Source organism: Psychrosphaera sp. HA2-10 (genome assembly GCF_055693745.1).
Genome location: NZ_CM146341.1, coordinates 1,438,638 through 1,553,980 on the forward strand (window position 1 = coordinate 1,438,638; position 115,343 = coordinate 1,553,980).

Annotated in this window: 98 protein-coding genes and 3 tRNA genes (2 of these 101 cut by a window edge); 36 read left to right on the forward strand and 65 right to left on the reverse strand. The window is 38.9% G+C overall.

Translation table 11 applies throughout. The annotated features are described in order from the left end of the window. The 3 genes in view from uup to rlmKL are tightly spaced (each overlapping or abutting the next) and all read right to left on the reverse strand, a layout consistent with a single transcriptional unit that may run on beyond the window. Positions 1 to 918, reverse strand: the beginning of a protein-coding gene (gene uup, locus ACZ1GV_RS06545; RefSeq protein ID WP_472675769.1) for an ATP-binding cassette ATPase Uup. The gene continues 993 nt to the left of window position 1, outside the view; 918 of the gene's 1,911 nt are visible here — the first part of the coding sequence; it begins with the start codon at positions 916 to 918; its stop codon lies beyond the left edge, outside the window. Further along, entirely contained in the window at positions 905 to 1,144 is a 240-nt protein-coding gene (locus ACZ1GV_RS06550) for a glutaredoxin family protein (protein WP_472675770.1), read from the reverse strand. The genes uup and ACZ1GV_RS06550 overlap by 14 nt, the downstream gene beginning before the upstream one ends. Continuing rightward, complete coding sequence (gene rlmKL, locus ACZ1GV_RS06555) at positions 1,137 to 3,266, reverse strand: bifunctional 23S rRNA (guanine(2069)-N(7))-methyltransferase RlmK/23S rRNA (guanine(2445)-N(2))-methyltransferase RlmL (protein WP_472675771.1); 2,130 nt, start codon at positions 3,264 to 3,266, stop codon at positions 1,137 to 1,139. Before rlmKL ends, ACZ1GV_RS06550 begins: the two co-directional genes overlap by 8 nt. Before the next feature lie 190 nt (positions 3,267 to 3,456). Between rlmKL and ACZ1GV_RS06560 the strand changes: the two genes are divergently transcribed. The 3 genes from ACZ1GV_RS06560 (at position 3,457) to ACZ1GV_RS06570 (ending at position 3,811) form a co-directional block, all read left to right on the forward strand. Then, positions 3,457 to 3,533 (forward strand) — tRNA-Met (locus ACZ1GV_RS06560). 62 nt (positions 3,534 to 3,595) lie between these two features. Continuing rightward, positions 3,596 to 3,672 (forward strand) — tRNA-Met (locus ACZ1GV_RS06565). Between the two features lie 62 nt (positions 3,673 to 3,734). After that, positions 3,735 to 3,811 (forward strand) — tRNA-Met (locus tag ACZ1GV_RS06570). Between the two features lie 36 nt (positions 3,812 to 3,847). Here ACZ1GV_RS06570 and ACZ1GV_RS06575 read toward each other — a convergent pair. After that, positions 3,848 to 4,174, reverse strand: a complete 327-nt coding sequence (locus ACZ1GV_RS06575; RefSeq protein WP_472675772.1) for an Hpt domain-containing protein — start codon at positions 4,172 to 4,174, stop codon at positions 3,848 to 3,850. Between the two features lie 6 nt (positions 4,175 to 4,180). Further along, on the reverse strand, positions 4,181 to 5,134 hold the full coding sequence (locus ACZ1GV_RS06580) for a response regulator (protein ID WP_472675773.1): 954 nt from the start codon (positions 5,132 to 5,134) through the stop codon (positions 4,181 to 4,183). A gap of 144 nt (positions 5,135 to 5,278) precedes the next feature. Between ACZ1GV_RS06580 and ACZ1GV_RS06585 the strand changes: the two genes are divergently transcribed. Next, positions 5,279 to 7,996: a PAS domain-containing protein gene (locus ACZ1GV_RS06585; protein ID WP_472675774.1), complete on the forward strand. Its 2,718-nt coding sequence runs from the start codon at positions 5,279 to 5,281 to the stop codon at positions 7,994 to 7,996. Positions 7,997 to 8,126: 130 nt separating this feature from the next. After that, on the forward strand, positions 8,127 to 10,496 hold the full coding sequence (locus ACZ1GV_RS06590; protein ID WP_472675775.1) for a carbohydrate binding family 9 domain-containing protein: 2,370 nt from the start codon (positions 8,127 to 8,129) through the stop codon (positions 10,494 to 10,496). Between the two features lie 77 nt (positions 10,497 to 10,573). Here ACZ1GV_RS06590 and ACZ1GV_RS06595 read toward each other — a convergent pair whose 3' ends face one another. From ACZ1GV_RS06595 to ACZ1GV_RS06605, 3 genes are all read right to left on the reverse strand, one after another. Continuing rightward, complete coding sequence (locus ACZ1GV_RS06595; protein WP_472675776.1) at positions 10,574 to 11,155, reverse strand: glutathione S-transferase family protein; 582 nt, start codon at positions 11,153 to 11,155, stop codon at positions 10,574 to 10,576. Next, positions 11,152 to 11,838, reverse strand: coding sequence for a methyltransferase domain-containing protein (locus tag ACZ1GV_RS06600; protein WP_472675777.1), 687 nt, complete (start codon positions 11,836 to 11,838; stop codon positions 11,152 to 11,154). The genes ACZ1GV_RS06595 and ACZ1GV_RS06600 overlap by 4 nt, the downstream gene beginning before the upstream one ends. Before the next feature lie 97 nt (positions 11,839 to 11,935). Further along, positions 11,936 to 12,697 (reverse strand): Nif3-like dinuclear metal center hexameric protein, encoded by a 762-nt coding sequence (locus ACZ1GV_RS06605; RefSeq protein WP_472675778.1) that lies wholly within the window; start codon positions 12,695 to 12,697, stop codon positions 11,936 to 11,938. Positions 12,698 to 12,883: 186 nt separating this feature from the next. On the opposite strand from ACZ1GV_RS06605, the gene ACZ1GV_RS06610 reads away from it, so the two are divergent. Further along, positions 12,884 to 13,261, forward strand: coding sequence for a hypothetical protein (locus ACZ1GV_RS06610; protein ID WP_472675779.1), 378 nt, complete (start codon positions 12,884 to 12,886; stop codon positions 13,259 to 13,261). A gap of 70 nt (positions 13,262 to 13,331) precedes the next feature. On the opposite strand, the gene ACZ1GV_RS06615 is transcribed toward ACZ1GV_RS06610, so the two are convergent. The 5 genes from ACZ1GV_RS06615 to ACZ1GV_RS06635 form a co-directional block, all read right to left on the reverse strand. Beyond that, entirely contained in the window at positions 13,332 to 13,643 is a 312-nt protein-coding gene (locus ACZ1GV_RS06615; protein WP_210559419.1) for an integration host factor subunit alpha, read from the reverse strand. A 4-nt stretch (positions 13,644 to 13,647) separates the two neighbouring features. After that, the gene (gene pheT / locus ACZ1GV_RS06620) at positions 13,648 to 16,059 is read right to left on the reverse strand and encodes a phenylalanine--tRNA ligase subunit beta (RefSeq protein WP_472675781.1); all 2,412 of its coding nucleotides are present in this window, start codon (positions 16,057 to 16,059) and stop codon (positions 13,648 to 13,650) included. 11 nt (positions 16,060 to 16,070) lie between these two features. Further along, entirely contained in the window at positions 16,071 to 17,051 is a 981-nt protein-coding gene (gene pheS / locus ACZ1GV_RS06625) for a phenylalanine--tRNA ligase subunit alpha (protein WP_210559417.1), read from the reverse strand. A 204-nt stretch (positions 17,052 to 17,255) separates the two neighbouring features. Further along, the gene (hda, locus tag ACZ1GV_RS06630) at positions 17,256 to 17,948 is read right to left on the reverse strand and encodes a DnaA regulatory inactivator Hda (RefSeq protein WP_210559416.1); all 693 of its coding nucleotides are present in this window, start codon (positions 17,946 to 17,948) and stop codon (positions 17,256 to 17,258) included. Further along, positions 17,948 to 19,132 (reverse strand): DUF2066 domain-containing protein, encoded by a 1,185-nt coding sequence (locus ACZ1GV_RS06635; RefSeq protein WP_472675782.1) that lies wholly within the window; start codon positions 19,130 to 19,132, stop codon positions 17,948 to 17,950. The genes hda and ACZ1GV_RS06635 overlap by 1 nt, the downstream gene beginning before the upstream one ends. A gap of 164 nt (positions 19,133 to 19,296) precedes the next feature. Between ACZ1GV_RS06635 and ACZ1GV_RS06640 the strand changes: the two genes are divergently transcribed. Genes ACZ1GV_RS06640 through ACZ1GV_RS06650 form a run of 3 tightly spaced genes read left to right on the forward strand, consistent with a single transcriptional unit; the run spans position 19,297 to position 21,885 of the window. Next, positions 19,297 to 19,668 (forward strand): histidine triad nucleotide-binding protein, encoded by a 372-nt coding sequence (locus ACZ1GV_RS06640; RefSeq protein WP_472675783.1) that lies wholly within the window; start codon positions 19,297 to 19,299, stop codon positions 19,666 to 19,668. Between the two features lie 3 nt (positions 19,669 to 19,671). Then, complete coding sequence (locus ACZ1GV_RS06645; RefSeq protein ID WP_472675784.1) at positions 19,672 to 20,280, forward strand: tRNA-uridine aminocarboxypropyltransferase; 609 nt, start codon at positions 19,672 to 19,674, stop codon at positions 20,278 to 20,280. A 9-nt stretch (positions 20,281 to 20,289) separates the two neighbouring features. Then, the gene (locus ACZ1GV_RS06650) at positions 20,290 to 21,885 is read left to right on the forward strand and encodes a GMC family oxidoreductase (protein ID WP_472675785.1); all 1,596 of its coding nucleotides are present in this window, start codon (positions 20,290 to 20,292) and stop codon (positions 21,883 to 21,885) included. A 29-nt stretch (positions 21,886 to 21,914) separates the two neighbouring features. On the opposite strand, the gene ACZ1GV_RS06655 is transcribed toward ACZ1GV_RS06650, so the two are convergent. The 8 genes from ACZ1GV_RS06655 to ACZ1GV_RS06690 are packed head-to-tail and all read right to left on the reverse strand — an operon-like array spanning position 21,915 to position 30,908. Continuing rightward, positions 21,915 to 22,835 (reverse strand): 2-hydroxyacid dehydrogenase, encoded by a 921-nt coding sequence (locus ACZ1GV_RS06655; RefSeq protein WP_472675786.1) that lies wholly within the window; start codon positions 22,833 to 22,835, stop codon positions 21,915 to 21,917. Further along, a complete protein-coding gene (gene tcdA, locus ACZ1GV_RS06660) occupies positions 22,832 to 23,650 on the reverse strand; it encodes a tRNA cyclic N6-threonylcarbamoyladenosine(37) synthase TcdA (RefSeq protein ID WP_472675787.1) in 819 nt (272 codons plus the stop codon). Before tcdA ends, ACZ1GV_RS06655 begins: the two co-directional genes overlap by 4 nt. Further along, positions 23,650 to 24,351 (reverse strand): TIGR01621 family pseudouridine synthase, encoded by a 702-nt coding sequence (locus tag ACZ1GV_RS06665; protein WP_472675788.1) that lies wholly within the window; start codon positions 24,349 to 24,351, stop codon positions 23,650 to 23,652. Before ACZ1GV_RS06665 ends, tcdA begins: the two co-directional genes overlap by 1 nt. Positions 24,352 to 24,394: 43 nt before the next feature. After that, positions 24,395 to 25,192 (reverse strand): 3-deoxy-manno-octulosonate cytidylyltransferase, encoded by a 798-nt coding sequence (gene kdsB / locus ACZ1GV_RS06670; RefSeq protein WP_472675789.1) that lies wholly within the window; start codon positions 25,190 to 25,192, stop codon positions 24,395 to 24,397. A 15-nt stretch (positions 25,193 to 25,207) separates the two neighbouring features. Next, positions 25,208 to 25,402: a Trm112 family protein gene (locus ACZ1GV_RS06675; protein ID WP_472675790.1), complete on the reverse strand. Its 195-nt coding sequence runs from the start codon at positions 25,400 to 25,402 to the stop codon at positions 25,208 to 25,210. A 21-nt stretch (positions 25,403 to 25,423) separates the two neighbouring features. Beyond that, positions 25,424 to 26,458 (reverse strand): tetraacyldisaccharide 4'-kinase, encoded by a 1,035-nt coding sequence (lpxK, locus tag ACZ1GV_RS06680; RefSeq protein ID WP_472675791.1) that lies wholly within the window; start codon positions 26,456 to 26,458, stop codon positions 25,424 to 25,426. After that, a complete protein-coding gene (msbA, locus tag ACZ1GV_RS06685) occupies positions 26,459 to 28,195 on the reverse strand; it encodes a lipid A export permease/ATP-binding protein MsbA (RefSeq protein WP_472675792.1) in 1,737 nt (578 codons plus the stop codon). Between the two features lie 46 nt (positions 28,196 to 28,241). Continuing rightward, on the reverse strand, positions 28,242 to 30,908 hold the full coding sequence (locus ACZ1GV_RS06690; protein ID WP_472675793.1) for a DNA internalization-related competence protein ComEC/Rec2: 2,667 nt from the start codon (positions 30,906 to 30,908) through the stop codon (positions 28,242 to 28,244). 109 nt (positions 30,909 to 31,017) lie between these two features. Here ACZ1GV_RS06690 and ACZ1GV_RS06695 point away from each other — a divergent pair, with 109 nt between their 5' ends. Together ACZ1GV_RS06695 and pyrC are read left to right on the forward strand one after the other, a co-directional pair. Next, the gene (locus ACZ1GV_RS06695) at positions 31,018 to 31,551 is read left to right on the forward strand and encodes a DUF2062 domain-containing protein (RefSeq protein WP_472675794.1); all 534 of its coding nucleotides are present in this window, start codon (positions 31,018 to 31,020) and stop codon (positions 31,549 to 31,551) included. Between the two features lie 59 nt (positions 31,552 to 31,610). Then, positions 31,611 to 32,645 carry a dihydroorotase gene (gene pyrC, locus ACZ1GV_RS06700; protein WP_472675795.1) on the forward strand — a complete coding sequence of 345 codons (1,035 nt, stop codon included), beginning with the start codon at positions 31,611 to 31,613 and terminating at the stop codon, positions 32,643 to 32,645. Positions 32,646 to 32,687: 42 nt separating this feature from the next. On the opposite strand, the gene ACZ1GV_RS06705 is transcribed toward pyrC, so the two are convergent. The 3 genes from ACZ1GV_RS06705 to ACZ1GV_RS06715 are packed head-to-tail and all read right to left on the reverse strand — an operon-like array spanning position 32,688 to position 35,891. Next, a complete protein-coding gene (locus ACZ1GV_RS06705) occupies positions 32,688 to 33,962 on the reverse strand; it encodes a lipoprotein-releasing ABC transporter permease subunit (RefSeq protein ID WP_472675796.1) in 1,275 nt (424 codons plus the stop codon). After that, positions 33,962 to 34,627: a lipoprotein-releasing ABC transporter ATP-binding protein LolD gene (gene lolD, locus ACZ1GV_RS06710; RefSeq protein ID WP_472675797.1), complete on the reverse strand. Its 666-nt coding sequence runs from the start codon at positions 34,625 to 34,627 to the stop codon at positions 33,962 to 33,964. The genes ACZ1GV_RS06705 and lolD overlap by 1 nt, the downstream gene beginning before the upstream one ends. A 16-nt stretch (positions 34,628 to 34,643) precedes the next feature. Further along, positions 34,644 to 35,891, reverse strand: a complete 1,248-nt coding sequence (locus tag ACZ1GV_RS06715) for a lipoprotein-releasing ABC transporter permease subunit (protein ID WP_472675798.1) — start codon at positions 35,889 to 35,891, stop codon at positions 34,644 to 34,646. 113 nt (positions 35,892 to 36,004) lie between these two features. Between ACZ1GV_RS06715 and ACZ1GV_RS06720 the strand changes: the two genes are divergently transcribed. From ACZ1GV_RS06720 to ACZ1GV_RS06755, 8 genes are all read left to right on the forward strand, one after another. After that, positions 36,005 to 36,601: a PilZ domain-containing protein gene (locus tag ACZ1GV_RS06720; protein ID WP_472675799.1), complete on the forward strand. Its 597-nt coding sequence runs from the start codon at positions 36,005 to 36,007 to the stop codon at positions 36,599 to 36,601. After that, positions 36,601 to 37,635 carry an agmatine deiminase family protein gene (locus tag ACZ1GV_RS06725; RefSeq protein ID WP_472675800.1) on the forward strand — a complete coding sequence of 345 codons (1,035 nt, stop codon included), beginning with the start codon at positions 36,601 to 36,603 and terminating at the stop codon, positions 37,633 to 37,635. Before ACZ1GV_RS06720 ends, ACZ1GV_RS06725 begins: the two co-directional genes overlap by 1 nt. A 39-nt stretch (positions 37,636 to 37,674) precedes the next feature. Next, positions 37,675 to 38,565 carry a carbon-nitrogen hydrolase gene (locus ACZ1GV_RS06730; RefSeq protein WP_472675801.1) on the forward strand — a complete coding sequence of 297 codons (891 nt, stop codon included), beginning with the start codon at positions 37,675 to 37,677 and terminating at the stop codon, positions 38,563 to 38,565. A gap of 54 nt (positions 38,566 to 38,619) precedes the next feature. Continuing rightward, a complete protein-coding gene (gene mfd / locus ACZ1GV_RS06735; RefSeq protein ID WP_472675802.1) occupies positions 38,620 to 42,156 on the forward strand; it encodes a transcription-repair coupling factor in 3,537 nt (1,178 codons plus the stop codon). 78 nt (positions 42,157 to 42,234) lie between these two features. Further along, complete coding sequence (locus ACZ1GV_RS06740; protein ID WP_472675803.1) at positions 42,235 to 43,716, forward strand: CsiV family protein; 1,482 nt, start codon at positions 42,235 to 42,237, stop codon at positions 43,714 to 43,716. A 12-nt stretch (positions 43,717 to 43,728) separates the two neighbouring features. Further along, positions 43,729 to 44,541: a purine-nucleoside phosphorylase gene (locus ACZ1GV_RS06745; RefSeq protein WP_472675804.1), complete on the forward strand. Its 813-nt coding sequence runs from the start codon at positions 43,729 to 43,731 to the stop codon at positions 44,539 to 44,541. Further along, on the forward strand, positions 44,541 to 45,314 hold the full coding sequence (gene deoC / locus ACZ1GV_RS06750; protein ID WP_472675805.1) for a deoxyribose-phosphate aldolase: 774 nt from the start codon (positions 44,541 to 44,543) through the stop codon (positions 45,312 to 45,314). The genes ACZ1GV_RS06745 and deoC overlap by 1 nt, the downstream gene beginning before the upstream one ends. Positions 45,315 to 45,331: 17 nt before the next feature. Then, positions 45,332 to 45,778: a hypothetical protein gene (locus tag ACZ1GV_RS06755; protein ID WP_472675806.1), complete on the forward strand. Its 447-nt coding sequence runs from the start codon at positions 45,332 to 45,334 to the stop codon at positions 45,776 to 45,778. Between the two features lie 4 nt (positions 45,779 to 45,782). Here the strand turns inward: ACZ1GV_RS06755 and chrA are convergent, their stop codons facing one another. After that, the gene (gene chrA / locus ACZ1GV_RS06760) at positions 45,783 to 47,000 is read right to left on the reverse strand and encodes a chromate efflux transporter (protein WP_472675807.1); all 1,218 of its coding nucleotides are present in this window, start codon (positions 46,998 to 47,000) and stop codon (positions 45,783 to 45,785) included. Positions 47,001 to 47,140: 140 nt separating this feature from the next. Here chrA and ACZ1GV_RS06765 point away from each other — a divergent pair, with 140 nt between their 5' ends. Continuing rightward, positions 47,141 to 48,685 carry a DUF3369 domain-containing protein gene (locus ACZ1GV_RS06765; RefSeq protein WP_472675808.1) on the forward strand — a complete coding sequence of 515 codons (1,545 nt, stop codon included), beginning with the start codon at positions 47,141 to 47,143 and terminating at the stop codon, positions 48,683 to 48,685. A 6-nt stretch (positions 48,686 to 48,691) separates the two neighbouring features. Here the strand turns inward: ACZ1GV_RS06765 and ACZ1GV_RS06770 are convergent, their stop codons facing one another. The 27 genes from ACZ1GV_RS06770 to ACZ1GV_RS06900 all read right to left on the reverse strand — a co-directional run bounded on the left by ACZ1GV_RS06770 (position 48,692) and on the right by ACZ1GV_RS06900 (position 83,696). Beyond that, positions 48,692 to 48,931 (reverse strand): VF530 family protein, encoded by a 240-nt coding sequence (locus ACZ1GV_RS06770; RefSeq protein WP_472675809.1) that lies wholly within the window; start codon positions 48,929 to 48,931, stop codon positions 48,692 to 48,694. Between the two features lie 85 nt (positions 48,932 to 49,016). After that, positions 49,017 to 51,233: a TonB-dependent receptor gene (locus tag ACZ1GV_RS06775; RefSeq protein ID WP_472675810.1), complete on the reverse strand. Its 2,217-nt coding sequence runs from the start codon at positions 51,231 to 51,233 to the stop codon at positions 49,017 to 49,019. Positions 51,234 to 51,565: 332 nt separating this feature from the next. After that, on the reverse strand, positions 51,566 to 53,137 hold the full coding sequence (locus tag ACZ1GV_RS06780) for an amidase (protein WP_472675811.1): 1,572 nt from the start codon (positions 53,135 to 53,137) through the stop codon (positions 51,566 to 51,568). A gap of 83 nt (positions 53,138 to 53,220) precedes the next feature. After that, complete coding sequence (locus ACZ1GV_RS06785; protein ID WP_472675812.1) at positions 53,221 to 53,829, reverse strand: HD domain-containing protein; 609 nt, start codon at positions 53,827 to 53,829, stop codon at positions 53,221 to 53,223. Further along, positions 53,826 to 54,401, reverse strand: a complete 576-nt coding sequence (locus tag ACZ1GV_RS06790) for a thymidine kinase (RefSeq protein ID WP_472675813.1) — start codon at positions 54,399 to 54,401, stop codon at positions 53,826 to 53,828. The genes ACZ1GV_RS06785 and ACZ1GV_RS06790 overlap by 4 nt, the downstream gene beginning before the upstream one ends. Before the next feature lie 113 nt (positions 54,402 to 54,514). After that, complete coding sequence (locus tag ACZ1GV_RS06795; protein WP_472675814.1) at positions 54,515 to 55,582, reverse strand: esterase-like activity of phytase family protein; 1,068 nt, start codon at positions 55,580 to 55,582, stop codon at positions 54,515 to 54,517. Positions 55,583 to 55,715: 133 nt separating this feature from the next. After that, positions 55,716 to 56,186: a Dps family protein gene (locus tag ACZ1GV_RS06800; protein ID WP_210559386.1), complete on the reverse strand. Its 471-nt coding sequence runs from the start codon at positions 56,184 to 56,186 to the stop codon at positions 55,716 to 55,718. Between the two features lie 108 nt (positions 56,187 to 56,294). Beyond that, a complete protein-coding gene (locus ACZ1GV_RS06805) occupies positions 56,295 to 57,503 on the reverse strand; it encodes a phosphopentomutase (protein WP_472675815.1) in 1,209 nt (402 codons plus the stop codon). Further along, the gene (locus tag ACZ1GV_RS06810; RefSeq protein ID WP_472675816.1) at positions 57,500 to 58,039 is read right to left on the reverse strand and encodes a cell division protein ZapC domain-containing protein; all 540 of its coding nucleotides are present in this window, start codon (positions 58,037 to 58,039) and stop codon (positions 57,500 to 57,502) included. The genes ACZ1GV_RS06805 and ACZ1GV_RS06810 overlap by 4 nt, the downstream gene beginning before the upstream one ends. A gap of 71 nt (positions 58,040 to 58,110) precedes the next feature. Continuing rightward, positions 58,111 to 59,118, reverse strand: coding sequence for a quinone-dependent dihydroorotate dehydrogenase (gene pyrD / locus ACZ1GV_RS06815; protein ID WP_472675817.1), 1,008 nt, complete (start codon positions 59,116 to 59,118; stop codon positions 58,111 to 58,113). Positions 59,119 to 59,200: 82 nt separating this feature from the next. Beyond that, entirely contained in the window at positions 59,201 to 64,030 is a 4,830-nt protein-coding gene (locus ACZ1GV_RS06820; protein ID WP_472675818.1) for an NAD-glutamate dehydrogenase, read from the reverse strand. Positions 64,031 to 64,264: 234 nt separating this feature from the next. Then, entirely contained in the window at positions 64,265 to 66,571 is a 2,307-nt protein-coding gene (locus ACZ1GV_RS06825) for an efflux RND transporter permease subunit (protein WP_472675819.1), read from the reverse strand. A 15-nt stretch (positions 66,572 to 66,586) separates the two neighbouring features. Further along, a complete protein-coding gene (locus ACZ1GV_RS06830; RefSeq protein WP_472675820.1) occupies positions 66,587 to 67,618 on the reverse strand; it encodes a WD40/YVTN/BNR-like repeat-containing protein in 1,032 nt (343 codons plus the stop codon). A gap of 100 nt (positions 67,619 to 67,718) precedes the next feature. Then, positions 67,719 to 69,080, reverse strand: a complete 1,362-nt coding sequence (locus ACZ1GV_RS06835) for a DUF1329 domain-containing protein (RefSeq protein ID WP_472675821.1) — start codon at positions 69,078 to 69,080, stop codon at positions 67,719 to 67,721. Positions 69,081 to 69,093: 13 nt separating this feature from the next. Beyond that, a complete protein-coding gene (locus ACZ1GV_RS06840) occupies positions 69,094 to 71,172 on the reverse strand; it encodes a DUF1302 domain-containing protein (RefSeq protein WP_472675822.1) in 2,079 nt (692 codons plus the stop codon). Positions 71,173 to 71,339: 167 nt separating this feature from the next. Beyond that, the gene (locus ACZ1GV_RS06845; protein WP_472675823.1) at positions 71,340 to 71,564 is read right to left on the reverse strand and encodes a DUF2835 family protein; all 225 of its coding nucleotides are present in this window, start codon (positions 71,562 to 71,564) and stop codon (positions 71,340 to 71,342) included. A 12-nt stretch (positions 71,565 to 71,576) separates the two neighbouring features. After that, positions 71,577 to 74,147: an aminopeptidase N gene (pepN, locus tag ACZ1GV_RS06850; RefSeq protein WP_472675824.1), complete on the reverse strand. Its 2,571-nt coding sequence runs from the start codon at positions 74,145 to 74,147 to the stop codon at positions 71,577 to 71,579. Between the two features lie 66 nt (positions 74,148 to 74,213). Then, positions 74,214 to 75,647, reverse strand: coding sequence for a Na+/H+ antiporter NhaC (gene nhaC / locus ACZ1GV_RS06855; protein ID WP_472675825.1), 1,434 nt, complete (start codon positions 75,645 to 75,647; stop codon positions 74,214 to 74,216). A gap of 29 nt (positions 75,648 to 75,676) precedes the next feature. Next, complete coding sequence (locus ACZ1GV_RS06860) at positions 75,677 to 77,062, reverse strand: sodium-dependent transporter (RefSeq protein ID WP_472675826.1); 1,386 nt, start codon at positions 77,060 to 77,062, stop codon at positions 75,677 to 75,679. Positions 77,063 to 77,154: 92 nt separating this feature from the next. Further along, the gene (gene prc / locus ACZ1GV_RS06865) at positions 77,155 to 79,194 is read right to left on the reverse strand and encodes a carboxy terminal-processing peptidase (RefSeq protein ID WP_472675827.1); all 2,040 of its coding nucleotides are present in this window, start codon (positions 79,192 to 79,194) and stop codon (positions 77,155 to 77,157) included. 8 nt (positions 79,195 to 79,202) lie between these two features. Then, complete coding sequence (gene proQ / locus ACZ1GV_RS06870) at positions 79,203 to 79,826, reverse strand: RNA chaperone ProQ (protein WP_472675828.1); 624 nt, start codon at positions 79,824 to 79,826, stop codon at positions 79,203 to 79,205. Further along, the gene (locus tag ACZ1GV_RS06875; protein WP_210559371.1) at positions 79,826 to 80,110 is read right to left on the reverse strand and encodes a VIT1/CCC1 transporter family protein; all 285 of its coding nucleotides are present in this window, start codon (positions 80,108 to 80,110) and stop codon (positions 79,826 to 79,828) included. Before ACZ1GV_RS06875 ends, proQ begins: the two co-directional genes overlap by 1 nt. 6 nt (positions 80,111 to 80,116) lie before the next feature. Next, positions 80,117 to 80,593 carry a GAF domain-containing protein gene (locus ACZ1GV_RS06880; protein WP_472675830.1) on the reverse strand — a complete coding sequence of 159 codons (477 nt, stop codon included), beginning with the start codon at positions 80,591 to 80,593 and terminating at the stop codon, positions 80,117 to 80,119. A 131-nt stretch (positions 80,594 to 80,724) separates the two neighbouring features. Further along, on the reverse strand, positions 80,725 to 81,549 hold the full coding sequence (locus ACZ1GV_RS06885) for a LytR/AlgR family response regulator transcription factor (protein ID WP_472675831.1): 825 nt from the start codon (positions 81,547 to 81,549) through the stop codon (positions 80,725 to 80,727). A gap of 9 nt (positions 81,550 to 81,558) precedes the next feature. Beyond that, positions 81,559 to 82,629: a sensor histidine kinase gene (locus ACZ1GV_RS06890; RefSeq protein ID WP_472675832.1), complete on the reverse strand. Its 1,071-nt coding sequence runs from the start codon at positions 82,627 to 82,629 to the stop codon at positions 81,559 to 81,561. Between the two features lie 111 nt (positions 82,630 to 82,740). After that, the gene (locus ACZ1GV_RS06895; protein ID WP_472675833.1) at positions 82,741 to 83,205 is read right to left on the reverse strand and encodes an Mpo1 family 2-hydroxy fatty acid dioxygenase; all 465 of its coding nucleotides are present in this window, start codon (positions 83,203 to 83,205) and stop codon (positions 82,741 to 82,743) included. An 80-nt stretch (positions 83,206 to 83,285) separates the two neighbouring features. After that, positions 83,286 to 83,696 (reverse strand): acyl-CoA thioesterase, encoded by a 411-nt coding sequence (locus tag ACZ1GV_RS06900; RefSeq protein ID WP_210559366.1) that lies wholly within the window; start codon positions 83,694 to 83,696, stop codon positions 83,286 to 83,288. Between the two features lie 123 nt (positions 83,697 to 83,819). On the opposite strand from ACZ1GV_RS06900, the gene ACZ1GV_RS06905 reads away from it, so the two are divergent. Then, a complete protein-coding gene (locus ACZ1GV_RS06905) occupies positions 83,820 to 85,634 on the forward strand; it encodes a M61 family metallopeptidase (RefSeq protein WP_472675834.1) in 1,815 nt (604 codons plus the stop codon). Positions 85,635 to 85,698: 64 nt separating this feature from the next. Here the strand turns inward: ACZ1GV_RS06905 and ACZ1GV_RS06910 are convergent, their stop codons facing one another. Both ACZ1GV_RS06910 and ACZ1GV_RS06915 read right to left on the reverse strand, forming a co-directional pair. Next, positions 85,699 to 86,508, reverse strand: coding sequence for a M23 family metallopeptidase (locus ACZ1GV_RS06910; protein ID WP_472675835.1), 810 nt, complete (start codon positions 86,506 to 86,508; stop codon positions 85,699 to 85,701). Positions 86,509 to 86,542: 34 nt separating this feature from the next. Further along, positions 86,543 to 87,409, reverse strand: a complete 867-nt coding sequence (locus ACZ1GV_RS06915) for a 6-pyruvoyl trahydropterin synthase family protein (RefSeq protein ID WP_472675836.1) — start codon at positions 87,407 to 87,409, stop codon at positions 86,543 to 86,545. A gap of 136 nt (positions 87,410 to 87,545) precedes the next feature. Between ACZ1GV_RS06915 and ACZ1GV_RS06920 the strand changes: the two genes are divergently transcribed. Continuing rightward, positions 87,546 to 87,866: a putative signal transducing protein gene (locus ACZ1GV_RS06920; RefSeq protein ID WP_472675837.1), complete on the forward strand. Its 321-nt coding sequence runs from the start codon at positions 87,546 to 87,548 to the stop codon at positions 87,864 to 87,866. Between the two features lie 37 nt (positions 87,867 to 87,903). Here the strand turns inward: ACZ1GV_RS06920 and ACZ1GV_RS06925 are convergent, their stop codons facing one another. Further along, positions 87,904 to 88,344 (reverse strand): VOC family protein, encoded by a 441-nt coding sequence (locus ACZ1GV_RS06925; protein WP_472675838.1) that lies wholly within the window; start codon positions 88,342 to 88,344, stop codon positions 87,904 to 87,906. Positions 88,345 to 88,507: 163 nt separating this feature from the next. Here ACZ1GV_RS06925 and ACZ1GV_RS06930 point away from each other — a divergent pair, with 163 nt between their 5' ends. Together ACZ1GV_RS06930 and ACZ1GV_RS06935 are read left to right on the forward strand one after the other, a co-directional pair. After that, entirely contained in the window at positions 88,508 to 89,488 is a 981-nt protein-coding gene (locus ACZ1GV_RS06930; RefSeq protein ID WP_472675839.1) for a tRNA-dihydrouridine synthase, read from the forward strand. Positions 89,489 to 89,538: 50 nt separating this feature from the next. Beyond that, the gene (locus ACZ1GV_RS06935; protein WP_472675840.1) at positions 89,539 to 91,377 is read left to right on the forward strand and encodes a M2 family metallopeptidase; all 1,839 of its coding nucleotides are present in this window, start codon (positions 89,539 to 89,541) and stop codon (positions 91,375 to 91,377) included. A gap of 128 nt (positions 91,378 to 91,505) precedes the next feature. On the opposite strand, the gene ACZ1GV_RS06940 is transcribed toward ACZ1GV_RS06935, so the two are convergent. Together ACZ1GV_RS06940 and ACZ1GV_RS06945 are read right to left on the reverse strand one after the other, a co-directional pair. After that, on the reverse strand, positions 91,506 to 92,345 hold the full coding sequence (locus ACZ1GV_RS06940; RefSeq protein ID WP_472675875.1) for an isopenicillin N synthase family dioxygenase: 840 nt from the start codon (positions 92,343 to 92,345) through the stop codon (positions 91,506 to 91,508). Positions 92,346 to 92,434: 89 nt separating this feature from the next. Continuing rightward, complete coding sequence (locus ACZ1GV_RS06945; protein WP_472675841.1) at positions 92,435 to 93,343, reverse strand: DMT family transporter; 909 nt, start codon at positions 93,341 to 93,343, stop codon at positions 92,435 to 92,437. A 166-nt stretch (positions 93,344 to 93,509) separates the two neighbouring features. On the opposite strand from ACZ1GV_RS06945, the gene ACZ1GV_RS06950 reads away from it, so the two are divergent. Continuing rightward, positions 93,510 to 95,915, forward strand: coding sequence for a DUF748 domain-containing protein (locus ACZ1GV_RS06950; RefSeq protein ID WP_472675842.1), 2,406 nt, complete (start codon positions 93,510 to 93,512; stop codon positions 95,913 to 95,915). Between the two features lie 39 nt (positions 95,916 to 95,954). After that, positions 95,955 to 96,479 (forward strand): NUDIX hydrolase, encoded by a 525-nt coding sequence (locus ACZ1GV_RS06955; protein ID WP_472675843.1) that lies wholly within the window; start codon positions 95,955 to 95,957, stop codon positions 96,477 to 96,479. A gap of 13 nt (positions 96,480 to 96,492) precedes the next feature. On the opposite strand, the gene ACZ1GV_RS06960 is transcribed toward ACZ1GV_RS06955, so the two are convergent. The 5 genes from ACZ1GV_RS06960 to dapA all read right to left on the reverse strand — a co-directional run bounded on the left by ACZ1GV_RS06960 (position 96,493) and on the right by dapA (position 104,108). Beyond that, the gene (locus ACZ1GV_RS06960) at positions 96,493 to 97,713 is read right to left on the reverse strand and encodes a phosphoenolpyruvate carboxylase (RefSeq protein WP_472675844.1); all 1,221 of its coding nucleotides are present in this window, start codon (positions 97,711 to 97,713) and stop codon (positions 96,493 to 96,495) included. A gap of 12 nt (positions 97,714 to 97,725) precedes the next feature. Further along, positions 97,726 to 98,361, reverse strand: coding sequence for a hypothetical protein (locus ACZ1GV_RS06965; protein ID WP_472675845.1), 636 nt, complete (start codon positions 98,359 to 98,361; stop codon positions 97,726 to 97,728). Beyond that, positions 98,358 to 102,041, reverse strand: a complete 3,684-nt coding sequence (locus ACZ1GV_RS06970) for an ATP-binding protein (RefSeq protein WP_472675846.1) — start codon at positions 102,039 to 102,041, stop codon at positions 98,358 to 98,360. The genes ACZ1GV_RS06965 and ACZ1GV_RS06970 overlap by 4 nt, the downstream gene beginning before the upstream one ends. Positions 102,042 to 102,133: 92 nt before the next feature. Further along, on the reverse strand, positions 102,134 to 103,204 hold the full coding sequence (bamC, locus tag ACZ1GV_RS06975; RefSeq protein WP_472673556.1) for an outer membrane protein assembly factor BamC: 1,071 nt from the start codon (positions 103,202 to 103,204) through the stop codon (positions 102,134 to 102,136). A gap of 19 nt (positions 103,205 to 103,223) precedes the next feature. After that, positions 103,224 to 104,108: a 4-hydroxy-tetrahydrodipicolinate synthase gene (dapA, locus tag ACZ1GV_RS06980; RefSeq protein ID WP_472673557.1), complete on the reverse strand. Its 885-nt coding sequence runs from the start codon at positions 104,106 to 104,108 to the stop codon at positions 103,224 to 103,226. 140 nt (positions 104,109 to 104,248) lie between these two features. Here dapA and ACZ1GV_RS06985 point away from each other — a divergent pair, with 140 nt between their 5' ends. Both ACZ1GV_RS06985 and bcp read left to right on the forward strand, forming a co-directional pair. Then, positions 104,249 to 104,803, forward strand: coding sequence for a glycine cleavage system transcriptional repressor (locus tag ACZ1GV_RS06985; RefSeq protein ID WP_472673558.1), 555 nt, complete (start codon positions 104,249 to 104,251; stop codon positions 104,801 to 104,803). A 14-nt stretch (positions 104,804 to 104,817) separates the two neighbouring features. Beyond that, positions 104,818 to 105,288 carry a thioredoxin-dependent thiol peroxidase gene (gene bcp / locus ACZ1GV_RS06990; RefSeq protein WP_472673559.1) on the forward strand — a complete coding sequence of 157 codons (471 nt, stop codon included), beginning with the start codon at positions 104,818 to 104,820 and terminating at the stop codon, positions 105,286 to 105,288. Positions 105,289 to 105,389: 101 nt separating this feature from the next. Here the strand turns inward: bcp and ACZ1GV_RS06995 are convergent, their stop codons facing one another. After that, positions 105,390 to 106,457 carry an AI-2E family transporter gene (locus tag ACZ1GV_RS06995; RefSeq protein ID WP_472673560.1) on the reverse strand — a complete coding sequence of 356 codons (1,068 nt, stop codon included), beginning with the start codon at positions 106,455 to 106,457 and terminating at the stop codon, positions 105,390 to 105,392. Between the two features lie 22 nt (positions 106,458 to 106,479). Continuing rightward, complete coding sequence (locus ACZ1GV_RS07000; protein ID WP_210559347.1) at positions 106,480 to 106,692, reverse strand: sulfurtransferase TusA family protein; 213 nt, start codon at positions 106,690 to 106,692, stop codon at positions 106,480 to 106,482. Between the two features lie 89 nt (positions 106,693 to 106,781). On the opposite strand from ACZ1GV_RS07000, the gene ACZ1GV_RS07005 reads away from it, so the two are divergent. From ACZ1GV_RS07005 to ACZ1GV_RS07035, 7 genes are read left to right on the forward strand one after another with little or no spacing between them, the layout of a single operon-like run. Then, on the forward strand, positions 106,782 to 107,444 hold the full coding sequence (locus ACZ1GV_RS07005; RefSeq protein WP_210559346.1) for a hypothetical protein: 663 nt from the start codon (positions 106,782 to 106,784) through the stop codon (positions 107,442 to 107,444). Positions 107,445 to 107,455: 11 nt separating this feature from the next. Further along, positions 107,456 to 108,940: a beta-barrel assembly-enhancing protease gene (gene bepA, locus ACZ1GV_RS07010; RefSeq protein ID WP_472673561.1), complete on the forward strand. Its 1,485-nt coding sequence runs from the start codon at positions 107,456 to 107,458 to the stop codon at positions 108,938 to 108,940. Continuing rightward, positions 108,941 to 109,288 (forward strand): arsenate reductase (glutaredoxin), encoded by a 348-nt coding sequence (arsC, locus tag ACZ1GV_RS07015; RefSeq protein ID WP_472673562.1) that lies wholly within the window; start codon positions 108,941 to 108,943, stop codon positions 109,286 to 109,288. After that, a complete protein-coding gene (locus tag ACZ1GV_RS07020; RefSeq protein WP_472673563.1) occupies positions 109,288 to 109,857 on the forward strand; it encodes an NAD(P)H-dependent oxidoreductase in 570 nt (189 codons plus the stop codon). The genes arsC and ACZ1GV_RS07020 overlap by 1 nt, the downstream gene beginning before the upstream one ends. A gap of 6 nt (positions 109,858 to 109,863) precedes the next feature. Beyond that, the gene (locus ACZ1GV_RS07025) at positions 109,864 to 110,346 is read left to right on the forward strand and encodes a DUF2069 domain-containing protein (protein ID WP_472673564.1); all 483 of its coding nucleotides are present in this window, start codon (positions 109,864 to 109,866) and stop codon (positions 110,344 to 110,346) included. A gap of 55 nt (positions 110,347 to 110,401) precedes the next feature. Then, a complete protein-coding gene (locus tag ACZ1GV_RS07030; protein WP_472673565.1) occupies positions 110,402 to 111,811 on the forward strand; it encodes a DASH family cryptochrome in 1,410 nt (469 codons plus the stop codon). Between the two features lie 8 nt (positions 111,812 to 111,819). Continuing rightward, positions 111,820 to 113,382 (forward strand): cryptochrome/photolyase family protein, encoded by a 1,563-nt coding sequence (locus tag ACZ1GV_RS07035; protein WP_472673566.1) that lies wholly within the window; start codon positions 111,820 to 111,822, stop codon positions 113,380 to 113,382. Between the two features lie 41 nt (positions 113,383 to 113,423). Here the strand turns inward: ACZ1GV_RS07035 and ACZ1GV_RS07040 are convergent, their stop codons facing one another. After that, a complete protein-coding gene (locus ACZ1GV_RS07040; RefSeq protein ID WP_472673567.1) occupies positions 113,424 to 113,825 on the reverse strand; it encodes a hypothetical protein in 402 nt (133 codons plus the stop codon). Positions 113,826 to 114,179: 354 nt separating this feature from the next. On the opposite strand from ACZ1GV_RS07040, the gene ACZ1GV_RS07045 reads away from it, so the two are divergent. Continuing rightward, positions 114,180 to 115,343 carry the 5' portion of a TonB-dependent receptor domain-containing protein gene (locus ACZ1GV_RS07045; RefSeq protein ID WP_472673568.1) on the forward strand. 1,698 nt of this gene lie beyond the right edge of the window, so 1,164 of the gene's 2,862 nt are visible here — the first part of the coding sequence; its start codon is at positions 114,180 to 114,182; the stop codon falls past the right edge of the window.

Here is a 115,343-nt window from a genome sequence, read left to right on the forward strand (position 1 = left end):
CGACATATTTGCAGTTGTTGGGGCTTCGATACGCCCTTTTCTTTGCACCCTCAAATCTTTAAGTGCTCGTACTCGGCCTTCATTTCTAGTTCTACGTGCTTTTATACCTTGGCGAATCCAAACTTCTTCTTGGGCAAGTTTTTTGTCAAACAAAGCATTTTGCTGCTCTTCAACTTCCAATAATCGTTGCTTTTCTTCCAAATAATAATCGTATGTTCCGACGATGCTAGTCGCATTACCTCGGTCTAAGTCAATGATCCTAGTGGCCATAGCTCGTATAAATGCCCTGTCATGAGAAATAAATACGATTGCCCCTTTAAATTCCTTTAGAAAGCTTTCCAACCAAGCAATGGCATCTATGTCCAAATGGTTTGTAGGCTCATCTAAAAGTAAAATATTTGGTTGCTTAACTAACGCTCTAGCAAGTGCCAGTTTTCGTAACCAGCCACCTGACAATTTATTAATATCTTGTTCTGGTGACAAACCTAACGTCGTTAAAGTTTGAGATATCCTTAGGTCTAACGTCCAACCTTCGTGCAAATCAATTTCTTGTTGAATTTTTTCCATTCTCGACATTAATGATTCATCTTCCGCAACTTTCATTGCGACATCATTAAACTCATTCATCAAGTCTTTAACGTGTTGTAACCCTGCACTAACAAATTCTAAAACTGTACCGTGTTGGCCTCTTGGCGGATCCTGCTCTAGTCTAGCTACCGTTGCATCATTAACAAATTGAATCCGTCCATCGTCTAGCGATTGATCACCACTGATAACTTTTAGTAATGACGACTTACCTGCACCATTGCGACCGACGATACAAACACGTTCACCTGCATTAATTTGAAAATCGACATGATTTAATATCGGATGACTACCAAAAGCTAATTGGGCGTTACTCAGTCTAACTAATTCCATAATACTCTTTATATTGGGTTATCTGTGATGCATCAAACGGCCAGAACAAAGCTTGTTCTGCTCCTTGAGCAATTAAAACGGGAATCTTATCACCATACTGTGCGACTAGTTGGTCATCGTCTATTATATCCACTAGTTCAAATTCTATATGACGATCATTTAATATATGTGCGGCGGTATCACATAAATGGCAACCCGCCGTTGATAAAAGATATAAACTAGCCATTATCTTTAAGTGTTAACTTCCAGCAGTGATGTATGTTCTGGTTTCGCTTAAAATCTTCTGGCAAGGTTTTCTCTTTGATGTCCTGTATATCAAAACCTAGTGCCTCAATAGCTTCTTGTTCCAATTTAAACTTTCTTAAATTGTTTGAGAATAATACTGCGCCACCAGGTGTCAATCGTTCTTTTACTAGCTCTAAAATCTCAACGTGATCACGCTGCACATCCCAAGTTCGATCCATTTTTTTTGAATTTGAAAAGGAAGGAGGATCAAGGAACACAAGATCAAATTTATCTCGCGATTTTGCTAACCAATCTAGGCAGTCCGCTCTATGAAAATAGTGGCCTTTTTCAGAGATTTTGTTTAACGCAAAATTATCCTTTGCCCAATCTAAATATGTATTGGACATGTCAACACTAGTAACTCGTTTAGCTCCGTTAAGTGCAGCATGCACAGATACGCTGCCTGTATAACAGAACAAATTCAACACACTTTTGCCACTACACCAGCTTGCAAACTCTTGACGAGTAGAGCGATGATCAAGAAACAGGCCCGTATCTAAGTAGTCGTGAATATTGACATAAAATTGAGCATTAAACTCATTTACTGCGAAGCGATGAAACTTACTATCTTCTTTTTCATACTGCTTTTTACCTTTTTGTGCTTTTCGCACTTTAATGGAAAAGTTTTCAGCATTTAAGTCGAACTTCTGTTGAAGGATACTCAATATATCGAGTAAACGAATTTCCGCTACGCTTTCTTTAACGGTTTTAGGTGCCTGATACTCATACACTACTACTCGACCGTCATAGTAATCAACGGCGACGTTATATTCAGGAATGTCAGCATCGTAGACTCTGTAACTAGTGATGCCCTCTTTATTCGCCCACTTTTTAAGTCTTTTTAAGTTTTTGTCTACGCGTTTTGAGAACGCTTGGCCATCTTTTGACAAGTAATACTCGCCGCTTAATGCACTTTCTGACAGCTCACATTGTTGCGGCGTTAACTCATAGTTTGCGAGTACAGTTTCAATTTGACCATTTTTTAATTTAAATTCTCGGCTTTTTTGCAGTCGCAGTAATTTAAGAAGTAATGTCTGTCCTGTTAATAGTGAAACATGCCAATTTTCGTAATTCTTTTTGAGGTTAAGACCCAAACGCTTAAATAACGATAACAACTCTATTGCATCGCCAATCCGTTCGCCATAAGGGGGATTCGATACAACCCAGCCTGGTTTGATCTTTTTACTTACTGTTGCATTCGCTGCATCTTGCTGATTTATGCTTATAACTTCTTCTAAGCCAGCTTGTTGTATATTTGATTCAGCTTTACCAATTACATAGTTTGATATTTCGAAGCCGATAAATTGAGTCGATGCAGATACCTCTGCATCAATCGCTTCTTGGCGTATCGCATTATATTTAGTTACAGAGAATTCAGGGTGTTTTACAAATGGGAACGTTCGCTTGTTTAAGCCTGGCGCTCTTTTGATGTGCATCATAGCGGCTTCAATTAACAGCGTTGCAGACCCAGCAAAAAGGTCAACAAACGGACTATTCTGATCCCATCCACTTCGTTTTATGATTGCTGCAGCGAGATGCTCTTTTAACGGTGCGGCGCCTTGTTCAACTCGATAACCGCGCTGGTGTAATGAAGAACCAGAAAAATCGACAAACACATTACAACGTCCCTTAAATAATCGAGCGTGTATTTTAAGATCCGGATCAGACTTATCCACGTCAGGGCGTTTGCCTGTTTCTTCTCTAATATTATCGACAATTGCGTCTTTAACGATTAACGCACCAAATTGGCTATTTCTTATACTTTTATCGGTTCCAACGAACTCCACTGAGAAACTGTTCGTTTTTATAAAGTAAGGGTGCCAATCAAAGCCAATAACACCGTCATATATTTTTTCTTTGGTGTTGCCACTGATATCGATAACGTGTTTCATTACACGTGTCGCTAATCGTGACCAAAAACAGATTTTAATTGCTGTTTCAAAAGTGGCGGAAAACTGAACAGACTGAAGTCTTGGGCTCACATCAGTGGCACCTAACTCTATTAATTCGTCGGCTAAAAGCGGTTCTATTCCCGCAGATGTTAAGGCTATAAAATTTGGCATAATCACTAAACTTAGAAAATTTGCAGACATTATAGCAAATTTATTCAAAAGACCTATTTATTACAGTTTTTTTAATTCAGGTATTGCAATTAAATTTTAAGTCGTTAGTATACGCACCTCGCTGAAGCACAGGGTGCAGATGCAACGTCTTGGTAAACGAAAGACGCTAAATAAAACGTTAGTCTACTGGCGCGGGATGGAGCAGCCTGGTAGCTCGTCGGGCTCATAACCCGAAGGTCGTCGGTTCAAATCCGGCTCCCGCAACCAATTTAGTTTGGAAGCCATTCGTCCTGAACAGACGAATTTAATATAAACGTTCAGTCTACTGGCGCGGGATGGAGCAGCCTGGTAGCTCGTCGGGCTCATAACCCGAAGGTCGTCGGTTCAAATCCGGCTCCCGCAACCAATTTAGTTTGGAAGCCATTCGTCCTGAACAGACGAATTTAATATAAACGTTCAGTCTACTGACGCGGGATGGAGCAGTCTGGTAGCTCGTCGGGCTCATAACCCGAAGGTCGTCGGTTCAAATCCGGCTCCCGCAACCATTAATTTTTTAATGGTCATAAGTATTATAAAATCTTTTAATACTTCAAACTCGCAACGTATGTCTCTATTTCTATCTTAACTTCAGGCCAATGTGCCAAAATATGCTCTTTCTTTACTTTTCCATTCCCTTCGGACTTTTCAAACTCTTCGCATATTGTCGCCATAAAACGAGCACCTACCATTTTAGACATGGTTTTGACGCTATGTGCATGTCTAACAGAGGTTTCTGTATCTGCAGATCTAAGCTCATTAATATAAACCTGAGCTTCACTGCAGTAGGACTCAAGTGCATCGATTAGCATAACTTCAGGTAAGCCTTCAAAGTTCATTATTAAGTCGTCAACACAAAATGTTTTTTTCATAGACGGTTACTTCTTTTTTTGGATAATTGGTTTAGTTAATATACCCATCCATGCGGTCCTCAAACTCTTACTAAAAAATGTCTTATTTTCCGGTGATATCCTTGGCGTGGAATACTTTTGGAAAGGCAGTTCTTCTATCAATTTTATTCTTTCCGCAAATGACTTCCATATCGGCAGTTTTGGATTGGCTGCTTTTATCGGCCTAATTGCAAAGTTCAAGTCGTCCATACACATTGATATTTTTTGTATATCTTCTTTTGCGGTCGGATAAACATCTTTTTCTGTTCTATAAAAATGAAAATGGTTAAGCTGAAAACAAAGATCTTTTAGGCGCCTGTCAATCTGATGAAAACCCGTAGTGGCATCGCTTGGCCATTTGATAAATTGATTTACGCTATCTTCCTTTGTTGTTTCCGCTCTAACGCGTTTTGCTGCAATGTTTTCTTGAGTTGCATTCACAACTGAAGTCGATGGCTTATTCACTTTAGGTGGTGCGTCAGCGAGGAGTTTTTTATCTATTTCACAATAGTACTCTGGCGCATTAATTTTCTTTTGCGAATTTAAGTGATTCTCAACTCTTTTTCTTAATTCGATAGCAATTATTGGTTTAGCAACGATGTCACTTACCTGAAAAAGCAAACACTCTTTTACAGCTTGTTTATATGTATTTCCAGAAAAAATCAGAATAGGAATATCATGCTCTCCTTTACACTCCCCTTTTCTAATTTTTTTCACTATGTCTAAACCAGAACCATCAGGAAGATTTAAGTCTATTATGGCAAGGTCAATGGCATAGCGTTGTAATATCGTATCAGCGGTGGTTACACGAGAAGCGGTGTGGCATTCAACATTAGGAATCACTCTTAGAGTTTCATTTAAAAATTGGCACATTAAATTAACGTCATCAACTAACAATATATGTTTAGTTTTACTGTGACTCTTGACCTTATCTACCACCATGTTGGACGGCGCTCCTTTGTTATAACGATAATTTTACTAAGTTTTAATTGCTCATTACGCTATTTATAGTCCATAAAATAAATAATTACCTATACTGACTGTAGAAGTTTCCTATTTATAAATAGCATTTGAACTAGAGAATTAATGTCAATATCAACTTTTATTAATAATTCGATTCCATTTGTGGCTGGTTTTTCCTTTGCCCTACTTCTTTTTTATATCCGAAAAATAAGAATGGCTAAAGATTCTGCGTTAAGTAATAGCAATACTTTTTCTGACGAAGCGTTAGTAAAAATAGATAGTACTAAAGCGACTTGTGAGGTTAATAAACACGCTCAGCAATATTTAGGTGTGACCAACCACATATCTGTTGATGAGTTTGTTTCTTTATTCAAAAAGGAGTATTCGGAAGATCTATACACTTTTTTGAATATTCATAACTCAAATATCGAGCAAAAAGAGAATGTTGATAATAAAAACAAAACGATGATGCTAGTTTTGAATAACATAGCTTCTAAACACACTTTGTTATACTTCAAAGGCTCAGTTAACGACTCATGTTACTTCTCAATCCTACCGACTAATTTTACCAATCAAAGCATGGCGACAAGTCATAAACACAATTCCAAGTTTTTGATGTTAGCCAACTCACTGCCTACTTATTTAGTTATTATCGATAGCAATGGACAGGTTCAATTCACCAATTCAAGTTTCAACAATTTTATTGGTAGTCGTTTAGAGCGTTTCAAACATAATTGGTTAGAGTTCGTAATAAAGGAAGAGCGAAGTTACATTGCAAAACAATGGCAAAGTGCCCTAACGACAAAGCAACCTAAAGTACTAAATTACAGATACATAGATGAAAGCGGCATTACGCAACACATTGAAACTCATTTAAATCCTATTAAAGATGAACAGTCGGGTGAATTGGTTTGGTATGCCTCATCAATAAACAACTCAAAAATGGTATCGCTTAAGGATGAAATAGAACAACTTGCGGCCAAGCGCGAAGGTATCTTACAAAATATGGAAGATGGTTTTATCAGTGTTACCAGGGAGCTAATAATCGATTATGTTAATTTTAGAGCTGAGATCATGTTTCAGCTTCCACAACAGCCCGTAGGTGTTGCACTTGAAAAAGCATCTTCACTATTTACCAATAAAGAAGTTACGGGCTACATAAACAAAACCTTGGATTTAATGCAAAGTTCAAGTTTTGAGTTTTCTTATAAACACTCTGAGTACTATATTCGCATCTATCCAACGGCGACTGGTTTAAGTTTTTATATTCAGGATATTACCGCTGAAAAAGCATCTCGTAATGAACTTAAGTTATTAAGAACAGCGATAGATAAAGCTAATGATGTGGTATTAATTACGACGTCGGAATTAGCCTCGCCGGGCCCTACCGTAGTATACGCAAATGAGGCGTTTGAGCGAGTTACTGGGTATAAACGCTCTGAGATAATCGGTAACAACCCTCGAATTTTACAAGGTGAAAAGACTGAAAGACTGCACCTAGACGAATTGAAAAACGCGCTGAGCAAATCAGAACCTATTCGAGTGCTTCTAACTAACTACACAAAGAACGGCCAAGAATATTTTAATGAAGTTGATATATCTCCTATCATTAACAAAAAAGGTGAAACTACCCATTTTGTTGCGATAGAACGTGATATTAGTAAACAGAAGCAACAAGAAGACCTAGCGTTTCGAGCACATAAAATGGACTCAATCGGCTTAGTCACTGGCGGTGTTGCTCATGACTTTAATAATTTACTAACTATCATACTTGGGAACTGTGAAATCTTATCGCAACAACTTAGTAATGCCGAAAACAAAGCTCATCATGAACACTTACAAGCGATTACTGACGCAACTAATCAAGGTGTGTCTCTTACTAGAAGCTTACTTGCGTTTTCTAAACGGCAACCGTTTAATAAAAACATAGTTGAGTTAGACAATGTTCTTAAGTCAGTCATCCCTTTGATAAAGACAGCTTTAGGTGCGCAGTTTGAATTTGAGCTAAATGACCACTGTCTTAGTCGAAAATTAGCCGGTGATCTCGCGCAGCTCGAGAGCATGTTTCTTAACATGGCGATTAATGCTAGAGATGCCATGAGTGGTAGTGGTAACTTTACAATCAATATAGAAGACAGGTCTGTGTTGGAAAATGATCGCCTAAGCCAGTTCCTCGAACAAGGAGACTATGTACTTATTCAGTTTAGTGATACTGGTTCAGGCATACCAACAGAGGTTATTGATAAAATTTTTGATCCGTTTTTTAGTACCAAGGCTTTGACTAAGGGCACGGGTTTAGGTTTAAGTATGATTTATACCTATGTTGACCAATGTGGTGGTCATATCTTTGTCGACTCAAAATTAGGTGAAGGTACTACTTTTAATGTCTATCTTCCTTCAGGTTCAACAGCTACTCAAGTAACAGATAAAACAAAAGTTGCCGTTAATCAAAAAGACGTTACAACAAATTATGCAGGAAAAACTGTACTAATAACCGAAGACACTCTTATGGTAGCAAAAGTAGCTACCTATATTTTTAATGAGCTTGGGTTTACCGTATTACTTGCCAATGATGGAGTGGAAGCGCTCGAAATTTATGAGAAAAACCCAGAAATAAGTCTGTTGTTCACCGATATTATTCTACCTAATGGTGTTGATGGAAAGGAATTAGCCTCCAAAATTAGAAGTAAAGCTCCCACAATGCCTGTAATTTATACCTCAGGTTTTACTGACGGAAAACTATCAAGAGAAGATTACCTCCAATTTAATACTCAGTTTTTACAGAAGCCCTATACCAAAAACGACTTATTATTAACCATTAACAATATTTCCTTTGATTGAGCTATTTATCCGAGCACAATCGTAACTCATCGCAATTTACGATTTTCATTTGGTAATTCAGTTAGAATTATTTGCTATATGCTATAAGGCTCTTGCCCTTAAATAACGAATATAATAAATAGAGGCAATAATGAACAAAGGATTTACCCAAAGGTTAGCTGTATTCCTTTTATGTGCACCTTCCGTAGTACTTGCTAATGCGTCAAAAAATATCGCTACGCCGCATATTAACGACGTCTACACACCGACAGAGATACCGCGCATAACATCGAAAATTGTAGTTGACGGTAAAATTGACGAGTCATCTTGGGGTAAAGCAAGAAGATTTTTGGTCAACAACGTTACCTTTCCCCATGAAAACGTTCTGGCGCCAGTGCAAACAGAAGCTTTTATGATGGAAGATGGCGACACTCTTTATGTCGCGTTTAAAGCATATGATCCAGAGCCGACTAAAATACGGGCATTTTTGAGGGACAGAGATAAAAACTGGAACGATGACTTAGTTGGTTTAAAAATTGACAGTTTCAACGATGACACTTTAGCCTATCAATTCTTTATTAATCCATTGGGGACACAGACTGACTCAATCGAAAATGCCCTCACGGGCAGAGAAAGTTCAGCCTGGAATGGAATCTGGGATTCTGCTGGTCAAATTACAGATTTTGGTTATACCGTAGAAATTGCCATACCTTTGCGCATTTTAAACTTTAACGACAGGTTAGACATTCAACAATGGGGTTATGAGTTGGTACGCTTTTATCCAAGGGATGAACGCTTACGAATATCTAACGCAAAAATGGATCAAGGCAACGAGTGTTGGGTGTGCCAAATGCCTACCATCGAGGGTTTTAAAGGTGCGAAACAAGGTAAAAATTTAACTCTTGTACCGACACTTGTTAGTGGCACAACAGAAACTCGTGACATTAGTACTAATGGTAATACAGTGGTTCTTGGTGAATGGGAAAGTGAGTCAAATACCGATGTTGGTTTAGATTTGAAATGGGGTATTACACCGGATGTAACTTTAAATGCTACTTTAAATCCCGACTTTTCTCAGGTTGAAGCTGATTCAGGTCAATTGAATGTTAACAATACTTTTGCTCTATTTACTCCAGAACGCCGCTCTTTCTTTTTAGCGAATGAAGACTACTTTAGTACGCCTATTAACCTCGTATATACACGAAATATTCAAGACCCAGATTACGGCGGTAAAATTACAGGTAAGGTAGATGACCACTCATTTGGGGCCTTTGTTGCTGATGATAAAACAGCTCTATTTCTGTTACCTGGAAACCTAGGTTCAAATGTTTTTGAGGTTGAAGAAAAAACGACAAACGGAGCATTTCGTTACAACTATACCGTTAACGATGATTTGAATGTCGGTGCAACGACAACACTAAGAAAAAATGATTCGTATCACAATTACCTAACTAGCGTTGATACGCGCTATCAGCCAAATCAAAACAATCGACTAAATGTACAATTATTATCCTCTGATACATATCTCAGTCAAAACTATGTCGACGAAATTAAAAATTCTGGCGATTATAGTTCAGAGCAGTCTTTAAGAGCTGAACAAATTAATGGTAGCGATATTGCTTATAGAGTTCACTATAATCACATGAACCGTGATTGGTTTTTTAATGCGACTCATATGAATATTGGCGAAAACTTTCGAGCGGACCTTGCATTTTTTAATAATACTGATCACCAAAAGACTGTACTAGGCGGCGGTAGAATATGGCGTGGTAACGATGATAACTGGTGGACTCGCATGCAATTAGCTGGCGACGTCGACTGGACTTACAACCAAAATGGCGAAAAGATTGAACAAGAAGCTGAGCTGTATTTAAACGTCAACGGTCCTAAACAGTCTTTTTTCCGTCATGGTTTTTCGACAAGAACTAAGGTTGGTAACAGAATTGATGAGTCTTCTCTTCAAATTGAAGGCAACACAGAAGAGTTTGATGAATATGAGTTTACTTCATGGCTAGAGTTTAAACCTAACTCACATATATGGGTCGGCAACTTTTTTAAGCTTGGCAAAGGCATTGATTATAGCAACTCTAGACTGAGCGATGTGATGGTATGGGAGCCAAAAGTTACTTGGCATCTAAATAAACACATGGAGACACGTTTGGCCTTTACATTCTCTAATATGCACTACAATAGCAAAGAAATTTACACAGCTAATCTTATAGACTTCAGGCTGAGCTACCAATTTTCAATCCGCAGCTTTTTGCGATTATCGATTGTCGGTTATGATATTAATCGTCAGCTAGAAAACTATGACCCTTTGGTTCAAGAAGAACTTAGGGATGATTTCAACTCTCAGTTTAAGAGTGTATCAACACAATTACTTTTTTCTTATAAAGTAAACCCACAAACACTCTTCTTTGTTGGCTATTCTGATGGTGGTTATCAAGACGACGACTTAACTCGTTTAACTAAAGACACACGCAGTGTGTTCTTAAAAATGAGTTATGCGTGGATGATGTAAGTTACGTTTAACGATCATATCCCGCTCTACTTTATATCTCTAAATTGTGACTTAAAGTAGCTCGGGGTTATGTTTTCTTATTCGCTAGGTGCCGTTTCACTAACCCCAACGTGATGTTGATTTTCTTCGACAAACGTCAATATCGATTCGTGACTAGAAAAGTCAAAAAGATTACGAAACCCTGCCCATTCAATTAAAACGAGTAAGCTAATTGTAATGTAGTTCCAGTCTTGCAATTTTCCGTCTCTAATCTTTTTATTAAAATAGTGGAAGGTAGAGGCACACCGTTCGCGTTGGATATTAAAATAAAGTTTATCATCACTAGTATCAACGCCTGACCGTGTCAGTATCATCATATTCACCAGTGAGTCATTACAACTATTAATTAACGCCAAATCATTTTTCTGAGACCAATCAAGTGCCGGAATATCTAAAAGTTCAGATATGTACTCGTAGGCTAAATTTGAATCTAACAAAATAGGAAGGTTTGGGTTCGAAACATCTTCGAACATCGGTATTTTTAATGTTGGATTAATTTCCTTTAGCGCTTCACGCGACTCACCAAATATATTTATCGCTTCAAATTCGTATTGAGTTTGTGCTAATAAAATCCTTAGGCGTCGGACGTATGGAGAAGTAATTGAACCATATAGTTTCATAGATTTACCTTATAATCCTTATTTTCTAAAATTAGGTGCATATATCTACCAATGTCTGTGTACGGCGGTTGGCGACTATACGTTAGTTCCATTTCAATAATATTTGCTGTATCGCTCTGCCATTTTTCCAAATCTCTAATATAGTCATGAAAAACGCGAACACCAGACTTTATTGTAATGCACAAGCCCTCCTCTTCAATCCAATTTAAAACTTGGTCTGGATGTAAGGATGACTGAGGGTTAAGTTTCACGACCTTCTTAGCCTTCATACCCGCTTTAATATAATCAAAGTTAGCATAGATTAAATTGCTGAGCGTTTGGCCTACATGGTTGTAAAACATAAAGGAGATGGCACCGCTTTTTGTGCACATATCTTTTAGCACTGAAAACGCACTACGTGGGTCACTTAACCACTCAAAAACAGCGTGACAAAGCACTAGGTCAAAATGGCCATTTAGCTGTTCTCGTAAGTTTTTTAAATCAAGCTCATAAAACTCAATATTAGTCAGTTGTTTATCTTTTGCGGCTAACCTTCCAACATTAAGCATTTCCGTTGATATATCAGTAACCGTTACCTCATGGCCAAGCTCTGCCAGTTGCAACGCAATTTGACCTTGTCCGCCACCAACATCTAAGATTTTTAATGGACCTTTTAAATCTAAATACTCTTTCAGATCACGCATAAGGACAGCTTCACGCACCAATCCTTTGCTCGTTCCATAAATGTTTTTTTTAAACGTTGTGTTTCTATTGTTAAAATTCTGATCTGAACTATTCATATTAGACCGGATTGTGGATATCTATAAATTGCACCTCTAGCGAAAACTTTTCACTTAAATACTCGCCAACATTAGCGACACCGTACCGTTCGGTAGCGTGATGACCCGCTGCAAAAAAGTCTATTCCCTGTTCTCTTGAGCTATGAATAGTTTGTTCAGAAGCTTCACCCGTTAAAAACGCATCAAACCCATGTTCAGCTGCAATGTCGATATAATTCTGGCCACCGCCCGTACACCACGCGATAGTTGATATATCTGTATTTCGTGCAGTATTCACAAGAGGTTCTCTAAGTAAGGACAACTTAATAAGTTTAGCAAACTTATCGGCGGCCATTGGATTAGCCAACTTACCTTGCATTAATATGCCGTTCGGTTTTACTCCGGCTACGGGGCTAATATCAATAATATCGAGCTTGTTCGCTAGTTGCGCGTTATTACCAAGTGTGGGATGAATATCTATCGGCAAATGATATGCTATCAAACTAATATCATGTTTAAGTAGCTTTGCGATTCGGTTTTTTTTCATTCCTTTTATTACTTGTGATTCGCCTTTCCAGAAGTAACCGTGGTGGACTAATATTGCGTCAGCCTTATGTTCTATAGCAGCATCTATTAACGCTTCCGAAGCCGTTACACCTGTAATTAATTTAGTTACTTGATCTCTACCCTCAACTTGTAGGCCATTCGGACAATAATCATTGATGTTTTTAACATCTAATAGTTCGTCTAAATGATTAATCAATTCAGAAAGTGTTACGGACATAAAATTATTCCTCTAAAACATGAAGTTATTATTCTACTAATATTTTTATAAAAAGCGCAGTAAAGGATAAATATAGTGGTATTTTTTATCTATAACCGGCTAATTTCGCTAGAAAGTTGAATTTTCAGTTGAAAGTTTGTATAAATAAAGCTCATCTTTTTTTTAAAAAATATTTAGGTAATTACAATGAGTAAACTAGACAAAGATCAAGTCTTGTCTGACTTCACTGCGGCTTATTTAGCAAAAAATGGAAAAGAGCCTTCAGTAGAAGCAAAAGGTGGTTGGTATAGCGTCGATGGTGGTAAAAACGTACGTTTAGCAGCTATCGAAGAGATGACAAAAGAGTTGTCTGGAACAGCGCCTGCGTCTAAAGAAGCTGCGCCAGCTAAAGAGAAGAAAACTACTGCTAAAAAAGCGGTTAAAGCTGACAAAAAAGCACCTGTAGTTAAATCTTCTGGCTATACAGTTGTTAAGAAAGGCGATGGTTATAACCCTGCTAATTTCTGGTTAGATTATTTATCGACTTTAGGCACTGACAGCCGCACTCCACAGGGTTTTTATTAATTTATATTCTTCAAAACCTATACAAACAAAAACCAGCTTATAGCTGGTTTTTTTATTTGTAATAATTTCACTACTTAGCTTGCTTAACTAGTTCGGCAGTGCCAACTTCAACTCTTGCTTTAAGCTTTTGCCCAGGCCTAAATGTTACAACTCTACGGGCGGAGATAGGAATATCTTCACCCGTTTTAGGATTTCTACCTGGTCTTGACTTTTTCTCGCGTAATTCGAAGTTTCCAAAGCCAGAAAGCTTTACTTGTTGGCCACTTTCTAGAGTTTCTCTAATTTTCTCAAAAAAATCTTCGACCAACCCTTTTGAGTCAGCCTTATTAAGACCAACTTTTTCAAACAAATGTTCTGCTATTTCTGCTTTGGTTAATGCCATAGTTCTATTGCCTTAGCGTCGCGTCAAATTTATCAGTTAACATATTCACTACTTGTTCAATTTTAGTACTAATATCCTGTTCTTCCAATGTTTTTTCAACATCTTGTAGTACTAACGAGATGGCTAAACTCTTATTACCATCTTCTATACCTTCTCCACGGTACACATCGAATAAGTTTAGGTCAACCAATTGATTTCCGCCAATATTTTTAATTTCTTTTAATATTTGATCGGCATTTATTGATTCTTTTACCACAACCGCAATATCTCTGCGATTCGATGGGTATTTAGAAACCGGCTTGGCTGACGGTAAATTTCTATTTTCGATCTCTGACAAGATTAGTTCAAAAACAAAAGTTTTACCGTTTAATCCAATAGTTTTTTCTGCTTGTGGATGAACTGCACCGACATATCCTATGATTTTACCGTTGCGAACTATCTGAGCTGACTGACCAGGATGTAAAGCCGCACTATTTCTATCATCTTTAGGCATAGGTATAAATTCTACACCTTGTAAATCTGCTGTTTTTGCCAGAAGCGCTTCAACGTCGCCTTTTATGTCGTAAAAGTCTACGGCTCTTGGGTTGCCGTCCCAGTATTCACTGTGTTGAGTACCTGTTATAACACCAGCCAACATAGCTTCTTGACGAATATTCATTTCTGCCGTGCTATCTGGTAAAAACCTTAAGCCTGTTTCAAATAAACGTACACGGCTTTGCTGACGTTTCTGATTATTTACGACTGCAGGTAGTAACCCAGCCCAAAGACTTAATCTCATAACAGACATATCTGCTGAGATTGGGTGCGGTAATACTAATCCATCGACACCAGGGTATAATGCGTTTTGTACTTTAGGATCAACAAAACTATAAGTAATAGCCTCTTGATAACCTAAATCTACTAAAGTCGAAGAAAAGGTAGTTTTGGAAACTAACCGTTCTGGATGGCTAGGCATTTTTAATGACGCTACTGGCGCAATATTTGGAATATTATTATATCCATATACTCTTGCCACTTCTTCAATCAAATCTTCTTCAATATTAATATCAAATCTAAAACTAGGTGAAATAGCTGACCAAGTCCCATTTTCAAAAGTAACATCTAAACCTAATCGGCTTAATATCGTAGTCACTTCATCATCACTGATAACATGACCTAACACCCTATCAAGTCGTTCACGACGTAAAGATACTACAGGCTCTTTAGGCAGCTCCTCATTGTTCACCGCTTCAACTATTGGGCCTGCTTGACCACCGGCAATTTCTAACAATAATTGCGTTGCTCTTTCCATTGCCGTGCGTTGAAGTTTAAAATCTACACCACGCTCATAGCGATGAGATGCATCAGTATGTAAACCATAACGACGTGCTGCACCTGCCATAGTAACCGGTGAAAAGAATGCGCTCTCTAAAAACACATCTTTAGTTTCTTTCGTTACCCCTGATTCTAAACCACCAAATACGCCAGCAATCGCTAACGGTTTATTATGATCAGCTATAACCAAAGTTTTATCGTCTAACTTAACTTCAGATTCATCTAGCAAAACAAGTGTTTCGTCTTTATTAGCTAAGCGTACTTTAATGCCACCTTCAATCTTTGATAAATCAAACGCATGCATTGGGTGACCAAGCTCTAACAACACAAAATTGGTAATATCAACAACAGGATCTATAGAACGAATACCACTTCGGCGAAGCTTTTCAGTCATCCACAGTGGCGTGGTTGCATTAACGTTAATGCCTTTTACTACACGACCTAAATAACGCGGGCAAGCGGTTGGCGCTTCTAGTTCAATTGATACTTTATCGTCGATTGCAATTGCTACGTCTTCAACGTTTAACGCTTTTACATCTTCGTTATTAAGTACACCAACTTCCCTAGCAACACCAAGTATGCCTAAGCAGTCGCTACGGTTCGGCGTTAAATCTATCTCAATGATTTGATCATTTAAGTCTAGGTAATCTCTTACGTCAGTACCTAAAGGAGCGTCTTGAGGTAACTCTAAAATACCATCCGAGTCGTCAGCCATGCCAAGTTCTGACCAAGAACACAACATACCAAATGACGGTTGTCCACGGAGCTTAGCTTTTTTAATTTTAAAATCGCCTGGTAAAACTGCGCCTACCATAGCAACAGCTACTTTTAAACCTAATCGACAGTTTTTTGCACCGCATACTATGTCGATTAACTCGCCATCTCCTGCCGGTCCAACATTTATTTTAGTAACTTGTAACTTGTCTGCCTCTGGATGTTTTCCACACTCAACAACCTCACCAACAACTACACCAGTAAAATCTGCTGCTGCCGGTTCTACGCCATCAACTTCCAAGCCAGCCATTGATAACTGTTCGCTTAAAGCATCCGTTGTAATTGCCGGATTCACCCATTCTCTTAACCACTTTTCACTAAATTTCATTGGATGAACTCCTATTTAAACTGCTTTAAGAAACGAAGATCGTTTTCGAAGAAAGAACGTAAATCATTTACGCCATATCGCAACATGGTTAATCGCTCAACACCCATACCAAATGCAAAACCAGTATATTCTTCCGGGTCTATACCTACAGAACGTAAAACGTTCGGGTGAACCATGCCACAACCTAAGACTTCTAACCATTTACCATTTTTTCCCATAACATCTACTTCAGCCGAAGGTTCTGTGAATGGAAAATAAGAAGGACGGAAGCGAATTTGTAAATCTTCTTCAAAAAACTGATGTAAGAAGTCATGCAGTATGCCCTTAAGCTCAGCAAAACTTACGTTCTTATCAACCATTAAACCTTCAACTTGGTGAAACATTGGCGTATGTGTTTGGTCGTAATCATTACGATAGACTCGTCCCGGAGAAATTATTCTCAGCGGTGGTTTTTCTGTTTCCATAGTACGGATTTGAACGCCTGATGTTTGAGTTCGTAGAACCGTATCAGCAGTAAAGTAGAAGGTATCATGATCAGCACGAGCAGGATGATGCTCTGGAATATTTAGCGCATCAAAGTTATGAAAGCCATCTTCTACCTCTGGACCTTGTTTAACTTCAAAACCTAAGTCACCAAAAAATTGTTGAATTCGTTCTATTGTTCTATTTACTGGATGAATATTTCCAGGCTCAATACCACGACCAGCTTTAGTTACGTCAATTGTTTCTGCTGCTAGCTTTGCATTTAGTGCTTCGGCTTGCAGTGCTTCTCTGCGGACTGTTAATGCCTTTTGAACATCGCCTTTTGCAACATTGATAGCCTGACCAGCTTCTTTACGCTGTTCATGGTCCATTTTACCTAGGCTTTTAAGTAGCTCGGTAATTTTGCCTTTTTTACCTAGAAATTCTACGCGAACTTCTTCTAACGTTGCAATGTCGCTAGCGTTGTTGATGGCTTCTTTTGCTAAGCCAACTATTTCTTCTAAATTCATGGAACACTCTTTTCGGTCAATGACGTTCTGGTGAGATATGGATTACTATTTTCAGCCGTAAATACTAACGTAAATCAATTCAAGATTTTAGTTCTATTTGGCTAATTTTGGGGGATTTTCTTAAATATTTTGCGCTAAGGATTGCTTGTCACACTCTTGCGCTCAAAATTTAGACATTTTTACTATTATTCGAGCAATTATGCTTTAAATTCCTAGTACGTCTTTTACAAATGGCACTGTTACTACTCGTTTTCTAGCTATGCTTTGTTTGGCCATTGTATCAAGAGCCTGCATCAAAAATATCATATTTCTCGGTAGCCGGTTGATCATGAATTTAGCAACCTCTTCGGTCACCTCAAACTCCATCAAGTGCGCATGTTGTATAAGTGCTTCTATTTTTAATGCTTCTGTTAACTCAGGTAGCTGATATAAAGTACACCATTGTAATCTTGATGCTAAGTCAGGTAACGACAAAGCTAAATTCGCTGGAGTTTCGTGTCCCGCGAAGATAACGGTGGCTTTGTTTTGTAGCAGCGCGTTAAATAAATTAAATAAAGCAGTTTGCCATTCATGGTTATCAGCAACTAAGTGGATGTTATCTATACACACAACGTCAACCGAGTCTAACCCATCTATTAAGCCTGGCTCTGCAGCTAACACTTGTTCAAGCGGCAATAAAATACTGCTTTTACCTATCTCGTCGGCATAATGACAAGCCGCATTAAGTAAATGAGTACATCCAACGCCGTGTTGACCGGCCAAATAATGGGCGGTAAAGTCGTCAGAATCTATTGCTTGTTTTAGTTCTTTAACAACTAAGCCTGCGAGCCCTTCACTCTCTACAAAAGAGCTGAAGGTTTGAGTACTATTATAAGTAACTGGTAAAAGTAGCTGCATCAGTTTGCAACCCAGCGATAATAAAGCTCAGTTATTTGGGCATTTACTTTTTCTAAACTGCCATCATTACTGTTTTGATCTGTATATTCTTTTGTTAGTTGCTCTAGTTGCTGCTCAACAGAAAGCGCTACTTTTTCAACAGCGTTCGGAGACTGCTCTCGCTGAAAATTAGGTAGCAAAGACAAACCTTTAATAACGTCTAACCCTTGACCAGATAACCACAGAGTAAATCGAGCTTGATCAGCATTCACTTCGTGAAGGTAAACCTTCTTAACAGGCGGCAATTCCATCAAATAATTCTCTACCTTCTTTAGATCAATCATTGAGTTCAAGTTATTAATCGTAAACTCGATATTTTGCTGTTGTATTTTTTGGTTATTTATTGCGTATTGCCTGGCAAAGTAATCACCGACCTTGTTAACCATTTCTTTTAAAACAAAGAATTGCTCTCCGTTAAATGTACTTTTATCTAAAAACTGGCGTCCTTTAAAAAGACTGTAATCAATTAACCAACCGCTTTTATACTCTGGTTCTTTAAAATTATCGACAGCCCTTAATCGCGCCATAACAAAATATTCTGCATCATATCTTGCCGTCGCATTGCTTACAACACCGTCAAATTTAGCCCAAATATCTGATGTGAAAACTGCTTGTTTATCCTTTTCGTCCATATCCGGAATGACACTGGGTAGCCCGCGGTTTTCAGCACTTTGTAATATGACCTCGGAGATTTGTGGATAATCAGTTGAGTTAACGATACGACGAGTTATGCCTTCTTCAACCACTAACCATATTGCAACTCTAGGGCGACGTTGCCCCCAAATTGCCGCACCAACATTACGAATTAGCTGATCAATTTTTGTTTGATCAAACTTATCAATTAAAAATGTTCTGTTTTGGCTATCTGTATCGAATGTAAATGACTTTATATAATTCGCCGTCTTCACTCTAACTTCATACTGAACGGTTTTATTTTCCAGTATCTCTCGCGAGCCGGTAACTTTGGTTAAGACTTGCTCTATAGCCCAACGATGTGCTTTTACACGAGTTGCTTGAGACTTGTCTGTAACCAAAATCTTACCAGTGTAAAGGTCTTTGACTTCGTCAGCCGTGGCTATGCCAGAAAAAGCAAAGAGTAAAACTACAATGATAAATTGGGTTATTTTGGTCACTTGAAAATTCACAATAAATGGCAGTCCTTAGTATTAGATGGCAATCATACCCAATTAAACTATACAAAAAAACAGTAACGTAAATAAATACACATTTACATAAGAGTATTGTTGCGTCGTTTGTGTTTGATTAGTAAAGTTTTGCAATATATTAAATTTTGGGACACCTACTTACAATGTCAGAACCAACTATATTCGACAAAATTATTAGTAAAGAAATACCGGCAACTGTTATATACGAAGATGATGAAGTGCTCGCTTTTAATGACATAAATCCGCAAGCGCCAATACATTTTTTAGTAATCCCTAAAATACAAATACGAACGATAAATGACATAACTGTAGAACACGCAGCGTTGGTGGGAAAGCTCTATGTTGCAGCAGCAAATATAGCTAAAGAAATGGGTTTTTCAGACTCTGGTTACCGATGTGTGATGAATTGTAATAATGATGGCGGTCAAACTGTATATCACATTCATCTACATGTATTAGCGGGCAAGGCAATGGGTTGGCCTCCATATCAAGAAACGCTAAAGAGCAAGGGATAACCCTTGAAAAGACAGCGCTGCGATAATTGTTATAATCCCCTGCAAACTTGTATTTGCAAATTCATTACGACAACAAATCATCAAACATCTATCGTGATCATTCAGTGTGACAAGGAAGGTCATCACGCTAAGAATACGGCACGCTTATTACCTAAGTTATCCAATAATATAAAGATAATTCACGAATCAGATGAACCGTCATTAGCAGAGCTTAAGTCTACTGCTATAAAAATGCTAAAAACAGCTTTACTGTTTCCATCGGAAACGGCAATAGCTATAAACGAGTTCAAAAAAACCGATGAAGACTCAATTCAACAGCTTATCGTTATAGATGGAACATGGCGTAAAGCAAAAAAGCTAATCCTGACTCAAAAATGGCTTGCCAGCTTACCTCAGGTTTCTTTGTCACAGCATTATGAAAGTCAATATGCTATAAGGAAAACGACTGTAGATAATGGATTATCAACGCTCGAAGCTGTTGCCTACGCGTTAGCAGAAATCGAAGGTCAATCCTTGTCTAATTTGACACCTTTTTTTACATTGCTTGAAGGGATAAACACTATGTTTATTCAACACATGCCCGCCGATATTAAACAAAGATACAAAGAATAGGAAAAAACTTTGAAAAGTGATTTTGATTTTATTGTTATAGGTGGGGGTTCAGCGGGATCTGTATTAGCAGCGCGACTTTCTGAAGATAAGTCGTTTTCGGTCTTATTGTTAGAAGCTGGTAATGACGACACAAGTCCTTTTATCAAAATGCCTGCGGGTGCTGTAACTATGGTGCCAACCAGTTACAATAACTGGGCCTTTGAAACGACGCCTCAAACTAGTCTAAACAACCGCATTGGCTATCAACCAAGAGGAAAAGTACTTGGTGGTAGTAGCGCTATAAATGCGATGATTTATGCACGCGGGCACCAACACGACTATGACGACTGGAAATCACTTGATTGGGGTTGGGATAGTGTATTACCGTATTTTTTAAAATCAGAAAACAATCAAAACATCACCAACAGCTTACACAACTCTTCCGGACCTTTGTTCGTATCTGACTCTAATTCTAACCATCCGATCGCTGATGCTTTTGTACAGGCCGGTATTGCCTGCGGATATAAACACTGTGATGATTTTAATGGCGAAGATCAAGAAGGAATGGGACGTTACCAAGTCACTCAGTATAATGGCCAGCGTTACAGCTCAGCTCGAGCTTATTTAGAACCTATTCGCTATAGAGCTAATTTACACATTAAAACCAAAGCTAATGTCGCTAAGTTAATTATAAAAGAAGGGAAATGTGTAGGCGTTGAAACTATCCAAGGAGATAAACTGTACGCGAGCAAAGAAGTACTCGTTTGTGCAGGTGCGATTAAATCTCCACAATTATTAATGTTGTCTGGCATTGGCGATTGCAACGAACTTGAAAATTTCGGTATAAAACCTATTCACAACCTAATTGGCGTAGGAAAAAACCTGCAAGACCACCCAGACTATGTAAGTTGTTTTTCATCCCCACGTACCGATCTTTTTGGTGTTTCTGTTCCCGGCGCTTTTAACATGCTTAAACAGACCTTTAGATATTTCAGTAACGGTACGGGCTTATTTACCAGTAATTTTGCTGAAACTGGTGGCTTTTTGAAAACAGAACCCCATTTAGAGCGCCCAGATATACAGTTCCATTTTGTAGTTGCAACGGTTAAAGATCACGCTCGGGATTGGCGAACCAGCCTAAAACATGGTTTTAGTAACCATACCTGTGTATTGCGACCTAAAAGCGTTGGTAGCATTAAACTAGCCAGTGCTGATCCTAATCAGGCCCCAAAAATAGACCCTAACTTTTTATCTCATCCAGACGATTTAACGACAATGTTAAAGGGTGTAAAAATTGCAAACTCAATTTTGCAGCACCCTATCATGCAACAATTTAAACCAGACTCGATCAATAACGATCAAAATCTTGCTGACGAGCAGTTAATTGAAAGTATAAGAAATGGAACCGACAGCGTATATCACCCTATTGGTACCTGTAAGATGGGTTTAAATACAGATAAAGATGCGGTTGTAAATTCTAAATTAGAGGTATTTGGTATTGAAGGTCTGCGTGTTGTTGATGCATCAATTTTTCCCAATCTAATTGGTGGAAATACAAATGCACCTACCATTATGGTGGCAGAGCGATGTGCAGATTTTATTAAAACTAAATGGCACAAACGATAAAGGAATCTGAGATAAAACTAAGCGCGACGCTAGTAGCCGCGATTTTTATCAATTGTGTTTGTCATTAACTGACCAGACATTACTCTATTATAGTTAGCAACAACTTGATCAACAGCAGTGTTGATATTAGTTACCGCTGATATGTGTGGAGTTATAGTTAAATTTGGTGTGCGCCAGTAAGGATGAGTTTCAGGTAAAGGTTCAATATCAAAGACATCAAGATATGCAGCCGCAATCTCTTTGTCATACAAGGCCTCAATAAGATCTTGCTCAACAACATGCCCGCCTCTTGCCACATTAATTAAAACAGCATCAGTTTTCATTTTATGCAACACGTGTCGATTGATAATTCCTTTGGTCGATGCCGTCAACGGAAGCAAGCAAACTAAATAATCAGACTCAGCAATAACTTTGTCAAAACCTACGAGTCCAGTAACACTATCGACTCCTGGTATTTCTTTTATCGAGTTGCTCCACCCTGTTACAGTAAATCCACAATTACTGAGTGCATGACATACTGCCTGCCCTAATTGCCCTAACCCTAACACACCAACGATTTTTCCTTTACGTAATCCTCTGGGTTTCCACATTGCCATTGTTTGTTGCTTAGCAAACATATCAAGCCTAAGGCGATAAGAGTTAATTAATGTCACCACGTAGTTGGTCATGTTAAGCGCAAGATCTTCGTCAACAATTCGCGCAATAGGAACTTCCGGTAATTCACTATCACTTAAAATCGAATCAACACCTGCGCCAAACGAGGAAATTCCTTTTAAGTTCGATAAGTCCGATAGACTTCCAGGTTGATGCTTCCATACTAATGCAAATTTAATAGACTCAGGGGACGTTATATTTGGCCAAACTTGAATTTCTGATGTCGGAATATGTTGTTCCAGCTTTGCTAACAGCGAGTCAACATTTCGGTTTGGAATGTTAATTAATAAACTCATTTTGCGCTATCCATTTTCTGCCGTGCTTTTTTTGAGAGTAGCTTGTCGATGGCCTTAGATGCTGCAAAAAAACCAAAGGTTCCGGTCACCATTGTGGCTGCACCAAAACCCATATTGCAATCAAGCCTAGTCGAGCCTTCGGTCATTGTTTTTGCAGCACATACGGTTCCATCAAGCTGCGGATAACGCAATTGCTCAGTGCTGTAAACACAATCAATAGAAAACTTGCGTTTTGGGTTTTTGCTAAAGTTAAAATCTCGTCTTAGTTGATTTCTTACTCTTGATAACAAAGGATCATGAGTTGTTTTTGCTAAGTCACCATATTGAATTTGACTCGGATCGAGCTGTCCACCGGCACCACCTGTGACAACGATTGACATTTTGTTTCGCTTACAATGGGCAATCAACGCTGTTTTTGCTGCAATACTATCAATTGCATCAATGACTACGTCAAATTTTGGGTCGGCTTTAGTTCCAAAAATTTCAAACAGATTGTCTGATGTCACAAAGTCTTCAACGCAGATTATGTCGCAATCTGGGTTTATTAATTTAATACGCTCGGCCATAACATCAACCTTTGCCCTACCTATTGAAGACGATAAAGCGTGTATTTGACGGTTCGTATTAGTAGTACAAATGTCGTCTAAATCTATGAGTGTTAATTTACCAATCCCTGTTCGAGCCAGCGCTTCTGCTGCCCATGTTCCAACGCCACCAATGCCAACTACACAAATGTGCGCTTGTTGAAGCCACAAACCTTGTTCCGAGCCATACAGTCTAGAAATTCCACCAAAGCGAGTATTGTAGTCACTCATTAATCATTTACTCTCAATTTTGTTCCGGGCCATTTAGTCGTTATTGCGGTTTCAGCCACCCGCAGGATATGCTCAGCAGCAGAGATAAAATATTTACCTTCTTGTGGCATACAAACCACTGAAATTGATTCGTTTTTATAATCAAAGTCTAATCGAACTGCATGTAAATAGCCTCTATCACTTTGTTGACCACCATATAACTCGTCACCTAATATTGCAGAGGATAAGCTTTTAAGGGCAACGCGAATTTGATGGGTTTTACCACTCTCCGGTTTAATTAAAAACAACCTCAAACCTGGTATATCTGACGCCATCGAATAGCTAAAAAAACGAGTAATAGCTGGATTAACTTTACTGTTTAGCAGTCGCCATTGCGAGCGTCTCGACTTTTCCATATCACCAATTACACTACCTTGCTTTTTTTTAGGTTTGTTCGCAGAAATTGCAATGTAAAACTTAGAGATGATGTGTGTTGAAAATGCTTTTTGGAACCAATCGGCTGCGTTCTTATTTCGAGCTAATATTAATAAACCAGAGGTGATTTTGTCTAATCGATGAACTGGATATAAGATTTCACCAAAATGCTTACAACATTGATTAAAAAACCCACTACCTAGCTCACCCTCATCATGAAAACCTACATCCGCAGGTTTATTAACAACATAAAAGTCTAAGTGTGTGAATACAGTATTGATTACCAAAAGTTTTCCTATATCAATTATTACCCAACAATACGATCGCTGGTTACTGCTGTTTAAGGCTAGCGACTAAACGTCTGACCTGCTCAAGATCTTCAGGTGTGTCTACGCCTGCCGGTGGCGGCTCAATGGCTAAGTCAACGTGAATGTTGTGGCCTTGCCATAGTACGCGTAATTGCTCCAACGACTCAATTTGCTCTAGCTGTGAGGTTGGCCAACTAATATATTCCTGAATAAAACCCGCAGTATAAGCGTATATACCTATATGACGAAGATAGGGAAATCTCAATTCTGGGTTTGCGGTGGCCGAGAACTGATCTCGGTCATACGGTAACGCAGAGCGAGAGAATGTAAGCGCTAAGCCATTTTTGTCAGTTACCACTTTGACCACATTTGGATTAGATAACTCGTTAAAAGAGCATATGCTTTCTGCTAGTGTCGCCATACCTACGTTTTGTGTTTGTAACTTTATTAAATTGGCAGCTAACTGTTTAATATTAACCGCAGGGATCATTGGCTCATCGCCCTGAACGTTAACAATAATGGTATCCGCGGCAAACTTATATTGCTTTACAACCTCAGCTAATCGCTCTGTACCAGACTCATGTGATTTAGAAGTCATACAGACCTCGCCACCAAAAGCTTTAACCGCTGAGTACACTCGTTCGTCGTCAGTTGCTACGATAACTTGTTCTGCGCCAGATGCTACTCCACGTTCATAAACCCATTGAACCATAGGACGATTATCAATCATTGCAAGGGGTTTACCCGGTAATCGAGTTGAATCGTAACGAGCTGGAATTACAACTACAAACTTACCGCTTTGAGTCATTTCGTTGTTCATAAATGCCTATTTACGTTATTTGTATTGTTCAATTTCGTCAAATGTCAGCTGGCGTGCTTCACCTTCTAACATTACCGGGATATCTTCATTTATTGAGTACGCGATTCTGTCGACTTTACAAACCAACTCATTGCTCTCCTGTGCATAATGCAGTTGCGATTTACAAATTGGACAAGCAATAATATTTAAAAGTTTTTTATCAAAAGCCATAACATATTCCGTTAATTATATTTATTTGTTGAGTGTTTTTGAGGTTAATAATCTAAGTTTGTCCGATAACACTTGCTCTAATGACTTAGAGATAATGGCATCAATGGGTAATACAAACCAATTAGACTGGGCAAACTTGCGACACTTAACCGCATCTTTTTCTGTCATTAATACGATTTCGTCATCTGACTGAGTTAACATAAGATTATCAAAGTCGGCTTTTGTAAAATTATGGTGATCGGGATACCAATGTTCACTGATCACATTTAAGCCTGATTTTATCGCCGTATCTTTGAATCTCTGAGGGTTGCCAATGCCTGATACTAGATGAACTTTTCTGTGCTCATCGCTCAACGCCGTTTTATCGCCCGTTAAAATTTGAATCACATTTGTTGCCGCTAATCGATAATCATATTCGAGTTCAGAAGTAACATCACTTTCAGCAATAAAACCCGAATTTACTACTGAAATATCCACAGAAGCAAGACGAGATTCAGACTCTCTTAATGGCCCCATAGGCAGTAAAAAGCCGTTGCCAAACTTGCGAGCACCATCAATTAGTACAATCTCGATGTCTCTGGACATTTTATAGTGCTGTAACCCATCATCGGAAATAATAATATCAACACCGCTTATTTGTGACGCATATTTAACCGCAACTTTCCTGTTGGCATCAATAACTACAGGGCACCCCGTACGCATTGCCAATAAACTTGGTTCATCGCCAGTTAAACTTGGGTCACTAATTAAATTTACAAGTCTTGGGAAGCTGGGCCCCAATTTAGAAGCTCCATAGCCACGACTTACAATAGCGGGTGAATAACCGTGCTTTTTTAAAAGTTCCACCAAATAGATAACGAATGGTGTTTTACCTGTGCCTCCAACCGTAATGTTACCCACTACGATCACAGGCAACGAACTATCGGCTTTAGCTAAATCCTTGTCTTTGTAACGCCAACGTCGCAACGTAGTAATTAACCAAAACAGTAGCGTGAATGGAAGTAATAACCATATCCATTTTTTATTTGTATACCAAGCGTGCTCAATATTACTCACTTACTCATCACCAAACTGTAATTGATGCAACGCTGCATACGCGCCACCTTTTATCAAAAGATCTGAATGAGTGCCTTGTTCAATAATTTGGCCTTTATCCATCACTACTATTTGATCAGCATTTTCAATTGTCGATAAGCGATGGGCAATAACGATACTTGTTCGGTTGGTCATTAAGTTTTGCATTGCGTCTTGAATTGCTCGCTCAGACTCAGTGTCTAAGGCGGATGTTGCTTCATCTAAAATTAAAATAGGTGCATTGCGTAAAATCGCTCTCGCAATAGCAATACGTTGGCGCTGACCGCCTGATAAAAGCACACCATTTTCTCCAACTTCAGTATCCAACCCATTTTCCATTTGGTCGGTAAACTCAAGCACGTGCGCTAGCTTTGCCGCATGTTCAATCTCATCTCTAGTAACGCGTGACGAGCCGTAAGCAATATTATTTGCGATACTATCGTTAAACAGAACAACCTGCTGTGAAACAATGGCGATGTGTGATCGTAAGTTTTTAAGCTCATAATCATTAACGTTCAGGCCATCTAAGGTGATTTCACCTTCTTGCGGAAAATAGTAACGCGGTACGAAATTGGATATCGTTGTCTTACCACTACCGGAGCGACCAACAAGAGCCACAGTCTTGCCTGGCTTGATATCTAGAGTAAAATTATTGATAACCTTTTTATCTGTACCAGGATAGGCAAAGCTCAAATTCGAGAATGCTAAGTGACCATCAATCTTTTCTTTTATCGCTGTACCCGTATTGAGTTCAGACTCAACATCTAATACTTCAAAAACACTTTTTGCCGCGGTAAGCCCACGCTGAAATTCACTATTTACTGTGGTTAACATTTTAAGCGGTCGAAGTAACATCATCATCGACGATAAAACAACAGAAAAAGTGCCTGGCGATAAGCTATCCAGCATTTCTGGTTGGGCTGATAAATATAAAACCGCGGCTAAAGCAAAAGATGCAATAACCTGAATAGAAGATACGCTTAAGGTTTTTGTAACAACCATTTTCATTCGTTGCTGACGGTTATGATTATTAACATCAAAAAAGGATTTAGTTTCTTTTTCTTGACCACCAAACGCTAAAATAACCTTGTGACCCGATAACATTTGTTCTGATTGACGGGTTACGTTACCCATGGCTGACTGAATCTTTTTTGATATTACTCTAAAACGTTTGGTGACATAACTAACAATAAATGCGACCACTGGTACTAAAATTAAAATAGCAATAGATAGTTTCCAGCTGTGATAAAACATTACAGCAAGCAACCCTATTACCATAGCGCCTTCTCTTACTAACGTCATCAACGCTCGACTACAAGCGTTTTCAATTTGTTCAGTATCAAACGTGATTTTTGAGATCAAACTACCGTTTGACTCAGTATCGTGATAACTCACCGGTAAAGCTAACATCTTTTCGTAAAGCTCTTGACGCAACTTCATGACAATATTTGAGCCGACCCAACCGAGTCCAAACGTGGCCATATAATTAAACACGCCTCGTAGTATAAATACTACGATAACAAACAAAGGCGCAGCAGCGAGCACTTCACTATTTTTTGCGGTGATCCCTTCATCGATAAAAGTTTGTATTTCCGAAATAAAAAGTACATCTATTCCCGCGTAACCCAGCATACCAACAAGAGCTAACACAAAACCCATAGCGTATGGTTTTATATAACCTGCAAGTCTTTTAAACGTCGTTGAGTAATTTTCTTCCAAAGTACAGTCCAGTGCTTCATTTTAATATCAAATAATTAGCCTAATTCTACCGTATTTGTCCATGAATGCTAAAAGGATTTTGCTTTTTCCAAAAAGGGCTCCACTTATTTAACGTTTCTTTAACGACAAACGTGCTTTTATCGGAATCAAACTTAATCGTTAATTGCCCGGATCTAGCAGTATTAAATTGCCGCATCATGTAACGCTCATATCTTGACATTACCTGTTCTGACGGCATGCCAAAACGGTTGTTTACACCACTACTATAAATAACAACTTTGGGCGCAACAGCATAGATAAAAGGTTTAGAAGAACTATGACGACTGCCGTGATGAGGAACAATAAGTATGTCAGCGGTTAAATCTAAAGAGCCTGCATAATAGGCATCAACCAATACTCGCTCAACTTTATGACTTATGTCACCAGTGATTAGTATCTTCGTGCCTGTCGATGTTTCCGTAATTAATACAACACAACTACGATCATTACGCGATAATATCGGCCAAACCTCTTGTAAATATGGCCATTGAGTTTGACTAGGCCAAAGTATATCAAATGTTATCTCTGGCCAATTTGTAATGGCTGGCAAATCATCAAAATTGTCACAATCATCAAACTTTGGTTTATAGCCCGCTTTAATAAGTGCATTGGCGTCGCCAATATGGTCAGCATCAAGATGCGTTAATATAACTTGATCAATGGTCTTAATTCCTTGGCGTTGCACTGTCGGAACAATTACCGACTCCGTTGCACTAAATCCATTATTAAATAATGGACCAAGGTCAAAAAGAATTGTGCTTCTAAGAGGTAATCTGCCTCTGTGCATATTACCAGCTGTTATCATCATTGCGCTCCCTTGCCCGACGTCAAAAATAGTTATTTCTGAGCTTGAGTCTAGTTGAGCTTTTTTATTGGATTGCGTGTTTGTCTTTTGGTCAATAACTGACATATCTTTTAATAAAAATTGAGCGACGACTAAACACAAACACGTAAGCGCTATATAAATTGATTTGTTATTAATACTATAAATTTGACCCACATTTTTTTTAGCTTTGAGATCAGTTGTGGCGATAGTTTTGATGGCCAGCAAAACGTAAACAGAAATTGGAGAAGCCAGTTTAAACAAGCAAAGCAGTATTAATGGCGCCGATATAATGAGTACAATAACGAGTTGAAATGTACTATCCGACCCTGACCACCAACTTTTATAAAGCTGCAAATAAATAAAAGCATCAAACATCGTAACCAACGCCAAATCTGCCAAACTGTAAAATAGTGCAGCCATTGGTTCACTTATAGATATAAAGAAAGCACCGAACGCAACTAAAGGCATAATAACGGTGGCAAATATTGGACTAAATAAAAGATTGGTTATTACCGAAAATGTGCCAACCCCACCAAAAAACCAAAAGATTATGGGTAACATCCATACAAATATAAACACCTGAAATAAAGTAATGTATAAAATTAAGTTAATAAGATATTTGTACAAGACATGTAGTTTAAAGGTGTACTGTAATCGAACAAACCTGACGAATACTAAAATACCCAAAACTGCATAAAAACTTAACCACCAGGACGAATTAAGAAACGACCAAGGTTCAAAAATTACCGATATCGTCGCCACCGCTAAAAGTACATTAAATGGCTCAAAAGTACTTCTTGTGTAACGAATTAATAGATAAATAGTAATTGCAGAGGCTGCTCTAACAGCAGAAGGGATGGCACCAATGAGAATAACATATCCCCATATGAGGCTTATCGAAATAACGCTTTGAAGTATGTACGGAGTTGTATTTTGTGTTGGAATAACGGTGCCTACAAATCTGTATGCTCTAAACAGAGCCAAACTAGCCGTTAGATAAACAAAACGTATAAGCAGATAAACTAAGCCGTATAACAAACCAATATGTAAACCTGAAATAGCTAAAAAATGACCAAGCCCTAGGCTATTAATGCGTTGTTTTTTTTCTAGACTAATTAGTTGTTTGTCACCTGTAGTAAGCGCTAGGATTAAGTCGTTGTGAAATAAATGGGCTTGCTTTGATAATGCCATTACTTTATTTGTGATGATTTGCCGTTGGTCTATATCTACAGTGTTATCAGTATCAACTACGATGTCGTCTTGTATGGTTCCTTTCGCATTAATGCGTTGCGCAAATAACCACTTTCGCTGATTAAATCCATAACTATTTTCATAACCCCAAATGGACTTCAATATGGCGTTAAAGCTTACAATCGTTCCCATGCCCACTTTGCTAACGCATCGTATAGGTTTGTCATACCAGCTCAATCGTATAATTTGTTCTGATTGCAACCAACTTACCGGTTTGCCATTAACCTCTACTATTCGGACATCCATCGTGCCCGAAGTTGGCACGTCGTCGTCTTTTGAACAAGGCAAGTCAATAACTACGTTTAAAACCTTACCTTTGATTGAAACAGGCGGCCCATAGTCTAACAAAGGCCCTATTGGGCCGAGCTGGAAAAACCATGTGCTAGTCAATGATTGCCATAAAACACCAAAACACAAAGCGATTATTAAACTAAAAACAGATTTAGATTTTTTTTTGCACCTAATGTAATTACGACAAACAACAACAGCAAGAATGCATATAATTAAAATTAATGTTACTTCACTCGCGGATAACAACCTTGGACTGAACAAAAACAGGCCACAACCGATTAAAAAACCCGCGAACCATTTGTTCAATTATAATTCCTTAACTAATGTGTTAATTCTCTAATTACAAAATCCTAAATTTAATGTAACTTAGCGACTCATTTTGACAAGTACAGAATTCTTGATTCGAGCTCACACTATGCCTAAGAAATTCATACAAAGGTTTTTACCTGATCATAATAAAATTAAACAAAACAAAGCCGTTAATATGTTCGGTGACGTTCTTCATGATGCAAACTTATGGCACTTAAATCGTCGTTCTGCTCGTGGTGCGTTTGCTATCGGACTTTTTAACGCTTTTATTCCCGTACCTTTTCAAATGTGGTTATCTGCGCTTGGTGCCATCGTATTCAAAGTAAACCTACCAATATCCGTAGCCTTGGTTTGGGTCAGCAATCCACTGACAATGCCACCTTTATTTTATGGCTGTTATTTGTTGGGCGAATGGATTTTAGGTGGTGAAAAACAACCATTTAAATTTGAATTAAGTTGGGACTGGTTAGTAGCGAGTCTATCAACTATTGGTCCTGCATTTATTACTGGGTGTTTAGTCGCAGCCACCATTGCCGCTGTAATTGGCTTTTTTGGCATTGATTTAATGTGGCGTTACTCAGTAAAAAAGTCTTGGCAAAGAAGAAAATTAATGCGTTTGAACAGAGAGTTAACAAAGTAGCCAAACTAAACGATTAGTTAATAACAACAGCATAAAACTGGATGATTTGAGGAATTGATATGAAAGAACTTACCATACAAACCCCTGACGATTGGCATCTTCATTTTCGGGATGGTGACATACTCAAAGAGACCGTTGCGGCTACAGCTCGTTGTTTCGATAGAGCCATTGTTATGCCCAATCTTGTTCCACCCGTTACTAACGCTTCGATGATTACGTCTTATCGTGATCGCATAAACGCTGCAAAACCTAAAGATAATAACTTTGAACCTTTAATGGTTCTGTATCTTACAAACAATACCAGTAAACAAGACATCATTGATGCTAAAGCCGCCGGCGCTGTAGCCGCAAAGCTGTACCCTGCTGGAGCGACAACTAATTCCGATGCCGCAGTAAGTGCTTTAGACGATTTGTTTCCAATATTTGCTGAAATGGAACAACAAGGCATGTTGTTGTTGGTGCATGGTGAAGTTACTGATCATCACATAGACATCTTCGACCGTGAAAAGGAATTTATCGACCGCAACCTGACTCGAATTGTTGAAGCATTTCCCAACTTAAAAGTCGTATTTGAACACATCACTACAAAAGATGCCGTCGAATTTGTCCTAAATGCCTCTAGTAACGTTGCAGCTACAATTACGCCTCAACACCTGCTATTAAATAGAAATGACTTACTAGTCGGCGGTATTCGTCCACACAACTATTGTTTACCCGTGCTTAAACGTAATATTCACCAGCAAGCACTTCGAAGTGTCGTTGCTACTGGTAATCCTAAGTTTTTCTTAGGTACCGACTCTGCCCCCCATGAAAAGTCGAAAAAAGAAAACGCGTGTGGTTGTGCGGGATGCTACAGTGCGTGGTCAGCGTTAGAATTGTATACTCACGTATTTGAAGAATTAGACGCGTTAGATAAGCTAGAAGGCTTTGCATCTCACCATGGAGCTGATTTTTACGGTTTACCGAGAAACAAAGGTACTGTCACATTAATCAAAGAAGATTGGACAATACCGAACACAATCACTCTGCCAAATGGCGAGCCAATTGTGCCATTTTTTGCCGGTGAGACCTGTCATTGGAAAATTAAAACCTAATAAAAACACTTAAAAACGAAAATAGCGCCGATGACACTTAGCTTAGTTTAGTAATTCAATCGGCGTTAATTTTGATGCTTTAGTAGCCGGGTATAAACTCGCTATCAGCGCTATAGTTAAAGCCGTTCCTGCAATTATTAAAACTTGCCAAACGTTTATTTCACTAGGCAAATAGGCAATAAAATATACATCCCCATCAAGCACTTTTACGTTAAATAAGTACTCAAGCATTTGAAACAGCTGGGGAAGAAACAGCGCGAAAATAACTCCGATCAGTACACCCCAACATATTCCACGAATTGCGGTAAATAAGCCCATTAATACGAAGGTGTTTTTTACCGTTTGAGGTGTTAAGCCTAATGTTTTTAAAATGCCTATATCGCTATATTTTTCCTGAACTGCCATCGATAATGAAGATATTATATTAAAGCTAGCTACGGACATTACTAAAACCATCACTAAATACATAATGTCTTTCACTAAAATAATGTCATTGTAAACATGACCTTGGCTACGAAACCAGTCGATAATATACACGTACTCGGTAATTTCACTGCCCACTTCTGCGGCAACTCGATTAGCAATAAAAGGATCGGTTAATGCGACTTTAACACCTTGGGCTTGTTCATCCGCAAAGCCTTGGCTTTTCTGAACAACGGATAGTGGCACATAAACTTGCCCATGATCCATTTGTCCGCCTATTTTATAGATGCCACCTATCTCAAAATTTAAATACTCTGGTGCAGACAAACGTCCGGTATCAGAAATTTTTGGCAACAATAGTTCCAGTCGCTCACCTAGCGTAAGCCCTAACTTCTCAGCTAATCCAGCGCCTATTATTGCGGGTGGTAAACCTTCTACTTTTGTTTGTGGTGAAAACCATTTACCAGCCACCATATATTCACTCGTCGCGTTAATACTCGGCTCCAACAAAGGATCTACCGCCTTTAAAACAACCGCTTCCATCGCATTTTGCTTTTGCACCATTGCATTTAACTCAATAAACGGTGCTACTGCTATCACATTCGTGTTGGCAAGAATTTGTTTCGCTGTATTTGGCCAATTTGGCAATGAACCCGATACCGCTTTAAATTCAATATCAGGAATGACAGAAAGTAATGTCTTTTTTAGTTCACGTTCAAACCCATTCATAACAGACAAACCAATAATCAACGCTGCTACACCTATTGCAAAGCCAATGCGTGACGCTCTGTTAATAAATCTAATATATGGACTTTGTACACCGGTTTTATAATAGCGCCTCGCAAGTTGCCAAGCGATGGCATTATTGTTTTTAACTGACTTAGCGCTAACCATTAAATCACAATTCCGTCGTCTAATTTGATGACTCTATCAAAGCGTTCGGCTAATACCTGATCGTGCGTCACTACCACCAGCGTTGTGCCCAACTCTTGATTAACTTTTAAAAATAAATCAAATATTTGCTGAGCATTCTGTTTATCTAAGTTACCAGTTGGTTCATCGGCAAGTACCAGCTTTGGTTTATTAACTAATGCTCGGGCAATAGCTACCCGTTGTCGTTCACCACCTGACAATTGCGACGGTAAATGTGTTAAGCGATGAGATAGCCCAACAAGAGCCAAGAGATCTGTCGCCCTGCGGTTTGCTTCAATGGTATCGATTCCACTGATAAGTAGTGGCATTGCAACGTTTTCAAGCGCTGTAAACTCCATCAAAAGGTGATGAAACTGATAGATAAAACCTAAATTATCATTCCTAAATTTAGCGGCCTGCGAATCAGATAAGTCACTATTTGACTGTCCCAAAATGCTAACATCGCCAGACGTCGGAAGATCTAGCATACCGAGTATATGTAACAAGGTGCTTTTGCCCGAACCAGATTGACCCAAAATAGCAACTTGCTCACCGGGTCTGATTGCTAAGTCAATGCCCTTCAATATATCGGTAGTGGTTACACCCGAATATGATTTTTTCAAATTTCTACAATCAACAACATTCATCTGTCAATCCTTTATACTATTCATAACGTAGCACATCAGCAGGCGCTAGCGATGCTGCTCTTCTTGCCGGGTAGATACTCGCAACTAACGCCAACCCGATGGCAAACAAGGCGATTAATACTACTTTTTCAAAACTATAAACAACCGGTAAACCCATGCCTGGCACACCTAGTAAGTTTATGCCGGTTACTAACATAAATTTATTTATTCCTAACGCGACAACTGATCCCAATATGGCGCCTAATAACGCCCCTACTACACCGTTATAACAACCTTGTAATGTAAATATTTGTGCTATTTGTTTGGCATTCATTCCAAGTGTTTTTAATATCGCTACTTCGCCTTGCTTTTGAGTAACCATCATTACTAACGCCGAGACGATATTAAACGCCGCGACCGCGACTATTAAACTCAACATGATCCACATCATGTTCTTTTCCATCTTAACCGCATCAAATAATTTACCGTGAGTATCATGCCAGCTAGATATCTTATAATTGGCCTGAGGCATTAACGTGCGTAATTCCGACTCAATAGCTTTGGCGTTAAAAGGATCCGATAATACTAATCTAACACCTTGAAGCCTGTGCGATGGTTGTTTTAGCAACCGGTTAAGATCTTGTGCACGAGTAAAAACAAGTTGTTGGTCAAGTTCACTGTCCGTTGCAAACAAACCGACAATTTTAAAATTGCGCTGCGCTGGTAGGCGACCTAAAGGAGTGTAATGAGAAGCTCCGCTTAAAATTAAGCGTACTGAATCACCAATCGCAAGACCGTTGTCGTAAGCCATGAACCGGCTAATAACAATCCCATATTTACTGTCCGTTAAAGATGACCATTGCCCTGTCTGCATCGCGTTTGAAAGACCTACTGGGATGTTATTGCTATCAGAAATGCCCTCAACAAGTAATCCCTTAAAGTTATCAGGTAGTTGCATGATTGCCGTGGATTGGACAAGCGGAAGTTGCTGAATAATTTGAGCTTGGGTTTTCGGCAACGCTGTTTTGACTAGTTTATTGATGTTACTAATATCAATGGGGCGGTCGTTATCATTTGTCGTTATCACGATGTGTGGCACACCACCTAAGATTCTATCTTTTAATAAGCCTTCAAAACCATCCATCACAGAAATGACTATAATAAGAGCCATTACGCCAAGTGTAATACCAGCTTTAGAAAACAACGAGATAAGTCCAACAAATTTGCCGTCTTTAGATGCTTTGGCGTAACGTCGAGCTATGACTAAACTAATAGGTAAATTCATGTAAGAGTTTGAATCTTTTTAATTTAAATGATGAAGGAAAGTGCAAGGTTCGATAATATGCGTTTCATATACAAAGTACAAGCCACCATCACTGGCTATCAGGGAACAAAACGATGATCAATGAGACTGATTTAGAGCAATTTACTGAATACTTCCAAATGAGCCACTCTATTGATATTAATATCAATGTGGGTGATGTATTAGCAAATACTCCAAATGACGCTGACTTTGAGGCTGATATTCCATTACCTTACAAACTCGCTTCTGACTTAAAAGGCGTTGAGCAGACGATGCTTCGACCGTTACGTCAATTAGGTGATGTTATCGAACCTTTGGCTGATTATTTAAAAGCACAAAGTCGTAAAATTGATTTAATGATGCACTATATTTTGCAGTCAGAGGATGAAAGCGATCAACGCCATTCAACACTATCATACGGTGGCGGAGGTTTTGTATTTTGTTCCGAACAAAGTTACACCGATACGCACTTTTTAATCTGTAAACTATTTTTTAATGATGAAGCTACCGCTATATATTGTTTAGGTCGTATAATCGCGACAAAATCGAATACTGATGGAAGCTATGAGTACACTGTTCTATTCCACCGTATTCGTGATGAAGACAGAGAAATCGTAGTTAGAGCGTCTTTACATCAGCAATCTAAACAACTTTTAAAGAAAACACAGCAACGTCAAAACGAGAAAAACTAATGGCATATACCCTTCCTGCTGAGTGGGCAAAACAGTCCGCTATTATGCTAACTTGGCCACACCAAGAAACAGACTGGTCACCGTTTTTAAGTGACATTGAGTCTGTTTATGTGCAACTGGCTAAACATATTACTGAACAACAATTGTTGGTGTTGGCTTGTCATAATGAGTCAATAAAGCTCCATGTAAACGAATTGTTAAAAAACGCCGATATTAATTTAGAAAAGGTACGTTGGTTTATTGCTCCTTGCAACGATACTTGGGCGCGTGATCACGGACCACTTACGCTGACGGATGAAGATGGCAATACGCAATTGCTTGATTTTACCTTTAATGCCTGGGGTGCCAAATATGAATCAAACTTTGATAACGATATTACTAGTCACTTAGTACAACAAGATTTCTGTCGACCAACATTATCTAGTAAACATAACCTGATTTTAGAAGGTGGCAGTATTGAAAGTGATGGTAATGGCACCTTGTTAACCACAACAAAATGTTTACTTAACCCTAATAGAAATGCGCATTTATCGCAGCACCAAATTGAACAAGAGTTAAAAACAGCATTAGGTATGGATAAGGTCATTTGGCTAGAGCACGGCCACTTAGCTGGAGACGATACCGACGCCCACGTTGACACTTTGGCCCGTTTTGCGCCTGAAGGAATTGTATACGTCCAATGCACGGACAAAAATGATCCGCATTACATCGCGTTAAACAAAATGGAACAACAGCTTGTTAAAGCAACAGATAAAGATAATACGCCTTATACTCTGTTTCCTTTGCCTATGCCAAACGCAAAAGTTGATGATAATGGTGAACTTCTGCCGGCTACGTACGCTAATTATCTGATAATAAACAACGCTGTACTGGTACCGACTTACAACGATGAAAATGATGAGACTGCGCTTCGAATTATTGGTCTTGCGCACCCTGAACGTATAATTATTGGTGTCGATTGTTCTACCGTTATAAAACAATTTGGTAGTTTGCATTGTCTAACCATGCAAATACCTGCAGATGTTATTCACTAACCTATAGTTAAAGTACACTTTAATTTTTAAGAAAAAATTATGACTGATAAAACATTGAGTGTTGCCTTAGTTCAACACAGTAATTCAAGTGACGTTACCCACAATATCGATAAAACAATTCAAGGCGTCCGTGAAGCTGCAAATGAAGGAGCAAAGCTAATTGTGCTCCAAGAATTGCATCGTTCCTTATATTTTTGCCAAACAGAAGATACAGACTGTTTTGATTTAGCCGAGACAATACCAGGACCATCCACCGATTTGTTTGGCAACCTAGCTAAAGAGCTAGGTGTTGTTATCGTCTTGTCGTTATTTGAGAAACGTGCTGTGGGTATTTATCATAATACCGCCGTAGTTGTTGACAGTGATGGGTCAATTGCTGGCAAATACCGCAAAATGCATATCCCGGATGATCCCGGCTTTTATGAAAAGTTCTATTTCACACCTGGCGATTTAGGTTTTCAACCAATTCAAACATCTGTTGGTAAACTGGGTGTTTTAGTTTGTTGGGACCAATGGTTTCCAGAGGCAGCAAGACTGATGGCCATGGCTGGCGCTGACCTGTTAATTTATCCAACTGCTATAGGTTGGGACCCAAGAGATGATGAGGCTGAACAAAAACGACAGCTAGATGCCTGGGTAATATCACAACGTGCTCATGCTGTTGCGAATGGTTTGCCGGTTATCTCTTGTAATCGCGTTGGACATGAATCCGATCCTAGTTTACAAAGTGAAGGCATTCAATTTTGGGGAAACAGTTTTATTGCCGGTCCACAAGGCGAAATATTGGCTCACGCGGGCGATGAAGATGATCAAATTCTTCAATTTGACGTATCGTTAAGTCGTAGTGAATCTGTTCGCCGTATTTGGCCATTTATGCGAGATCGCAGAATCGATCATTACGGCGACTTATTAAAAATATACCGTGATTAATCAAGAGAAGTGATTTCACAAATAGCCTTGCCTTGATGGTAAGGCTATTTGCTTATGTCACTTTCATCAACATTAGGGATTGTTGTGCTTCCACAATTGTTAAAACTGCCTTTGCCGAAGGTCAAATCGGTAACCGACAAAAAAGCAGATAAAATAACTTGGTCTAGATTAGCCGGCAGCAGTAAGGCGCTCGCTATTGCCGAAGCAGCTTATTACTCAGATCATGTAACCGTCGTTGTTACAGAAAACACTCCTAATGCCCACCGTTTAGAAAGTGAACTAAGTACATTACTGCCTCGAGACACGCATCCTGTTTTTACCTTCCCAGATTGGGAAATACTGCCTTACGATACCTTTTCTCCGCATCAAGATATTATATCGCAAAGATTGCTAACGCTTTATCAATTGCCAACTATGGCTCGTGGCGTCGTTATTGTTCCAGTTAGTACACTAATGCACTTTATTGCGCCAAAGTCTTACATCATGGGTAATAGTTTTGTATTTGCTGAAGGCGATAAAAAAGACATTCAAGCGCTGGCGTTACAACTACAAGAAAATGGTTACAGGAATGTTGAACAGGTAATAGAGCACGGAGAATATTCGGTAAGAGGTTCGATATTAGATTTATATCCAATGGGAAGTGATCAGCCCTTCCGACTGGACTTTTTTGATGATGAAATAGACTCAATTAGAATTTTTGATACCGAATCACAACGTAGTAAAGATAAAGTTGAGAAAATCAATTTACTACCGGCGCATGAATTTCCTTTGGATAAAGCCGGCATAGAAGCGTTTCGTCAAAACTATCGTGAACAGTTTACCGTAAGAAATGAAAAAGACAGTTTGTATAAGCAAGTCTCTGAAGCAAGTTTCCCCGCAGGAATAGAATATTATTTACCTTTGTTTTTTGAACAAACTGATACTCTTTTTGACTACTTACCAAATAACTGCCATCTAGTACTTGCCGGTGATATTCAAGCACAAGCAGAGCTATACCTACGTGAAACACAAAAGCGGCATGATAATTTAAACGTTGATCCTCTTAGGCCGTTGCTGCCACCAGCTAAACTATTTATGGCGTTTAACGAGTTGTTCGCAGCCATAAGTCAGTGGCCACAAATTAATATCCAAGTTGGTGTTACCAGTGGCGCCGGTAAATTTAATGCTAACACGCAATTAATTGACGATATCAATATAGATTCGCAGTTAAAGCAGCCTTTTACAAAAGTTCTATCTCATATTGTCGAATCAAAAGCGCAACAAGGTCGCGTTTTATTTAGCGTTGAGTCAGCAGGCCGACGAGAGACACTTCTAGAGCTTTTAAAACAAGCTCAAATTAAGCCAACACAATACAAAAGCATTGACGATTTCATTCAATCCGACTCCGACGTTGGTATTGTAATTACAAGCTTAGAAAACAGTTTTGTGGTGATCACCGATATTGACGGTCAATCGGTACCTGTGTCATTTATTACAGAAACTGAGTTACTAGGTGGACGCGTCGCTCAGCGAAAACGAAACAAAAGAGAAAAGTCGATATCGACGGACGCGCTTGTTAGAAACCTCGCAGAGCTCAAGGTAGATCAAGCCATTGTCCATATTGAGCATGGCGTAGGACGATATAAAGGTTTAGAAACCATTGATGCCGGTGGTCTCACTAGTGAATTTGTCACTATTGAATATGCAAACGAGGCTAAGCTTTACGTCCCTGTAGGAAATTTACATTTACTATCGCGTTATACAGGCGGTGAGTCTGACTCAGCACCTTTAAACAAACTTGGCTCAGACGCGTGGGAAAAGGCTCGAAAAAAAGCGGCAGAGAAAATAAAAGATGTCGCTGCGGAATTATTAGACATTTACGCGCAACGAGAAGCAAAACCAGGTTATAAATATGAGTTAGAGCGCGACGGTTGGCGTCAATTTTCAGCTTCTTTTCCATTTGAAGAAACTGAAGACCAACAAAGCGCGATTAATGCCGTAGTTAATGATATGAAATCACCACAGGCAATGGATCGCTTAGTGTGTGGCGACGTTGGTTTTGGCAAAACTGAAGTTGCTATGCGTGCTGCCTACATCGCTGTAAATGATGGTAAACAGGTCGCAGTATTAGTTCCAACCACCTTGCTTGCCCAACAGCATTATGAGAACTTTACTGACCGTTTCGCTGATTGGCCCGTTAAAGTAGAAGTATTATCGCGATTTAAAACAGGAAAACAGCAAACCGCGATCTTAGAACAGTTGGAGTCTGGTCAGGTCGATATTATTGTCGGTACCCATAAGTTAATTCAAGACAATATTAAATTTAAAGATCTCGGTTTATTGATCATTGATGAAGAGCACCGATTTGGTGTTAAGCAAAAAGAAGCAATAAAAAAGCTACGCGCTAATGTGGATATACTAACGCTTACTGCAACGCCAATACCAAGAACATTAAATATGGCAATGAGTGGAATGCGAGACTTATCCATAATTGCCACACCTCCGGCTAAGCGTTTAGCAATAAAGACCTTTGTACGACAAATAAATGATGAGCTTATTAAAGAAGCGATTATGCGTGAAACCAATCGCGGTGGTCAGGTTTACTTCTTACATAATAATGTAGAGACCATAGAGCAAAGAGCGCGAGCTATTGAAGCGTTAATGCCTGAATGCCGTGTAGTGGTTGCCCACGGACAAATGCGTGAAAAAGAGCTAGAGCGGGTGATGGGCGACTTTTATCATCAACGTTATAACGTTTTGGTGTGCACAACAATAATTGAAACTGGGATAGATGTTCCAACTGCGAACACTATTATCATGGAACGTGCTGACAAACTTGGTTTAGCCCAACTGCATCAACTTCGAGGCCGCGTAGGTCGCTCTCATCACCAAGCATACGCTTACCTTCTAACACCACCACCTAAAGCGATTAGTAAAGATGCGGTTAAACGTCTTGAGGCAATTGAGTCATTGGAAGACCTTGGTGCGGGGTTTGCGTTGGCCACACATGACTTAGAAATTCGTGGCGCCGGTGAACTCTTAGGTGATGATCAAACAGGTCAAATTCAAACCATCGGCTTTACGCTTTATATGGAAATGTTAGAGCAAGCTGTAGAAGCTTTAAAACAGGGCAAAGAGCTCAGTTTAGATGTGTTAACCTCCAAACAAACCGAAATTGAGTTGCGAATCCCTGCCCTATTGCCAGACAGCTACATTCATGACGTTAATATGCGCTTAAGTTTATACAAACGAATCGCAACGGCACAAAACACAGATGATTTAGATGATATTAAAATTGAACTCATTGATCGTTTTGGCTTATTACCTGACGCCGCTAAAAACTTATTTAGAATTAGTGAGTTTAGACAGCGGGCTCAGTTACTTGGTATTACTAAAATCGAAGCCGGACCTAAAGGTGGTCGTATTGAATTTTCGGACTCAACAAAAGTAGATCCGATATTCCTAATTAGTCTAATTCAAAGTCATCCTACGACTTACAAATTGGACGGTGGTCAAACCTTAAAATTCAGCATAGATAATAAAGACACTGAAGACAGATTAAAGTATATAAATGCGATGTTAAATGACTTTGAGCATAAGCAAAAAGTATAGAACAATTATTTGCGCTAACGTACACTAATCATGTTGTAATGAGATTAGCGAGCGTTAGCCAAATTTAAGGAATGGAAGTTGTTAAGTAAACACACTCAAAACAATTGGAAAAAGACAAGTTGTCTCTTATCAATATTAGTTATAACTAGCATGGGACAGGCGCTTGCAGCAGTCGACAGTAAACGTTCATTGTCTGTACCCAGTGAATTGAGTGGTTTATTTAGCGAGGTCACTAATCCTTATGCTTTAGCGGAAAAACCACCTAGAAAAGAAAACGAAGACTTAGTAGAAAAAATACAATCAGCCGATGGTAGATGGTTTGATGTAGAGATTATTATTTTTGAGAGAACAAATAATAAACCGATAAGAGAAAATTTCGATCAAAAAATAAAAAACAAACAGCCTAAGCGTTTTTGGGACGTTCAGGCATCTAAGCTACAACCCAATATCAAAAATTTACTTGCTAATTTACCGAACTGCCATGCTGATATTGACCCATTTGTTGTCACGCGAAAACGCGATGAACAAGGGTTGTCGCCTCTTAGTCCAGCTGAGTTTTTTACGCTGTTTAATGACTATCAAACCGTCATTCAAAAACAGTGGCGATTAACCAACCAACTTTGCCTGATGCCAAGCGAGTCTCTTGCTGGTTTTTGGTCCATATCGGAACGTGTTAATTATCTTCCATCTCCACATCAAGAATTATATACCGATATCAATTGGTCTAAGGTTCCAACTAAAATGGCCGGTTATGATTACGACGATTACCGTGGTGTCTACCTGTTGGATAACGCCAATCTAAAACTTACGGAACAAGCACAAAAGTTAGACAATAACTGGGGAACAAAAACACTACTGCACCTTGGGTGGAGACAGCCTGGTTTAGCAAAAAACAATGCGGTTTCGGTATATTTGAAAGCAGGTCAAAACTATACGGGTAAATTTACATACGATGGCTACGAGATAACCGAACATGATAGGCTCAGTGACAATGGTTTTGATGACGGTATAACAACACCAGAATCGCTATCAAGCAATCAATTGATGATGAGCTCTGTTAGGAGCAATGTTGCTAAGTTTTTAGCAAAGTTAGAGTCAGGCGCTGCCGTTGATCCAACAACAAATACACTTGTTATGCCAAAACGTAACGCATTTCCATTACAAACCTGGCAACTTGACGGTGCAATTACCGTTCATCTAGACCACTACCTTTATCTCGATGCCGACTTTAACTTCCGTCAAAAAATGTCCAAAAAAGTGGATGTAGACGCAATATTGGCCAAAGAATCGTCATTGGATGCTGCTTTGGTCCAAAATGACTTGACCAATGACGTACAAAACGTATTAATATCAGCTGCAAACAAAGACAAAGCAGTCTCCGAGTTTAACGAATTTAATGAGTCTACTGAAAGAAATCAGGCCGACGATTCATTACTGGAAATACAATACCTACAAAATTTCCCATTCAAACAACTAAGACGTACCTACTCAGGTGATCTACACTATTTAGACCACCCGAAGTATGGCGTGCTTTTTCAGATCAGAAAATATAGACATTAACGGGATAATTCAGTGAAAGATTTTCAAATCAGTGCTCAATATATTGAACAACAACTTAATGGTTTTAAACCTGAGGTCGCTATCGTATTAGGTAGTGGTTTAGCAGATTTAGCGGAACAAATTTTGGACCCTATCAGCATTCCATATGCAGATATTCCAGAGTTTCCTCAAAGTACCGTGGTTGGCCATACCGGTCGATTAGTCGCAGGTACATTAGGTGGCAAAAACGTCATCTGTATGCAAGGTCGTTTTCATTACTATGAAGGCCACTCATTTGAAAAAATCGCAATCCCATTAAGAAGCTTTAAGGCTATTGGTTGTGAATCTGTTATTTTAACAAATGCCGCGGGTTCGCTTAAAGAAGACATGGGTCCTGGCAGTATTATGCTGATCACTGATCACATTAACTTCTCTGGCTTTAATCCACTTATCGGTCCAAATGACGATGAGATTGGTCCCCGCTTTTTAGATTTGACTCAAACCTACGATAGAAACATAGGTGAGCAAGTTGAAAAAGCAGCGTTGAAATCTGGTTTAACTTTGTACAGAGGCACCTATATTTGGGTATCTGGTCCTACTTTCGAAACTCCGGCTGAAATTAGAGCACAGCGAACGCTTGGCGCTGATGCAGTTGGTATGTCTACAGTACCAGAAGCGATTGTCGCAAGGCACTGTGGCTTAAAGGTATGTGCTATTTCAACCATTACTAATTTGGCGGCGGGTCTATCGGCAACGAACCTAAGCCATGATGAAACGCTAGAACAAGGTCAATTAGCAGCAAAACGACTAACTACTTTACTTCAAGACTTATTGGCAGACGCATAATGAAAGACTATCAAGCCTATGCCCGTCAAGCGTTAGGCTTGATGGACTTAACATCTTTAAATGATGATGATACTAACGACGTTATTATCGAGCTATGCAATAGTACCATTACAGACTTTGGGCATGTTGCAGCTGTTTGTGTATATCCAAAGTTTGTCGCACTTGCGAAAAAAACGTTAACTCAATTAGGTATGCATGACGTTAAGGTTGCAACGGTAACCAACTTTCCGTTGGGCGATCAAGATATTGACCAAATTATTGCCGAGACAGAGCAAGCCATATTAGATGGTGCTGATGAGATTGACGTAGTTTTACCCTATAAAGATTTTATTAATGGCAACTTGAAGCGCTGTGAAGATGTACTAGTGCAAAGTAAACAAGCCTGTGCAGATCACAATGTATTAAAGGTAATCATTGAGTCTGGTGAGCTAGGTGACTTAAATACAATAAAAGCAGCCAGTGAATTTGCGATAGATTGCGGTGCAGACTTTATTAAAACATCAACTGGAAAAGTGCCAGTAAACGCGACGCTTGAAGCGGCAGATGTAATGTTAAATGTAATAAAGCAAAACGGTGGCCGAGTTGGCTTTAAAGCAGCCGGTGGAATTCGTACCGCTGATGATGCAAAGGCTTACCTAATTCAAGCAGAGCAAATCCTTGGTTCAGATTGGGTTAAGTCATCTAACTATCGTTTTGGCGCTAGTGGTTTACTTTCAAGCCTTAAAGACACGATGTCAGGAAAGGTTGGTACCTCAAACGACTCGAATTACTAAAATAGAGAGGGCTTAGCATGTTCGATCAATTGGCAAATAATAGTAAAGAAACGTTGCCCATCGAAATATCAACAAATGGTATATTTGACAAAAATGATCAGCGTGCGGCTTTTCTTATCGAAAAATTACAAGCTTGGATTAATTTTCAAGCTTTGGCGTCAAATTGGTATGCCGATGAGTCATACATAATAAATATTAAGTTGACGCTTGTTGCCGAAAAGCAATTTTTAAATCTCCCACAATATAACTCAGACGCTTGGATAAAAGTTAACGCCAACGGTTTAACTGCACTATTAAAATGCGGTTTAAGTGAACTTGAATTTGAGTCAATAGTTGCCATTAGCAATTCAGACTTGAAGGAAATGATGGATGACGGAAGCATTGTAGAGCCGCAGTTTCAGAGTTTGATCATGACCGCTTGTAACTATATAACTAAAGACTTAGCTGTAAACCGACTCATTTAGTATTCTATTTTAAAACGGCAATACCAAAGCCTAATGCCATGTATATAAAAACTACTAATAATACTGGCAACTTGAATATTCTTAACGCCAAAAAACCTGCCACAGCAATTAAACCGTCCCAATAACTATGAATGGCGCTCACCAATATCGGCTGATAAAACGCAGAAATTAATAACCCAACAACCGCGGCGTTCACGCAAGCTATAGCACCTGCCACCTGATTTATTTTACTAATTTTTTGCCACGATTCTTTAAAAGCAATAATTAACAAAAATCCAGGTAAAAATATGGCTACTGTTGCGATTAAAGCACCGGCTAACATATTATCAGACAACAATTCGGCTCCTAAAAACGTCGCAAAAGTAAACATAGGGCCTGGAATAGCTTGAGCTGCTGCGTAACCAAAAATAAAAGTATCTTTACTTAAATGCCCCTGAATTATGTCTTCAAGCATAGGTAGTACAACATGCCCTCCTCCAAACACTAAACTTCCAGCTCGATAGAAATCAGAGAACAATGCTATTTTGGGGCCTAAAAACGTCAACAACGGCAGTACTAAAAATAACAAGACAAAAGTACTAAACACAAACCAATTAACATTCGCTAAACCCTTATTGACGGCTCTGGTCGTTGTAACTTTTGCGTTTGACAGGGTTAATTTTTTATAAAAAAGTGAACCGGCTAGTAGTGAAATACTAATGATGGCTAACTGCATAACTATATTGTTGTAAATACAAAGTAAAATCGCGCTAATTAAAGTAACTGCTATGGTGGCGGCGTTGTTGCAAAACTGTTTATACATAGTAAAAATAGCGTCAGCAACAACAGCTACCGCTAAAATTTTTAGCATAGACACGACATTCAAAAAAATTGGACTCGCTGTCGTCGAAATGGTCGTAGATTTTGCTAACATCAGCATGAGCATAAAAGAAGGTGCAGTAAACGCAATGAAGGCGGTGACAGCACCTAATAAGCCTCCTTTGGAATAACCTATCGAAAAGCCAACCTGACTTGAACCTGGACCTGGCAGAAATTGACTTAATGCGATGTAACCAGAATAGCGTTCTTGCGACACCCACTTAAGCTTTTCGACAAATGTTTTTTGAAAATAACCAATATGCGCGGCTGGACCACCAAAGCTGATACACCCCAGAAAAAAGAAATGAAAAGATATATCAATTAAGGTCTTTATTTTACTGTTTGAATGCTGATTATTGTCCATGGAATCAATCTATTAGTTAACATCACTTACTATTATAGCTCGCAATTAAAAGGTTTTTGTAGTGTCAATTATGATCTTGCTTGTCACTTTGAACATATTGGTACTAAGGTTACATGTAATAACCACATAAGGCATTAGACATGACAAGTAACGATGATGCACCTTTATTTACGATGGAAGAATTACAAGAGGAATTTGTTGAAACTCAAGTCGATTTGAACGGTTGGAAAATCCTGATAGTTGATGATGAGCCTAGTATCCATACCGTAACTAAACTAGCGCTACAATCGTTTACCTTTGGAGATAAACCGCTTAATTTTTATAATGCCTACTCAGCATTAGAAGCCAGAAGTATTCTAGATATAGAAACCGACATTGCTGTTATTTTACTTGATGTTGTAATGGAAACTGACAATGCTGGATTGGAGCTTGTCGATTACATCCGCAATGATTTAGATAACCATGATGTTAGAATCATATTGCGTACTGGCCAACCTGGCCAAGCACCAGAGTATGAAGTCATTAAAAAATACGATATTAATGATTATAAAGAAAAAACCGAGCTCACTAATCAAAAGTTAAACACGGTAATCTATGCAGCTCTTCGATCTTATAGAGATATTACAGCCATAAATCGAACGCGAATAGGATTAGAACGAATCATTCAATCGACTTCTTCTCTACTGCAAGAAAATTCGTTAAAAGACTTCGCTGAGGGTGCGTTACAGCAATTAGCCGCTATGATGCATATTGATGCCGAAGTTGTTCTCGCAGAGAGTACAACCGCATTTGCAAGTAAAACAAAAGAACAAATAAAATTATTAGCTTGTATTGATCATGGTAAAGCATCAATAAATGATAGTTTAATCACACATAAAATATCCAACATACTGAACACGAGTCAAATACCGCGCGACAAAATGGTCAATCAAGGAGTCGAGGTTTTTTATATCTCTACCGTAGGCAAACATGAGTTAATTCTGTACCTAGAAGGCGCGAATGATGTACTTAGGTACGACACTGAAATACTGGAAATTTTTTGTAAAAACATCTCTATAGCCATAGAAAACATTCGTCTTAATGACGAGTTAAAACGAACACAAGAAGAAATAGTATATTCAATTTGCGAAGTCGCAGAAACTCGCTCTAAAGAAACGGGAAATCACGTTCGTCGTGTCGCACTATATTCAAAGTTAATAGGTGAAAAGTACGGATTAGACAAAGAACAGCTAGAACAGTTATTTTTAGCTGCTCCACTGCATGATGTGGGTAAAATTGGTATTCCAGATAGCGTGCTTAATCGCCCTGGTAAGTTAAAGGGCGACAACTGGGAAGTCATGAAGACTCACGCTCAAATTGGGGAATCTGTATTACTTAGTTCGAATTTACCTATTATGGAAGCCGCTTCAATCGTGGCAGCGCAACATCATGAAAACTTTGATGGTTCAGGTTACCCGCGTGGACTTAAAGGCAACAACATACATATATTCGGACGGATTGTTGCTTTAGCTGACGTATTTGATGCCCTGATGAATACTCGTTGTTATAAACCTGCGTGGGACTTACAGCAGGTTGATGCCTTACTTAATAAAGAAAAAGGTACTAAATTTGATCCAAACCTTGTTGATATTTACTTTAACCACAAAGAAGAGTTTTTGAAAATTCATCAGCAATACAGTGATTAGTTGAGTTTAAACTTTTCCCCAAGGTGACGGCTGTAAAAAAGTATCAATATAAAGCGCTTCAACTTCGTTACGAGCCCATTCAGTCTTTCTTAAAAACTTTAACGAAGACTTGATGGACGGATCGTTTTTAAAGCAATTGATATTCACTCGAGCGCTAAGCTCGTCCCAGCCATAATGCTCTACTAGTTTTGTAACTACGTCCGCTAGTTTTACACCATGTAACGGGTTATTTGGTTGATTATTCAAAATACATCCTTAATCAAGTTCTAAAAATAAAAAAGAGCCTAACCTAGCTGACTAGGAGGCTCTTTTATCATACTTGTTTTCTTAATTAAAAGCTTGAGCTGTAGCGTACACCAAACTCACTTGCATCATTGCTCTTAATTACCAATAAGTAATCGCCAGTGTTTAATCTTGCATCATCATAACGTTTGTCGAAAATGTTACGGCCGTAAAGTGATACTTTCCAGTCAGCGCCTGCAGGAGCATAAGAAATGTCAAAGTTTACTAGTGAACGAGATTCCACAGTTGTCATTCGACCTTCATCTGCACTTGGCTCACCATACATTTCGTCTCTAAACGAGTAGTCGATTCTGGCGTTGATAGTTGAACCATCGTTTAAGTCAAATACATATGCTGGGCTAATCGACGCGGTAAACTTAGGCGTTAACGGCGCTACAGGTTTCACGCCGTCTTGTTCGTCTACATCAACATTAATGTAACCTAAGCTCGTATGAAGCGAGAAATTGTCTGTAAAATACGCGGTGCTTTCCCACTCGATGCCTTGTGAAGTTTGCGTTACCACTAAGTTACGTGTTTCAAAACCAGCTTCCGATGTCGTATTCACCTGATATGGAAGATCTTCGTAATTAGTATTGAATAACGCAATACTCATATTAAAGTCGCTTGTTACCTCACCCTTTAATCCAATTTCGTAGTTAACGGCGGTAATGTTGTCTGATGCAACAAAACACTCTGGGTTGCCAAATAAACAATAAGGACGAGCTGGGTACTGGCCACCTTGATAACCACTTTGAATGCTAGAATATACGTTTAAACCGTTTTCTAATGTGTAATTTGCCGATAAATCGTAGCTAACTTGGCTCCAATCATCTTCAGCATACGTTGGACCGATGCCAACATTAGCGGTAGCTTCTTTTTTGTCCGTTGTATAACGTAAACCACCAGATACACGAAGATCAGTTGTTACATCGTAACCTAAATTAACAAACACGGCTTTACTCGTCGTCTTTTGATCGAGTTCCAGCATGTTAGAGCCGCCGTTAAAGCTTGAATCTTCGCCTTGACGGTTACTGCCTTCTTCGGTAAACCAATATAAGCCAGAAACAAAGTCCACATTACCGTAGTAGCCGTTTAATTGCAGTTCTACTGATGTTTGATCGGCTTCGCCACGCTCTGGATAGTGGTCTAACGCATAAATTGTAGCATCATCGTCTAAACCGGCTTTGTATTCTGAGGTACGGTTACTGATAATAAATTTTGAACCTAACGTATCAGAAATATTGTAATCCGCAGTAAATGAAACACCGCTAGCGCTGTTGTTTACTTCTGTTACTTCAATTGTCCCAGTTGCGTTATCAAAAGGATTTGCAGCAACGTCAGAGTTACGTAATGGACCAGATGGTAATGGTGAACCAAAGCGCTCACCCAAGTAGTATGCACCTGTAGGAACTTCGTTAATTTTAGTTGTATATGGTCTTAGACCACCTTCACCATCATTAGCATCAGCAGTAACAACAATTTTTAAATCATCGGTAACTTTATACTTTAAAGAAAATCGACCGTGAAACTCTTGGCTCTCACCAACATCATATTTTGCTTCTGGTAAATTGATAAACTTGCCCAGTCCATCTCTGCGATTAAACCCAGCGCTAATATTTATTGCCAAATCATCATTCACTGCACGGTTTACAAAAACGTCACCTTTTAATCGACCTCGTGTTCCAACTTCAGCTGATAACTTTGTTACCGGATTTGCATCTGGCTGTTTAGTAATAATGTTTATTGCACCGCCAATAGAGTTACGACCATATAATGTACCTTGTGGTCCTCGAAGTACCTCTATGCGATCGATATTTTGTAAGTTCCAGTTTTGTCCAACTTGACGACCTAAGTAAACACCATCTACATATACACTAACACCAGGATCCGTGGTAATTAGGTGATCTTGTAGTCCAATGCCGCGTATAAATGGGTTGGCCGAAGATGTATGGCCGGCAGAAAAGCCTGTGATATTTAGATTTGGTACAAATTTACCAACATCTGTGATGCCTGTTATGCCTTGCGTATCTAAATCTGCTCCGCTAAATGCACTCATTGCAATTGGAACTTCATAAATAACCTGCGAACGCTTAGTTGCAGTTACCGTAATCGCTTCCATTTTAGATTTTTCAGCATTTTTCTCAACTTCTTCCGCCGCTGTTGCATTTGCAACAGTAAGACCTGATGAAACTAGCGCCAACGCCAACGCTGTAGTAATAGGATTTAAGTTACGCTTGCGCGACAACGAACCATTTAAAGTGTTCATTTGATGTCCTCTATGTAAGAAGTTTTAAAAGCAAAAATAGACTAGTAGGAAAGTCTGCTTGATGCTGAATAATTTGCGCGCGAAAAAACGCACGTCTCAACAAGGTGAGTCGTACAATTCTATGTAAACAAATTTAATTCAGACGAGCAACACAGAACGTTTGCTACTGTTTGGTTGGGCCGGCATGTTACCACCAGTAAGGTTAAAAGCAAAGTTTTATTTTTATTAACCCCACTTCAAGTGTCTGCTAATGGTCTCAAAAGTTTCTAACGTCGGAAAAATATCGAGTAAATCAGAAAACTAGTAATTTACTCGATACTAATTAATGTAGGCTACTTCTCTAAAATATTTTCAATAGCTTTTGAAATACGTAACGCTTTTTCATCTTCACCAAAACTTGTCATTATTGATAAGCCAATTGGTAAACCGTGAATTTTTCCTGCAGGAATAGTTATGTGTGGATAACCTGAGATTGCAGAGAACGTGGATACGCCACCATTACTATTATCACCATTTACCAAGTCGATTTTCCAAGCTGGCCCACGAGTTACAGCAATTAGAGCGTCTAACTCATGCTCTTTTAATAGTTTATCGATACCCTCTTTACCGGTAACACGTTTTAATTTTTTCTTAAGGTTTTTATATTTTTGCGTTGACATACCTTCGGTGGCTTCTGACTTTAAGAATATTTCTTGTTGGAAATAAGACATTTCCGCTTCGCTGTTTGCTTCATTAAACGCAATTACATCTTTTAAGGTCAGTGAGTTTAGTTCATCAGGAATATCGTTTGGTAGTTCTGCAAAGTATAAATTTAACGACGTTTTAAATTCTCTTAATAATTGAGTGTAACCATCATTCCAAAACCCATCGTATGGTTCAAATTTTAAGTCATCAATTAACGTAACACCTTGGTTTGTTAGCTTACGCTTTGCGGAAACTAAGACTTGCTTAACCAGTTCGTGTGATTCTGCACTTGAATATAACACCCCTATTTTAAGTTCTTGAGGCTGTAAAGGTGAACTTATTAAACCAACCGGGTTAATTCCTTTTACCAATGTTTCTGCGTCTTTTTTATCTCGACCTTGCATTGCAAAAAGTACACGTTGTGCGTCGTCAACATTTTTAGTCATTGGTCCTGCGGTATCTTGAGACGGTGAAATAGGTACAATACCGAAGCGACTCACTAAGCCAACGCTTGGTTTAACGCCAACAACACCATTCACCGCTGCAGGACAAGTAATTGAACCATTTGTTTCGGTTCCTATTGCTGCGATAGCTAAATTAGCTGCTACAGCGGCTCCTGAACCGGAACTAGATCCGCAAGGCGTTGTTGTTACGTCGTTTGGATTTTTAGTTTGACCGCCGATAGCGCTCCAACCGCTTGAAGAACGTTCAGAGCGGAAATTAGCCCACTCACTTAAATTTGTTTTACCTAATATGATAGCCCCAGCAGAGCGTAAGTTTTCCGTTAACTTGGCATCTCTATTTGTTCTATTGTTTTTTAGTATCAGCGAGCCTGCCGTTGTTGCCAGTTCCTTAGCTTCGATATTATCTTTCAATAAAATAGGCATACCGAACAAAGCAGGCAGATCATTTTTATAGTTGCCAATTGATTTATCCAGTGCTTCCGCTTGTGAAACAGCGTTAGGGTTTATAGATATGACACTATTATATTTATGATCTTCTTTTTTAATTTTATCGATATAAAACTGAGTTAATTGCGTACTAGTTAATTCGCCGGTTTTAATTAGTTGTTGAAGTTCTGCAATTGATTTAGTTGATGTGTATTGTTCTAACTGGGCGTTCGTTAAGCCTTCATTTGCGATACACGCAGATACAAAGCCACTAGCAATAATGGTTGCTGTAAACAACACAGCAGGAGTACGTCGATTAAAAAATGTCATGGATGCAGCCTCTTATTATTATTGAAGCTAAAATAACAACAAGACTGCTAGTGTGCAAATATCAATCAGGCGAAGGCTGTGATTTAAGCGTTTAAAAGCCAGCCTTTTTCTGTTGCTATATCTATCTGTTCGTTCACATAATTCCACAGTGACATTGATATATCCTGTAAACCATGATTTCTTGCTAACACCTGAGAGCGTTTAATACTGTGCTGTGCCCAACTTCCGCCATCATTTTGCATATTTTGTATTAGCGGTAATATTCTGTCTATTGCTTTAGCAAACTTACTATTAAATGTTTCTGAGCGCTCAAACTCCAGAAATAATTCATAGAAATATTGTTGCTGATGCGCCGGTAACAAACCAAAAATTCGTTTAGCAGCTTTGTCTTCAAGCTCAAACTGTTTATCTAAATCAGCTTGCGGTGCAAAGGCAAAGGTATCGCCTGCATCTATTTCGACAACGTCGTGTATGAGTAACATCTGGGTAACACGCATTAAATCAATCGGCTCGTCGACATGCTCTTGTAACACGGATGCAGCCATACAGATGTGCCAACTATGCTCTGCACTATTTTCGTAACGGTTACCATCTGATTTAATGAGTGCTTTTCTCTTAACCGACTTTAAAAGATCCATCTCAGTAATGAAGTTTATTTGCGATTTAAGAAGGCTCGTGGATTCTGACATCATTGAAGTGCCTCTTTATAATGCTTTCTGCAGACGGAAACGTACCTTTCATTTCCACCAATTTGCACTTGTTCACCATCAGCTATCGCTTTACCTGTCTCGTCTGTACGTAACACCATATTTGCTTTGCGGCCACAATGACATATTGTTTTTAATTCAACAATTTTATCAGCCCACGCTAGTAAGTACTGAGCACCAGCAAACAGTTCGCCTCTAAAATCAGTGCGAAGACCGTAACAAAGAACCGGAATGTTATAAATATCGACTATTTCAGTAATTTGATGGACCTGTTCTTTGGTGAGAAACTGACACTCGTCAACCATGACACAATCAACGCGTTGTGAGTCTTTTAAGCTTTTTATTATTGCGAATAAATCGCTATCGGATTGAAATATATGTGCCGGGGCTTCAAGACCAATTCGTGAGGTCACTTTCCCTACTTCGTAGCGATTATCTATGGCTGCAGTAAAAATTACTGGCTCCATACCACGTTCTTTATAATTAAATGAGGACTGTAAAAGTGTGGTTGATTTACCTGCATTCATCGCAGAGTAATAGAAATAAAGCTGTGCCATTAAATACTCGTGAGTTTATTATCGTTTTTATTGCGTGAATGCTACGCAATTAATAGTAAAATGAAAAGAGAAAAGCGATGTTCTAACCTTGGGCGAATACAAAGTCAGGTCTGTTATTTGTTTTTAAGAGTATTGATCAGAGGCTCAACTTCAAAACCAACAAATAGTGTACGTTGGCGAGTTCGGCCTTTGTCTTCAACATCCTTGCGCGGCCAATCACCGTTATCATCTGATACTAAGTAAATCCATTCTTTGCCCTTTACTGTGCAACTAGCCATACCTTCAAAATTATCATACTCCGTTGAAGTGTAATCAAATAATGTCTGACTTGTGACAGTACGGCCATTTTTCAACTGTTCTGGATTGATTAAAGCTAGGCGTAACCTGGAACCTTTAGCACCGAGCCAGTCTTTTTCCATTACAATAACTTCTCCGCTTTTTAAGGTTTCGGCATCTTTAGGACTTGAAGTTGCTTGGTAAGTGGTATCAATAACTTCACCAGATGACTTGACTACTCGAACTGGCACCGTCACTTCCGAAAGTTTAAATTTTTCCCAAATAGAAACTATCTCACCGGTATTTAATTGGGTGATTGACTCTAAACCCGAATTGCCTTTACCTAGCTGCTTTTGCGGTATTTTAAGTACTGGTGTAGCACTAAGAGCTAGGTTAACCATAGATGTATTCTTCTTTTGCCAAGAGGCGTTTGCAGAGGCTAGCTCCTTCGAGAATTGATCGTTTTTCATATGAGAGTAGAAAAACAAGTCGCCACGATCGTCCAGTGAGACCAAAAACCCGTTCTTGTATGACACTATTGACTCGGCCGCGCCTGATAATATCTTGCCATTTAAATCTTTTAACTGACCAGAAGCTTTAACTGTCATATTGACTATCCTACCTGCGTCGTCAAATTCGTTATTGGTTTGGAACCATTGCGAACGAAGTACAGGCTGCTTTGCTAATTCTTCTTGTTCTACTTGACTGTAATCAGATATAAACCAGGCATTTTTACAATCAGGGGTCATATAGAGCGCGCTAAAACCACCACTTTGAGTTCTATCTTTATGCTTAAGAATTAATGCTGGTTGTTCAAGAGGTAGCAATATTGGCTCAGCTACAAAAGGCTGATGAGATGGCAACAGAGATGACGCCAAAAAAGTAAACAAAGATGTTGCTAGCATAAAGTACACTCTGAGTGAAAATCGACTCTAAATTATATTTTTGAAGTGTATACTTGTTTTACTCGTTAAAAAATCGTATTTCAAAATTTTCTCAAAAAAAAGCGGCTTTCGCCGCTTTAATCATTTCAGTGCTTTATTTTCTAGTAGCTCGAAGCATCCAAGAGTTTTTCTCATGGACTCTCATTCGATCGCCCACTAAAGCTGCAGTAGATTCGTCGTCTGCGTCTTGAGCAATTTTAAGAACATGTCTCGCTGTCTTAACTACTTGTTCGTGACCTTTAGTCAATAAATCAACCATAACACCAGCCTCTGGAACGCCTTCGACTTCTTCTATTGAGCTTAGTCTAGCAAACTCTTTATAAGTACCGGGCGCTACAAAGTCTAACGTTCTAATACGCTCTGCGATATCATCAACCGCCAACGCTAAGTCTTGATAATGCTCTTCAAACATTAAATGCAACTCACGGAACTGAGGGCCAGTAACGTTCCAATGAAAATTGTGAGTTTGTAAGTATAACGTGTAAGAATCAGCTAATAGCTTCTTTAAACCTTCGGCAATATTACTTCTGTCTTCCGCATTAATTCCAATGTTAATGTCAGTCATTGTATCTCCTTTGCTTCGTGTTTTGATTTAACAGTATTGTTGTACTTCATATTTAACTATGAGGATCACTATTTTTATTTCAAGTGTCTAAAGTTATTAAATAAATATTTAACTTAATGACATCTTGAAGGACGTCCCATACGCTGTACTTTCAACTTGAAATATATCAGCGATCGTTTGGCCCATGTCAGCAAATGTATCACGCAAGCCCAAGTCAACCTCTTTAATGCCTGGTTTAAAGGCAATAATTGGAACATACTCTCGAGTATGATCAGTACCTGGCCAACTAGGGTCACAACCATGATCCGCCGTTATCAATAGGGTGTCGTCTTCTTTTAATGCAGATAAAAGTTCTGGAATTCGACTATCAAAATACTCTAGTGCTTCGGCAAAACCTTTAATGTCTCTGCGATGTCCATAATCTTGATCAAAATTAACAAGGTTAGTAAATATGATCCCTTCACTGTCTTCGCTCGACATTTCATTTAACGTAGTATCAATTAATGCCTCTAGGCCAGTGGCTTTTATCGCTTTGGTAATACCTTGGTGCGCATAAATATCGGAAATTTTACCTATACTCACCACCTGTTTATCAGCGTTTGCAACTTTTTGTAATACCGTTTCTGATGGTGGTAACACAGAATAATCCCTTCGATTGCCCGTGCGCTTAAACTCAGCGGTAGTTTCGCCTAAAAATGGTCGCGCGATGACGCGGCCAATATTGTATTTATCTAACAGTTCTCTGGCTACCTCGCAAAAACTATATAACTCTTCTAAACCAAAGTGACTTTCATGAGCAGCGACTTGAAAAACACTATCTGCACTTGTATAACAAATAGGTTTTCCGGTTTTAATATGTTCTTCACCATGCCAAGTCAATACATCGGTACCTGGTGCGTGTCGATTGCCTAAAATGCCAGTAACACCAGTTCTTTTTACTAGTTCATCGATAAATTCGGGTGGAAAACTATTAGTTTTTTCCGAAAAATATCCCCATTCAAATAACACGGGTACACCAGCCATTTCCCAGTGCCCGCTCGGAGTGTCTTTGCCCGTAGAAATTTCCTGCATATGACCGTAAGCTCCGGCAATATTAGTCTGAGGAAATTGTTCGAATTTAATATTATTAGCGTTTTCACAAGCTTTAACTAAACCTAATTTCGCTAAATTAGGAATATTTAAAACATGATTATGCTCTTGTAGCATATGTTGATATATATGGAAGAACGTATTTGCACCAGTGTCGCCAAAAGCTTCTGCGTCTGCAGAACTGCCGATACCTAAACCGTCGGCAACTAAAATAATAACTCGGCTCATAATTGATAATCCTGTAATTGATGTGAAACTGGCGTTAATCGATCGTTGTGTACGCGCAATGCTTTTCCGCGAATATATAATCGAGAGTCATCGATAACATGACGTTCACTAACTAATATAACGTTTGAAGCGTGTTGATCTGTATCTAACACTAGATATATGGCCTGTTCTTTAGCATTCAAGGCAACCCAGTCACCCTGTCTTATAATTTTTGTTTCTTTGTGCTGTGCAACCGCAAAAAACCAACTTTTTATAGCCTGAGGTTTTAAATAATGATTCGCAACAGTTGCATTCACCGCCAAAGTAAAGGCCTGTTGTTCATCCATGGCTACCGCTGAAAATTTATCTCTGAACAGGCTATATAAAAATGCATCTGAGGTCGTAAAACATTGCTCATCTTGAAAACTATTTATTAATTCGGATGCTTTATACACTGTAGGAAATACCACATCTTCACTTAATTTAAGTAGGAATGAACCACTACTTTCATCAACAAGCCAGTACCAGCCCTCTCCATTATTAACGCAGTTTTGCAAGATACCGCCCTTAGTCTTATCGCTAATTTATTAAGCCCAGAGTATTAAGCGCTGTTGTTTCTGTCAACCGTTTATAAACCACTTACAATATCTTTGACCAGCTTAGGACCTTGATAAATGAAGTTGCTATATACTTGTACTAGGCACGCTCCAGCGTCTAGTTTTTCTTTAGCGGCTTTTGCACTGTTAATCCCCCCCACTCCTATAATGGGAAGTGTCTTATTAATTGACCTAATTTTTTTAATTACATCAGTGCTCATATCTCTAACTGGATCGCCACTCAACCCGCCCATTTCGTCACCGTGTTTTAAACCTTTGACTGCATCTCTTGAAAGAGTGGTGTTGGTTGCAATGACACCATCAATACTGTTATTTACGATACATTCAATCACTTGTTCAATACCGACATCGTCCATATCTGGTGCTATTTTTACTAAAACTGGAACATACTTACTATGTTGCTTTTCTAATTCTAATTGTGCCTGTTTGACCGAAGACAATAACGTTACGAGTGAGTCACCAAATTGCAGATCTCGCAATCCTGGAGTATTGGGAGATGAAATATTAACCGTAATATAATCTGCATATTCGTATACTTTGTGCATACAAATTACATAATCTTCGTGGCCTCTTTCATTAGGTGTATCTTTGTTCTTGCCAATATTAATGCCCAAAATGCCTTTGTATTGAGAGTTTTTAACATTCTCTATCAAAGCATCAACCCCATCATTATTAAAACCCATTCTATTAATGATGGCGTTGCGCTCTGGTATACGAAATATTCTTGGTTTTTCATTGCCCGGTTGAGGGAGTGGCGTAATTGTACCAATTTCAACAAAACCAAAACCCATTTGTCCAAAGGCTTCGATACAACGCCCATTTTTGTCTAACCCTGCGGCTAAACCTACAGGGTTCGGGAATGTTAATCCTAAAACTTGGACAGGCTTATTTTCTACGTTTTGTTGCCATGCCCAGCTTAGAGGCGTATTCGCAAATCGACGAAAGTTATTTAGAGCAAAATCGTGAGCCCACTCTGGGTCTTGGCTAAACATAAACTTTTTAGCTATTTCAAATAACATTCTTCTTTCCTAATATAAATTGACCGCGCTACAAAAACGCCCCGAATATTCGAGGCGTATTTTAATTGAGAATTAACAGTATTTAAACCGCCGTTTCACAATGATGACTCAATAACATGAGCTCTCGCAATGCCACAGAGAACTTAGCGAACTCATGGCTTTCTGTCGTTTTAAACTCAGCGATCATATGTTGCCAGCGCCCTAAGATATGCTCAAATGACGCCATCCACTCATCGTATATTACGTCTAAATCTTTGCTATCGGACTTAAACTGTAACACAGTCGCAGTTAAAGCGCGTTGTTGCCAATCTAACTCTTCGCGATAACTCGCTCGAGCTAATGCTTGCCAATGATTTCCAACCGGTTGATTGGTAATTTGATCTAAGAACCAATGCAAACCTAAATCTGAGCCTAAACGGAAGTACATAGTGGCAACTTCAGTTACATCGCGATTAGTATTGGCAGCAACATCGGCAATATCCATCACAGAGAATATTGATGACAATTGTGACACGTAAGTCGCTATCTCTGTCGGAACGCCTTCACGCTCGAAACTCTGTTGCGCATCAATCAACTGTTTCTTCTCTTTATCAACTAAACAGTCACCTAAATTTTTCATCAACTTATCAAACTTAGGTTTGTAATGCTCGATAGTCTCACTCAAGCCTAACGCTTTGTTGCGATGACGTAAGAACCATCTAGAAGCTCGACGAACAGTTCGTCTTAGTTGATGTAACATTTCGGTTTGTACAATTGCCGGAACTTGGTTGTCTAACGCTTCGATTTTCGACCATGCACTTGGCATATCAAATACTTCGCGGGCCATCATGTAGCATGTTAGAACTTCGTCAACCGTTGCACCTGTTTCTTCTTTCATACGCACGACATAGTTAAGACCCATATCATTTACAACTTCATTAGCAAGTTTAGTTGCTATGATTTCTTTACGTAATGGATGTAACTGTATTTGCTCAGCGTATTTCTTTTGCAATTTAGGTGGAAACGCCTTAACTAACAGCGGAATGTAGTAAGGATTGCTGTCAATTTCTTCAATAGCAAACTGCTCTTTTAAGATCATTTTGCCATAGGCCACCAATACTGAAAGCTCTGGGCGAGTGAAACCTTTCCCTTTCGCTTGACGCTCAGCAATTTCTTCGTCGTTTGGTAGAAACTCTAGTTCACGGTCTAACTTACCCGACTTCTCAAGCTCATGAATAAAACGTAATTGCTCTTTAACTAAACTCACGCCTTTTAATTCAGTAATAGAAATCGTGTGTGTTTGACGGTAACAGTCTTTAATAACGATTTGAGACACGTCATCAGTCATATCGTAAAGTAACTGATCACGGTGCTTTCTTGTTAATTCACCTTCGTTAACCAATTGATTTAGTAATATTTTAATATTTACTTCATTGTCTGAGCAATCTACGCCACCAACATTGTCAACGAAATCTGTGTTTATACGTCCACCATGTTGAGCGAATTCTATACGGCCCAACTGGGTTAAACCTAAGTTACCGCCTTCACCAAAAACTTTAGCATTCAGTTCAGAACCGTTTATGCGAAGTGCGTCATTTGCTCGGTCACCAACTTGTGCGTCAGTTTCCGACTTAGCTTTAACGTAAGTACCAATACCACCATTCCAAATTAGATCTACTTGCATCGTTAATAATGCTCGTAACAAGTCATTTGGTGCCATTGACGCTTTTTTAGTCCCTAACATCTTTTTCATTTCAGGACTTAACGGAATAGACTTTGAAGTACGAGAGAAGATGCCACCACCTTCAGAGATTAACGACTTATCGTAGTCTTCCCACGAAGAGCGAGGTAGCTCAAACAAACGCTGACGTTCAACATACGAAGACGCCGCATCTGGGTTTGGATCGATAAAGATATGCATGTGGTTAAAGGCAGCTTGTAAGCGCGTGTGTTTAGACAACAACATACCGTTACCAAATACGTCTCCGGCCATGTCACCAATGGCTACACAGGTAAAATCGGTCGTTTGGCAATCAATGCCCATCTCTCTAAAGTGACGTTTAACAGATTCCCATGCACCGCGCGCTGTAATGCCCATTTTTTTGTGGTCATAACCAACGCTTCCGCCTGAAGCAAATGCATCGCCTAACCAGAAGTTATATTCTTCAGAAATAGCGTTCGCAATATCCGAGAAAGTGGCTGTGCCTTTGTCTGCTGCTACAACTAAATAAGTGTCATCTTCATCATGGCGCACAACGTCTTTAGGTGGAACAACTTCACCATGCACTATGTTGTCTGTTAGGTCTAAAAGGCCTCGAATAAAGATACGGTAGCACTCTTGTCCTTCAGCGAAAAATGCATCACGACCGCCTTCAACTGGCATTTGCTTACAAACAAAGCCACCTTTTGAACCATTTGGAACGATTACTGTATTTTTAACTTGTTGTGCTTTTACTAGACCAAGAACTTCTGTACGGAAATCTTCCATTCGGTCAGACCAACGTAAGCCACCACGAGCTACTTTGCCACCACGTAAGTGAACACCTTCGATTCTTGGGCTGTAAACAAAAATTTCAAATTTAGGTCTTGGTAACGGGACTTCTGGAATTTGCGCTGGTAGCAACTTAAACGAGATATATGGCTTGAACGAGCCATCTTTCGCCTTTTGGTAAAAGTTTGTGCGCAGTGTTGCATCCATTAACGTGATGTATAAACGAATGATACGATCATCGTCCAAGTTCGCTACGTCATCTAGTGCTACTAAAAGTTTCTCTTTTAGTTTTTCGTACTTTTTCTCACTAACTTTTTTTGGACTAAATTTAAGTGTAAACAGCTCAACTAATTGTCCGGCTATCTTCGGATATCGGTCAAATGTAGACTCAATGTAAGCTTGAGAGAAAGTCACACCAATTTGACGCATATACTTAGCGTAAGAACGAATAACTGATGCCTGGCGACCGCTTAACTTCGCACCCAAAATTAGTCGGTTAAAACCGTCATTCTCTAGGTTATTTTTCCATACTGCATCAAAGGCATTTTGAAACAGCTCTTGGGTTTTCTCAAAGTCTGAATTATCGCCGTTTGTCAGGCGCATGGTGAAGTCCATGATCCAACTAGTGCCCTGCTCAGTTTTTACTTGATATGGGGTTTCACCAATAACACGTAGTCCGAAGTTCTCAAGAATCGGCAATACATCAGATAAATGAATTGGTTCATCTTTGTGGAACAGACTTAACCGTACAGCATTTTTATCAGACTCTTCTTGTGGTCGATAAAACAGCATACTTAGTTTATTTTCATCCGTTAAACTTTCTAAATGATGAATATCTACCGTTGCTGTTGAAGGCAATACTTGGTCTTTGTAAGATGATGGAAATGCATTGGCATAACGAACAGCAAGTTCTTTTCCTTTGGCACCACCATATGAGGTGCTAAGTGCGGATGAAAGTTTGTCGTCCCATGTACGAGCGGCTTCAATTAAGTTATTTTCAATATCTTTCACGTTTAATTCTACATCCTGATCTGTGGCTCTAACGATATAGTGTGTTCTGGCTAACGGTGACTCAGAGAAGAAAGTGTTAAACTCAACTTCCTCATCACTATTCATAGCTTGACTCAGTATACTTTGCGTATCACGTCTAAGGGCGGTGTTGTAGCGTTCACGTCTAACAAACACCATGCACGAATAAAATCGACCGAACGAATCTTTGCGAATGAATAGCTTAGTCATATCGCGCTCTTGCATTTGTAAAACGCCTAAAGCAACTTCCATCAGATGTTGCTCAGATGCTTGAATTAACTCATCACGTGGATAGGTTTCAAGCACGTTTAATAAAGCTTTATAAGCATGGCTGCCAACGGCAAATGTGCTTTTTTCGGTAATTCGATTTAGCTTTTCGTTTAGTAATGGAATATCTTTTACGCTTGAGTTATAAAAACCCGCTCCGTATAAACCAATAAATCGGTGCTCGCCAATAACTTTACCACTATCATCAAACATCTTGATACCGATATAGTCCATATAAGCAGGACGATGTACTGTCGATTTTGAGCCTGTTTTTGTAATCACTAATAAATTGTTTGATAGCGCTTCTTGGCGAGATGCGTTGGACAAGTCTGACAAAACACGAACTTTTGGTTCTCTGTTTTTAGTCAACCCTAACGCTGAGCCTGCAACTGGTGTGATCTCAGTATCACCTTCAACACCAGAAACCTTGTATTGTCGGTATCCCATCAACGTAAAGTTATGGTCTGCGATCCAATTCAGAAAATCGATACTGGTCTTAAGCGTCGATTGCTCTGCATGTTTTGAATTAGACGCTTCATTTATACAATTTTGTAATTTTTCTTGGATAGGTTTCCAGTCTTCAACTGCAATACTTACGTCTGCTAACACAGACTCTAAGTCCTTCGTTAAAGCTTTTACTTGTTTGTTGTCCGCTTGACGATCAATTTCAATTAAGAAAACAGTTTGCGTATGAGTCGTTTTATCATCGGACTTTAGATCAACAAAACTTTTGACGTTTCCTTTTTTGTCGCGGTTAACTTTAATAGGCGTATGAATTAATAAATGAGAAGTAATATTAAGGCGATTTAATGCCATACGCACGGAATCTACTAAAAATGGCAAGTCATTAACAACGATTTGCACGATAGTGTGTTCAGATTCCCAACCATGTTTCCCTAACTCAGGGTTAAACACTCGGATGAAAGGCTGACCAGTATTTGCCTCGCTAAACGCGTTAAAAAGACTTAAAGCTGCACCGTATAACTCTACATCAATTCTTTTTTCTAAGTCTTGTTGTGAGATATTTCCGAATAATATAGATGCAAATTGTTCTACATGAGCACGACGCTCTAATGGCAATTTTTCTTCTATGAGCTTTGAGACATTTTTAAGGATCACAGACGAGGAATTACGTAACAAGGTCATTACAGTTTCCTTTTAAATATTTAAATGCTGATATTTGTTATACTTTTTTGACATCAACAAGTGTAGCCCTAATCTTCAACTAATTAAAATGAAATTTTTCAATGTCTTCCTATATTACAACTGCTCTGATGAGCTAGTTAGGCACTTATGCAAAAGCACTAAATAAAAAAGCGACTTTACGTCGCTTTTTATTATATTTATGCATTTGTTATTAAAGAATTAATTTACAATTTTTTATTCTTTTTCACGTTGATTCGGCCATAACACCGATGCTAACGCTGGTAATACGATAATTGCACCTAACATATTCACTAAAAACATAAATGTTAATAGTATTCCCATATCAACTTGGAATTTAAGTGCAGAAAATACCCATGTACTCACACCAATTGCTAATGTTAAACCAGTGAATAACACCGCACTTCCGCGCTCTTTTAACGCATTAAAGTATGACGTTCTCGTTGATTCACCATTTCTAATCGACTCAACCATAGTGGATAGAATATAAATACCATAATCGACACCGATACCAACACCTAAAGCAATAACTGGCATCGTTGAAACAGTCAGGCCAATTTCCAAGTAAGTCATTAATGCTTGCGCTAACGTTGACACAACAAATAACGGCAATACCACCGCAATAGTTGCCTTAACTGAACGGAAGCTGACTAAGCACAACAGAACGACTGCACCATATACGTACCAAAGCATAGGCACCTGAGCTGCAGAGACAGCCTCGTTTGTCGCCGCCATTACGCCTGCTGAACCAGACGCTAATCTAAATTTAACTTCATCTGTTTCCAGTGCTGCTCGCGCGGCTTTCACTTCATCAACAATTCGTTCAATAGTTTCTGCTTTGTGGTCTTCCAAGAACAGAATAATTGGCATAACGCTACAGTCACGATTTAATAATCCGGTGCTTGTTTCAATTCTAGCGGTTGACTGAACTAGTGAGGTCGTATTTCTAGGCAATGAACGCCATTTTAAGTTGCCCTCGTTAAAACCAGTGTTAACAACTTTCGCTACAGAAGACAAGCTGACCGCCGATTGAACACCCTCTACATTTTCTAGGCGCCATTGGAACTGATCAATCAAGTTCATCACTGAATGATACGTACAACCACTCTCTTTCGTCTCAACAATAACCTTTAAGATATCTGTTGAGATAGCGTAGCGGTCAGTAATTAAAAAGGTGTCTTGGTTGTATCGAGAATCTGCATGTAATGCCGGTGCACCTGCTTGCATATCACCGATTTTCATATCTTGGCTTTTAACGTAACCAAACACATAAAGCATCGCTGTTACAAACAAAATAGAGTAAGCCACTTTTGGTTTAGTAAACGATGACATAGCACGCCATATGTGATCGTGAGTGCCCTCTGGCTGAGCTTTAAACTGTTTATCAAAGTCAATATATGAGGCTAAAACTGGTAATAAAAATAAGTTAGTGAAAATAATTATTGCTACACCAACACTAGCAGTAATCGCCAGCTCTCGAATAATACCAATATCAATGTTTAGTAAGGTCAAGAATCCAACAGTGTCTGAAAGTAAAGCAATACCACCGGGAATTAGCAGCTTCACAAAGCTCGCACAGCTTGCTTCTCTTGCAGTCATACCTTCGTGTACTCGTTTACCGATTGAGTTAATCATTTGCACGCCATGACTAACCCCTATCGCAAAGACCAGAAACGGCACCAATATTGACATCGGATCTAAACCAAAGCCTAGCGTATTTAACATTCCTAACTGCCATACAACAGCCATGAACGAACATACAATTGGTAAAACCGTTAGTAGCAAAGAGCGACAGAATATCCATACCATCAAGGACGTGATTGCGATTGCAATAGCGAAAAATACAACTACGTCTTTAGCTCCAGTGGCAACATCACCGATCATTTTGGCAAAGCCAATAATGTGAATCGAAATTTTGTCGTCTTCAAACTTCTCGCGAATTTGCTTTTCTAATTTATTTGCAAGCGCAATACTATCTAGATTTTCACCAGTTTCAGGATTTTTCTCAAGTAGCTGACTTGAAACCATGGCACAAGAGTAATCATCAGAAACACTTCTACCAACAATACCTGCTTTCTCTACGTTTTGTTTAACGGTAGCAAGGCCTGTAGCATCTGCTTGGAAGTCTGCTGGTATCACCGGACCACCGGCAAAACCGTCTTCTACAACTTCAATAAAGCGTGTGCTAGGAGAGTAAAGAGAGTTTACCAGCGTTCGATTTACACCTGGAATAAAAAAGAGCTGGTCATGAACCCCTTTTAAAGCCTCAAAAAAGTGTGGATTGAAGATATCGCCTTCTTTATCACACACGGAAATATAAACCGTGTTGGCGCCACCAAACTCCTCACTGTACTGAACATACGTCTGCATATATTCATGCTGTAATGGAATATTCTTGTTAAAAGAGGCATCCAAGTGAATATTAGAAGCTTGATAGCCAAGCACCGCTGTAAAAAATGCAAAGATCAGTATTACTAAAGGTCTTTGTCGGAATAAAAATGTTTCTAAAGAGTGAATTAACATCGAGGAAGATCTCTTTTACTTAAGTGTTGCTAATGAAATTGATTTAATACCTGCTTCAGTAGCAAGAACGATATTATTATTTTTTAATGCGCCGGCCATTACCGCTTTGCCATCTTCAAATATATGATGGTTAAAAGAATCACCGGTTTTAGAAAAGTATAAATTACCCGAATTGGCAAATAAATATAAAGCACCGTCAATAACAAGTATGTCGTTTATTGTCGCGTTACCTTTCATTGTAAATTCAGACCAACTATCTTGACTTTTTTGCTCAAAAATATTGCCTCGCAAGCCTGCAACAACGAGTTCGCCTTTGTTGTTATTAGCGAGCGAAAAGAATGAGCCGTAGTAATCAACCGGCAATTTAACCCAGTCTCTACCTTGGTTTTTACTTGTCGCTAAAAATCCAGCTTCACCAGCTAAATACCAGGTGTCTTTATTCACATAAATGTCATTAAAGTGCGGAAGTAGATACTGCTTTTCAGTTTCGTAAACTTCTGGGTCAGACTCTTTCATATCTAGTAGGAATTCGCGATCTTCTGCTAATAGGAGTTCATCATGAAATTCTTGTTGCCAAGTCACACCTAAGTCATCACTTTGCCAATACAGGCCATAGGCACCGACTGCTACAACAGAATTATTTACCGCTGTAATAGATAGTAATGGACGGTCCAACTCTGGTTGGTAATTTAATAACTCCCAGTTTTTACCACCATCCACTGTTTTTAAAATAGTTGCATCGTGACCTGCTGCAAAACCCACGCTTTCGTTTGAAAATGCAATTGAAGTAAGTAACACGTTCACTGGCACATTGGCTTGTGTCCAATCAACTCCATTATCAGAGAGTATAATATGACCACGTTCCCCCACTGCAACGAGGTTTTGTCCCACAGATATAATATCCGTCAGTAATCGGGTACTCGCAAGGTCACTTTTTACTGACTTAGTAGGTTCTATTGAAATTTTGACAGACGCAGAGGCGTCAGATGTTGCTATAAAGGCAGCAACTAAAAGAGAAACGATAGGATAAAGGGAAATTTTTGTCATAAAACTCTTAGTTTTTTAGTTTGTGTTCGGTTATTGGTACTCGGTTTAAAGTAAAAACGGCTGGACCAGCCAACCGTTTTATTAAGTTAATGCTTATGCACTATCTGTTCGAGCGGCGTAATGCAGCAGGAGTATAGTCACTTGCATTTTGTTCTGTTTGGAAGTCGTACATTTTTTGTTCGTTATCCAAGCCGATCGCAATATAACGTCTTGAGTTCAAGTCGTAATATGCATCCAAAGTACTCCAATGAGTTGGTACTTCATAATAGTTGATGCCATAAGCTACCGCAACTCTGTATAACTCATCACGGTTATCATACAAGTCAGCGATATGAATCTGCCAAGAATCTTCATCAATATAGAAAGTACGCTTTTTATAAACATGGCTGATACCATCTTTAAGTGTCGCTTCTACTACCCATACGCGATGCTTTTCCCAACGAACTAAGTCAGTATTGATATGACCTGGTTTGATGATGTCTGAATATTTCAGGCTATCGCTATGTAATTTATAGCTGTTATAAGGAATGAAAACTTCTTTTTTACCTTTCAATTCCCAGTTATAACGGTCTGGTGCACCATTGTACATATCGAAATCATCAGTTGTACGAAGGCCATCAGACGCTGTTCCTGGTGCATCATATGCTACGTTTGGTGCGCGACGTACACGACGTTGACCAGAGTTATATGTCCAAGCTTGACGTGGTTTCTTAACTTGATCCATTGTTTCATGAACAAGTAAGGCGGTGCCGGCTAAACGAGCAGGTTCCGTAACGTTTTGTTTAAAGCGGAACAAAATATTGCTCTCTTCTAAAGCAGCAGGTGTTGCTGACTTTTGAGAGTATTCAATAGAAATAGCTTCATCAAAACCTATATATGTGAAGTCACCATCTGCTGTAGGAGCAGCTTGACCACCGTTACGCGTAGTTTGCTCTCCACGGAAACGTAAAATATGGTTCCAAATCGCTTCTAAGCCATTCGCCGGAATTGGGAAAGGAACACCAATTGCTGCACCCTTAATTCCGTTTCCACCTTCCACTAATTCAGCTCGAGATGCATTTTCAATGGTTGCATCATAAACGTATTGTGGAAATGAAGCCGTACGACGTGACTGATAAATATCCATTTTGTAAGTGTCTGGATACGTTTCAAACATCTTCTTAATACCCGGAGTTAAAAACTCAGCGTATTTGTCTTTATTTGCGTTTGTAACTGTGTATAACACTTTATCACCCGAAAATGGATCAGGGTGGTGCATACCAACGGTATAACCCGCTGGTGCTGAAGTGATACCACCGGTCCAAGCAGGAATTGAGCCATCCGCATTTGCTGCTTTTACCGCGCCTAAAGGTGTTAATTCACCCTTTAATTTAGCTGCTTCAGCAGCTGGAACTTTTGCATCAGCCCCTACCGACGCAAACGCCAGAGCAACGACTGAAGATAATAAGGTAATTTTATTCATTTAAAGTGATCCTCTACAACGAATATTTAATGTTAAACGACACATAGTCACGATCAGAAGTTTGGTTAATTGTGCCTACACCATCATAGAAAGTGTTATAAGACATACCAAACGACCATGTGCTTTGATAATCGATTTCAACTGCGAAGCTTGCTGATTTCTTATCTTCATGGAATAAGAAAAGTGGATCTGGTGTAATACCATCAACATCGTGCGCAAACGTAATTCTTGGCTTAACGTTGAAAGACCCAAATACACGGTTTATTTCACCTGCTAGAACTATACGATAGCCCCAAGCATCTTCCGTTGGGAAAAACTGCTCTGGCGCTGTGCCATTTTGTACGCCTGCTAAAACACCGGCAGCTACATCATCAGTTGTTTGACCACTACGCTCTGTACCAGGGGCATTAAAGCGAATCATGTCTTCTGAAGGCATATCTTGAATTTGAATGTAACCAACTTCAAATACAGCATTAAAGTTATCTAGGCCAAAACTAGGACCAAACGAGTGAATAACGGTAGCTTGCGCTTGAAGTGTATCTAAACGACAGAAGCCATCTGCTGTTGCACCTAACTCAGGGCTTTGAATGTCACAGCCTTCAACTTGGTTTCTACCATATTGAGAAAGTCCATCAAGCTCTTGACGAAGACCGGCATTGGCCAACTGTTGAGGCATTGCTGCGAATAACAGTTCTGCATCATCAATCTGTAATGGCTCGCCTTCACGGTATGAAATTTCACCAGAAACAGCGGTTGTACCAACCGTAGTGTTAAAACTAAAGCCGTATAGTTTGATGTCTTCAGGGAAAACAATCACGCCTTTGGTAAACGCATTTAAGTTGTTGAACTGCTCTGTCGTTAAACCACCAGACCCTTGGGCGATTGCCATAGTTTGTATATCAGCACCAATAGCGCCTGCACTAAAATCAGACGCTACACCAGAAATTAGTGGGCGACGTGAATGATAGTTAATATAATAAAAACCGAATTCACTGTAGTTTAAGTCTTCCGCAAACCATCCAAGCTTAAGACCAAACTGGCCATCATCGCTAGCTTCACGATCGCTTGATGAATCACGAATTGCAAACTTTGTTGCATAACCTAGATACATTTGAGCAAGTTGTTCTGAAGGAACAGCACCTGTCGCTGCCATCATTCCCAACTCATCCAGACCAGCCATCAATCCGTCACGGTCTAAGTCTGGGTTTGAAGCAAAGTTAAGTTGGATATTGTTGTACTGACCACCGGCACCGGCAAAGTCATTTGTAGAGAAATACGAACCTGGAGTCGGTAAACGCGTTTTTTGCCACTCGTATTGATAGAAAGCTTCTAGAGATAGAGCTTCGTTAATACCAACGTTTGCCCATATCATTCCAGTAGGAATAAATGCTTCTTTTAAATCTGAACCTGGTGCTTTTAAACGTGCAATATCAACTGGGCTTACGTTGATACCATGAGGAATAAGTGTACTTTCACCCCAAGATAATACTTGCTCACCTACACGAATTGATACCGGATTTAGGCCATCATTAAAATCAAAATCAGCAAAGAAATAGGCATCTAGAACACGGAAGTCCTGACAAACTAATTCTTTGGCTTCTTCGTCGCGACATACATCAAACGACTTACCAGTCACAGAGTTCTTGTAACCGATTCCTTCTGCAGCAAAGTCTTTGTAGTACATAAAGCTAACAACGGCACCGTAGTTCTCAGCGCTAATCGTTAACTCGTGAAAACCTTTAATAACTTCAGAAAACGAGTCACCCGCATCGTAGTTTAAGTTACCTAAGTCACCATTGGTTGAATATGAACCCGGCGTTGCCCATACATCAGTATTAGCATACAAAGGTGCATAACCTTTGTAATTAGCCCAGTTAAATAATTGATTGTTTGATTTACCGATATTGCTTTTGAAATCGCGATCTTCTAAGCGATAAGCAGCACCAGCTGAAAATGTTGAATCGAATGAAACATCGAAATTGCCAACTTTGAAATTTGCGGCAGTTGCACCCATTGATTGCATTGCTAATACAGCAGAAGCAACGCTAATAGCCAATGGTTTGAGCGCAAGCCTGCGTTCCCCTTTAGTCATGTTTTTCTCCCCTGTCCTCGTTAGGTTTATTATTTTTTAATTTTTGTGAGGATTAATTTGCTCATCGGATGAGCAAAGTTACTAGTAATAATTACACCAATTAGATGAGCACGCAAGAGCTAAGTTTAAATACAGCCAACTAAAATTAGGCCTTAGATAAAATTAAGCTAAATTTTACGTAACTCAATAAACTTATTGTTTTCATCAAGCTGCAACTCAAACCGACCTGAAACTCCATTATTAGTCATAAACCTTCTAATGTGGTGAGCCGGAAACTGTACACTTATACCTACATCAGACATTACTTTTATAGAGGTATAGTAACCTTTGTAATACTCCTGACACTCCCTGTTAGTAAGTGTCAGGTAAAATCTAAAAACTCTATTAGCCATTTAATAAAGAACCTAACCTAATGCGCTATTAACTTTTTCATATAAGTCATTGGATAGTTTTATTTTGGATAAATCAACTAAACATTGCTTCATTAGTGAAGCTCGTGTTGTATCGTAGCGTTTGTAGGCTAATAATGGATCAACAAGCCTAGCGGCTAGTTGAGCATTGGAACTGTCAATTTCGATTAACAAATCTTTCAAGAATGCGTAGCCCTTGCCATCAACTGAATGAAACATCGCAGGGTTTCTCATAACGAATGAACCATAAAGTGAACGGATTCGGTTAGGGTTGGCTCTATTAAACTCTGCCTTAGTTGACCAATCTGACATGGCCTGATAAACAGCATCGTTTTCTGTTGTAGCAACGATTTGAGAGAGCTTATCAAACACTAAAACTTGCCCAGTAAATTGTTGATATAAATTTTCAGTAATCTCTTTACACAAATCGATATCAGCTATTGAAGCTGCTACTAAACAAGCCATTTTTTCTGTCATATTATTAGCAGCTTTATACTCTTTCCTAATTGTCGCCAATATGTCATTTGTGTTCGCGTAAGCAACAAGTTTAAGCAATGCACTTTTATAGCTACGATTAGCAACCGCTTGTTTTTCATAACCATTGGCTATGGCACCTAATTTATCTATTTCACTTGTTAGTACGCCAGACTTTGAAGTAGCAAGTTGCTTTGCTATTTCTGTCCGTAAATGCAGGATGTTATCAACAGCGATAACGTCGAAGCCTTCCGCTAGCGACTCAAAGCTTGGTATTTTTATCATTTCGGCTTTTAAAGCAGCATCTAAATTAGTATCGTCAATGATGTCGCTAATAACTCGAATTAATCTTTCCTTAACTACTGAGTTATCATCTGAAATTGCTGCTTTCTGCCATAAGCTTTGCAACATATCCCATCGACAGAATCCATCACTAGCATTGTTAATAATTCTAACCATTTGTTCTAACGGAACATCTCTATTTACTTTTACCGGCGCTGAGAAGTTTTCAAAAAGTACGATGTCTACTTCTTCACCTATATCAAAGCTAAAAGTTTGTTGTAACTCATCGAGTATAAATTGGCCACGTTTGAGTGATTTACCTGTTTGTGCCGATAGGATTTCAAATTTGATTGGAATAACAAAGGGTTTAAATGAAGACTCTCGCCCAAAAACTGTCTGACTTAATTCTAATGTAAGGCTATTATCATGCTTAGTTTCTTTGACTGAAACAAGCGGTGTTCCACTTTGACTATACCAATTTTGAAACTGTGATAAATCAGTGCTGTTTGCATCAGCCATCGCATTAACAAAATCATCACACGTTACGGCTTGGCCATCATGGCGTTTAAAATACAGGTCCATGCCATTTTTAAAGCCACTTGCCGATAACAAAGTGTGTAACATGCGAATGACTTCTGCACCCTTGTCATAAACAGTAACTGTGTAGAAGTTATTCATTTCGATAACTTTATCTGGCCTAATTGGATGTGACATCGGCCCAGCGTCTTCAGCAAATTGCATTGTACGCATTATATTTGCGTGACTAATTCGTTCGATTACTTCACTGCCCATGTCAGCACTAAATTGTTGGTCCCTGAACACTGTGAGGCCTTCTTTAAGGCTTAGTTGAAACCAATCTCTACAGGTAATTCGATTTCCAGTCCAATTATGGAAATACTCATGAGCGATAACTGACTCTATACCATGGTAATCTACATCCGTTGCTGTAGATTCGTCGGCTAAAACGTATTTGCTATTAAAAATATTAAGCCCTTTGTTTTCCATCGCTCCCATATTAAAAAAGTCAACAGCTACAATCATGTATGTATCTAAATCGTACTCCAGATCATAAACTTTCTCATCCCAGTCCATTGATTTTATCAAAGATGCCATAGCATGATGCGCTAAGTGCAAATTACCTTTATCTACATAAAGCTCCAGTGCAATCTCTTTGCCCGAGCGAGTAACAAATTTATCTTCTAATAGGTCAAAGCTGCCAGCAACCAAGGCAAATAAGTAACTAGGTTTTGGAAATGGATCATGCCAAGTCGCGGTTAATCTTCCGGTTTTGGTATCCACCGACTTAGCGATTAAATTGCCGTTAGCCAATATATGTTGGTAACTTTGATCAGCACACACTTCGACGGTGAACACAGATAGTATATCTGGACGGTCAAGATACGGTGTAATTTTTCTAAAGCCCTCGGCTTCACATTGTGTGCAAAATACGCCCTCAGATTTGTATAAACCCTCTAACGCTGAATTATTAGCAGGGTCTACTACTGACTTCGTTATTAATATAAACGCATCGGGTAAACTTTTTATAGTTAAACTCCCGGCACTTTGCTCAAAGTCGGAAGTTTGCAACACTTCACCATTGACAGATATCGACAAAACCTTCTCTACTTCTGAATCTAATATCAACGGTAAGTCATGTTCATGACTTTTATGTATGTGCAATTCTGCAGTAACTACAGTTTGGTGATCGTGTAGGTCAATATGTAAATTGGTTTGTTTAATTAAGTAATGTGGGGCTTGATAATCTTTTCGATATTTCGCTTGAGGATTGTGAACGTTAGTGTCAGTCATAAATAAACCTTAAAACATGAACCGTAAAACTGAAGACGGACCATTATGATTGGTCCGTCTTATTAATTATTGCTCTTGCTTCTTAAGAACTTTGATACCTAAGTAAGCAAATAAAATAGCCAACATCGGGTTAATTAAGTTGAAGAAAGCGAACTGCCAATATTCTAGCGGGCTAACTAAAAGTACCCCTGCCATATAAGCACCACATGTATTCCAAGGAATTAGAGGACTAGTAATCGTTCCACCGTCTTCTAGAGCCCTAGAAAGATTTACGTTTGCTAATCCTCTGCGCTCGTATTCCTCTCGGTACATGCGACCTGTCATTACTAATGACATATATTGGTCAGCTGTAACTACATTTATTCCAAACGCAGTTCCGATAGTCGCTGTAATTAACGATCCTGATGACTTGGCTGCTGATAAAATACTACGAACAAAAACAGCGAGTAGACCAAGCTTTTCCATAACCGCCCCAAACATAAGCGCAGTCATAATAAGCCAGGTTGTATTCAGCATTGATGACATGCCGCCACCGCTTAATAGCTTGTCCATGTTGTCATCACCAGTAACGATACTGAAGCCATCAAACATTGCCTTCCAAACGACCGCAATTTTTTGAATAAAATCATCACCACCGGCAACTTTCGCAAGCAAGTCTGGCTGGAATACATAACCCCAAACTGCACCTATCAATGCACCTATAAAAATAGCTGGGAACGCTGGTACTTTTTTTATCGCCATTACAACTAAAACAACGAGCGGCAGTAGGTGAATTAATGAAACGTCATAAGTGTTACTAATAATCTCTTGAACATTACCTATAGATACACTTTCAGCGCTAGCTTCTTCAGTAAAACCAAGGATCGTGAATAGTATAAGCGCAATAACGAACGATGGTACTGTTGTCCATAACATGTGACGTATATGGTCGAACAAATCGCTACCAGCAACAGCCGGTGCTAAGTTAGTTGTTTCAGATAGTGGACTAACTTTGTCACCAAAATACGCACCCGATACCACGGCTCCAGCAGCAATAGCTGGTGACATTCCAATGCCTGTCGCTATGCCCATAAGCGCAACACCAACCGTAGCAGCGGTTGTCCAAGAACTACCAATACTCATTGCAACAATCGCACTTAGCAAACACGCAGCGGCATAAAACCAATCAGGATTAAGGATTTGCAAACCATAATATATAAGGGTTGGAACCGTTCCTGCTAATAACCACGTACCAATTAGCGAACCTACAGCTAAAAGAATAAATATTGCTCCCATCGACACAGATATGCCATGAATCATTGCTTCTTCTAGTTGCTGCCACTTATAACCGTTCTTAATCCCGATTAAACAAGCTACACCAGTTGCCAACAAAAGGACTATTTGATTAGGTCCATATGAGCTATCTGCACCGTACAACGCTACCGAGGCAGCGAGCAATAATACAAGAAACAGTAGCGGTATCATTGCATCAAAAAATGAAGGTTGGTTTGTTGATTTCAATTGAAAATCCTCTAAAAAATATACTTCGATTAAGAGCTAAAGCTCACTAATCCTATTAGGTTTAGAAAAACGAACAAAACTGCGATTGGAGTAAACCAACGCAATGTAACGTACCAGACGCTAAATACTTTTTCAGATACGTTAAGTTCTTGTGCAACTGCTTCTTTTTGCATTACCCAAGCCACAAAAATAGCCGTTGCTAAACCACCAAGAGGAAGTAGAACATCCGCTGTTAAATGATCGATTAATTCAAAGTAGTTTGAAACATGTTTACCTACAAACACAAAGTCTAACTTTGCCCATTCCGCTCCGGTAAAAGAAAACACCGTTAGCATACTTACAAACCAAAGACTTACGACTGCTGTTAACGCGGCTTTACCACGCGTAAACGACAAACGTTCCACTAACCACGCTACCGCAGATTCAACCATAGCAATGGCCGATGTGAATGCTGCAAAGCCAAGCATGACAAAAAAGATGGTTCCAAACACAATGCCGCCCCACATTTGTCCAAACGCAATTGGTAGGCTTACAAACACAAGTCCTGGACCTGCAGTTGCCTCTAAACCATTACCAAATACAATTGGATAAATTGCCATACCAGCAATAAGCGCGATAACCGTATCAGCTATTGCAATAGCCACTACAGATTGAGCTATGCTCGTTTTCTGCGGCAAATATGCTCCGTATATCATCATTGCACCAGACGCTAAACTTAAAGTAAAAAATGCATGACCTAGCGCAATTAATACACCAGAGAAAGTCAATTTAGAAAAGTCCGGATAAAACATGAAACGGATAGTTTGTGCAAAGTCGCCGTTAATTGCTGCGTAACCTGCGATGATCAGTAGCAATACGAACATTGTTGGCATTGCATAAGTAACTGCTTTTTCTAGGCCGTTTTTAAGACCTTTACCTACAATTAGGCCTGTTACGGCTAATACTATCGTTGTCCATAGTATTAATGTGCTTGAGTCATTTTGCAGATCGTTAAATATAGTTTGAATTTTATCTGGGGATGCGCCAACAAAATTACCTGCTGCTGACTCAAAAATATAAGAGACCGCCCAACCGGCAATAACGGCATAAAAAGACAGAATTAAAAAACCTGCAATTAAGCCAACCCAGCCAACAAGGCTCCACTTTGTACTAGCTTTAGCCTCTAACGCGAGCGCTCGTACTGAATTACCTGGGCTTTGTCTGCCTCGACGTCCAATCAAGACTTCCGCCATCATAACTGGAATACCGATAGCAAATATACAAACTAGATAAACGATAACGAAGGCACCGCCACCATTTTCACCCATGATGTATGGAAACTTCCAAACATTACCTAAACCTACCGCAGAACCCGTTGCGGCTAATATAAATGCTAGTCTGCTAGACCATTGACCATGATCAACATTTGTTGACATGTGTCCCCCTTAAAGTTTTAAATATTATTATTATTGTTTTGTATCTTTTACTAAAAAAGCAGCCAACGGCTGCTTTTCATCACCTTGACTGGCTACTTCGTCACTTTAGCGAACTGACCAGAGGATATTAAATCTGAAATAATGCGTGCAGACTCTTCAAGGAAAGGGTCAAGCTCTTCTACCTGTTTTGGTAGATCTGCGTCTACTGATTCAACTGCATCTAAACCAAAACGTTTTAATCGTTCATTTATACGCATTAATCGCTCTGATTTATTTTTTTCACGTTCTGCTATTCGTTCCGCTTCATTTAGCGAAATGTAGTTCTTATCTTTGTTTGCTTTGTATTCTTTAATATCTTTAAACAAATATTCAAACTCAGGCTCGTTTTGTATACGCGCAATGTGACGTTTATTAAGTACTTCAACCTGGCTCGAAACGAGCGCAGACGTTTTATATTTGGCCGGACGGATATTATCCCAAGGTAAAGCATTTTCTTCCTGGCTTTCACCCCAATCAGCTGCATCAATTGCAGATGGGAATATAATGTCAGGTACTACACCCTTGTTTTGAGTACTGCCACCGTCAATTCGATAAAATTTCGCTATGGTAAACTGAATAGAACCAAGCTTGTTATCAAAGCGGTCAAAAGCCCTTCCAATTCCACGGTGCTCTTGCACTGTACCTTTACCAAACGTTTGCTCACCAACAATTAACGCTCGTCCGTAATCTTGAAGTGCTGCCGCGAAAATCTCAGATGCAGATGCACTATAACGATCTACTAATACAGTTAATGGGCCGTCATAGTAACTAACACCATCATAATCACCGCGTTGGCTAATATTGCCAATACTGTTTCTGATTTGAACAACGGGTCCTTTATCTATAAACAAGCCGGTCAATAGTGACGCTTCTGTTAGTGAACCCCCACCATTTCCGCGAAGATCAACGATAATGCCTTCGACATTTTTATCTTTAAGCTTTTTAACTTCAGCTTTTACATCTTCCGATAGGTTGTTATAAAAACTAGGAATAGTAATTACGCCGACTTTAGTGCCTAACTCACCTGTTTTAGATTCAAACATTTCTGAAGATGCAGCGCGATCTTCTAAACGAACTTTGTCACGAATAATGGCAACTTCTTTAGAGTTACCTGCAGCATTATCACCTCTGACAACCTGTAACTTGACTTCAGTGCCCTTCTTGCCTTTTATAAGCTCAACAACATCATCCAAGCGCCAACCAATAACATCAACAAAATCTTCGCTGCCTTGCGCAACCGCAATAATTTTATCTTCAGGTTTTAGTTGATTGGTTTGATCTGCTGGACCGCCTGGAACTAGACTACGAATAACAGTAAACTCATCTACAGGCTGCAAAACAGCACCAATACCCTCTAGCTCTAGATTCATTTCCACTTTAAATCTGTCTGCACGACGAGGCGAAAGATAAGAAGTGTGAGCTTCAATACTTCGTGCAAATGAATTCATTACCAACTGAAACGCGTCTTCATTTTGCGACTGCGTTAGGCGTCGAACAGCATTGACATAACGTTTCTTTAATGTCTCTTTTATACCGTCAACATCCTTGCCAGCAAGTTTAAGATTTAATGCATCATACTTAAGTTTCTTAGCCCAAAACTCATCAAGCTCAGCTTCTGTTGTCGCCCACGGCTGATCTTCCCGATCAAAATAAAAAACGTCTTTTTTTGTAAAATCCATCGGCTTTTCAAGCCACTGAATTGCTTGTCGGTAGCGGTCAACTCGACGTTTGATTGACTCTTCAAACAGATCAAAAGCGAAATCTAAAGAACCTGTACTGATTCCGTCATCAAATTTTGTGGCGTATTGACTAAATTTTTCAATATCAGAGGCGAGAAATAGACTCTTGTTATAGTCTAAGTTTCTCAGATACCTATCGTAAATTTTTGCAGACAGTTCATCATCAAGTTGAACTTTTTTATAATGCGAACGAGAGAACCAGGCAGTGATTCTTTTCGAAGCCACTTTATGTTGGGCCTCTTGAACCAAATCTGGAACAACAAAATCTTCTACATTGCTTTCCGCGTGTGCCACGCTAAAAAGTGATAAAGATGCGATAATCGAGCTTGCTAATACGTTCTTAACTGTCTGCATATACGCTCCTATGCTTTAAAAATACTATCCTTTGATACCTTCATAACCATACCTGAAGATAACTGAACTGAAACCTCTCCTTTAGAAGCTTCGACAATTGTCGCAGCCATTGGTTTCATTCCTAACTTAACTAAAACAGCAGTACCTTCACTAAAGTCTTCATTGCTTACCAATTCTTTAACTGGTTGCGACTCTTTATCTGCGGCCTTTTCTACTGGCTTCGCTTTACGTTTAGGTGGGTTTTTTACGGCTTTAGCGGGACGTTTTGGTGCATCTTTTTTTGCTTGCGCTTTACGTTTTTCATCAAACTTGGCTTTACTTTCGGCAAGTTGAGCTTTTGCATGCTCTACATGTTCAGGCGTTAGAGCCTCAACATCTTGACCAGCTAAGTCCACTCGCATTCCACCTTTTTCAACAGCTTCTAGGTATCTCCAGCTGTTAGTGTATCGACGTAAAGCGTGACGAACTTGTGTTTTTGAGACTGGATCTTCTTCACTTAATTCTGAAGCTATGTCATTAAAAATACCGATTTTTAATGGTTTAGCTGCACCTTTGATGCTAAAGCTTTCAGGGAATTTAGTTGCTAAAAATTCGATAACTGTTTTAAGGTCTGTTTTCTGTTGAGATTGCATTAATCGTTCTCTATTTCATCTAATTTCTGAACTACAAAGCTGGTTAACCAACTTTCTAATTCATCTAATTCATTTTCTATAACAAAGTCTTGTCCAGCGACAGCTTCCCAAAACTCGTCAAATAATTTTTCCGCCATCAAGGGTGTGGCGTGATCTGGTAGCATGCCATACGCTTGATAAATCATTTCATTTATTCGTTCTACAACTTCTTCTTCCTCGCCATCCCAATCACCTACGATTTCGATGCCGACTAGAAAATCTCGAACGTCTATAAACTCTTTCATTATAATTTATGGCCAAATAGTTTGGATCATTTCAACTAGCTTTTCCATGCCAGTTGCGTCTTCTTGATCAAAACGGCCCACTGATGGACTGTCAATGTCTAACACTGCGACTACCGAACCGTTAACTACTATAGGCACTACTACCTCAGAGTTACTGGCGGCGTCACACGCTATGTGACCTTCGAACTCATGAACATCAAATACTAATTGCGTTTTGTTTTCAGCTACTGCTGTACCACAAACACCTCTACCGACAGGAATTCGCACACATGCTGCACGCCCCTGAAACGGGCCCAGGATAAGCTCGTCGCTTTCACCGTTAACGCTTTTGCCCATTAAGTAAAAACCTGCCCAATTTACGTCATCTAATCTTTCAAAAAGAATGGCACTTATATTAGAAAGGTTAGCAATAAGATTCGGCTCGCCTTCACACAATGCTTTAGATTGCATGATTATCTCACGATAGAATTCTTTTTTGTCCAAAGTTATCCCACAGATTTTTTATTGTTAAAAATATAGCCTGCTAAGTTACCCCTAATCACTGTAAATTTAAAGGCGTTGTCACTAATAAAGTTAGGCTATTTTGACTTTTTGGGTGTTTTTTCAGCAAGCCTCTATAAAAATAGCGCTCTTACCTTGTCTCGGTAACTTCTACTTACTCTAATTTCGTGCTCATTGTTGAGTTGAATTACATATTCACCATTGCTTAACGTTAAGACTTTCTTCACTGCGTTGTTATTAACTAGCACTGAACGGTGCACTCTTACAAACAGTTTAGGATTTAATTCTTGCTCAAGTTGTTTCATTGTTTTTCGTAAAATATGCGTCTGGCCATCTGCGCAATGAACACACATGTAATCACCAGCTGCATCAACCCAAAGCACATCATGGACTGACAATCGAGTTGTTTCGCCAACGTCTTTTACTGAAATATAATCACGGTACTCCTGGACAGCCAACGGCTCTCCTTTCGCTAAACTGTCCAGTATCTCGTCGGAATTAGAGCCCGTGAGTTGGGCCATAAAATTAACCAGTTGCATTTGCTGTTCTGAACTGTGAGAAGAAGAAAAGCTGTTTTCTACTTTTTGCATGCAATCTTTTAAACGGTCTTCGTCAACCGGCTTCAATAGATAGTCGATGGCATGCACTTCGAAGGCTTTTAATGCGTATTGGTCATAGGCAGTTACAAATACGATCTTTGGCAATTCTGTTAGCTCTTGTTGTAGCCTATTTAATACATCAAATCCGGTCATACCCGGCATTTGGATATCTAGAAAGACCAAATCAGGTTTTAGTTCAATAATTTTTTCAATTGCCTGATGACCATTTTTGCACTGTTCTATTATGTCTACACGCTCAAATTTACTGAGTCGAATTTGTAAGCCTTTACGAGCTAAAGGCTCGTCATCCACTATTATTGTTTTTATTGCTTTTAACATTTAACAGTCCTACTCAGATTCAAATTCTAATGGAATTCGAATATTAACTTTTAAGCCATTAGGTTCAACCGATGATAATACAAAAGAATGATCATCGTATAAGTTTTGTAAACGCTCTTTTATATTTTTAATACCCACACCTACGCCTTGCTGACCATTATTATAATGACCATTATCAAGTCCCGGTCCATTATCCTTTACCTCTAAAAGTAAGTCATGGCCGAAGGTTTTTGCACTAACGGAAATAATCCCACCCTCATCACACGCTGCAATTGCATATTTAATAGAATTCTCTATCAAAGGTTGCAATAGCAGGCTTGGCACTAGCGCTTGTTCTGCGTCTTCCGATACCGTCCATTCAACCGCTAATCTATCTTCAAATCGGATTTTTTCAATTTCTAAGTACAACGATAACGCTTTTATTTCTTGGCGCAAAGGCACTTTTTTAATGGGGTCAGTATGCAAAGAGTGGCGCAAAAACTCACTCAATTTACTTACCATTCTATTCGCAGTATTGTTTTCTTCACACATTATTAGAGTGGAAATGGCGTTTAATGTATTAAATAAAAAGTGTGGGTTTAATTGATATCGCAACATCTTTAGTTGTGCTTGGTTTGCCATATTCGCTGCGGTAAGTACTTTTTGTCTCTCTTTTTGTAGCATTTGGTAATACTTGATACCAAAATATAAACCACTCCAACAAAGGACAATATAAAAACTACCTAAGGTATTTTGAAAGTATATGGTCCAGTCATCTGGATGCGAGCCAAATTTATAAAATTCAAAAAAGCTAAACCTTTTAATAACGCCCCAAGTTATACCTACGACAAACGACGCACTTAAAATCGTTAATACAAGCTTCGTCGGTTTCATGTCCCACACTTTTTGGTACAAGTAACGCAATGGGAAAGTTAGCATTGCTCCTATATAAGCATCGGAAATAATAATAAAAACATAGCTGTCTCTAAAATTATCAACAAATGATCCTATGTAATGAACTAATGCAAAACTACACCAGCCTACTATGTGTAAAATCCAGAAAAACTTTTTTCTGTCATCTATTAATGTTTGAAAATTCAAATTAATTCCACCCCTCAGCGTAAAGCTGTTGTAACTACATTATAAGGAGAAGGTTGTGTTAAATACGGCAAATAGACCCGCGAACAGGGTCATTTGTCGCATTGCGGTAGGTTAGTTTTGTTCTTTGCCAAGACCAAAAAGGTGACAAAAAATCCATGCGGGGCCAATTAATAAAAATTGAACGTCTTTAAAGAACGATGGTTTTTTACCTTCAATTTTATGACCTATAAATTGTAAAACCCAAGCTATTACAAAAACGGTGACTGACATAACTAACACAGACATGGATATGTTACTTTCCCACCAAGCCACAAATAGAACCATAACAATAGAACTGGCTGTCATACCAAAACCTACTATTAAAGAAAGGCGAAAGTAAAATATAAGTGCCGGCACTAAAAATAACGTAGCCCAATTAACATAATTTGGTAAGTTAACTGCCGGAAACGGCACACTCCACAACAGGCCAATTACCGTCATAAATATGGCGGGAACACAAATGTAATGAATTACTTTATTCGTTCGGTTTTGATGACTTTCACCATATTCCGAAAGCCACTGCTGCAAATTTTTCATATGTTATATATCGTTTTTATTATTATTTGTTAGCAATATAAACGCTAAGCCCATGGAAAAACAAGCACAAGCAACAATTTTTACATATCAATGTCAGCCAAAACTGGTGTTGGTTTACGGTCATCATCTAATGCAACAAATTTAAACGAGCCAGAGATAGCTTTATGCTTATCATCTTGATACATGCCTTCAATAAATATGTTTACTTCCACCACCAAACTTGTTCTACCTAATTGCGCAATACTTGCCACTAGTTCAACTATTGAACCAGCTGGAATCGGCTCTTTGAAATCAACTCGATCAGAGGAAATAGTAACAAGAGGTTTACGACAAAATCGTGTCGCACAAATAAACGCTACTTCATCCATCCAGGCTAAGGCTTCTCCACCAAATAAGGTGTTGTGATGATTTGTACGACCTGGAAAAACGGTTTTGGTTGTGTAGGTAGTTGCATAATTAATTCTGGCTTGGACTTTTTCTGAATATTCCATATGATCACTTTTAGCTTGAAGGGTTTAGCTCTATTATAAACCGAATATGACACTTACTATTAAGAATACTTAAGTATTCTGTATTAACTGTTAATTTTTTAGTCACTATGGGTGAATTTTGTTATGTCTGCCGTGAATTATATTATTTCTATCGAAAACCCAGTAACGCACTTATTCTCTATAAAAATAAACTATAACCCTTCAACGCCAAAATTTGACGAGTTATATATGCCAAATTGGATTCCTGGCAGTTATATGATTCGGGACTTTGCAAAACATGTTCTTGATGTTAAAGCTTTTGATGAAAACGGTTCTTTAGATATTAACTTCGTTTCCAAAAACACCTTAAAACTAACTCATAATCAACGTCCCGTTACAGTTGAATACAAATACTATGCATTTGATTTAAGCGTACGAAAAGCATATTTAGATCAGGAATATGGTTTTATCAATCCAGCCAGTAGTTGCTTTACAGTAAAGGGCCTTGAACAACTTAAATGCAATGTAACTCTTAGTAAACAACAAAACCCTTCAACAAAGAACTGGACGCCAGCAACAGGATTAGACAAGGCAAATCAGACAGACGACTTTAGTTGGGGCGATTATCGTGCAGACAACTATTTAGCATTTACTGACTACCCTATCTTATTTGGCGAATTAGACATCGCCAAATTTACGATTAATGACATTCCTCATTATGTCATTACAGTCGGTCAACACTTTGGTGATTTACAGCGCGTTGCTCGTGACCTAACTCCCATATGTCAATATCAAGCAGACATGTTTGATGGGCTTCCCGATGATGTCGAGCAATATTTATTTCTGACGATGATCACAGATAACGGTTTTGGTGGTTTAGAACACCTAAACTCGACGGCTTTGGTCGCTAGCCGATTTGATATTGCCAGTTCAGAACAAGAAATAAGTGATGGTTATCAAACTTTTTTAAGCTTGTGTAGTCATGAATATTTGCACACTTGGAACGTTAAACGACTAAAGCCAAAGGAATTCATTCCTTACCAATTAGATCAGGAAGTGTATACCACGCAGTTATGGTTTTATGAGGGTATGACCTCTTATTTTGATGACCTAAGCTTGGTTGCGACAAACACGATATCAATAGAAACATACTTAAATGGATTGGCAAAAACACTAACAAGAATTGAGCGTGGAGAAGGACAGTTACGTCAGTCGGTTACTGAGAGTAGCTTGTTAACGTGGACAAAGTTCTATCAACAAGACGATACGGCGCCCGACCAGATTGTTAGCTACTATTTAAAAGGTGCAGCTATGGCCTGTTTTGCTGATTTAGCAATTCGACAGCAATCAAATAATGAACAGTGTTTAAAGCAAGTTATGGCTACGGCCTGGAATAAATTTGGCGTGACTAATTTAGGGACCAGTCAACAGGATTTGGAAAGTCTATTTCATACATTTATGTCTGAAGCCCACTATCAACAGTTCCTAAGTATGCTTTACAATAAAGAAAAGATTGATTTAAAAGATGTGTTTAACAGTGTTGGTTTAAAATTGAGTTACCAGAGCCAAAATAAATCTGGCCAATGGTTTAATGAAACAAAATCGACAAATGTAGATGGCGATAAACAAACTAAAGCTACAGCTCCTAATTACTGGATTGGCGCTACTTTGGCTAAGATAAATGGTGAAATTGTAGTAAAACAGGTAATGGAAAACTCTCCAGCCCAATTGGCGGGCATAGCAACTGGTGATGTTCTCGTTGCGTTTAATAGTCTAAAAATTAATACCGAGAGTATTGAGGCTTTAGTGAAAAATGCTGCAATAGATAAAGGAAATAAGATCCATTATTTTAGAAAGGATAGACTCTTACACGCCGACATAGAGATGAGAACGAGCGCAGACTTTGTTGCGGGTTTTTCTATCGTAGACCGCGAAAAAGTACGAGCATGGCTGAGTTAATCTTTCATTGCTACTTAACCAACAAGCTTTAAAAACGAGGGCTTGATGTTTAAGTCGGTGAAATTTAATTTTCTAATAAAAATTGTGGGTCAAGGCGGCGATTAAACCAATTTAGTCGCCAGTCTAAATGAGGGCCAGTTACCCTGCCCGTCGCACCAATTTCGGCAATTTTTTCACCTTGATTAATAGTATCTCCAGTTTTCACCGTTAATTTACTTAAATGAATGTAAGTAGAAGTAACGCCTAAGCCGTGATCAATAATCAAGGTGCCACCTGAATAATATAAGTCAGGCTCGGCAAGTACCACCTTCCCAGACCAAGGAGCTACAACTTTAGTTCCAGTTACGGCGGCTATGTCCAAACCAAAGTGGGGACGTTTCGGAACACCATTGAATACCCGTCTAGAACCATAAACGCCACTAATTCTTCCTTCTGCGGGCCTTATAGTTGGTTCTAAAAAGTCGGTTCTAAAAGACATTTTTTCGCGCGCTGCTTTCACTAATGCCGAGTCGTTTTTTATTCTTTCTAGCACAGAAGCCGGTGGTGAGACGTATTTTGAAGCAACACCATCTACTCGATCAATTTTGTATTCTCTTTGGGATACTAACAATGTCTTGGTTTCAACGTCGCCGTTTTTATAAACCACGATTAACTCTGATTCAGCTTTCGCATCTACTCCAAAGCCAAAAACGAATAAGGTTCCGTTTGGATGAATTGGAATTTTAACGCCATCTATCGTAACGTTACTTAGTGGCGAAGTGGCCTGGCCGTATACCAAACCACCCTGAGAAAAGGTACCGCTGAGATGCGTGTTCAGCAACTCTGCTTTTAATGAAAAGGCAGTGATAAAAATTAAGATAAATAGTATTTTCATATGCTCTGCTCCGTCATAGCACCATTTAGTAATCTTATGAAAAGGCAATCGCACCTTTGGCAACACCCTCATAAGCCACTACTTTGTAACTATTATCAGGGTTTTCTGTCTTTAATTTATCTGCTAGATATTGTGCAATTAATTCAACAGTTGTATCAACTGGCATGGTATATACTGATGATTTATCCATCGCCAACTCAAAATGCCCCTGTGATGACTCATACTTAAAAGCAACTTGGTTATCTCGTTTTGATATAAATTCTAGTTGTTCTGCTGTAACTTCATCTTCTAATGTAGCGACGTAAATATCCTGCCACAATAAAGAAAGTTCTTTTTCTAGTCTTGGCGATTTCATGCCGTTTTCAAAGATTTGTATTTTTGATCTATGTCCGTGAGCAATACGTTGACAATTACCGTCATGCTTTTTAAGGCCGTGAGTATAATGATAATAAAATCCAGATATGTCCTCAGCTCGCAATGACAGCTCAACTTTTTTAACGTTATCAGGAAGCTGCGGCTTAATCACCGAGGCCAAATGTGTAATAACGTCAGGCATTTCTATACGCTCAGCGTCAATAAAACAATAGGCATCCGCAGGACTAGAAATTGAAATTACTTCACCCTTTGTCGACTCAAAATCAACTCGAATATAATCTTTATTTTCTATGTGGGTAACAGCAATACCATCAAACTCTGTAGGAATAACAAGTTTATGATCAACTGTGTCGTCGATAATACGCTTAACTTGTTTTTTGACTTTAGCAAAGTCTAAAACCATGTTTTGTTCATCAAGTTCACCGTGTAACGTCAAATCAACGATCCAACTCTCACCTACCATGCCTCTTTGAGTGCACAGGTATGAAAAATCTATCACGGTTAAGTCATTAACAAACAGTTGCATATTACTCTCTCTCTTTAAAACGAGGCGCTATTATAAAGACTATTCGTACATATCGCATTAATTGTTTTTAGTTAACTTGGCATATTATCGAAGAGTAAGTCATAGTATAAAACAACATATTGAATCAGGTGGGTGAATGAAGAAAGTTTATCAGTGTAGCAATACTTTAGAATTACAACCCTTTATCGAAACATTAAAGCGACTGGACATTAAGCATTTGATTAAAAATGAATATATATCCGGAGCTATTGGTGAGTTACCGTTTACTGAAGCATGGCCTCAAATTTGGGTGTTAAATGATAATGATGTAGCTGAAGCGACAGCGGCATGCCGCGCGACTGAAACCGATATCAACAGCGACAAACCTGACTGGGATTGCTCGCACTGTGGCGAAACCAACCATGCGAGCTTTGAGTTTTGTTGGCAATGTGAACATTTAGATAGTCAGCAACTATAAATGGTCCCGTTGTCAGCGTTCTGTATTTACAAAAGATTTACCAACTACCTGTATTAGGCATTGACGCCCATGGTTCCTTAGGCTCAAGTGACCCATTTTTTTGTATTAATTCAATGCTGATCCCATCTGGAGATTTTACAAATGCCATATGTCCACATCTCGGCGGTCGATTAATTACAACGCCGCCATCCTGCAGCTTTTGACATAATTCGTAAATATCGTTAACTCTAAATGCCAAATGTCCAAAATTTCGGCCGCCAGTATATTCCTCAGGATCCCAATTATAGGTCAACTCAATGGTTGGCTTTTTTGTTTCGACAGCTTCAGCTAATTGATCTGGTGCCGCTAAAAATACTAATGTAAAGCGCCCCTGTTCATTATCTTGTCGGTGTACTTCCTGTAGTCCCAATAAATCACAATAAAACGCCATCGACTCATTTAAGTCTTTTACCCGAACCATAGTGTGAACATATTCCATATTGATTCCTTGTATACATATTAATTTTGGTGAATTTATCATGAATTTTAAGGTAAAACATCAGTAGCTTTTATAAATCAGGGCCCGATATATAAGTGATAAACTGGTCACCCTTGCACAAAGTCATTATAATACGCGCCCCTAAAACATTAAGACTATAACGATGATCAAACCACAAATTACATTAGCGCCGATGGAAGGTGTTATAGACCATTTAATGCGCCAAATGCTCACGAGTTTCGGTGGTATTGATTTGTGTGTTACCGAATTTATCCGCATTGTTGATCAAAAGTTACCTGATCGTGTGTTTTATCGCTACTGCCCCGAATTATATAACGGCTGTAAAACACCTTCTGGCACGCCAGTACGGATTCAGCTTCTCGGACAGGACCCACAGTGGTTAGCCGAAAATGCCGTTGTCGCGACACGGTTAGGAAGCCCTGGGATAGACTTAAATTTTGGATGCCCGGCTAAAGCTGTCAATAAAAGTCGTGGTGGCGCCATTTTATTAAAAGAGCCTGATACGCTTTACCAAATTGCAAAAGCTGTAAGAGCGGCCGTTGATTCGAATTTACCAGTTACTGCCAAAATGAGACTCGGTTTTGATGATTCATCTTTAGCCATTGAAAATGCGCAGGCCTTAAGTGAGGGCGGAGTTTCTGAGATCGCTATTCACGCAAGAACTAAAAGTGACGGCTACAAACCACCGGCTTATTGGGAACAAATAAAAGGTATTAGCCAACATGTAGACACGCCATTGATTGCAAATGGTGAAATTTGGAACCCAGAACAAGCGAGCCTTTGTCAGCAACGTTCAGGGTGCACCAACCTTATGATTGGACGTGGTGCACTCGCCCTACCGAATCTAGCAGCTTGGATTAAAGGTGACCAAGAACCGTTACATTGGGTAGATGTGCTGTCTTTGCTAATTAGCTATTCAAAACATGAAATTGAGGGTGACAAAGGCCTTTATTATTCAAACCGAGTCAAGCAATGGATGGTTTATCTTAAAATGACCTACCCACAGGCAGAGTCCTTTTTTAGAGCCATCCGTACTATCAAAAAAACAGATGAAATGTTATCTGCTATCCATTTAGAACACCACGTACATTCTAATATTGCGCAATCGTCTGTGCTTGGTTAATCTAACCTTGGACATAGTGATCAAATAATAAAAAAGAACCAGGATCAAATATGAAAAACAAACGTATTTCTGCAAGCTTATTAGTGGCAAGCGCGGTATCAATGGCTTTAGTCGGCTGTGGTAATGAGTCAGTCAATAAGGATTCGCAACAAACACCTCAAGTACAAACTCTTACGGTTAACGATGCTAAAGCTTATGTTGTCGACGCTGAGAAAAGGTTAGCTGAACTTTATGAATATGCAGCTAAAGCCGAGTGGGTTGCACAAACCTATATCACCGAAGATACACAATTTATCGCCTCTAAAGCTAATGAAGAAATTAAACTTCTTGGTATAGAACTAGCAAATGGCGCAGCCAAATTCAAAGACCTCAAATTGGATTTTGATACAGAGCGTAAACTAAACCTTCTTCGCTTAGGCCTTACCCTACCAGCTCCAGCGGAGTCTCCTGAGTTAGCTTCTGAACTTGCACAAATCGAAAGTAAATTATCTGCGATTTACGGTTCTGGTCAGACTCCAGAAGGTACAAAATTTGATTTGATAGAATTGTCAAATACACTAGCAACCTCTGACGATCCAGACGCCTTATTAAACGCTTGGGTTGATTGGCGAAAAGTATCTCCGAGCATGAAAGAAAAGTATACGCGCTTGGTTGAAATCGCAAACCAAGGGGCCAAAGATCTTGGCTTTAGTGATGTTGGTGCAATGTGGCGTTCAAAGTATGACATGGAACCAGACGCATTTGCAGCTGAAATGGATCGTGTTTGGGGTCAAGTAAAGCCTCTGTATGACTCATTACATTGTCATGTAAGAGCAAAGCTAAACGAAAAGTATGGTGATGAAGTTGCGCCTGCACAAGGCGAAATTCCAGCACATTTGTTAGGTAATATGTGGGCCCAAACTTGGGGCAATATATATGATCTTGTTGCACCGTCAGGTGGTAGCGGAATCGATGTTACCGAAAAGTTAATAGCTAATGATTACGACTCAATCAAAATGGTTGAACAAGCCGAAGGCTTTTTTACTTCACTCGGTTTTGATCCCCTTCCGGAAACGTTCTGGACGCGATCGCAATTTGATAAGCCAATTGACCACGATTCAGTTTGTCACGCAAGTGCTTGGGACGTAACTGAAACAGACTACCGTATCAAAATGTGTATTCAACAAACCGGCGAAGAGTTTAACGTTATACATCATGAACTTGGTCACAATTTTTACCAGCGTGCTTATAACCAAACACAGCCTTTACTTTATCGAGGCAGTGCAAACGATGGATTCCACGAAGCAATTGGTGACACTGTAGCGCTATCTATCACACCCAAATACTTAAAAGAAATTGGCCTTATTGACGCTGAGCCAGATGCATCAGGAGATTTGCCATTTCTTATGCGTATGGCGATGGACAAGGTTGCATTTCTGCCATTTGGTCTAATGGTTGATAAATGGCGCTGGCAGGTATTTAGCGGTGAATTGTCAGCTGATCAATATAACGAAGGTTGGTGGAAATTACGTGAAGAATATCAAGGCGTAAAAGCCCCAGTTTTACGAACAGAAGCAGATTTTGATGCTGGCTCAAAATATCACATTCCGGCAAACACGCCTTACTCTCGCTATTTCCTAGCTCATATTCTGCAATTCCAGTTCCATCGTGAACTATGTAACATTGCAGGTGAAACAGGTCCTCTGCACCGCTGCTCTATTTATAACAACAAAGACGTAGGTAAAAAGCTAAACGCTATGTTGGAAATGGGTATGAGCAAACCGTGGCAAGAAGCGTTAGAGGCAATGACAGGTTCTAAAGAAATGGATGCTACCGCAGTTATCGACTACTTTGCACCGCTTAAAACTTGGTTAGACAAGCAAAACGTTAATCGCCAGTGTGGCTGGTAAATTAATTATTTGCTGTAATTTGCTTTAATATTTTGATACTAAAAAGCGGAGTTTAAAAACTCCGCTTTTTTTATGTGTTATGCGCCGTCTCAAATAACCTTGCTGATTACTGTTGGACAGGTAACGCCTTATTTAACGCCTAGCTCTCTTAAACGTTCATCTAAGTATTCACCCGCGGTATAACGGTCAGATAAAACTACATCAGGACGTGGGTGTAAAAATAGTGGTAAAGAAATGCGCGACTTACTGCGATCCGCCCCTTCAGGGTTTATTACACGGTGAATAGTAGATGGGAAATAACCACCTGACGCTTCTTGTAACATGTCACCAATGTTCACCACTAAACAACCAAAGTCACCAGGTACATCAAACCAAGAGCCATCTTTCTTCTGTACTTGCAACCCACCTTGGTTGGCAGCTGGTAGCACGGTTAATAAGTTGATGTCACCGTGAGCGGCAGCACGAATAGCACCAGCTTCTTCTTCACCAGTAATAGGTGGATAATGAAGAATTCGAAGTAACGTTTGTTCACTATCTTTAATCATTGAAGAAAGTGCCGTTTTATAATTCGCTGCGACATCTGCTGGAGAATGTTTTTCCACCCAGTCTAATAACGTCGATGCCAATGCGTTTGCTTGTTCATAATATGCATGAATTTGCTCACGAAGTTCCTCTGGACATTGGCCCCAAGGGTAATAATGGTAGTATTCTTTAATGTCTTTTTTATCGTGACCCTTGGCTGTTTCACTCACTGTATCTGGGAAAAAACCGTCTTGAGTATCTACATTAAAGTGAAAGTCTTGTTTATTTTCTGAAGCGAAGTATCCAGCCCAATTGTCATAAATAGACTGCAATAAATCTTTTTGTAGTGGATGGTTTTTTAAAACACCAAAACCGGTTTCGTGAAGAGACTTAACAAACTCTTGAGCTGCATTATCAGCTTTAAAATCAACAATAGATAACATTATAATTCCAACCTCGTAATTTATGCCGCGAATTATATGTGATTTTAGTCCGTAATCAAAAGATAAAGCAGAAAAACATAACTTGGATCAAACTAAACGCCGAGATTACTATTTTTTGTTCGATTATATTTTGCAAAAAAACGGTTACCAAACTGAAAAACACCTAGTCCAATCATTATTAAAACGCCACCGACTAGTAAAGTCATAGAAAAACGTTCGTTATTAAGAAGTATGCCCAAAGTCATAGAAACAACTGGCGTCAACATGGTTACTAATGCAACAGTACTCGTTTCCAACTTTTGTAATATGTAAAAATACGCTAAGAAACCAAGTAACGATGCAAAGATTCCCATATAAATAACTGACCACACTGCTCGTGGCTGCCACTGTTCATAATTAACTTCGCCATCGAGTAACAACCAGGCTAATAGATATACGGGCAGAGAAACTATTAACGAGCCGACTGTTGTTGATAATGGATGAAGATCTATTTTTACGCCTTTAACCAAAACGCTACTTAAACTAAATAACACCACACCAACAAAAATGAAAGTAAACCCATAAATAGCTCCGTCGTTAATCACCATATTCTCGCTACACACTATTGCTAGGCCAGTGAGCGCAATAAATAACGACATTTTTTTTGTTTTAGTAAACTTAGTTTCGGACAACCAACGTTGTGCTAATAGACCAGACAATATTGGTGTCAATCCAAAGCTCAGCGCCATAAGACCCGACGATATATATTGGGCAGCAAAATAACAAAACAGCATACCAACCGATAAACTGATACTAGAAAAACAGTATACTTTGAAGGCTCTTCGTGAAGTATTAAGTTTAATATTTAGCGAATACATTAATAGTAAGCCAACCGTTGCCGCAATTGACATTCTCATTAATAAAGACAAGGTGGGTGAAATGGATTCACTGCTCCAAACAATCCCCAACGGTGTAGTAGACCAAACTAAAACAACAACAAAAAACGCAATTGAAACAGGCATTGTTTATCCAACTAAAAAGTAGCAACGATTCATCCGCTCACAAGGCTAGAGTATATACTTTAATGGTGTGAAAACGATACAATTTTTAATGTTACATTTTTAATTATCAATGCCAATTTTAGTCAATCAGTGCTAAGTTATTCAGTTCATACGTAAGGGAGGAAAAATGAAGAGAATCATTGTTTTATTGTTAGTATCAAGCATTGTTGCCGTCATAATTGGACTATTTACTTTATCCTCCTACTTTGCTCGTTGGGGTGTGGAATATGTGTTTGCTGAGCAGAAGTTAACTTTAAATAAAAGTTTATCCGTTAGTTACGACCCATTTATTAGTGAGCTTAATGTCAAAAACTTCGCTTTGCTGCATAACAACACAACCGAATTAGTCTCTTTTGATTCAATGAGAATTAACCTTGAGCTGGCACCGCTTTTTAATCAGGGTCTTGTTATCAATGACATAGAGCTGTCGGGTCTAGCCCTTAATATGGCAAAACAAGATGACAACGCCCTACTACTGAATGGGTGGTCTACCGACAATTTTACAACTAGTAACGTCGAGACTGCTGATAAAAGTCCAGAAACAAAAGTTGAATCTGTACAAACCACGCCGAGTGAACCTTTTATTACCGATGTTTTGATATCTAACATTGAATTATCAAATATTTTAATTAACGCTAACCTAAATAATCAGCGTCATAACATAGATTTAAAAAACTTAACCATTGAGAGTTTTGATCTTCAACTAAATAATAAACTGCAACCTAAAGCTCTTAACTTTAAATTAAACAGCGACCTGGCCTATAAACTTAGCGATGATAATCAAGGCCTCTCTGTAATAACAAATGTACTGCTGGGACTTAGCCCTCAAATTACTTTTGATGACCCTGACACCGTGGCGGTTTATTTAGAACAAGCTGGCCTTACGTTAAACGACACTAAGGTGGTTTCTTCAGCACAAGATGTTAGTGTTAATTTTGAGCAGTGGCATACCGATATCGCCGAGATTAACGTAACGGCGGGCGAACACTTACGTGCTGATGTGATGTATAAAACATCACTCAAAAATACCAATGTCAGTACTGTAAAAACAGCGAAAACCATGTTGACCTTGGCGTCTTTTCAGCTAAACAACGTGTCGAATACTGTCGACTTAAACGATGCCGTACCGAAATATAATGTCGCTTTTTCCGATGCAAACTTTGTTAATTTACAATTAATGCCAAATGAAGACCAAACGGTACCTAAACTACTAGATTTAGCTGAGTTAACGATTAAAAACGTCGAGCTATCCAATAGTCTAGCTTCAATAGAGAACATAATAATTGGTGACTTATCCACTAATGTTATTGTCAACAAAGATAAATCCTTAGCGAATCTTGTACTGCCCTCACCTGCACAACGTTCAGACGGCATGACTGACAAAGATACAGAAAATTCTAAAAATAGAACGACTACTGACACAGTTAGTTCGGAACAGCCCAAAAGTGAACTTACAAAAAAATCGGCCCCGGCAATAACGGTAAGGCTAACAGAGCTATCGAACACAGGTGTTTTTAACCTAAACACGCTTGATTTGAGTGTTGAGCCAAACTTCCGTTCGTTAATACAAGTACAGTCTATTAGACTCGCTGATATTGATAGTAGTCAGCCACAATTAGTAAGTGTTTTTGATTTAGCAGCTACGAATAATACCTATGCTCAAATCAATGTATCAGACCGAAGCCAGTTGTTTATAGAATCGCCTAAACACGATATTAAAATCACATTAGATGAAATTGATTTAGCATCAATCTCACCCTACATTAGCTCTGCTCTTGGTTATCATATAAACACCGGTCAATTAGATAGTACAATCAATGCTAATATTGTCGGCAACAAAATAGAAGGTGAAGCTGATTTATTGATGCGCTCGGTGGATTTAACAGCCATATCTAATCAAGGCGAGGAAAGTTCGTTTAGTGGCGGTGCAATCTCATTCAATTATGCGTTAGGAATGTTAAAAGATGGCGACGGGCATGTTGAACTTAATGTTCCATTTGATGGCGACCTCAATAACCCTTCAGTTGGCTTTAGTGGCTTTTTATCACTTATTGTTCAGCGCGCAACTATGTCAGCCGCAAAAGATTATTTGATAAATACGTTTGTGCCTTACGCTAATGTTGTAAACTTTGCTCTCTCTGCCGGTAAACATGTTTTAAAGTTAAGATTTAACGATATGCTTTTTGAGCCACAACAAGACGAACTTTCCGACAAAGAGATTCAACGGTTACAGGAATTAGCACTCGTGTTGAAAAAACACGACTCTACTAATATAAGAATATGCCCAATCAGTGTCATCGATGATCTACCATCAAAAGAGGCTGAAGAAAATGAGCACAGTAGTATTAGTAAAAAATCAATTACTGCTGAGCAAGTTCAGCAACTGATAGATTTAGGACAACGTCGAGCTGAGGATACAAAATCGTTTTTAGTTAACAAAGGCGAAATAAAATCAAAACGAATTTTAGCCTGTGCGCCAACTATTGAATACAAAGCGAATGCTAAGCCGCGTATTGCATTTAATGAAACATAATATTGAAACAACTAAATTTTTAAATGGAAATCCGTTATTTTGCGCTTATTAACAACTGCGATACACCCTGATATTAGTGACTTAAATGCATCAACTTTTACACGAAAAGCAACAAGAGCTATTGTGGTAAATCAAAGTCAAATTTTAATGCTTTATACCAAGCGCTACGATGACTTTAGTTTACCTGGTGGTGGGGTTGATAATGAAGAGACCATTACAGAGGGCTTAGTTCGTGAATTAAAAGAAGAAACCGGCGCGCAGAAAGTGGTGAACATTAAGGAGTTTGGTTTATACAAGGAATATAGGCCTTGGCATAAACCGGGTTTCGATATTATCCACATGGAGTCATATTGTTTTACCTGTGAAATAGAAGGCGAATTAACTGCCCCTACTTTTGAGCCTCACGAGGTTCAAAACGGTATGACACCACAATGGGTAGATATATTCGAGGCCATTGCCCACAACGAACGAACCATTAAACACAGCGCAAAAAAAGGCATGTCGGTCGAACGAGAAACCTTTCTGCTAAAACGCATCGTTGATGAGTTGATTGACGGAAATTAATCCTAGGTCTGTGTTATTGCAGACCTATCTCTATATCGGTGATAACGTAATTGCCGCTAAACGCAGGATCTGGCGCACCAAGCGTTTCTATTGCAAAATAATCTTTGTCTTGCTCAGGTAAACCATGATAACCGCCAATGACCTGATAAAGCCAAACTTCCGGATCAAAATCTAATTGTTTTTGTGCATAGTAATCTAAAGCTGTCGTATTTTTACCCGCTTCAATTACATCACAGAAAAACTCTTCTACCGCATTTTTTAGACGGCTTTCCTCTAATTCAATTGCAGTTGTATCTTGCAGTACTAATGGCGATATATTACTGCCAGTACGAACAGGAGCAAGTCGACGATTAATATGACGTATTTTATCAACCATAGTTAATAGCTCGTGTTCCTGTGATACATCGTTAACATCAATAGCTGCTGGACTTATAATACTTTCGCTAACATTAAATAGCGTAGGTACATGCGATAGCATTGGATAGGCTTGCGGCTTAAAATCTGGTTGCTGTTCAAGATGCAAAACAAACCCTTTTAACAAACGCGTGCGCCCTTTAAATTCTCTAAATCTGCCAAGTAAGTCCATTAGCTTACTCTGAGCTAGGCTCAGCTCTTGGGTACAATGAGCAAAACTGCTTTGTAGGGTGACCACCAGCAAATGGCGCAACTCTCTGTGTGACCCAGAAATTTCGCTCAACTTATCAAATTGGAACAAACTTAGTTGATTTAACAATTCAGAAACTTGAGTTTGTGCCAATTCGTTTTCTCGTATTTTGGCATCAACAGTTGACACATATCCAAACTCGTTACTTATACGCGACCAAATTAATCGAACATTGGTTGCTAACATGTCAGTAAGACTATAAACACGTTCTGTTACATCAGACAATACAGCTTCCGACTCCTTAAAACGCCCTTGTGAAAGCGCGTCCTTGTAGTGCTCAGCTTGCGTTTTTAACGTCGTTAAACTAGACCCAATATTGGCGTCAATTTGTCGGTTATTTTCATCTTGCAGACTTTCTTCAAGCAAAGTTCGTAATGACGGCCGTAATCGTAATTGCCGTTCATTTTCAGGACGCCACAGTATTTTGACGTCCAATAAATTGTTAATCACTTTTGGCGAATAGTCAGATTCATTGATGCTGCCAGAGAAATACGCTTGCATCACCAACTCGGAGTGATTGCTCAAGGCATTTAGCAATGAGATACCAGCTTTTTTCAAGTTGTTATTCATAATTAGCCGCCGTTATAACAAGTGTGTTTGAGACATAGCATCTTCGGCTTTCTTTGAAACGCCCAGTTGTTCAGTCTCATCAATAAACTTTAATACATCAAACAGGTAATCTATCTTCCCAGTCACCGTGTAGATTTGCTTATCTTGGTTTGGCTTAATTAAATAGCCTAATTCTACTAAACGTTTGAATATTAATTTTAATTGCGCGTCTAATTCAGCTGCTTTTGAGCCAAACATGGCATAACGAGATATTTTGTTTAATTGCTCTGCATATGCCGGTGTATCTTCAATTACCGTTTGCAACTCGTTAAGGCGGAGGTTCATGCCTTGAGATAAGCTGAGATCTTTATTAAGGGCTTCTTGAACTAATAATAACCATTCGATTAGAGGTAATAAATGGTTTGAAACATCTTCAAATTGTTTTGTTAATTTTTCACGTTCACTATCACCAATTGTTTGATAAGACGCGTAATAAACTTGTTCATCAGCCGCACTAGAGAGCTGTCGATTTAATACATTTAATTGCTGACTGATCGCCTCGCGATTGCTAGATACTTTTAGGAAACGAAAGCTGTCTTCATCTGTTATTTCACAAATGAACAAACCGGATAACAGCTTCTCAAGCACAATACCTTGTTGACTAATCATGCTGATGTCTCCTTTGTTGCTGTCTTTTTAAGTTTTTCTTTTATGCGTTTTGATATTGCGTTAATTTTTGGCTCAACGACCTGTAATTGACGTTTCTGCTTATCAATCAAATAGCGGTTTTTAAATAACGACAATACTTCTGATTCTGGATTAGGGAATGCACCAACCACATGAATTTTATTCTTCTGACAGGCATCAAATATTTTTTTGATATTAGTCTGATGCAAAGTACCTAACTCATCTATCGGCCAATGAATAATAGCATCACTATTTCCACGTAACAGTCTCGTGAACGCCAATAAAAATTTACATAAAATTAGATAGGCCATACCGTGACTTGAAGATTCGTTAAGTTGCCTGTCCGTTCTTATCACTAACTCTCGGCCACTCTCTTTGATGTGTAATTCAATATCGAGTAATTTGCTAATACCACCAGATAGTGCGGCTTTACCAAGAATATCTATTACTCTTCGCATACTTAATGCATAGTCATCATCAGGCAGAGTGTGCGCCCCAGATGCAATCCATTGTGCGTAAAGATCATTAAACCTTTGTAGATCAGGCCAAAACTCTAACTCGTCTATTTTAGAGCGAATCTTAACCGCAGAGTCTGAAACGCCATCTAAAAATAACTCTTCATCAACTTCTTTACTTATTCGTTCACTCTGCAAACCAATATGTTGTTCAATATCTTTTAGTATCTTGTAATACTCAGATAGTGCCAAACCAAAGATTCGGCCTTGTTCACGAATACTATTTAATTTTTGTGGTATTAAACCATTAATAAGCTGGTCTAATTCTGGTACTAATTTCACAGCATCAACCTGACGCAACCCGTCTTCGTCTATGGTGCTGCAGGCCTCACGACTTCGCTCCCATGCGTCATAAAAACCGGTACCACTTTGCGCTGCTATTTTTTGATCAAAATTATCAACATAATGACGAATTGCTTGTAGTTGCTCTTCCCTTTTGGCCATTAAACTACTTGCTTCACTTAATCGTTGAGCAATGTTGCCCGACTCTCGCACAGGTTGAACATCAAGTAACTTAAGCTTCTTAATTTGAGCCGATATTAATTGCGCTTGTTGCTCTTGTTCTATCGTATTCTTAAGCGACTTTTCGGTATCTGTTAATACTTGTTTTATTGTCGTAATGTTTTGTTTGTAAGCATTTAACGCTTTATCCAACTCACGTTTGCTTTGCGCTTCTAACTGGCGTGCATCAGCCAATTGTTGCTGCCAAACTACTTTCTGTTTTACATAATTAGTTTGATACCAAACATTAAATTCTAATACTAGATGTCTGTGTTTTTCGGTACTGTTGATATCGTCTTTGAGTTTTTTAATCTTTCGTTTGATATCACCAATATCATCAACGTCGACACCTCTATTAGCTAACTCGTCCTTTTGCCATTGCTCAAGCTGCTTTATCTCTGACTTAAGCGATGTTTGGCATTGAGCGATATGACTTTCTATTTGAGCTAATTGTTGTTCTACTTCATTAATTAATGTTTGCCAGTGAGACTTGAGTTCCATTTCAGCGTCTCTTTGCTGATCGGCAACTTCATCAAGCGCCTCATCTTGCTTCATTTTTAATGTTTGTAATGCACTGGTTTGCTGGGCTATTTGCTTTTGATAATGTTGTTTTCTGTCTTTAAGCGCCGCTTGAAACTCATGAGTTGTTTGTTCTTTATCTTGAATTGCGCGTTTACGATTTAGTAAAGCATTGTTAACTTCTGTTTGTGCTTTTGCGCATTGAAGCTCAGCTGTTCGTAGACCATTATTTATATCCGATAGTTTAGACTCTGAGCTATGTTGAGCTTCTAATGCATCTTTTAATTGCTGCTCAGCTAGGTCTAAACGGCGTTGTAATTCAGATTCTTGTACACAGTCATCTGGCATCTTAATGTTAGCGGTGGCGAGGACAAGACCAAAACTATGCTCATCGTTACTAGCGGAAATACTTGGTTCAAGATCTGTTCGTTGCAATAACGACGGATTAATAACTTTACCAATATTACTTTCCCATCCCGGCTTTTCTTGACGCAGGAACTCAAGCAGTGAACCTTGACCTGGGTATAAAATCGCATTGACTGCATCAACTACCTTTTCTTTCTCAGCGACGTCTTGTCTTGCTTTTTGTAAGTTAAGGTCTTCGTGGTGCTGACTTGATTTTACTTTCGTCAGGTTATCCTGCGCCTGTTTCAACTTTTCCCTGGCTATGTCTTCTAGCTCTGAAGCTTCACGTACAGCAAGTTCTAGTAACTCTAATTGATGTTGCTCTTGTTGAGTAAAGCCAACATTGTTGACTAAGGTAGACAACTTTGTAAGTTCGGTTTCTAACGTGAATTTTTGCTCTCGATATTCTGAATTGAGCAGGTTTAGTTCATTATCGAACTTTGTTTGTAACGCACTTAGTTGACTATTTTGATCGGTCACCTTTTCGGTTCGAGCGTCTTTAAGTGTTTCTTTTTGTTCAACGTAGGCTTCGAGCTCTTGTTCGTGCTGATCTCGAATATCAATCAATTGTTTATTAAACCTAGATTCAATATCTTGGTGTTGGTCTGTCAGTAATACTAATCTTGACTCTGCACTTTGTAATTCACTATTCCAACGAGGTAGTTGTTCAAGGTTTTCTTTATATTTTTCTATGTTTTTGTCTTGCCAGTCATCATATTCAGACTCAACAGCATCTAGTTTAGATGTGTAAATTTCCACATCTGATTTAGCTGCAGAATGTGTCTGGTTTAATTCATCGCGTTGTTCAGACCAAACGTTCTCTAACTGTTGATAATCGAGTTTATTCTGAAGCATTGCACCATCTAGTTCTGCTTTTGACTTCGCCAAAATGCTTTGATCTAGACTAATTTGCTGCTTCAATTCTGCAAGACGTTGGTTAATTTGGTTAAAATCAGAATAGGATTGTTCCAGCTTGGTGAACTCAGGTCGAATAGCTTCAAAACCTTTTATGAGCTTACACTCTCGAATCCACTCATCCACTTTAGTAGCGCTGAGTTTCGTCTCTCCCGGTGTAATGCCGTCTTCTTCTAAAATAGCCGCAACCATCGCTTTGATGGTTTCCATCTTGCCTTCTTTGCTGTGAACGGCTTTTGCTAACTTTTCTATGTGACGAAGGTTTTTGTTTCCGTGCGCTAAACTAAATAAACGAGCATAACCTGGTAAATCTCTATGACTTGCTAATACAGCCCTGTCATTTTGAATGATGGCTTTGAACTCTTTGGTATTAAGCTTACGAGAACATAAAATACCGTCACGTTTAATCGTACGAACCAATTCTGTTGGACTGGTTGCTTGTTGATCTTCTAATACGCCTTGAGATAGGTAATCCGCCAGCTCAAATCTCTTGTTAATTAATCGATAATCAACGCCCTTACCTGAAGATGTCAGCACTACCTGACATACATCAACATCATCGTCGCCGCGTAAATACTCATAAATAATATAACTATTAGTTTGTGGTAAATACCAACGTTCAAAGGAATCACGAGTGGCGGGTACAACCCGACTTGGATACTCGCCATAAAAGACTGGAATTAATCGCTGAAGTGTTGTCTTACCAGAGGCGTTTGTACCACAAATATTAGTGTGGCCATCAAGGTTAAGCTCAACAACTCCCTGCATATGAGTATTAATTAATATTATCCGATTTAAGGCTGGCATCTTGTCCCTTAATTATCTCTACCTAAACTAAACACAGCAACGCCGCTATATGAGCGGCGTTGGTCAATGAACCGTTTGTTAACTAAAAAAGTTTACAGTTCAATATCGTCTTCTTTGACTATTTTTATTATTAGATCAAATATTTCTTTTACTTGGCTTTCGCTAAGAGGTTGCCCTGCTTCGTCACTAAACGTAGCATAAACACCATCAATACTTGTTATCAATACAACCTCATATTTACCACTTGGTAGTGATAATTTATTGGCGTAATCAGAACCAAATATAGAATTCCAAATTGAGCTATTATTTTTATCGTAACTTAATGAATATAAAAATAACCCTTTGTCTTCTTCTTCTATTGAAAAGCCTAGATCTTCAATAATATCTTCTAATTGTTTGTAAACGTGCTGTATTTCTCTTTGTGAAGAAATAACAAAATCACCTGAGGAGTTGGTAGTCATTGCAAGCGATACGTCTGTCAATATTTGTTGTTTTTGAACAACCACTCTAAATTGGTAGTCTAATTCCAATGAAAACTGGTTTAACATTTCAACTGATAGTTGTTGGATGCGATAATCTTTGGAAAACTTTGGCGCGTTAGATTTACTTAATACTTCTAGATCAACTGGAGTAATATAGGCTTCTCCACTTCGACCATGAGGTTGAACCTTAGTATGCAAATCAAAAACAAAACGCTCTGTTTCTACGGTGTTTTTCCAAAACCAAAAGCCAACTTCTACATCTTTAATGACCTCAATACGATAACCCGATTGGTCGCTTAATAGTTTATAACCTCGGCTATCGACTAACCCTTCAACACCTTTCGATAAAAATTGATTAAAGTCGTCAACTTGCTGTGGTTTTTCTAACATAATTTTGTAAGGGTTGCCGTCATCTGAGTTAACCCAACTGCCTTGAAAAATTTCAAGCACACTAGAAGGAGATGTAACGACTTCTGACGCATTGGCTGTTTTGCTATTTGGCGCTAACTTAAATTCATTGCTTTTATTTGGGGCCAATAAGTCTTCTGGCACAACCAAAGTAGTTGTGTTTTGTTTAGTATTATTTACATTCGGCGTATCACTAAGCCAATTCTTAACCGTCGTACAAGCCGTGGTTAAAGATACTACAGTAACCAATAAGGCCGGTTTAAGATATTTCACGCACTTCTCCATCTTATTATTATTTACTTTGTTCTAACGCTTGTTTGATAACACTATGATGCTTTGGTTCCATCGTTACTAGCGGTAAACGCACAAAATCAGAACTTATTTTATCTTCTTGTAACAATGCCCACTTTACTGGGACAGGATTTGGTTCAATAAACAGGTCATGATGCAATGCAGTAAGTTTTGAATCAATTTCATGCGCCTGTTGATCTTGCCCAGAACGGCTAAGGCTTACCATTTGAGCAATTTCTTTAGGTTTAATATTAGCTGTTACAGATATTACTCCATCACCACCTAGGTGTAAGAAATCTTTTGAGCTCGCATCGTCACCACTGAGTAAAATGAAGTCAGGGTTTGCCTGTTTAAGTTGTCTAACTCGCGTTAAATCACCTGTTGCGTCTTTAATACCAACAATATTACTTACTGCCATTAACTCTTTCACCGAGTCATTTGATAAATCAACATTCGTTCGGCCAGGCACATTGTATAAAATAATTGGTTTAGTCGTCGCTGCCGCAACTGCTTTAAAATGGTGGATCATGCCGCGTTGGCTAGGCTTATTATAATAAGGTGTGACTGTCAGAAAACCATCAATGGCTAAGTGGTCATATTTCTGCGTAACTTCTATGGTACTAGCAGTACAATTAGTCCCGTTTCCAACTACTATTGGTAAACGCTGATTATTGACATCAATACTATGAGTTAAAACCTGCATTTTTTCGCTTTCGCTCAATGTTGCAGACTCGGCTGTCGTGCCTAAAATAACTAAGCCGTCAGTGCCCGCTGATATATGCCATTCAATTAAACTAGTTAGGCTATCAAAGTCTACTTCACCGTTATTTAGCATTGGTGTGATTAGCGCGACAAAGCTACCTGTTAATTTGGGATTTAAACTCATACTTCCTCCATCTATATAGCAAGGTATGTTACTTAGCCCAATTAGAATAAACAAGTAAGATTATCGTCATTGATGCGTTTTTATTCCGTTATGTTAAACTGCTTGGCCGAATTATTTTTAGAAGTGCTTTTTCATTATTTATGACAACTATTAATACCGCCCCTCAGTATCTTGTACTCACCGCGATTGGTGAAAATAAAACAGGTTTAGTTAGCGAACTCGCAGGCCTCGTTTATCAATGCGGCTGTAACGTTGTAGATAGTAAAATGGCAATATTCGCCAATGAATTTTCAATAATCATGTTATTGGAAGGTGAACACATTGATTTGTTGCAACTAGAGACGCAATTACCACCATTAGCAATGAGCTTGTCCCTTTTGACAATGATGAAACGAACTCAAAAGCGACACCTTAGCGATGAGCTTACAGACCATTACCTTATTACTATCGAAGGGCCTGATAAAGCCGGTACGATTAAGGTGTTTACTTCATACCTAGCAGAACAAGGTATCGATATTACCAGCCTACGTTCAAGCACAGACGTGCGATCTGGAAAAACGTGGCAATCAGCTCAAATCGAAGTGTCATTGCCAAACTCAGAATCATTAACTCAGTTTGAAACTGACTTTTTAGCCTTGTGTCATTCATATGATATGGAATGCCACGTTAGTCCTATTACTATTGAACTATCCTAAAAGGAGTATCCGATATGAATACGTTACAAGCGGGCGATAAAGCCCCGTTGTTTTCTTTACTCGACCAAAATGGTGAAACCTTTGAGTTGGCTGAAGTTCTTAAGCAGCATCAAGTGTTAGTTTATTTTTATCCAAAGGCCATGACACCAGGCTGTACGGTGCAAGCACAAAATTTAAGAGACGTAAAAGCTGACTTAGAGAAATATAATACCGTAGCTGTTGGTATTAGCCCTGACGCCGTTAAACGTTTAACGAAATTCACTGAGAGAGATGAATTAAACTTCCCTTTATTATCGGATGAAGATCATAAGGTTGCTGATGCGTTTGGCGTTTGGGGCTTAAAAAAGTTCATGGGTAAAGAATATGATGGCATTCATCGTTTAACATTTCTTATTGGTCAAGACGGTGAAATTAAACATTTTTTCAATAAGTTTAAAACCAAAGACCATCATCAAGTTGTTCTAGATGTGTTAGCAAACCAGTAAAAGCTTGAGTAATTAACTGAACGGCTGATTGCTGTCACTTCTATTAGATCGAAAAAGGCTCCAAACAAGGAGCCTTTTTTTTATTACCAAAAATTATTCTTTTAAACTTCTTCAGTTACGGGTGGTTGTTTTACTGACCATGCATTAATTAACGCCTTAACCAACGATGCAAGCGGTATTGCAAAGAACACCCCCCAGAAACCCCACAGTCCGCCGAAAAACAATACTGCGACAATGATATAAACGGGATTTAAGTCCACTGCTTCAGAGAACAATAAAGGCACCAATACATTTCCGTCTAGCGCTTGAATTACGCCATAAGCTATCATCACGTAGTAAAAATCAGGACTTATACCAAATTGAAATAAAGCGACCGCTGCCACAGGTATAGTAACGACTGCAGCGCCAATATATGGAATTAGAACTGACAAGCCCACTAACAAACCCAAAACGGCAGCATATCTAAGGTCCATTATGACAAACGCTATATAAGTGGACACACCAACGACAAGGATCTCTATTAACTTTCCACGGATATAATTAATAATTTGTTGATTCATTTCGCTAGATACTTGAGTTATTAATGTTCGTTCCGTCGGTAATAAGCGGTCAAAACCAGCATATAGCGAAGCTTTATCCTTCAACATAAAAAATACCATTAGCGGGACTAAAATAAGATAAATTAATAGTGCAGCTATGTCCGTCACCGATGTCATTACACCTTGCAATAACTCTTCAACGAATGTTACAAACCTGTTATCAACGTTCCCCATCACTCGTTCCACTAACATGGGATCGATATTAGGATATTTTTCTGGTATCTCTTGGATGAAATCCTTAACGTTTTTCATCATTTCCGGTAATTCTTTGACGAGACTTAAGCTTTGTTGCCATATTACCGGTATGACCATTACAATCATTGTGGTCATTGCGCCAACAAACGCGGCAATAACTATTGTTGTACTTACATTTCTACTTAAACCTAAGCGGGTCACTTTTTTAACAGGCCATTCAAGTAAGAAAGCAAAAACAACCGCGACTATTACCGGCGTTAAGAGTTTGCCAAACCAAAAAAAGGCAAGCATGCCAAGTATAACAACCATTGCGAGCGTGACGGCATTAGGGTCGGAGAAGTTTTTCCTGTACCACTGTTTGATTACTTCGAACATAATTGGGTTCCAAACCTTATCGTTAATCCAATAGTTTTATTTTATATATAGAGTCTTGTACAGATTTATTAAAAGCAACACCTTGAGATTCAAGGTAACTAGTGAAATTATATAGAGTAATTTCATCATCTAATAGAAAAACCTTTGTGTTATTTTTTATCATTTGTTGCTTAACAAGTACAAATGCGAGTGGACAAGTTAAGCCTCTGGCATCAAACTGGTAACTAGACTTCAAATTTAGGCCCTTGAACAAAATGGTCTAAGTATTCGTAGTCTACACCTTTACATTTTTTAATGCAGTAAACGCAAAAATAAAAGAGAATTATGGGCTTATATCCAGAAAAATACGGCTTACCTGACGAAGCAGAAATTAAAGATATTAATGCTTTTAAGAAGAAAATTAACTGGGGTGAAATACCGGCTTTTTTTCAATTAGTGGGTAAATCTATTGCCGATGCAGAAGGCTTCATCCATTACGGTTTTGATAATGCGTTTAAGAAAATAGTCGATCGTAAAAACTGGAATTATGACACCTTAGGTATTCCTGAATCTGCCGATAAATCAATGGCGGAGCATGCAATTGAACCTGAACGCCGCCCTCGTATATGCCTTTATCATGTTTTTAATCGCACCGGTTATGAACTTTTAGCCTTTCCGTACGTCAATAACTTATTGATTGATGAGTATCGTGAAAATGATCCTAAATTAGATTTTAGACGTTGGGATCCTTCGCAAATGAAAGTTTTAGTGCGAATACCAGAACTGCATAAATTTATCGCCTTTACATTGGTTAATGGCGATGATGCAGATATGGCGTTAATCATTCATGCACACAATGTAGTAAATCGAATGATTTCAATGCTAGAAGATGAAGTAGACGTTCATGAAATTAGAGGACTCAGTATTGATCAAGGTTTTAAAAAGCAAAGTCTAAGTCCAACTGAATCACCTGAGGACATAATCATCTCTAGTCAAATAAAAGGATAACTGTATTACCTATGCCATCTCTTTTTTCTCGATTTAAACAGTTAACATTAACGCTTAGTCTGGCCGCCTCATTTTCACTAATCGCAGCATCTGCTCATTCGATGGCTTCCGATAATGAATTACCAGACTTAGGCGCTTCAGCGCTGGGCACCTTATCCATTGAAAAAGAAAGACGTCTTGGCAACATTATATACGACCAATTAAGAGGGCAAACGGCTATTCTTCAAGACCCGTTAATTATTGAGTACTTGAACGACTTAGGTAATAGATTGGTCGCTAAATCAGAAGACGTAAACTTTCCATTTACCTTTTTTGGCGTTAACAACAGCCAAATCAACGCGTTTGCTTTTTATGGTGGTTTTATCGGTATTCATACGGGTTTAATTGCAAAAGCAGACAATGAAAGTCAATTAGCATCCGTCTTGGCCCATGAGATAGCGCACGTAACTCAACGTCATTTAGCACGAGGAAAAGAAGCAGCTAATAATCGTGCTCCTTTGACTCTCGCAGGTATTGTGGGCTCTATTCTTCTAGCCGCTATTAATCCCCAATTAGTTATGGCATCTATGATGGCCACAACAGCAGGCACTCAACAGGCGATGATCAACTACACTCGAAGTAACGAGCAAGAAGCTGACAACATTGGCATGAATATTCTAGCTAATGCGGGTTATGATCCGTATGCATCGGCCGAGTTTTTTGCCAAGCTTCAAGAGCAAATTCGTTACAAAGCAGACATACCCGCCTTTTTGATCACTCACCCACTTCCGGAGTCTCGAGTAACAGATGCCCGCCTTAGGGCAATGCAATTTGAAAAAAAGTTTTATGCTGACTCATTAGAATTTATGTTAGTCAAGGCACGCATAAATGCTCGCTACGTAAGGTCTGAATACGACAAAATCAAAGATCTAACAAACTTAATCTCCAAGTCAAGTGGCAATATGAAATTTGCGCTGCAGTATGAATTGCTATTACGTTTGGTTGACGATGAACAAATTGATAAAGCATTTGAGTTGTGGGAAAGCTTAGTAAAAGTTGCACCAAACAATTTGTACTTATTAGACACATACTCAGATTTGGCTATTGCAGCCAAAAAACCAGAACTAGCATTAGAGGCTTTATCCAAAGCCTATAAAATCAAACCAAACAACTATGTTGTCACGTTGAATTATGCAAACGTAGCGTTAGAGGCAAAAATGCCTGACAGAGCAATAGAGCTACTCGAATACTATTTACTAAATAGACCACGTGATTTACTTGCTACACAAATGCTAGTCGATGCATACAAAGACTCGAAAAATATGGCAAAATACAACATTACTAAAGGTGAACTATTTGCCTTAATGGCCAGGTATAACGAAGCGATAACATTTTTAGACCGAGCATTGGCTATGTTAGGTAAAAACGATAACGCTGAGATTAACCGCATCCAGGCGTTAAAATATCAATATCGAGAGCGTCAGCAGTACATTAAAGATATCAAAGGAACCATTTAAATGAGCGTAACTATTTTTCACAATCCACGCTGTTCAAAGAGCCGTCAAACATTAGAGTTGTTAAAAACAAACGGCGTTGAGCCAATCGTTGTTGAATATTTGAAACAACCACCGACAAGCGAAGAGTTAACCATAATTGTTAACAAGTTAGGTGTGAACGTGAGAGATATCATTCGACATAAAGAGGCCGAGTATAAAGAAGTTGGCGCCGATAACAAAAACTTAACTGATGCCGAGCTTATTACATTACTTGTTGCCACACCAAAGCTAATTGAACGTCCAATAGTGGTAAATGGAGAGGCTGCAGTTGTTGGAAGGCCTCCTGAAAACGTCTTGGATATAATCTAATGCCTTCAAGTTATATCTTGGTGCTTTATTACTCAAAGCATGGATCTGTTCTTAATTTAGCTAAAACAATCGCTAAAGGGATTGAACTTGAAGGTGTAGAAGCAAGAATCCGAACAGTATCTAAAAGCGACGATGGTGAGAGTCTTTACCCACTAGTTCAAGCTAACGATCTTAAAGGTGCGCTTGGCTTAGCAATGGGTAGCCCATGTCATTTTGGTATGATGGCCAGCCCATTAAAAGCGTTTTGGGAAACAACTTCTTCTGAATGGTTATCTGGTGCCTTAATTGATAAGCCAGCCGCTGTTTTCACATCTAGTTCGAGCTTGCATGGAGGTAATGAATCAACCTTGCTTAGCATGAGTTTACCGCTTTTACATCACGGCATGATGCTATTAGGTATCCCCTACTCTGAGCCACATTTGCACAAAACCCAGTCGGGCGGAACGCCATATGGAGCAAGCCATGTATCTGGTTTAAACCTATCAGATACGTTATCCGAAAGTGAAAAAAACATCGCAATTGCGCTAGGTAAACGCCTGGCTATTACTGCTAAAAAAATGAGTAAATAACAACGCATGCATAAACATCAAGCAACAACCACAGATTTCAAAACCGCACCTATGGCCCAATTTGTAAAAAAACTTCAAATTATCGGTAGTGTTGGTTTTTTTGGCCTCATTATCTATTACCCTATTTTATTTTTTATTTTAGACACCAACGCAAATTCGTTAGCTTATATTACCTTGTGTTTATTTTGGTTACCGCTTTTACCGGCTATTAAAGGTATTTTGCAAGGAAACCCTTATACATTTGCATGGAGTAACTTTGTTATCATGTGGTGCTATTTGCATGGGCTTACTGCTATTTGGACCTTTGAAGGAAATAAACTTTACATTGTAATTGAACTGGTACTTTTAACAGCGGCATTTATTGGCAATACTTATTTTGCCCGTTTTAGAGGCCGAGAAATGGGATTGGCTTTACCAAAAATAAAAGAACTTAAGGAACAAGAAAAAGCTCAATTTGAGGCTCAGTCTAAGCGTCAAGAAAAGGACTAAACTAAAACGAGTCGGTATTCGTATTGAGGTCATAACTCTATTTAGTAAGTATATTATGGCCTCCAATTTTTTATATATTTTTGATAACGATTTACGTTCTAATTATCTGCCAATACTTGATGATTTTATAGTGAAGGTAAATCAAGACCCTTCCGCAACACTCTCGTGTGTATATCTATTTGATCCTAGTCAACTCAAAGTACAGCTTTTTAACTCTGCTTATATAGGTAATCATCGTTTGCTGTTCTTATCTCAGTGTTTACAAGACTTGGGCTTAATTTTAGCTAATCGAGGTATTTCCTTTCAAATAGTATTGGGAAATAAAGCATCAAATCTAAATAAAGTATTGGTCGATAGGAAAATAACCGATGTCGGTTTTTCAAGCCAAGTCGGAACCGATGAAATAAATCTGTATACATTTTTACAACAATCCGGTGTTAACTTACACCAACGCTTTCAACACACACTGTTTGCACAACATGAACTGCCTTTTGATTTAAAAGAACTCCCCCATAGTTTCTCGAAATTTAGAAAGCTTGTAGAGGCGTTGCCGCTTGATAGTTTCTTTTCACAATACCAAAGACTTACGAAACTAACCGATGCTTTAATAACATCTGAGACTAGTACTAAACAGCTGTATATTCAGTTCGAACAATCTTTTAACCTCTTTTGTCGACATCCGAACGTTGAGGCTGCGCTTAACAAAGCCACTTCAAACCGCCGTAACTTTAATTCTGGGTTTGAAGGTGGTGAAACAAACGCTGTTGCGCATCTGCACCAATACTTTTCTTTAAACTGTGCGAGTTCGTACAAGGAAACAAGAAACTTTTTAGACAACTGGACCGCGTCGACTAAGTTCAGTGCTGCACTCGCTTCTGGGTCACTAAGCCCGAAGTACATTTGGCATGAAATAGTTAAATACGAACAGTTGAATGGCGCTAATGAGTCAACCTATTGGATAAAGTTTGAATTGTTATGGCGTGAATATTTTCAGTGGTATGGCGCCAGATATAGAGAAAAACTCTTTAAGTTCTCAGGCATCAACAATAAAAAGCCACTCAACTCATTCTACGCTGAGCGATATAAAAAATGGTGTGATGCCAACACGCCATCGGCATTTATTAACGCAATTATGAACCAGTTAAAAGCGACCGGTTATATTTCAAATCGCTCAAGACAAATCACCGCTAGTTATTTTGTTAATGAACTAAACTTAGACTGGCGTTACGGTGCGGCCTATTTTCAAGAAATGCTTATTGACTATGATGTGGCGTCTAATTGGGGCAACTGGCAGTACCTTGCAGGGGTTGGTTGCGACCCTCGTGGTAAAAGACAGTTTAATATACAAAAACAACAACAATGTTACGATCCTAAAGGCCGATTTATAAAGCGTTGGGCAGATAAAGACAACAATACATCATTAGACAGTGTTGATGCTGCCGACTGGCCTATACTTTCTGATTAAGGAGTGTCATGAATTCTAGTTATTCAACGTTGCGCCTTATATTGGGTGATCAACTTAATGCGAATCACAGTTGGTACAAAGAAAAAGATAATTCTGTTTTGTATGTTGTGGCTGAGTTGCATCAAGAGCAAGAGTACGTTAAACATCACGTTCAAAAAATACAGGCATTTTTTGCGGCGATGGAAAATTTTTCGACCGCGTTAACAAAAGCTGGCCATGATGTGATTCATCTCACACTAGATGATACTGAAGGGCAAACATTGGATGACGTCATTATTGATTTAGTAATACGTTTTGATGTAAAACAATTTCAATACCAACAGCCTGACGAATATCGTCTTGCTGAGCAGCTTTCCGAAATAAGCCATGACAACCTCAACAACATTGAAGTCTTTTCAACTGAGCATTTTTTCTTAGAGCAAAGTGAACTTAAAAATTATTTTAAGTTTAATACCGCTCATCGAATGGAAGCTTTTTACCGAAAGCTACGTAAGCGATTTAATATATTAATGGATGGTGATGAGCCAGTTGGCGGTGAGTGGAACTACGACAGCGCAAATCGAAATAAAATGAAACAAGCGGATATAGAGGAAGTACCTCGACCGTTACAATTCACTAATGATGTTTCAACAATTAATACCAGACTAAAAAATCACAATATTTCAACAATTGGCACCGGTGGAAACACTTTGTTGTGGCCAATTAATAGAAGCCAAGCAAAAGAGCTATTGGCGTTTTTTTTAGATAATTGCTTACCACTTTTTGGTTATTACCAAGATGCTATGGTTTACGAAAATAATGATACCTCTAGTTCACTATGGAGCCTTTATCACTCAAGGGTATCTTTTGCATTAAACGCGAAGATGTTATCACCAGGCTATGTCATTAAGCAGGCGATAGCGAAGTATCAAAACAGTGATAAAGTGTCTGTGGAGCAAATTGAGGGGTTTGTTCGACAAATACTTGGCTGGCGTGAATTTGTTCGCGGTATTTATTGGATAAACATGCCTAGTTACAAGTCATTAAACGACTTAGAAGCAACCAATGACCTACCCGACTATTTTTGGGATGGGAATACAAAAATGGCTTGCATGAGCCAAGCAATAAAACAAAGTCTTACTACAGCCTACGCACATCATATACAAAGGCTAATGGTAACAGGGAATTTTGCACTGATATCTGGGTTACATCCCGATCAAGTCGATGATTGGTATTTAGGTATTTATATAGATGCTATAGAGTGGGTAGAACTGCCGAATACTCGTGGTATGAGCCAATTTGCTGACGGCGGCTTACTAGCATCTAAAGCTTATGCGGCCAGTGGCAATTATATAAATAACATGAGCGACTACTGTAAAAACTGCCACTACAATGTAAAGCTGAAAACGGAAGACAATGCCTGCCCTTTTAACGCCCTGTATTGGAATTTTATGGTGAAACACCAAGAGAAATTTAAAAGTAATCCTCGCCAGTCCATGGTGTATCGCAACTGGGAGAAAAAAACAGATGCTGATAAAGACGCTCTTTTGCAAAGAGCCGATTGGATACTAAGAAATATTAATAACATATAAAAAAAGAGCCTCAAGGCTCTTTTTTTATATCGCAAATTTGGTTACTTGATGTTAGCTAATAGCGCTTCGTCTAGCCCTTCATTTACAAGGCCAATAACTGCATTGCAATGTTCTAATGTGAACTCGCCGTCTGCTATTTGCTGATCGAGTTTATTGCGGCGATCCGAAACGGTGTTTTTGATCGCCATTTTGTCTTCTTTGTCGATATCTAGCTTAGCAACTTTAGCATCGAGCTTTTCAAAATAAGGATATAAGGTACCTTCCGCTTTATAAGCTTCAGCTCGTGTACTTGGATGAAAATCCTCACAAGCATTTAAATTCATTAAGTAAAAGTTAAGATACGTAGAAACTGTGATCAGTTTATAACTCTGACTTTGGTTTTCATTGTTAGCATTTGCACCAAACGACAGTGCGACCAATGCGCCTATTAATAATTTTTTCATGTTTTACTCTAGTTCTTTTTTATTATTGTTCGACTTTAATAACAAATGGTTATTAATTCAATCTAAGAACGAATTTAAATTTTATATTTTGCTTAAAAAAGGCAACGAACGTCGATGAGTTAAGAATGTGAATGAACGATATATTAATTAAACAGCCTTTATAACCAAAAACACACAGTATATTCCCAAAAAGAATAACAAAAAGTCATATTTTGATTGCTAGACATCTGTACATAAAGTAGGTTTTTATACGTTACCACATGAAACATCATTAAATATGGATATAAGTAACGCCATAAAACAGGATGTTAACCAAAACTTAGCTCCGTTAGAGAGATAAACCTAGGGAATAACATGAATAAAAAAACATTACTCAGCCAGGCTGTAAGCTTAGCATTGGTATCAGGGCTTGCATTTACGGCTTCCAATGTATTTGCCCTTGAAAATGAAGATAATAAAGTAGAAGAAGTTGAGAAAATTGCTGTAACCGGTTCTCGAATCGCTAAGACCGAATTATCAACTCCAACTCCAGTTCTTGTTTTAGGCCAACAAGAGATTGCTCGTTTTGGTACGCCAGATTTGGGTAGCGTATTAGCAGAGTTACCAGCAATCGGTGCAACAAATACATTGTCAGGTAACGCGGGAAGCAACGCAGATGCTGGCCAAAGTTCAGCTGATTTACGCCGTCTAGGTGCAAACCGTTCACTAGTATTAGTAAATGGTAAGCGTCACGTTGCAGGCTCTCCTGGCTCTGCACAGGTTGATTTATCAACAATCCCAGCCGTACTAATTGAACGAATTGAAATTATCACAGGTGGTGCGTCAGCAATATATGGTTCTGACGCTGTAACAGGTGTAATTAACGTAGTATTAAAAGAAGACTTTGAAGGTCTTGAATTAAATGCAACTGCAAGTGGTTCAACTGAAGGTGTGGGTGCAAAAAACCATACGTTTAGTATCGTATCAGGTGCTTCTAGCGACAAAGGTAACGTAACATTTTTCGCTGGTGTTGAGCGCATTGAAGAGACTATGTCTGCAGATATTCGTCAACTAGATAACTGGGGAACTTACAACAACACATTGAATACTGGCGAAGATGACGGCATTCCTGACGTACTTCGCTCTCCAAACATTGGTTCTGAAATGATCAATGATACTGGTGTTATGAACCCATTTGGTGGCGATCGTTTTACCTTTGATCGCAGTGGTAATGTTATTGAACAATGTACCCGTTCTGAAACCAACAGTTTTGCCTTTGGTAAACTACCTGCAGGTTGTACAACAGGTTTCTTTACTGAAGAATACGAAAATATCTATCCAAGCGTAGAGCGTTTCTACGTTGGTAGTACAATGAATTATGAAGTTTCTGATCAAGTAAACTTTTTTGCTGACTTTAAATACAATTCAGCCGAAATTGCTCAGCAATTCCAACCAAGCTTCCGCTTCGGTAACATATCAATCGACGTAGAAAAGAATGCCTTTTTAAGTGATTACGCTCGTAACCGTTTAGGTGGCAGC

Bases quoted from the DNA above. Each gene is read 5' to 3' on its own strand.
- ACZ1GV_RS06550 (WP_472675770.1), bottom strand. From the start codon at position 1,144: ATGGCTAGTTTATATCTTTTATCAACGGCGGGTTGCCATTTATGTGAT.
- rlmKL (WP_472675771.1), bottom strand. From the start codon at position 3,266: ATGCCAAATTTTATAGCCTTAACATCTGCGGGAATAGAACCGCTTTTA.
- ACZ1GV_RS06575 (WP_472675772.1), bottom strand. From the start codon at position 4,174: ATGAAAAAAACATTTTGTGTTGACGACTTAATAATGAACTTTGAAGGC.
- ACZ1GV_RS06580 (WP_472675773.1), bottom strand. From the start codon at position 5,134: ATGGTGGTAGATAAGGTCAAGAGTCACAGTAAAACTAAACATATATTG.
- ACZ1GV_RS06585 (WP_472675774.1), top strand. From the start codon at position 5,279: ATGTCAATATCAACTTTTATTAATAATTCGATTCCATTTGTGGCTGGT.
- ACZ1GV_RS06590 (WP_472675775.1), top strand. From the start codon at position 8,127: ATGAACAAAGGATTTACCCAAAGGTTAGCTGTATTCCTTTTATGTGCA.
- ACZ1GV_RS06595 (WP_472675776.1), bottom strand. From the start codon at position 11,155: ATGAAACTATATGGTTCAATTACTTCTCCATACGTCCGACGCCTAAGG.
- ACZ1GV_RS06600 (WP_472675777.1), bottom strand. From the start codon at position 11,838: ATGCGTGATCTGAAAGAGTATTTAGATTTAAAAGGTCCATTAAAAATC.
- ACZ1GV_RS06605 (WP_472675778.1), bottom strand. From the start codon at position 12,697: ATGTCCGTAACACTTTCTGAATTGATTAATCATTTAGACGAACTATTA.
- ACZ1GV_RS06610 (WP_472675779.1), top strand. From the start codon at position 12,884: ATGAGTAAACTAGACAAAGATCAAGTCTTGTCTGACTTCACTGCGGCT.
- ACZ1GV_RS06615 (WP_210559419.1), bottom strand. From the start codon at position 13,643: ATGGCATTAACCAAAGCAGAAATAGCAGAACATTTGTTTGAAAAAGTT.
- pheT (WP_472675781.1), bottom strand. From the start codon at position 16,059: ATGAAATTTAGTGAAAAGTGGTTAAGAGAATGGGTGAATCCGGCAATT.
- pheS (WP_210559417.1), bottom strand. From the start codon at position 17,051: ATGAATTTAGAAGAAATAGTTGGCTTAGCAAAAGAAGCCATCAACAAC.
- hda (WP_210559416.1), bottom strand. From the start codon at position 17,948: ATGCAGCTACTTTTACCAGTTACTTATAATAGTACTCAAACCTTCAGC.
- ACZ1GV_RS06640 (WP_472675783.1), top strand. From the start codon at position 19,297: ATGTCAGAACCAACTATATTCGACAAAATTATTAGTAAAGAAATACCG.
- ACZ1GV_RS06655 (WP_472675786.1), bottom strand. From the start codon at position 22,835: ATGAGTTTATTAATTAACATTCCAAACCGAAATGTTGACTCGCTGTTA.
- tcdA (WP_472675787.1), bottom strand. From the start codon at position 23,650: ATGAGTGACTACAATACTCGCTTTGGTGGAATTTCTAGACTGTATGGC.
- kdsB (WP_472675789.1), bottom strand. From the start codon at position 25,192: ATGAACAACGAAATGACTCAAAGCGGTAAGTTTGTAGTTGTAATTCCA.
- ACZ1GV_RS06675 (WP_472675790.1), bottom strand. From the start codon at position 25,402: ATGGCTTTTGATAAAAAACTTTTAAATATTATTGCTTGTCCAATTTGT.
- ACZ1GV_RS06695 (WP_472675794.1), top strand. From the start codon at position 31,018: ATGCCTAAGAAATTCATACAAAGGTTTTTACCTGATCATAATAAAATT.
- pyrC (WP_472675795.1), top strand. From the start codon at position 31,611: ATGAAAGAACTTACCATACAAACCCCTGACGATTGGCATCTTCATTTT.
- ACZ1GV_RS06705 (WP_472675796.1), bottom strand. From the start codon at position 33,962: ATGGTTAGCGCTAAGTCAGTTAAAAACAATAATGCCATCGCTTGGCAA.
- lolD (WP_472675797.1), bottom strand. From the start codon at position 34,627: ATGAATGTTGTTGATTGTAGAAATTTGAAAAAATCATATTCGGGTGTA.
- ACZ1GV_RS06715 (WP_472675798.1), bottom strand. From the start codon at position 35,891: ATGAATTTACCTATTAGTTTAGTCATAGCTCGACGTTACGCCAAAGCA.
- ACZ1GV_RS06720 (WP_472675799.1), top strand. From the start codon at position 36,005: ATGATCAATGAGACTGATTTAGAGCAATTTACTGAATACTTCCAAATG.
- ACZ1GV_RS06725 (WP_472675800.1), top strand. From the start codon at position 36,601: ATGGCATATACCCTTCCTGCTGAGTGGGCAAAACAGTCCGCTATTATG.
- ACZ1GV_RS06730 (WP_472675801.1), top strand. From the start codon at position 37,675: ATGACTGATAAAACATTGAGTGTTGCCTTAGTTCAACACAGTAATTCA.
- mfd (WP_472675802.1), top strand. From the start codon at position 38,620: ATGTCACTTTCATCAACATTAGGGATTGTTGTGCTTCCACAATTGTTA.
- deoC (WP_472675805.1), top strand. From the start codon at position 44,541: ATGAAAGACTATCAAGCCTATGCCCGTCAAGCGTTAGGCTTGATGGAC.
- ACZ1GV_RS06755 (WP_472675806.1), top strand. From the start codon at position 45,332: ATGTTCGATCAATTGGCAAATAATAGTAAAGAAACGTTGCCCATCGAA.
- chrA (WP_472675807.1), bottom strand. From the start codon at position 47,000: ATGGACAATAATCAGCATTCAAACAGTAAAATAAAGACCTTAATTGAT.
- ACZ1GV_RS06765 (WP_472675808.1), top strand. From the start codon at position 47,141: ATGACAAGTAACGATGATGCACCTTTATTTACGATGGAAGAATTACAA.
- ACZ1GV_RS06775 (WP_472675810.1), bottom strand. From the start codon at position 51,233: ATGAACACTTTAAATGGTTCGTTGTCGCGCAAGCGTAACTTAAATCCT.
- ACZ1GV_RS06780 (WP_472675811.1), bottom strand. From the start codon at position 53,137: ATGACATTTTTTAATCGACGTACTCCTGCTGTGTTGTTTACAGCAACC.
- ACZ1GV_RS06785 (WP_472675812.1), bottom strand. From the start codon at position 53,829: ATGATGTCAGAATCCACGAGCCTTCTTAAATCGCAAATAAACTTCATT.
- ACZ1GV_RS06790 (WP_472675813.1), bottom strand. From the start codon at position 54,401: ATGGCACAGCTTTATTTCTATTACTCTGCGATGAATGCAGGTAAATCA.
- ACZ1GV_RS06795 (WP_472675814.1), bottom strand. From the start codon at position 55,582: ATGCTAGCAACATCTTTGTTTACTTTTTTGGCGTCATCTCTGTTGCCA.
- ACZ1GV_RS06800 (WP_210559386.1), bottom strand. From the start codon at position 56,186: ATGACTGACATTAACATTGGAATTAATGCGGAAGACAGAAGTAATATT.
- ACZ1GV_RS06805 (WP_472675815.1), bottom strand. From the start codon at position 57,503: ATGAGCCGAGTTATTATTTTAGTTGCCGACGGTTTAGGTATCGGCAGT.
- pyrD (WP_472675817.1), bottom strand. From the start codon at position 59,118: ATGTTATTTGAAATAGCTAAAAAGTTTATGTTTAGCCAAGACCCAGAG.
- ACZ1GV_RS06820 (WP_472675818.1), bottom strand. From the start codon at position 64,030: ATGACCTTGTTACGTAATTCCTCGTCTGTGATCCTTAAAAATGTCTCA.
- ACZ1GV_RS06825 (WP_472675819.1), bottom strand. From the start codon at position 66,571: ATGTTAATTCACTCTTTAGAAACATTTTTATTCCGACAAAGACCTTTA.
- ACZ1GV_RS06830 (WP_472675820.1), bottom strand. From the start codon at position 67,618: ATGACAAAAATTTCCCTTTATCCTATCGTTTCTCTTTTAGTTGCTGCC.
- ACZ1GV_RS06835 (WP_472675821.1), bottom strand. From the start codon at position 69,080: ATGAATAAAATTACCTTATTATCTTCAGTCGTTGCTCTGGCGTTTGCG.
- ACZ1GV_RS06840 (WP_472675822.1), bottom strand. From the start codon at position 71,172: ATGACTAAAGGGGAACGCAGGCTTGCGCTCAAACCATTGGCTATTAGC.
- ACZ1GV_RS06845 (WP_472675823.1), bottom strand. From the start codon at position 71,564: ATGGCTAATAGAGTTTTTAGATTTTACCTGACACTTACTAACAGGGAG.
- pepN (WP_472675824.1), bottom strand. From the start codon at position 74,147: ATGACTGACACTAACGTTCACAATCCTCAAGCGAAATATCGAAAAGAT.
- ACZ1GV_RS06860 (WP_472675826.1), bottom strand. From the start codon at position 77,062: ATGTCAACAAATGTTGATCATGGTCAATGGTCTAGCAGACTAGCATTT.
- prc (WP_472675827.1), bottom strand. From the start codon at position 79,194: ATGCAGACAGTTAAGAACGTATTAGCAAGCTCGATTATCGCATCTTTA.
- proQ (WP_472675828.1), bottom strand. From the start codon at position 79,826: ATGCAATCTCAACAGAAAACAGACCTTAAAACAGTTATCGAATTTTTA.
- ACZ1GV_RS06875 (WP_210559371.1), bottom strand. From the start codon at position 80,110: ATGAAAGAGTTTATAGACGTTCGAGATTTTCTAGTCGGCATCGAAATC.
- ACZ1GV_RS06885 (WP_472675831.1), bottom strand. From the start codon at position 81,549: ATGTTAAAAGCAATAAAAACAATAATAGTGGATGACGAGCCTTTAGCT.
- ACZ1GV_RS06895 (WP_472675833.1), bottom strand. From the start codon at position 83,205: ATGAAAAATTTGCAGCAGTGGCTTTCGGAATATGGTGAAAGTCATCAA.
- ACZ1GV_RS06900 (WP_210559366.1), bottom strand. From the start codon at position 83,696: ATGGAATATTCAGAAAAAGTCCAAGCCAGAATTAATTATGCAACTACC.
- ACZ1GV_RS06905 (WP_472675834.1), top strand. From the start codon at position 83,820: ATGTCTGCCGTGAATTATATTATTTCTATCGAAAACCCAGTAACGCAC.
- ACZ1GV_RS06910 (WP_472675835.1), bottom strand. From the start codon at position 86,508: ATGAAAATACTATTTATCTTAATTTTTATCACTGCCTTTTCATTAAAA.
- ACZ1GV_RS06915 (WP_472675836.1), bottom strand. From the start codon at position 87,409: ATGCAACTGTTTGTTAATGACTTAACCGTGATAGATTTTTCATACCTG.
- ACZ1GV_RS06920 (WP_472675837.1), top strand. From the start codon at position 87,546: ATGAAGAAAGTTTATCAGTGTAGCAATACTTTAGAATTACAACCCTTT.
- ACZ1GV_RS06925 (WP_472675838.1), bottom strand. From the start codon at position 88,344: ATGGAATATGTTCACACTATGGTTCGGGTAAAAGACTTAAATGAGTCG.
- ACZ1GV_RS06930 (WP_472675839.1), top strand. From the start codon at position 88,508: ATGATCAAACCACAAATTACATTAGCGCCGATGGAAGGTGTTATAGAC.
- ACZ1GV_RS06935 (WP_472675840.1), top strand. From the start codon at position 89,539: ATGAAAAACAAACGTATTTCTGCAAGCTTATTAGTGGCAAGCGCGGTA.
- ACZ1GV_RS06945 (WP_472675841.1), bottom strand. From the start codon at position 93,343: ATGCCTGTTTCAATTGCGTTTTTTGTTGTTGTTTTAGTTTGGTCTACT.
- ACZ1GV_RS06950 (WP_472675842.1), top strand. From the start codon at position 93,510: ATGAAGAGAATCATTGTTTTATTGTTAGTATCAAGCATTGTTGCCGTC.
- ACZ1GV_RS06960 (WP_472675844.1), bottom strand. From the start codon at position 97,713: ATGAATAACAACTTGAAAAAAGCTGGTATCTCATTGCTAAATGCCTTG.
- ACZ1GV_RS06965 (WP_472675845.1), bottom strand. From the start codon at position 98,361: ATGATTAGTCAACAAGGTATTGTGCTTGAGAAGCTGTTATCCGGTTTG.
- ACZ1GV_RS06970 (WP_472675846.1), bottom strand. From the start codon at position 102,041: ATGCCAGCCTTAAATCGGATAATATTAATTAATACTCATATGCAGGGA.
- dapA (WP_472673557.1), bottom strand. From the start codon at position 104,108: ATGAGTTTAAATCCCAAATTAACAGGTAGCTTTGTCGCGCTAATCACA.
- ACZ1GV_RS06985 (WP_472673558.1), top strand. From the start codon at position 104,249: ATGACAACTATTAATACCGCCCCTCAGTATCTTGTACTCACCGCGATT.
- bcp (WP_472673559.1), top strand. From the start codon at position 104,818: ATGAATACGTTACAAGCGGGCGATAAAGCCCCGTTGTTTTCTTTACTC.
- ACZ1GV_RS06995 (WP_472673560.1), bottom strand. From the start codon at position 106,457: ATGTTCGAAGTAATCAAACAGTGGTACAGGAAAAACTTCTCCGACCCT.
- ACZ1GV_RS07005 (WP_210559346.1), top strand. From the start codon at position 106,782: ATGGGCTTATATCCAGAAAAATACGGCTTACCTGACGAAGCAGAAATT.
- bepA (WP_472673561.1), top strand. From the start codon at position 107,456: ATGCCATCTCTTTTTTCTCGATTTAAACAGTTAACATTAACGCTTAGT.
- arsC (WP_472673562.1), top strand. From the start codon at position 108,941: ATGAGCGTAACTATTTTTCACAATCCACGCTGTTCAAAGAGCCGTCAA.
- ACZ1GV_RS07020 (WP_472673563.1), top strand. From the start codon at position 109,288: ATGCCTTCAAGTTATATCTTGGTGCTTTATTACTCAAAGCATGGATCT.
- ACZ1GV_RS07025 (WP_472673564.1), top strand. From the start codon at position 109,864: ATGCATAAACATCAAGCAACAACCACAGATTTCAAAACCGCACCTATG.
- ACZ1GV_RS07030 (WP_472673565.1), top strand. From the start codon at position 110,402: ATGGCCTCCAATTTTTTATATATTTTTGATAACGATTTACGTTCTAAT.
- ACZ1GV_RS07035 (WP_472673566.1), top strand. From the start codon at position 111,820: ATGAATTCTAGTTATTCAACGTTGCGCCTTATATTGGGTGATCAACTT.
- ACZ1GV_RS07040 (WP_472673567.1), bottom strand. From the start codon at position 113,825: ATGAAAAAATTATTAATAGGCGCATTGGTCGCACTGTCGTTTGGTGCA.